At 34.4% G+C, this 115,343-nt stretch carries 74 protein-coding genes, 1 tRNA gene and 1 pseudogene (1 of these 76 running past the window's edge); 20 read left to right on the top strand and 56 right to left on the bottom strand.

Going from position 1 to position 115,343, the window contains the following annotated elements:
* A protein-coding gene (locus tag DKT72_RS15335; protein ID WP_111309622.1) for a TraG family conjugative transposon ATPase crosses the window boundary here: on the bottom strand, nucleotides 1–1,890 show its 5' portion. The gene continues 513 nt to the left of window position 1, outside the view; the window shows 1,890 of its 2,403 coding nt (coding positions 1–1,890); the start codon lies at nucleotides 1,888–1,890; its stop codon lies off the left edge, out of view.
* Nucleotides 1,891–1,982: 92 nt separating this feature from the next.
* On the opposite strand from DKT72_RS15335, the gene DKT72_RS18685 reads away from it, so the two are divergent.
* Nucleotides 1,983–2,144: a hypothetical protein gene (locus DKT72_RS18685; protein ID WP_162623331.1), complete on the top strand. Its 162-nt coding sequence runs from the start codon at nucleotides 1,983–1,985 to the stop codon at nucleotides 2,142–2,144.
* 18 nt (nucleotides 2,145–2,162) lie between these two features.
* On the opposite strand, the gene DKT72_RS15325 is transcribed toward DKT72_RS18685, so the two are convergent.
* Nucleotides 2,163–2,450, bottom strand: a complete 288-nt coding sequence (locus DKT72_RS15325) for a hypothetical protein (protein WP_111309620.1) — start codon at nucleotides 2,448–2,450, stop codon at nucleotides 2,163–2,165.
* Nucleotides 2,451–2,627: 177 nt separating this feature from the next.
* On the opposite strand from DKT72_RS15325, the gene DKT72_RS15320 reads away from it, so the two are divergent.
* Entirely contained in the window at nucleotides 2,628–3,278 is a 651-nt protein-coding gene (locus DKT72_RS15320; protein ID WP_111309619.1) for an N-acetylmuramoyl-L-alanine amidase family protein, read from the top strand.
* A gap of 133 nt (nucleotides 3,279–3,411) precedes the next feature.
* Here the strand turns inward: DKT72_RS15320 and DKT72_RS15315 are convergent, their stop codons facing one another.
* The 4 genes from DKT72_RS15315 to DKT72_RS15300 form a co-directional block, all read right to left on the bottom strand.
* A complete protein-coding gene (locus DKT72_RS15315) occupies nucleotides 3,412–4,074 on the bottom strand; it encodes an ATPase (RefSeq protein ID WP_111309618.1) in 663 nt (220 codons plus the stop codon).
* Nucleotides 4,071–4,601, bottom strand: coding sequence for a hypothetical protein (locus DKT72_RS15310; RefSeq protein WP_111309617.1), 531 nt, complete (start codon nucleotides 4,599–4,601; stop codon nucleotides 4,071–4,073). Before DKT72_RS15310 ends, DKT72_RS15315 begins: the two co-directional genes overlap by 4 nt.
* A 9-nt stretch (nucleotides 4,602–4,610) precedes the next feature.
* Nucleotides 4,611–4,889: a helix-turn-helix domain-containing protein gene (locus tag DKT72_RS15305; RefSeq protein WP_111309616.1), complete on the bottom strand. Its 279-nt coding sequence runs from the start codon at nucleotides 4,887–4,889 to the stop codon at nucleotides 4,611–4,613.
* Between the two features lie 279 nt (nucleotides 4,890–5,168).
* Entirely contained in the window at nucleotides 5,169–6,008 is an 840-nt protein-coding gene (locus DKT72_RS15300) for an RteC domain-containing protein (RefSeq protein WP_111309615.1), read from the bottom strand.
* A 326-nt stretch (nucleotides 6,009–6,334) separates the two neighbouring features.
* Here DKT72_RS15300 and DKT72_RS15295 point away from each other — a divergent pair, with 326 nt between their 5' ends.
* From DKT72_RS15295 to DKT72_RS15280, 4 genes are all read left to right on the top strand, one after another.
* Nucleotides 6,335–6,712 carry a DUF7793 family protein gene (locus DKT72_RS15295; RefSeq protein WP_111309614.1) on the top strand — a complete coding sequence of 126 codons (378 nt, stop codon included), beginning with the start codon at nucleotides 6,335–6,337 and terminating at the stop codon, nucleotides 6,710–6,712.
* Between the two features lie 82 nt (nucleotides 6,713–6,794).
* The gene (locus DKT72_RS15290; RefSeq protein ID WP_111309613.1) at nucleotides 6,795–7,745 is read left to right on the top strand and encodes a helix-turn-helix domain-containing protein; all 951 of its coding nucleotides are present in this window, start codon (nucleotides 6,795–6,797) and stop codon (nucleotides 7,743–7,745) included.
* Nucleotides 7,746–7,847: 102 nt separating this feature from the next.
* Nucleotides 7,848–9,422 carry a MauE/DoxX family redox-associated membrane protein gene (locus tag DKT72_RS15285; RefSeq protein WP_111309612.1) on the top strand — a complete coding sequence of 525 codons (1,575 nt, stop codon included), beginning with the start codon at nucleotides 7,848–7,850 and terminating at the stop codon, nucleotides 9,420–9,422.
* A 56-nt stretch (nucleotides 9,423–9,478) separates the two neighbouring features.
* Nucleotides 9,479–9,712: a DUF6520 family protein gene (locus DKT72_RS15280; protein ID WP_111309611.1), complete on the top strand. Its 234-nt coding sequence runs from the start codon at nucleotides 9,479–9,481 to the stop codon at nucleotides 9,710–9,712.
* A gap of 47 nt (nucleotides 9,713–9,759) precedes the next feature.
* Here the strand turns inward: DKT72_RS15280 and DKT72_RS15275 are convergent, their stop codons facing one another.
* From DKT72_RS15275 to DKT72_RS15265, 3 genes are read right to left on the bottom strand one after another with little or no spacing between them, the layout of a single operon-like run.
* Complete coding sequence (locus tag DKT72_RS15275; protein WP_162623330.1) at nucleotides 9,760–11,154, bottom strand: redoxin domain-containing protein; 1,395 nt, start codon at nucleotides 11,152–11,154, stop codon at nucleotides 9,760–9,762.
* Between the two features lie 53 nt (nucleotides 11,155–11,207).
* Nucleotides 11,208–12,599, bottom strand: a complete 1,392-nt coding sequence (locus DKT72_RS15270) for a RagB/SusD family nutrient uptake outer membrane protein (protein ID WP_111309609.1) — start codon at nucleotides 12,597–12,599, stop codon at nucleotides 11,208–11,210.
* A gap of 12 nt (nucleotides 12,600–12,611) precedes the next feature.
* Nucleotides 12,612–15,647 (bottom strand): SusC/RagA family TonB-linked outer membrane protein, encoded by a 3,036-nt coding sequence (locus tag DKT72_RS15265; protein ID WP_111309608.1) that lies wholly within the window; start codon nucleotides 15,645–15,647, stop codon nucleotides 12,612–12,614.
* A gap of 283 nt (nucleotides 15,648–15,930) precedes the next feature.
* On the opposite strand from DKT72_RS15265, the gene DKT72_RS15260 reads away from it, so the two are divergent.
* The 3 genes from DKT72_RS15260 to DKT72_RS15250 all read left to right on the top strand — a co-directional run bounded on the left by DKT72_RS15260 (nucleotide 15,931) and on the right by DKT72_RS15250 (nucleotide 19,685).
* Nucleotides 15,931–16,266, top strand: a complete 336-nt coding sequence (locus tag DKT72_RS15260) for a hypothetical protein (protein ID WP_162623329.1) — start codon at nucleotides 15,931–15,933, stop codon at nucleotides 16,264–16,266.
* Nucleotides 16,267–16,470: 204 nt separating this feature from the next.
* Nucleotides 16,471–16,752 carry an XRE family transcriptional regulator gene (locus DKT72_RS15255; protein ID WP_111309606.1) on the top strand — a complete coding sequence of 94 codons (282 nt, stop codon included), beginning with the start codon at nucleotides 16,471–16,473 and terminating at the stop codon, nucleotides 16,750–16,752.
* Between the two features lie 419 nt (nucleotides 16,753–17,171).
* Entirely contained in the window at nucleotides 17,172–19,685 is a 2,514-nt protein-coding gene (locus DKT72_RS15250) for a hypothetical protein (protein WP_220628135.1), read from the top strand.
* 205 nt (nucleotides 19,686–19,890) lie between these two features.
* On the opposite strand, the gene DKT72_RS15245 is transcribed toward DKT72_RS15250, so the two are convergent.
* The 12 genes from DKT72_RS15245 to dinB all read right to left on the bottom strand — a co-directional run bounded on the left by DKT72_RS15245 (nucleotide 19,891) and on the right by dinB (nucleotide 38,455).
* Nucleotides 19,891–21,006, bottom strand: coding sequence for a hypothetical protein (locus DKT72_RS15245; RefSeq protein WP_111309605.1), 1,116 nt, complete (start codon nucleotides 21,004–21,006; stop codon nucleotides 19,891–19,893).
* Between the two features lie 2 nt (nucleotides 21,007–21,008).
* The gene (locus DKT72_RS15240) at nucleotides 21,009–21,644 is read right to left on the bottom strand and encodes a hypothetical protein (RefSeq protein WP_111309604.1); all 636 of its coding nucleotides are present in this window, start codon (nucleotides 21,642–21,644) and stop codon (nucleotides 21,009–21,011) included.
* Nucleotides 21,641–22,762, bottom strand: a complete 1,122-nt coding sequence (locus DKT72_RS15235) for a hypothetical protein (protein WP_111309603.1) — start codon at nucleotides 22,760–22,762, stop codon at nucleotides 21,641–21,643. The genes DKT72_RS15240 and DKT72_RS15235 overlap by 4 nt, the downstream gene beginning before the upstream one ends.
* A 12-nt stretch (nucleotides 22,763–22,774) precedes the next feature.
* Nucleotides 22,775–23,914, bottom strand: a complete 1,140-nt coding sequence (locus tag DKT72_RS15230; RefSeq protein ID WP_111309602.1) for a phosphoadenosine phosphosulfate reductase family protein — start codon at nucleotides 23,912–23,914, stop codon at nucleotides 22,775–22,777.
* On the bottom strand, nucleotides 23,907–27,137 hold the full coding sequence (locus tag DKT72_RS15225) for a hypothetical protein (RefSeq protein WP_111309601.1): 3,231 nt from the start codon (nucleotides 27,135–27,137) through the stop codon (nucleotides 23,907–23,909). Before DKT72_RS15225 ends, DKT72_RS15230 begins: the two co-directional genes overlap by 8 nt.
* Nucleotides 27,130–27,978 carry a DUF4007 family protein gene (locus DKT72_RS15220; protein ID WP_111309600.1) on the bottom strand — a complete coding sequence of 283 codons (849 nt, stop codon included), beginning with the start codon at nucleotides 27,976–27,978 and terminating at the stop codon, nucleotides 27,130–27,132. The genes DKT72_RS15225 and DKT72_RS15220 overlap by 8 nt, the downstream gene beginning before the upstream one ends.
* 262 nt (nucleotides 27,979–28,240) lie before the next feature.
* On the bottom strand, nucleotides 28,241–28,531 hold the full coding sequence (locus tag DKT72_RS15215; RefSeq protein ID WP_111309599.1) for a hypothetical protein: 291 nt from the start codon (nucleotides 28,529–28,531) through the stop codon (nucleotides 28,241–28,243).
* A 212-nt stretch (nucleotides 28,532–28,743) separates the two neighbouring features.
* On the bottom strand, nucleotides 28,744–30,558 hold the full coding sequence (locus DKT72_RS15210) for an amidohydrolase family protein (protein ID WP_162623328.1): 1,815 nt from the start codon (nucleotides 30,556–30,558) through the stop codon (nucleotides 28,744–28,746).
* Nucleotides 30,559–30,574: 16 nt separating this feature from the next.
* Entirely contained in the window at nucleotides 30,575–31,861 is a 1,287-nt protein-coding gene (locus DKT72_RS15205; protein ID WP_111309597.1) for an MBL fold metallo-hydrolase, read from the bottom strand.
* 38 nt (nucleotides 31,862–31,899) lie between these two features.
* On the bottom strand, nucleotides 31,900–33,675 hold the full coding sequence (locus DKT72_RS15200) for a phospholipase D-like domain-containing protein (protein ID WP_111309596.1): 1,776 nt from the start codon (nucleotides 33,673–33,675) through the stop codon (nucleotides 31,900–31,902).
* A 608-nt stretch (nucleotides 33,676–34,283) separates the two neighbouring features.
* Nucleotides 34,284–37,241, bottom strand: a complete 2,958-nt coding sequence (locus tag DKT72_RS15195; RefSeq protein ID WP_111309595.1) for a DNA polymerase III subunit alpha — start codon at nucleotides 37,239–37,241, stop codon at nucleotides 34,284–34,286.
* Entirely contained in the window at nucleotides 37,241–38,455 is a 1,215-nt protein-coding gene (dinB, locus tag DKT72_RS15190; RefSeq protein WP_111309594.1) for a DNA polymerase IV, read from the bottom strand. Before dinB ends, DKT72_RS15195 begins: the two co-directional genes overlap by 1 nt.
* 52 nt (nucleotides 38,456–38,507) lie before the next feature.
* On the opposite strand from dinB, the gene DKT72_RS15185 reads away from it, so the two are divergent.
* Together DKT72_RS15185 and DKT72_RS15180 are read left to right on the top strand one after the other, a co-directional pair.
* Complete coding sequence (locus tag DKT72_RS15185) at nucleotides 38,508–39,278, top strand: XRE family transcriptional regulator (RefSeq protein ID WP_111309593.1); 771 nt, start codon at nucleotides 38,508–38,510, stop codon at nucleotides 39,276–39,278.
* A complete protein-coding gene (locus tag DKT72_RS15180; RefSeq protein ID WP_111309592.1) occupies nucleotides 39,278–40,654 on the top strand; it encodes an exonuclease domain-containing protein in 1,377 nt (458 codons plus the stop codon). The genes DKT72_RS15185 and DKT72_RS15180 overlap by 1 nt, the downstream gene beginning before the upstream one ends.
* Here DKT72_RS15180 and DKT72_RS15175 read toward each other — a convergent pair.
* The 6 genes from DKT72_RS15175 to DKT72_RS15150 all read right to left on the bottom strand — a co-directional run bounded on the left by DKT72_RS15175 (nucleotide 40,623) and on the right by DKT72_RS15150 (nucleotide 45,146).
* Nucleotides 40,623–42,065 carry a type IV secretory system conjugative DNA transfer family protein gene (locus tag DKT72_RS15175; RefSeq protein ID WP_235841736.1) on the bottom strand — a complete coding sequence of 481 codons (1,443 nt, stop codon included), beginning with the start codon at nucleotides 42,063–42,065 and terminating at the stop codon, nucleotides 40,623–40,625. The two genes, DKT72_RS15180 and DKT72_RS15175, sit on opposite strands and share 32 nt — an antisense overlap.
* Before the next feature lie 2 nt (nucleotides 42,066–42,067).
* On the bottom strand, nucleotides 42,068–43,102 hold the full coding sequence (gene mobB / locus DKT72_RS15170) for a MobB family relaxase (protein WP_111309590.1): 1,035 nt from the start codon (nucleotides 43,100–43,102) through the stop codon (nucleotides 42,068–42,070).
* The gene (locus DKT72_RS15165) at nucleotides 43,065–43,649 is read right to left on the bottom strand and encodes a BfmA/BtgA family mobilization protein (protein ID WP_317048446.1); all 585 of its coding nucleotides are present in this window, start codon (nucleotides 43,647–43,649) and stop codon (nucleotides 43,065–43,067) included. The genes mobB and DKT72_RS15165 overlap by 38 nt, the downstream gene beginning before the upstream one ends.
* Nucleotides 43,650–44,027: 378 nt before the next feature.
* Nucleotides 44,028–44,225, bottom strand: coding sequence for a hypothetical protein (locus tag DKT72_RS15160; protein ID WP_111309588.1), 198 nt, complete (start codon nucleotides 44,223–44,225; stop codon nucleotides 44,028–44,030).
* A 15-nt stretch (nucleotides 44,226–44,240) separates the two neighbouring features.
* Entirely contained in the window at nucleotides 44,241–44,693 is a 453-nt protein-coding gene (locus DKT72_RS15155; RefSeq protein WP_111309634.1) for a JAB domain-containing protein, read from the bottom strand.
* A gap of 114 nt (nucleotides 44,694–44,807) precedes the next feature.
* Nucleotides 44,808–45,146: a single-stranded DNA-binding protein gene (locus DKT72_RS15150; protein ID WP_111309587.1), complete on the bottom strand. Its 339-nt coding sequence runs from the start codon at nucleotides 45,144–45,146 to the stop codon at nucleotides 44,808–44,810.
* 709 nt (nucleotides 45,147–45,855) lie between these two features.
* Here DKT72_RS15150 and DKT72_RS15145 point away from each other — a divergent pair.
* Genes DKT72_RS15145 through DKT72_RS15135 form a run of 3 tightly spaced genes read left to right on the top strand, consistent with a single transcriptional unit; the run spans nucleotide 45,856 to nucleotide 47,334 of the window.
* Entirely contained in the window at nucleotides 45,856–46,074 is a 219-nt protein-coding gene (locus DKT72_RS15145) for a type II toxin-antitoxin system Y4mF family antitoxin (protein WP_111309586.1), read from the top strand.
* Nucleotides 46,071–46,406, top strand: a complete 336-nt coding sequence (locus DKT72_RS15140; RefSeq protein ID WP_111309585.1) for a HipA N-terminal domain-containing protein — start codon at nucleotides 46,071–46,073, stop codon at nucleotides 46,404–46,406. Before DKT72_RS15145 ends, DKT72_RS15140 begins: the two co-directional genes overlap by 4 nt.
* Complete coding sequence (locus DKT72_RS15135; protein ID WP_111309584.1) at nucleotides 46,396–47,334, top strand: HipA domain-containing protein; 939 nt, start codon at nucleotides 46,396–46,398, stop codon at nucleotides 47,332–47,334. The genes DKT72_RS15140 and DKT72_RS15135 overlap by 11 nt, the downstream gene beginning before the upstream one ends.
* 1,410 nt (nucleotides 47,335–48,744) lie before the next feature.
* Here the strand turns inward: DKT72_RS15135 and DKT72_RS15130 are convergent.
* On the bottom strand, nucleotides 48,745–49,308 hold the full coding sequence (locus tag DKT72_RS15130; protein ID WP_111309583.1) for an RNA polymerase sigma-70 factor: 564 nt from the start codon (nucleotides 49,306–49,308) through the stop codon (nucleotides 48,745–48,747).
* 119 nt (nucleotides 49,309–49,427) lie between these two features.
* On the opposite strand from DKT72_RS15130, the gene DKT72_RS15125 reads away from it, so the two are divergent.
* From DKT72_RS15125 to DKT72_RS15110, 4 genes are all read left to right on the top strand, one after another.
* Nucleotides 49,428–50,579, top strand: a complete 1,152-nt coding sequence (locus DKT72_RS15125) for a FecR family protein (protein ID WP_111309582.1) — start codon at nucleotides 49,428–49,430, stop codon at nucleotides 50,577–50,579.
* A gap of 171 nt (nucleotides 50,580–50,750) precedes the next feature.
* Nucleotides 50,751–54,275, top strand: a complete 3,525-nt coding sequence (locus DKT72_RS15120) for a SusC/RagA family TonB-linked outer membrane protein (RefSeq protein WP_111309581.1) — start codon at nucleotides 50,751–50,753, stop codon at nucleotides 54,273–54,275.
* Between the two features lie 24 nt (nucleotides 54,276–54,299).
* Nucleotides 54,300–55,658 (top strand): RagB/SusD family nutrient uptake outer membrane protein, encoded by a 1,359-nt coding sequence (locus DKT72_RS15115; RefSeq protein WP_111309580.1) that lies wholly within the window; start codon nucleotides 54,300–54,302, stop codon nucleotides 55,656–55,658.
* Nucleotides 55,659–55,865: 207 nt separating this feature from the next.
* Nucleotides 55,866–57,158, top strand: coding sequence for a TlpA family protein disulfide reductase (locus DKT72_RS15110; protein WP_111309579.1), 1,293 nt, complete (start codon nucleotides 55,866–55,868; stop codon nucleotides 57,156–57,158).
* Nucleotides 57,159–58,000: 842 nt separating this feature from the next.
* Here DKT72_RS15110 and DKT72_RS15105 read toward each other — a convergent pair.
* From DKT72_RS15105 to trxB, 3 genes are all read right to left on the bottom strand, one after another.
* Entirely contained in the window at nucleotides 58,001–59,251 is a 1,251-nt protein-coding gene (locus DKT72_RS15105; RefSeq protein ID WP_111309578.1) for a site-specific integrase, read from the bottom strand.
* A gap of 251 nt (nucleotides 59,252–59,502) precedes the next feature.
* Nucleotides 59,503–59,576, bottom strand: a tRNA-Pro gene (locus DKT72_RS15100).
* Nucleotides 59,577–59,695: 119 nt separating this feature from the next.
* Entirely contained in the window at nucleotides 59,696–60,676 is a 981-nt protein-coding gene (gene trxB, locus DKT72_RS15095; RefSeq protein WP_111309577.1) for a thioredoxin-disulfide reductase, read from the bottom strand.
* Between the two features lie 236 nt (nucleotides 60,677–60,912).
* Between trxB and DKT72_RS15090 the strand changes: the two genes are divergently transcribed.
* Together DKT72_RS15090 and DKT72_RS15085 are read left to right on the top strand one after the other, a co-directional pair.
* A complete protein-coding gene (locus DKT72_RS15090; protein WP_111309576.1) occupies nucleotides 60,913–61,182 on the top strand; it encodes an ArsR/SmtB family transcription factor in 270 nt (89 codons plus the stop codon).
* 51 nt (nucleotides 61,183–61,233) lie between these two features.
* Nucleotides 61,234–62,253 carry an LLM class flavin-dependent oxidoreductase gene (locus tag DKT72_RS15085; protein WP_111309575.1) on the top strand — a complete coding sequence of 340 codons (1,020 nt, stop codon included), beginning with the start codon at nucleotides 61,234–61,236 and terminating at the stop codon, nucleotides 62,251–62,253.
* Nucleotides 62,254–62,595: 342 nt separating this feature from the next.
* Here DKT72_RS15085 and DKT72_RS15080 read toward each other — a convergent pair whose 3' ends face one another.
* The 25 genes and pseudogenes from DKT72_RS15080 to DKT72_RS14960 form a co-directional block, all read right to left on the bottom strand.
* The gene (locus DKT72_RS15080) at nucleotides 62,596–64,782 is read right to left on the bottom strand and encodes an endo-1,4-beta-xylanase (RefSeq protein ID WP_111309574.1); all 2,187 of its coding nucleotides are present in this window, start codon (nucleotides 64,780–64,782) and stop codon (nucleotides 62,596–62,598) included.
* Between the two features lie 28 nt (nucleotides 64,783–64,810).
* Complete coding sequence (locus DKT72_RS15075; RefSeq protein ID WP_111309573.1) at nucleotides 64,811–65,824, bottom strand: DUF5627 domain-containing protein; 1,014 nt, start codon at nucleotides 65,822–65,824, stop codon at nucleotides 64,811–64,813.
* 35 nt (nucleotides 65,825–65,859) lie between these two features.
* Complete coding sequence (locus DKT72_RS15070) at nucleotides 65,860–67,680, bottom strand: RagB/SusD family nutrient uptake outer membrane protein (RefSeq protein ID WP_111309572.1); 1,821 nt, start codon at nucleotides 67,678–67,680, stop codon at nucleotides 65,860–65,862.
* Nucleotides 67,681–67,706: 26 nt separating this feature from the next.
* Nucleotides 67,707–70,571, bottom strand: a complete 2,865-nt coding sequence (locus tag DKT72_RS15065; protein WP_162623326.1) for a SusC/RagA family TonB-linked outer membrane protein — start codon at nucleotides 70,569–70,571, stop codon at nucleotides 67,707–67,709.
* Between the two features lie 39 nt (nucleotides 70,572–70,610).
* Nucleotides 70,611–72,527, bottom strand: coding sequence for a RagB/SusD family nutrient uptake outer membrane protein (locus DKT72_RS15060; RefSeq protein WP_111309633.1), 1,917 nt, complete (start codon nucleotides 72,525–72,527; stop codon nucleotides 70,611–70,613).
* 19 nt (nucleotides 72,528–72,546) lie between these two features.
* Nucleotides 72,547–75,723, bottom strand: a complete 3,177-nt coding sequence (locus tag DKT72_RS15055) for a SusC/RagA family TonB-linked outer membrane protein (protein WP_111309570.1) — start codon at nucleotides 75,721–75,723, stop codon at nucleotides 72,547–72,549.
* Nucleotides 75,724–76,633: 910 nt separating this feature from the next.
* The gene (locus DKT72_RS15050; protein WP_111309569.1) at nucleotides 76,634–80,797 is read right to left on the bottom strand and encodes a hybrid sensor histidine kinase/response regulator transcription factor; all 4,164 of its coding nucleotides are present in this window, start codon (nucleotides 80,795–80,797) and stop codon (nucleotides 76,634–76,636) included.
* An 815-nt stretch (nucleotides 80,798–81,612) separates the two neighbouring features.
* Complete coding sequence (locus DKT72_RS15045; RefSeq protein WP_235841735.1) at nucleotides 81,613–81,918, bottom strand: protein-disulfide reductase DsbD domain-containing protein; 306 nt, start codon at nucleotides 81,916–81,918, stop codon at nucleotides 81,613–81,615.
* Between the two features lie 113 nt (nucleotides 81,919–82,031).
* Entirely contained in the window at nucleotides 82,032–84,863 is a 2,832-nt protein-coding gene (locus DKT72_RS15040; protein ID WP_235841734.1) for a M16 family metallopeptidase, read from the bottom strand.
* Between the two features lie 273 nt (nucleotides 84,864–85,136).
* The gene (locus tag DKT72_RS15035) at nucleotides 85,137–87,740 is read right to left on the bottom strand and encodes an alpha/beta hydrolase family protein (RefSeq protein WP_111309568.1); all 2,604 of its coding nucleotides are present in this window, start codon (nucleotides 87,738–87,740) and stop codon (nucleotides 85,137–85,139) included.
* A 19-nt stretch (nucleotides 87,741–87,759) separates the two neighbouring features.
* Nucleotides 87,760–89,754, bottom strand: coding sequence for a TlpA family protein disulfide reductase (locus DKT72_RS15030; protein ID WP_111309567.1), 1,995 nt, complete (start codon nucleotides 89,752–89,754; stop codon nucleotides 87,760–87,762).
* A 16-nt stretch (nucleotides 89,755–89,770) separates the two neighbouring features.
* Nucleotides 89,771–91,135 (bottom strand): RagB/SusD family nutrient uptake outer membrane protein, encoded by a 1,365-nt coding sequence (locus tag DKT72_RS15025; RefSeq protein WP_111309566.1) that lies wholly within the window; start codon nucleotides 91,133–91,135, stop codon nucleotides 89,771–89,773.
* Between the two features lie 25 nt (nucleotides 91,136–91,160).
* On the bottom strand, nucleotides 91,161–94,721 hold the full coding sequence (locus DKT72_RS15020) for a SusC/RagA family TonB-linked outer membrane protein (protein ID WP_111309565.1): 3,561 nt from the start codon (nucleotides 94,719–94,721) through the stop codon (nucleotides 91,161–91,163).
* A 97-nt stretch (nucleotides 94,722–94,818) separates the two neighbouring features.
* Entirely contained in the window at nucleotides 94,819–96,039 is a 1,221-nt protein-coding gene (locus tag DKT72_RS15015; protein ID WP_111309564.1) for a FecR family protein, read from the bottom strand.
* An 86-nt stretch (nucleotides 96,040–96,125) separates the two neighbouring features.
* Nucleotides 96,126–96,695 carry an RNA polymerase sigma factor gene (locus tag DKT72_RS15010; RefSeq protein WP_111309563.1) on the bottom strand — a complete coding sequence of 190 codons (570 nt, stop codon included), beginning with the start codon at nucleotides 96,693–96,695 and terminating at the stop codon, nucleotides 96,126–96,128.
* A 202-nt stretch (nucleotides 96,696–96,897) separates the two neighbouring features.
* Nucleotides 96,898–97,492: pseudogene (locus DKT72_RS18885) on the bottom strand (transposase); the annotation flags it as partial.
* A gap of 567 nt (nucleotides 97,493–98,059) precedes the next feature.
* Nucleotides 98,060–100,873, bottom strand: a complete 2,814-nt coding sequence (locus DKT72_RS15000) for a M16 family metallopeptidase (protein ID WP_111309631.1) — start codon at nucleotides 100,871–100,873, stop codon at nucleotides 98,060–98,062.
* A gap of 34 nt (nucleotides 100,874–100,907) precedes the next feature.
* A complete protein-coding gene (locus tag DKT72_RS14995; RefSeq protein WP_111309561.1) occupies nucleotides 100,908–102,245 on the bottom strand; it encodes a MutS-related protein in 1,338 nt (445 codons plus the stop codon).
* A gap of 3 nt (nucleotides 102,246–102,248) precedes the next feature.
* Nucleotides 102,249–103,574 carry a MutS-related protein gene (locus DKT72_RS14990; RefSeq protein ID WP_111309560.1) on the bottom strand — a complete coding sequence of 442 codons (1,326 nt, stop codon included), beginning with the start codon at nucleotides 103,572–103,574 and terminating at the stop codon, nucleotides 102,249–102,251.
* A gap of 64 nt (nucleotides 103,575–103,638) precedes the next feature.
* Nucleotides 103,639–105,966, bottom strand: coding sequence for a Gldg family protein (locus tag DKT72_RS14985; RefSeq protein WP_111309559.1), 2,328 nt, complete (start codon nucleotides 105,964–105,966; stop codon nucleotides 103,639–103,641).
* 3 nt (nucleotides 105,967–105,969) lie between these two features.
* Complete coding sequence (locus DKT72_RS14980) at nucleotides 105,970–106,896, bottom strand: ABC transporter ATP-binding protein (protein WP_111309558.1); 927 nt, start codon at nucleotides 106,894–106,896, stop codon at nucleotides 105,970–105,972.
* 185 nt (nucleotides 106,897–107,081) lie between these two features.
* Nucleotides 107,082–108,575 (bottom strand): RagB/SusD family nutrient uptake outer membrane protein, encoded by a 1,494-nt coding sequence (locus tag DKT72_RS14975; protein WP_111309557.1) that lies wholly within the window; start codon nucleotides 108,573–108,575, stop codon nucleotides 107,082–107,084.
* 10 nt (nucleotides 108,576–108,585) lie between these two features.
* The gene (locus tag DKT72_RS14970) at nucleotides 108,586–112,143 is read right to left on the bottom strand and encodes a SusC/RagA family TonB-linked outer membrane protein (RefSeq protein ID WP_162623324.1); all 3,558 of its coding nucleotides are present in this window, start codon (nucleotides 112,141–112,143) and stop codon (nucleotides 108,586–108,588) included.
* A 224-nt stretch (nucleotides 112,144–112,367) separates the two neighbouring features.
* Nucleotides 112,368–113,534 (bottom strand): FecR family protein, encoded by a 1,167-nt coding sequence (locus tag DKT72_RS14965; protein ID WP_111309555.1) that lies wholly within the window; start codon nucleotides 113,532–113,534, stop codon nucleotides 112,368–112,370.
* Between the two features lie 181 nt (nucleotides 113,535–113,715).
* Nucleotides 113,716–114,315 carry an RNA polymerase sigma factor gene (locus DKT72_RS14960; protein WP_111309554.1) on the bottom strand — a complete coding sequence of 200 codons (600 nt, stop codon included), beginning with the start codon at nucleotides 114,313–114,315 and terminating at the stop codon, nucleotides 113,716–113,718.
* Nucleotides 114,316–115,343: the final 1,028 nt, after the last annotated feature.

Below are 115,343 nucleotides of genomic sequence, written 5' to 3'. Positions count from 1 at the left end.
CGATTTGATAAGTTTTAGCATGACCGACAAGATTTCTTTATTGTCCTTAACTTCATCGAGTTCAAAAACAATCAATCGTTTATCTTCAATCTTATAGGTCTGGTCTTGGCTGATATTGAACAAAAAACTGTACAGCCCATCACCAACATATTCAGAGAGGATGTGCAGAAAATCATAAACACTGAAATGTTCCTCTTGAATATGCAGTTCCTGAATAAGGGTATCCTTTTTGCCATCCACAAATTGATATAAGGATGCCAAGGAATGGTCTCCCGGCCGGGAATCATAATAACTTCGAATGACTTTTTTAACAGCCACTTCTTGAGCCTTACTGGTTTTACTGCCTAAAGCCAAAAGTTCCAAAATGAACCGTCCTAAATCCTCCAACCGCTCTGGTGTCAAATCGGCATTTTCAGCAATATAAAAAGGGTTAATACCTAGATTTTTACCCTGTTCATACCTAAGAATAATATGCTCTTCGGGATACAATTTGGCAAACTTGGAATAAGAACCTCCCAAATCGATAATGACCAATCTGACCCCGTTCTCAAAATATTGGCGCAAAATATTGTTGGCCAAAAAGGACTTACCTTCCCCAGTTGGTGCAAAAATGGCAAAGTTTCTGGCCTTGATACGTTTCTTCTGTTCATCCCAGACATCTTTAAGAATGGGAATATTATGTTGCCTATCATTGAAGATGATACCCTTAACATCCGATTTATAATTGGTGTTATTAATATATAAGCACAAGGCATGTTTTAAATCCGTCACATACAAATCGGCATTGGAGAAGTTGGAAACATAACAACAATAGGAATTCAAAAAATAGTGTTTCCGTTCCTCCCCTTTTGGATAATAAGGAACAATATCCAGTTCCTTGAACTCCGCTTTTATCTTGGACGCTATATGGCTTAACTCGTGGATTTCACAGGACCAAAAGACAATGTTCATATGACCTCTTATGATTCTGGAAGCATCATCCGCATTGATCCGATCCACAATGGCTTCAATCTTCTTTAAGATTACTTTGTTCTGTGTCCCGAAATTGGAGCTCTTATTAAGCTCCTCCATTTTCTTTTCCAACAGTTTTCGCCATTTCTGTTTGTCATCCAAGTAAATGATTTGGTTGATGATATGGTTTTCATTGAGGTTCAATCCCAAACCATCCATAAACCCTTGATGGAACACAAAATCATCTGAAGTAAACTTATCATTGGTTTTGCTGCTTTGTACCACATCCCCAAAACATAGCTCACTATTGACTGCCAAGACATCAAAATGGTTGTCCCCTATTTCAACCTCCGTTTTTTTAAGCTGAATATCCGTATCAAAGCCTTCATTGAATCCATTAAAATAGGCATGGGTCATACGGACTATGTCGCTTTGACGCATGGGCTCTAAAAATACCTTTCGACTGTTATTGATAAAGGACACGGCATCATTTACCAATGTCATAAACTCCTGTACATTATGATCCATTTGTTTATGGATCCCTTTTTCTATGTTTCGAAAAGGGTTGGTAAATTTGGATGCATTCAGTGATTTATTTAAAGGCAACATAAAAAACAGATATGACCTATGTTCTAAATATTCTCGTCCTTTAAAATAATTGTAGGTAGCCTTTTCCAAAAAACTTTTATTGGGAATGTCATTAGCATCATACGATGTCTTTCGGTAAATATCCTGTTTGTGTATAATAGTACCTGTAGGCAAGGATTTAAACCCTTGGAACCAAGCCCCATGAATATCCTCAAAATCAGATTCAGAAAGAGAATATACCTCTGGAAAATCCACTTGATAGCATAGGACTACATTACCATTATTTGCAAATACCATATGATCTTGAATATCCAGTATGGGATGATATGCCGCTAGGTTAATGGTCTTCATAATATAATTGGCTTTGTTTTTTATTACTGATGGTTTGCGGAAACACTTTTTTAAAATGCCATAGGGATGGGTTCTTTGTCAAATGAGTTAATATGATATACACTATACCATTGAAAAGAAAAACCAATATGATTACTGAAAAGCTAAAAGAAAATATGATACATAATAGGGATCCTATAACCACAGTCATCATCAAGGCGAACAATGATATAGGTAGACCCATTATCATCGCTCGCTTCCTTATGTTTTTATAGACACTGAACCGTTTCATATTACACCACGATTCCGATTAAGTAGGTAAAGATGCCGACAACGGCTCCCGCTATAAGTACAAAGACCAACACACGAGTGATGCCCTTTTTTAAATCAGCATTCTCTCCAAAGAAGTGACCTGCATTGAACAAGAAACCGATCAAAAAGATGACACCAAGGATAATGGGGAAAATTGCACGGATGGTATCCGAAACATCGTTTACGGAATCTTCGATGCCTCCAATTTGGGCAAACATGGATGTGGAAATAAGGCCTAAGATCAAGGTTAAATAAATTGATTTTTTCATACGAAATAAAATTTAAGTTTTTAATGATTTTGATTTATGAAAATTACGATATATTTACTATTAAACAACTGATTATCAATATTTTAACTAAATAATATTATTTGATTAAGATTGTTTTTAATTGCAACTAAAGGGCATTGAATTTTATGGTTTTGGATGCGAAAAATGTTCACAATTATGAAAATTGACTTCAAAATAAACCTCAAAAACGTCGTATTTCTTCTAGCCATACTTAAAACATGTATCATTTTTGGACAACAGTTGGAAGTACAAAAAAGAATACTCATTGACGTTGGACATGGTGGAACAGATCCTGGTGCCATTGGTGTAAATGGCATCCAAGAAAAAGATGTGGTTCTTAATATTGCCAAGGAAATCATCAAGTTCAACAACTTGCTTTTAGATAACAAATTGGATATTTACCTAACTAGATACGGTGATAACTTTATCGCTCTTTCTGATAGAAGTCGATTGGCCAAAGCCTTAAAAGCAGATGTATTTGTGTCCTTACATTGTAATGCTTCCAAAACAACTTCAAAAGGAATGGACGTATATGTGCATGATTCTAAAAATTTGAATACTAAAGAATCCATTATATTGGGGTTATCAATTTTAAATGAAAACTCAAGTAAGTTAGGGTTTGAGACCCGAGGTGTGAAGTTTGCTAATTTTCAGGTGTTACGGGACATGATTGATTTTTGCCCAGCAATACTTGTTGAATTGGGCTTTTTAACCAATTTTGATGAAGCTGATTATTTTTTAAACCCTTCAAATACTAAAGCTATTGCTTTGGCCATTCTAGTTGCAATATATAATCATATAGGATGACCTATACAAAAACCATGAATTTGGGATTGGGATGTATTTAAAAAAGACTATTATTGCTCTATTCTTTGATTTTGTTCATGCTCCTCAGATTCATTATCCCAATTATCGTTTTAAAGCAACTCTAAATCCTTGGTTAACTTCTTTTATCCACACTACCATTATCAAAGGCTACCAAATTAAACAATTCCCGCATCCGGGAACGAACCCTCTTACCATAACGATCTTCCAATTCACGAGCATTAAGATTGGTAGTCGCATGGGTGATTATTTTATGTTGTAAAAACAAATCATAACGAGACAGTAAAACTTCACCCATCACATTGCAATCCTGTCCATAATGTCTACCAATGGGTTCCACTCCCAAATCATCAAAACAAAAATACTGTCCGTTGCCATAGTCTTCAATGGTTTTGTAACCAATGTGGTTAAACCCAAATACAATATTTCTTGATGGGATGATTTTATAGGGTTTTTGATGCGGTACCATATGTCTCAGCAATTTCATTAAACTGGTTTTACCACAGCCAACTGGACCCGTTAATAAAATACCCTTGTTCAAATCCATATTGAGTTTTTTACAATTGGCTTCATCCTTAATGAAATAATTACAAAGTTTGAATAGAATATCCCTATCTTCATCAAAGAGTTTAAAAGTATGTCCGAACAACAACTTCCCTTTGGCATCCAGATAGATCAGAATCTTACTAAAATCATAAAGAATTTGATTTCCTTGAATATTCCCCAGTTCGTATGTCACTGAACCTTCCAAAATAATATGGGGACTGGTTGTATTCATAAAGGTTCATTATAATTTTTATCGGCACTTGTCTTTAGGTTGTCCTGATATGGAACAGTTGGATCTTGTTTCATATCCGTTTGAGAATTTTCAGAAATTAAATTTTTTGGTTTATTAAAGTTTTTATTGTTTTCTAAAGTTTGTATATGTTTGTTTATACGTACCAGTGCTTGTCCACTGCTTGTCTCGATATTGGTACGGCTTTGGTACAGAGCTTGTCCAGTACTTGTCCCAAAATCGAACATCTTAATTTTACTACCTCGAAATGGGTTATGTGATGGAGTGTATAAGATATAGTTCCAATGGCTTAATTCCTTGATGCAACGATGATAGGTGCTTTTCGATCCAATCTTGGAAAAGGACATGATTTCTTCCCTATTGATATAAAATTCAGATTTAAAATAATTGGTGTTCCAATATTGAAACAAAGCAATATACAGGCTGATATGCGTTGGATTCAATCTGGTATCTATCGAAAATTGCAAAAACACAGCATTGAGATGTTTAATGTAATTGATATCTTCCAAAATGATGATTTAATAGGTATTATGAACCCTATTCTTTTCCAATAGGTCCATGATTTCCTTGTAATCATAATAGAGTACACCCCCTACTTTGGTGTATGGCAAAGTGCCATTGATACGCAGGTTTTGTAAGGTTCCAGGCGAAATGCCCAAGAGGTTCCTGACCTCTGGTGATTTCAACCATTTTTTTGGATACTCACCTGATTGGTTTTTCAATAATTGTTTAATGTCATTTAGTAATTCCAATTTGAATTCATGAAGATCCTCCGTTGTAATAATAGTTGTTCCCATTTGTAACTGTTTTTTTTAGAAATAACAAAGTCGCCAATGATCGAAATAATCTTTAGACGACTTTGTCTTGATTTGACTTTCGTCTTACAAATCTCAGGAACCATTTTTTATGATTATCAATAGTACATCCCAAGTTGGGACATTTTTTATCGGCCTTTTATTTTAAGAACTTTTGCCTTGGTATGGTACAACGAAACATCCATAAATATAAAAGCAAGTGTTTATATTACTGCGAATATCATTTTAAAACATGACTCGCAACATGGGGTGATGTTGGGATTAGTTATCGGATTCTTCAAACCGTTTCGTTAGAACGTCAATAAGCTTATCCAAAAATTTTGTCTTGCTGCATTTCCTTGCTCTAATCTCTATGAATGTATGATAATAATTTCCAAGATCTATATTGAACATCTTTTCAAACAACGAAGCCATTTCCTTGATATCGGCTGTACCACTATTGATGGCTCCACTGCTATGTAAGGCATAAATCAATTCAATTAATTCTGTTTTGCTTCCCGTCCAGAAAAGCTTTGATAATTGTTTCATGGGGTTTAATTTTGGTTTATCTGCATGGGTTTCCAAGACCGCTATTTCCTGCTGTAAATACACAATTAGCATGTCATAGGCCATGATAGTCGCCACGGTACTGTCTTGGCAGGTTGAGAATTCTTCATCGGTAAAAAAGTGAAAGGATTCCGTTGGGGAACGCAAATCTGATTTTCCCCTAACAAAATATTGTTCATCGAGGGTTGATGCTGCCCTACGGTAATAATGGTAGAATTCCAGATTGTCATTAAAATAGACCTGTAACTTATTGATTTGATTGTTCAAGTATTTAACCTGAAATTTGGAACTGCTCCTGGGTCGTTTACTTTCAATATGATAAAGTTTTACATAATAAATCAGCTTGCTGAAAATCTGGGGTTTCACATGTTTAAAAAAATCAATTTCATCCTGTGTGGATGGAAACCCTTTGAGTACAACGATTTCCCGTAGACTTTTGATACATTTTTCCGTATAGGTGATACCATGTTCCGCTTTGTATAGGATATCCTCACAACTGGCTTCCAAAGCTTCCAATTTAGCTTCAAATTCCGATATCAACTTTTGGTATGCCATAGTCTAAAAACAAAAATTATCATGATTGTACCCTACATAATTTTACAAAGAGCAAGATTACATTTTAGGACAATTGACCGCTTTCATGTCGTCCAAAAAAACGTATTGCCCACTACATCAACACCATGCCTATTTGTGATACGTAAAAATCAGTAAAATTTGAAAGAAAATAAGAAGAATCCCTTTCCAATAATCCTTTTAAGTCAATTATTCATCCCTATTACACAATTAATACTCCAAAACAGACAATTTATAACACATTATATATCAAGTATATATATAATTAAATTTTTAAGTTTACATTGAAAAACCAGTTTTATCCGATCATGTTACCATATTTTGAAAATGACTATTCGGAATATCATCTCCGCGATGGCATATTAATTATAACCTACAAAAAAGGCGTTTATATGGATTTAAAGGCAGCTGTACAAATTGTCAAGGATCGGCTTGCCATGCAAGAAGGACAGTCCCTTCCCATATTATGTGATATCCAAGGCATTAATGAGATTGATAAATCGGCTAGGAATTATTTGGCTATGGAAGGCTCTACCCTCATAAAATCTGTAGCTTTTCTGGTAAAATCACCCGTATCAAAAATGATGTTCAAGTTTTTTCTTCGAACCAATAAGCCACCCATTCCCATCCAGTGTTTTGATAACTTGGATGATGCCATTATTTTTTTAAACAAATTTAAAAACTAGGACAACATTAGATCATAAACATAACAAATTAGAAAAACACTGTATAAAACGAGATAGATATAATAATTATAAATCCTTAATTATGGCCAAGAATAAAAAAGAACGTATGCTTCAAATCAACCAAATGCTTTTGGAAATGGCAGCAGGCAATTTCTTCTATAAACTTAAACGATCCAAAGAAGATGACGGTATTGAAGCCATAACCGTCATGTTGAATATGCTATCTGAGGAAATATTGGAATCCATGATGCACCAAGGTTTTGTGAATTTAAACAACAGTACGAAACATATCGTGCAGATGAGCTTTGTATTGGATAATCAAGGAAACATTCAAATGGTTAACCAAAAATCCTGCTACCTTCTATCGATACTTCATAGTGATATGATTGGCGAGCCATTTGGGAATTTTCTATCGGAAGACTGTTTGGAGGCATGGAATTCCGTTTGGATTATGTTACAACAAAAAAAACTACATGACACATCATTAAAACTCATATTTAAAACCAAGGGCAATCTCACCATACCTAACACCTGCTACATTACGACATTTAGGGAAAAATCAGATTTGGACCGACGTACTTTAATAACGACCATCCTTCACACAAGTTCCCAAATTGAACTGGAACAGGAGCTTCGACATAGTTTATTTCAACCCAAAAAAGAAACATATATGCCTCCGGAAATCCGCCAAAAGCAAAAACTCAGATTGAGCTTTGATGATATTAGGAAACTTAGGGAAGCTCGAGAGATCATAATTAACAATCTGGACAGGAACTTACCTTCCCTGAAGAAATTTGCCCTTCAGTTGGGAACCAACGAATTCAAGTTAAAATATGGTTTTAAGGAACTTTATGGCACTTCTGTCCACCAATTTTTGATGCAGGAACGATTACGAAATTGCAGCATGCTCATCCAACATAGTGATATGGCATTAAAGTCCATTGCCTATAAGAACGGCTTCAAGAGCATATCCCACTTTTCTAGGGCATTCAAGAAACGCTTTGGTTATGTACCGAGCAGTTTAAGAAAATAGGTTTTCAAAAAGGATATCCTTTTATCTAATACCTTATAGTCAAAATCTAATCCCTTAAAAATAAATTTTACTATCGAACTTTACCATATTAAACCAAACGATATGGTACGCAATAAAAGTTGGCATCAGATAGTTACAAAAAGTATTGTCTTTTTGTACGTTGTCTTATTTGTATATGCTGCAACTAGCAAACTATTGGATTTTGAAAACTTTAGATTGCAATTAAGTCAATCACTAATACTTACCGATTTAAAAGACATCATAGCTTTCATGATACCATTGCTGGAAATTTTGATAGCCATTGGGCTTGCAATAAACCAATCCAGAATGCTTGCTTTGTATATGGGCGTGGGCCTTATGTCTGCTTTTACCATGTATATTGTAACCATACTTAATTTTAGTGATTTTGTACCATGTTCTTGTGGTGGCATCTTGGAACAATTGGGTTGGAAGGAACATTTGGTTTTCAATTTCATCTTTGTAGCACTTGGTAGTTTTGCTATCATAATAAATGCCCCCAATGTAAAAAAACCCAATTATACTGGCACTGCCATGGACAAGAAAGGTTTTAAGCGCACATTGTTCCAAATTGGTACACTAATCATATTGGTCTGCGGATTAGTGCTCGGATTGTTTTTTTATACAGATTACAAAAACCATTTACCTGGAAGCTTTATCAGGACATTGCCACCTCACCCCATTTCTGAAATAAAAAACAGGATAACCTTGGAAGAAAATCAATTTCAATTTGCTGGAATTACAAAAAACCATATTTATTTAAATAGGAAAAACAATCCTTTTGAAATCTTACAGTTTGATTATACCCTTTCCAAGTCACAAACCATTCATTTGAATATTCCCAAACCATACAAATTTAACCCAAGTCGGGTTGGGATAACCATCAATGATTTAGGAGTATTTATTACAGATGGCACCACCCCTATCCTCTTTAAAGGCAATACCAATAACTGGGTCCTCGAAGCTTTAGATTTAAAAAATAACTATTTCAATTCCGCTACCCCTATGGACGTTAACCTCTTGGCGATAACAAAACTAATTCCAAAAGAAGGCCGCTTAATGGGTATTTTAAATATGAATAAAATGGAGACCTATCTAAACCCATTAGCGCTTCAAAAACAGGCTGATATCTTTTTCTCTACCGATGGCTTTATGCATTATAATCCTGACATGCAAAAACTCATATACACCTATTATTATAGAAATGAATATCTCCTGATAAACAAAAGCCTTAAGGTTACGGCAAGGTTTAAAACCATAGATACCACATCTACGGCAAAACTTAAGCTAAGTTCCAATAAAAAAAACGATCAAATGTCGTTGGCAATGCCACCGCCCTTAGTAAATAGAAGGAGTTTTTCACAGGGCCATTGGCTTTTTAACCAGTCAATAACCAGAGCGAAAAATGAGTTGCAAATAGTTTTTCAAACTAGAAGTGTCATAGACGTTTACAATTTAAAAAACGGAAACTATGCCTACAGCTTTTACATCCCGCATATTGAAGGACACCCTTTAAAGGATTTCATAATCAAGCACAATCAAATTTACATTCTATATACCAATCAATTGATAAGGCGGGAATTAATCCAAAAATATCTGCCTTCACAACTGCCGGAAATAGAACATCAAAATATTTTACATGTAGAAACAGGAATGTAAGGTTGAACACCTGTAGAAAAAAGTAGACCAAGTATTCATTATTAAATTTTATAATCATGAAAAAAAATCAAAGTTTTTTAATGATTGTTGCTTTTGTACTAGCTATTGGCGGTGCATTCGCATTCAATCAAAATGCACTTACGGATTCATTCAGGTCTGATGGATGTAATCCAGAAACAAAACCCGCAATCTGTACAAGTACGGAAGTAAATGATCCCGTTTGTACCATCGAGGGGTTGACCTATTATCAAAACGACACTTGTAGTTTAGAATGGCGTATACCACAATAATGGTTATTTAAAGGAAGCTAGGGAAATATCCCTAGCTTTCCATTAAATTATTTCGTAGCAGGATCTCTAACTACAATAACTTTCATTTTTCTTTTCCCTTCGACCAATTCCAATCCATTATCCCGTAATGTACTTTTTAAATCCTCAAAATCCGTTAGCACACCTTCCAAGGTTATATCTATATTACCTTTAATTCCTGTTTCATCAATAAATGGTGGCCCCAATTGATATAGGCCCCACATAATACTTATAAGCTTTGCCATCGGTTGATTGGTTAAAGTCATTTTTGTGCCGTCAGTGGAAACACCTTTTTGTTCCCCTTTGGTTTTTAGACTTTTTAAGGCTTCCTTAGTTGCCACGATTTTCCAATAAGGCATGTCCCTGGTCTCCACTGTTACTTCATGGCCAAAGTAATTTTTTAAATCCCGTTGTACTATGTTTTGGCGGTACAAGGTGTTGGAAGCTTTACTTTTGGGAACAATAAGTTCATAACAATAGATTCCTTTTCCAGTTTTAGAATCTGGTTTAAAAAACGTCGAGTCTTTAACCTCCAGTAGCGGTCTGCTCCACCATTTTCCATAATTATTTGGCCTTTCTATAATATCAGGATTTGGACGAATGGTATCTCCGTAAGCGGCATTATAAAGGTTCTGAAGTGTTATGTTAACAGCACTAAACCCTGCCAAATTCCCATCTAAAGGAGGGAAATAGCTTGGGTAAACACTGCCGTAAACCTTTTTGTTAACACCTGTTAGAATGGATCTATAAAGAAAATCCCCATCATTGCCCCCATTACCATCAACGAGAAGTGGTTTTCTAAAATCGTAAGCCTCTTTTTTCGTTTGTTCTTCCTCACTATTGGCCTTATGAAAAAAATAAGGAGTCTCACCCTCTAAAAACGCTTTTAGATTCTTAGCATTTAGATCGTCACTTGTTGTAATGGCTCTTACTACACCTTTGGGATCAATCCAAATGATATGAGGAACTGAGGACACCCCAAAATCATCAAATAAACGAGCTTCATATGCCAATGGCAAATCCAACTGAAATCTTTTCCGTACTTGCTCATACATTTTATCTGTTCCTTGATAATATTTTCCATCATTTCTACCCACCAACATAATCACGACTTCCTCTTTAAATGCCTTACTAAGTTTATCGACTTTATCAAAACTTTTTATACAGTTTGTACAGTAACGATTCCAAAAATCAAGCACAAGCCATTTCCCTCGAAAATCCTTCAGTGAAGCCTTTTGTTTATTAAAGTATTTAATATCATGTAGCATAAAATCCGGCATCGGTTTGCCTATTTCTGGCAATGTCCTATTCCCCTTTACCTCCACAAGGTTACTATCATTTTCTTTATCAAGCGATTGGGATGGCTTGTGATTTGTGTTGCAGGCTACAACCAAGAGCAACAAAAGATATCGTAAACAATTCATGATATGGTATATGTTTAAATTATAATTAATTGGTGTTGAACGTAAGAACATCTTTAATAACCTGGGTTTTGGTTCATATTGGGATTGTTTTGTATTTCAGATTGGGGAATCGGGAAAAGTGTATCCGAGCTCTGCCAGCCTTCTTTTAATAAAGACAAGGCCTCATCCGCCATATTAGTACGTTTTAGGTCAAACCAGCGGTGTCCCCATTCTGCAAACAATTCCCGTTGGCGTTCCTTAAAAACAGCCGCCAATACCATTTCAGTGGATGCTCCTGATTCATTTTCCAGTCCAGCTCGGTTACGTATCCGATTGATATCTTCAAGTGCCCCATCCACATGATCTAAATGTGCCCTACTCTCCGCCCTAATCAGGTATTGTTCTGCCAATCGAAGTACCATATAATATTCGGTACGCGTACTATTGGATTTAACCTTGTACTTAAAGGGATAATAATACGCACCCAATCCAGAATTTATACTATTAATCCATGAACTTCTTCTTACATCCCCATCTTCAAAAACTCCAAGACTCTCACTTCTAAGTGCAACATTATTAGGGACACCATTAAGAATAAATGAAAATCCTTCTACGGTATTAAGATTGTTAATCACAGGATAGAGCTGCCAAATAGCTTCCCTAGAATCCGTTAAAAAAACACGATCCACATCAGGTTCCAATTGGTATTCGGAAGCCTCAATAACACGGGTAGCCATGGCTTCTGCATTTACCCAATCCTTATTATACAGAAATACCCTAGCCAGTAAAGCTTCTGCTACATATTTATTGGGACGTACATGTCCATTGGAGGGGTATGATTCGTTAAGAAGGGAAATAGCCATTTTAAGATCATCAATAATATGATTATAAATGTCAGGGATTGGCAATCTTGGGGCGATAGCGTTCTCAAGATAATTTTTGGTTGTTATATAAGGGATATCCCCAAAATAATTAACAAGGTAAAAATGGCAGAAAGCACGAATGAAATAAGCTTCCCCCATCAATTGATTCTTATTTATTTGGGCAATGTCCTGAGCGTCCCTTACACCTTCAATTATACTGTTTGATTGGTATATATAAGCATATGGTTCGCGCCAAAGATTCAATACATCGTTATTATTTGGATTCAAAGCATTTTCAAAAAATTCAATTTGTGAAGTACTGGTATTATAATTCTCAAATTCATCCGCATACAAACCTGCCAATAAAGTCGTTTTGGAATTAGCAAAGCCTCCATAACTTTCAGTCATCTGACTATAAATGCCAATGAGGGCAGCTTCCGCCGTTTGTGCATCATTGAACACCGCTGAACCTACCAATTCCGTTTTGGGAACCTCAATATCAACAAAATCCTCACAGGATATTAAAAGTGTGAGAACCAGAAAAACAAGGAAGTATGCCCAAAAAGTCGCCTTTCTTCTATATATTATATTTAAAATTTTCATAATGCCGTTATTTTAAAAAGTTATTCGTGCCCCCAAAGTCATCATTCGTAATGGTGGTAATCGCAAGGATCCATTGGTTTCAGGATCCAATCCTTTATATTTGGTAAGGGTCAATAAGTTTTGACCTTGCATATAAACCTCTGGGCTGAACGCCCCTAGGATACCTTTTGGTAGCTTATAGTTGATGGATACCGTTTTGAGGCGAATGAAAGAAGCATCCGTAAACCGATTATCGCCATAGTATAAACTATTGTTAAAGGCCATATAGGCATTGGAAGATGTGCTTTGCGTAAACCTTTGAACAGACGTTATATCCCCTGGGTTTTGCCACCTATTTAGCACTTGGGAAAGCTGATTGGACATTCTCCCGGGAGCAGCCCCCGATTGATAAAGCGGATCGTAACCTTTTTGCTTGACAAATTGAAAAAACACATCCAATGTTAGCCCTTTATATGAAAGCGTATTTCCCAGACCGCCATAAAATTTAGGATCCAATTCCACCAGAGATTGCAAATCATTTGGATAACTTATGGCACCATTTCCGTCTATGTCTTCAAACTCATAGGTACCGGTTTCGCTATGAACGCCTAAGGCATGGTACGTACGTATCAAGCTTAATGATTTTCCTTCCTCGTATACTTGGGCATAAGAGGAGTTTTCCAAATCCGGGTATTCTAGCAAGGTATTTTTGGGAATCGTTAGATTTGCCGTAGTTTTCCAATGGAAACCATCCGAATTTATATTAACGGTACGCAACTCAACTTCTACACCAGTATTTTCTACTTTGGCAGCAAGGTTATTTTGAATTGACGTAAACCCGGTGGTTGCCGGTAATGGGTATCCAACGAGTTGGTTTGATGAGCGGTTACTGTACCATGTGGCAGAGAGCCAAAACTTGTCCTTAAAAAACCCAAGTTCCAAATTAGCCTCCAGTTTTTTATTGGTCTCCCAACCGTATAACGGATTAAAAAGTCTGGTTGGTTCTAATCCTGAATTATTCTGATAGGGATATGTTGTTGAGGCATACGAGTCCAAATATCGATAATCCCCAATTTGGTCATTGCCCGTGAGTCCATAACTTCCACGTAGTTTGCCAAAACTCAAGAATGGAACCTGTTTTAAAACAAAGGATTCATTTGAGAAAATCCATGCCAAACCAACTGCCCCAAAATTGGCAAAACGATTGCCTGGACCAAATCGTGACGACCCATCTCTACGACCCGTAATATTTACGACATACTTGGAATCGTAGGAAAGGTTCACCCTACCAAATAAGGCGTGGTATTTATATTCAGAGAACAATGAAGAAGGCCTTGTAGTTCCCGCAGACCCCACGTCTTCCAATAACAAGTCGCTTGAAAAATTGGTCGCATAAATCGATTGCCCATTTACGGTTTGCTCTTGAAAGGTACTTCCAATAAGTATATTAAGGGAACTTTTTCCCATATCCAGTTGATAATCCACTTGGGGCTCTACCAGCCATGAATGTATATTGCTATGGTTAAAATAGGCTTCCGGTTTTAAATACGATAATGAAGCGGGGTTAATGGCACTTGTTGGTGTTGTTTGTGTCTCCTCTTTTAGGGTTGTGGTATATCCCATACCCAACCGTGCGGTAAGACCTTGAATAAGTTCATAGGTAAAATAGGCATTACTTACCAAATTATTGATTTTAACAGTATAATCCTTTTCTAAAGCACCAAAAGGATTATTGAAAGAACCACCGACAGGCCCCCAGTTTAAACTTCCATCATCATTATAAACCTCAGGTGCTACTGGCGGAAGAAAGATGAATGATGTTAAATCCTGACTGAAAAGATTATTAACTTCAGAAACATAGTTTCCCGTAAAGGAAACACTAAATCGGCTGTCTTTAGAACGATGTGCCAATTGCAAATGCCCAGACGCCTTTAAATATTTAAAATCTCCTGGAAATACCGTCGTTTCATTTCGGAGCCCACCTCCCAGGCGGAAGGAGGTTTGGTCACTGCCTCCTGAAACGGCTGCCTGCATATTGGTAAGGACTGACGTTCCCCCAATAAGTTTTTTTTGCCAATCCGTTTCGCTGTTTGTATCCCAAAGCAATAAATCACGAGCGTTCCCTGTTGTAGGCGTAACACCATCATTTGCAAAGGCTTCCTCGCGCATCATTATATATTGCTCACTATTAAGCAAATCCAGTTTATTGGCTACGGTTCCAATTCCCGAATGGATATCTATATTTAAACTGGTTTTCCCAACACGGCCTTTTTTGGTCGTTATAAGTACCACGCCGTTAGCACCTCTAGAACCATAAATGGCTGTAGCATCGGCATCTTTAAGCACCTCAATGCTTTCCACATCATTTAGGTCAATTCCATTGAGTGGGTTACCACCACTCACGATTTGATTTCCGATACTCGAAAAAACATCTGTGCCAAATGGCATGCCATTCACAATGTAGAGCGGGGCATTTCCACTAGAAATGCTATTTCTACCTCGCACCTGAATATTAAAACTCCCTCCCGGCACGCCAGTATTTTGGGTAATAAAGACTCCAGGCATATGCCCTTGCATGGCTGCCAATGGGTTATTCACTGGCTGTATTTCAATTTCTTTTGCGCTAATTCGGGAAATATTCCCTGTACGTTCCCTATCACTTACGGTATAGTATCCCGCATTGATCTCAACCGTATTTAAGGCGGTGATATCGGTTTCCAATTGGATATTCAATTCAGTACGGCTTTGGATAGATACCTCTTGGGTTTTAAACCCCATAAAGGAAAACAACAGGACATCATTGGTGTCAACCAAAAGTTGATAATACCCATTAAAATCTGATACGGTGCCTTTTTGAGTCCCTTTTACGCTGATGGCCACACCTGCCAAAGGCAAACCTTGGGCATCGGTGATGACCCCATGGATTTCAGACTGCTGTACTGAAGGAACCACCATGCTTTTTATATTTAAATGAACCGAGGGTAAGACATGGGCATGATAAGGGAAACAAATGCTGTAAAAAACAAGGAATAGGCCATTCCCATAAATAGTCTTATAATTATTTTTCATAAATTTGAATTAGAGTTAAACACGATGTTGTTTGATCGAAGGCCTCCTACTAGACCGTGCAAAGTTTGTTGGAGGTTTTTTTGTGTTTGTGGTTTTATTCCATAGGCATGTTAGGTTATTAATGTCACATTAAGGAAAGCCAACCGCCATTACTTGTTGCAGCCAAATGCTGGCGGTGTCTTTCCAACTAGTTCAAAGGGTTACTTTATAACATGACAAACGCATGGCGTTTAGGCATAGAAAACCTTTGGAGTTCGGATTTAAAAAAAGAGTATCGTGTATTATGGGAGAAAAAAGAGTAGTGTTATCCGAAAATGGTGTAAGACGTCCATCCCATAATAAGTATCAATTATATCGGGTTTTTAGGCTTTTTACTAAACAGGATATCAAACAGGGTATGCCCCAACATCTTAAGATGTTGAAAAGAAGCCTTTTGTTTTACCATACAAAACCTGTGTTGCATACCGTTTTTAGCTTAAACGTAACCTTTTGCCATTCAAAACTAACCAAAAACAACGCTAAGAATATGCTGAATAAAACCCTAAATGTATGGAACAAAAAAGGCGTGGAACTCAGCTTAAACGTTATCGGGGCACTGGCGGTGCCTTACCACGAATAAGTGAGCCCACGCCGAAGACGTGAGCATCTTACTTATCACCTCGTGGTTATTTTAAACGCCAGTTTTCGATAACGAGATTCAAAGCGAATGCTTCAATATTTTATTTGAAGAATCGCAAATTTAATACTAATACAAACATAAAAAAAATTATTTAGTCTGCCAAACGGCTTACCATTTTTTATGTGATTATTACCAAATTGCAGTATGTCCGGACTTTCAGATAATAATATTATTTTAGCTAATAAAATTGCTGACAGAATTAAAGCTTTACGTATCCAATATACTGGAAAGGAACAAATCAATTTTGTTAAAAAATATAATATTGAAAAACAAGATATAAGTCGTTGGGAAAATCACGTCAAAAGGGACAAGAAAACTGGAAAAATAAAAGGAAGAGGCATTACTATATACACTATTCAAAATTTTTGTAATTTGATAGGAATAACGTTGGATACATTTTTTAACGATGAATCTTTCAGAAAATAATAGTAATTTGGTGATACCAATGTTTTTTAGCAAATGTCATCTTTGAATTTGAAGTTAAGTACGGTACAAATATTCTTCTTTAATGTATTTAAGTATCATTTATATAATCGATTTTTCAAAAAAAAGCATGTTTATTAAGCAACACTCCGTCTTCAAATTTTTTTAGACTTTTAATTTTATTTTCTCGCTGTTCTAATTGACCTCTACAAAAAACTTAAAAGCTGCATATAGTGCAAACCTCGGCATTCTGTTTAATCTAAATTCTATTAAACTAAACTATCTCTTATAACTTTTTTCCAAAACCCATTTAGTTAAACCAACTTTAACTAATCTCTTTTAAATCAATAACATCCACAGTTATTTACCTAGATTAAACTATAACTTTTTCTTACATTTGTTTCATGCTATAACTACTAATCATGAAAGACACTAAAACCAATTCATTATTTAATCAAGTTTTTGAAACAAAAGACAAAAAGGAATTATTTGATCAGATTTTTAAAGCAAAAGATGAAATTGAACTACAGTATGTCATTGAAGCAAATCCAATAATTTTTGACCATTCCAATTGGAAACCTTTAGGTAATAATAAAAGCAATTATGGCGTAGTAAAAAATCAACAATCGAGTCCAATTGCTGCTCTAATAGAGAAAACAACAAACTCAATTGATGCCCTCCTAACAAAGAAGTGTCTGGAATTAGGAATAGACCCCAAATCAGAAAAAGCACCTAAATCCATGGATGAAGCCATTGAACTTTTTTATCCAAATAATAATTGGGATTTAAGAGACTTTAGGAAAATCCAATCTGAAGAAATTCAAATCATAGCCGATGGAAAAGGCCCTAGAAAGGGAAATAAACAGTATCCAACTTCAGTAATTATTTACGACAATGGTGAAGGCCAACATCCAGAGGATTTTGAGGCTACCTTTTTATCGCTTTTAAGTGGAAACAAAAATAATGTTCATTTTGTACAAGGAAAGTACAATATGGGCGGTAGCGGCGCCATTGTATTTTGTGGAAAAAAAAGATACCAACTTATTGCCTCAAAAAGATATGATAATATTGGTGATTTTGGATTTACACTTATTCGTGAACATCCAAAAACCGAAAATGATCAGTCTAAGGAGACTTGGTATGAGTACTTATTGATAGATGGAAAAATTCCATCATTCAAAATTGATAGTCTTGATTTGGGTTTGGAAAATAGAGTTTTTAAAACAGGTACAATTATTAAAATGTATTCTTACCAGTTTCCTAAAGGATATTCTGGTTTCGCACAAGATTTAAACCAAAGTATCAATGAGTTTCTTTTTAGTCCAGCACTTCCTATGTTAACTAAAGATACTTCGGAAAGATATCCAAATAACAAGGTACTTTCAAATGATTTATTTGGACTTAAAAGAAGACTTGAAAAAGAAGAAGAAGATTATATTTCTGATCCGTTTTCAGAAACATACGAGGATGAGCTATTTGGAAAAATGAAAGTTTCCTGTTATGTTTTTAAACTTAAAGTCAAGGATTTCGATTTAAAAAAAACCAAAGATGAGATTGGAAGGAGGTATTTTAAAAATGGCATGAATGTTATGTTTTCAATGAATGGACAAGTACACGGTTATTATACTGCTGAGTTTATTACCCGTGCTTTAAAACTAAATCTTTTAAAAAACCATCTTCTCATACACGTGGATTGTACTGACATGAAATATGAGTTTAGAAAAGAACTCTTTATGGCTTCAAGGGATAGATTAAAGGATGGAGAAGAAACCCAACAATTAAGACATTATTTAGCTAGTAAATTAAGTGCTTCAGATGGCAGGTTAAGTGAAATTCAAAAATTAAGAAGACAAGCTGTTAATGTAGACACATCAACAAATACAAATCAGCTACTTAAAAACTTTACTAAAAATTTACCGCTTAATTCAGATCTCCTGAAGTTACTCGGTGATACTTTTAAATTGGACTTAAAAAAGGAAACAAAACACAAAAAAGAGAAAAAAAAGTCTGATTTAAAAAAAAATGAAACCCCATTTTTACCTCAAAGATTTCCTTCCCAGTTTAAAGTAAATTCAAAAGCTACAGCCGAGTCAGAGGTAGCAAAAATTCCTGTGAATGGAGAGAGAACTATTCGTTTTAGCACGGACTGTGCAAATGACTATTTTGATCGTACCGAAGAACCTGGAGAACTCAAGATAGCTATTCTAAAAATTAAGGGAAATGAAACTAATGGAGGTAATCGAGCTGGAGAGCCAAAAGAAGTGGGAGACCTATTCAATGTGAATAAAAGTAGTCCTAACAAAGGAACTATTCGGGTTAGTCTTAATCCAAAAGGAGAATTAAAAGTTGGAGATGCTGTCCAACTAAAAGTATCTTTAACCTCACCAAATGGTGATTTTGATGAAATTTTTTGGGTAAAAATATCAGAACCCGAAAAGAAAAAAGAAAAAACCCCAAAGGATGAAGATGATAATGAACCTTTAGGGTTGCCTAAGATGGTTTTTGCCTATGAAAGTAAAGAAGAAAAAGGTGAAGATGCAGTTTCTTGGGAAGATGTTGAGGAAGCTACTGGTTTAGATATAGATTTTAAAACCGTTATGGTTCCAGAGGCGGAAGGAGATAGTCTAAACAGTATTTTTATAAATATGGATAGTACCGTATTAAAGAATTTCAAATCTAAATATAGTAATCCCAATCAAGAGCAAATTGAGATAGCTAATAGAAAGTACTACACAGCTGTATATTTTCATACGCTCTTTTTATATACTATTACCAAAAATAGAGGTTATCAAATTAACCAAAAGAATGAAAACACCAATCTATATGAGGAAGTAGATTTAGGGCAATATTTAAAAGATTTATTTGACCATTATTACTCAACTTTTATTTTGAATTTTGGTGGTATGGAAGAGATGATGCAAGGGTTGGCTGATTAATCGTCTAAATTTTTATAAATAATAAAAATGAAAGCTATTTGAGCAGTAAAAACATAATGAAGAGCTTAAAATTTCATCATGCCAGTTAATGCATTTAAGGTGTAATGGAAAACTTCATTATATCAAAAAAGGAAATGCATTTTATTATAAACACGGTTGATTTTTAATAAAAAACTTTCTAAATTTAAGTTTAACTATTTTTCACTTAATTATCTTCCGATAATTTAGTGAAATATTCTCCAATTAAATCAGAAGTTATTTCCTTCTCTTCATTTTGTGCAAAAGATAATATTCCCCCTAAATATCTATTAATCTCTCGAGGAGTAACTGCATCTTCAGGAATAATTTCAAAAATAAAGTCAACTAAATCTTCTGAGAAGGGATAATACTCATTTTGGGAATCACTGACATGTTGTTGTCTCAAAGCCTCTTTAATATATAAAAATGCATCCTGTTTACTTAAATCATTAAACCGAATTTTTGTAGTAATTCTAGACCAAAGAGCGTTTCCTAAAAGTAATTCAATAGTAGACTCCTCTGATTCAGCAAGAGTGAAATTCATAAATATTGTTGTATATTGATTTAAGGAATCAAATAAATCTCTTAAAACCTGAGAAAACAATCTATACTCTTTTTGAGAGTAATAAATCATATCTTCCATTTCGTCCAACCATAAAACAAAACGTCCATTATATCTGGTTTGATCTCCAATAAAACAGTAAATAATTCCAGAAAGAAACTTTATACTATCTGTACCCCAATCAATATTTTTAGCAAGGTTTACTTGCATCAATTCTGTTTTCGTAAGTCCTGAATAGACATAACGATTCATTATGCTCTGAACCTCTTCATCCCCACTTCCTATCAAAATAATAGCTTCTACTAACTCTTCACTTCTTATTCTACTATGTAGGAAATCAAAAAAATCATCTTCACCAAAAATTTCTAAAAGATTTTGGATTTGCTTTCTAATTTTTCTAAAAGATATAAATGTTAAAATACTTTTGTAAAACTCTACAGAGGCATTATTCCCCAATTTTGGAGAACGGATATAAACTTGCAAAGTCTCAATTCCTTCTTGGTCATATTCCTTTTCCATAAAATGATGAGCTGCAAAAGTTTTTCCACCTCCATAAGGACCCCAATTCAATATGATTTGTCTTGGCTTTAAATTGTACAAATTAGAGTAGACAGAGTTTATTTTTTCATATAGCTTTGGCATCCCTGACCAAGGTATAACAGAAGAATCATTAATACCCGGCATTGCGGTTAAATATTGAAAAGGATTTTCCTTAAGATTATATTCTTGTAAATTTCTCATCGTTATCTTTTTAAAACCTTATTAATCATTTTCGCCTTATTTACATATTCCTTAAATATAGTAATTCTACGCTGTGTTTTAACGTGTGAAGTACTTGGAGTGCTTGATTTTCCTAATTCAGCATTAATGTCTCTAATCGCTGCCTCAGCAATATCAATTCCAAAATGATTATTTCTCATTAATAAAAAAAGTATGACATCAAAAGAATTCCAAATTTGGATTATAGGGAAACTAAAAATAGAATCATTCAATATTCCATTAATTGCTTTAGAGTCATCTGTTAAATATATTAAGCCAACTCTTTGATTAGCTAAATAATCATCTAAACATGCTATCAAATTGTATTTCTCTCCTCGATCACTATCTCCTGTATTTGAAACTTTTACAAATAATCTTTGTTCGTAATCGACATAAGTTTTAATCTTCTTATTAGATAATTTGTAAACCTTAGACGCTCGCTCATGACTGTCTGGCATAAATGAATTATGATGTCTTGCTATTTCACGGTTTACTTCATTACTGAATTTCAAATTTACTTCATTACTCAATAAGTTTAGTAGTGTTTTACCATTAATATAACAATCATCTTGAGAGAGATTGATATAACTACAAGCATCAATATAGCAAGTATGTTTCATTCTTCTTTAAAATTTATTGATATATAACCCTCGTTTATTCTTGCTGCATTAAACAATTTATATGTTCTATTTTCAAAAGTAAATGAATTTTCTAATCTATTCATTAAGTCAGTTAACTCAACTTTTAAATTTTCTTCACTTAATAAATAAATTGCAGAATAAATCAAAAAAGGGTTTAATGCTATTCGTAATGCTTTTCCTCCACTAAATAGTTTATAGGATTTTAATAAAACCTCACCTAAATATTTCTCCTGTATTTCTAAAGTACAATCACTCCATTCTGTTACTTTATCATTTTGATATAAAGAAAGTGTACTTTGAAAAAACAAATTATTTAACCATTTCTGGTTAATATCATGAATAATAGTTTCATTTACAATTGGGATACATGTTAAAAACATTGACCCTCTTTGTGAAATTTTATAATACGTGCTGCTCTTTTCTTTATAAGTATCTAAAACACCCAAATCCACCAACCATTCATATCTAGGTGCTAAAATATGTTCTGAATAAACTTCTGCCCTTTGCCAATCATATTTTACAACCCTGAGCTTTTCAGAAATTTTTAATTTAGCTTGGCTTGTTGAAAAATTTCTTTTTTCATTTAACCTTATTTCTATATCATTTACGAATTTTTTTTGTGAATCACTTTGATTAATTTTATTATCTGCTGAAGCTATAATATCAGCTGCCAATAAAAAATAATCTGCATCTTTACTTAATAAAAGGTATAAATAAAATAACCTTTCAGGATAAATTAAGGTGTAATCAAATTCAGCCTTAAAATCAATAAATTGAAACAATACATTACCAATACGAGTCAAGCTCATAGTATGACCTAGCGAGGTTGCCAGCCCCATTTCTTCTATAATCTTTACATATTTATCAAAAGCTGAAGTAGGTCGATTTCCTTCAGCTAACTTGCCTTTTTTATTAGCATAATCTTCGTTTATCTTTTCTAAATCTATGTTCCACCTTATTAATTCCTTTTTTAAAATTTCTTTAGGAACCTTCCTCGTACCTATTTTTTTTACGAACTGAGAAATTACATCAAGCCTTCTGACTGTAGTATGTGAACTATTAATTTCTCTTAAATCATCTATTATAATAGATTCCATTTTAAATAGTAGTTATATAAAACAAGCTGTGCAAGCATCACTTTCAGTATCATCTAATATATCCAACAAGAATTTAGAATCTTTGGATTTATGCTTGTTTGTACGCTTTAAATGGTCTAATTTAATTTCTCTTACTCTTGCTGGTTGCATAAGTTCTGTTAGAGATTCATTTTGAATCCAGGTAAACAATTCTTCGGCATTTTCATACTTCATCGCCTCTTTAAATTTTTCTGGATGCTGCTCGAGTAACCAAACCCATTCTATTTTTTGTTGAAAAAAACAAAAATAACAACCTGATCTACTTCTAGCATATTCACCCACTTGTCCATCAACTTCATATTTCACTTTCTTATAATATGCTGGAACACCTACACCACTCTCTTCAAGAATTTTAAAAATGTCTGCTCTTACCAAGTTATCTTCATTCTCTAATAGAGGATAATCATCTTCGATAGATAAAGGGTAATCAGTTGTTTTTAAATACTGGAAAACACTTCTGTTATATTCTGCAACACCAAAGTCCAATAAGTCATCTAGCTTCTCTTTAATGATTCTTTCTTTCTCTAATCTATAATTCCTATTAAATGAAATTGGTTTAGAGAAGATAGCTTCAACTTTATCTAGTTTACTACCTTTTAGGTATTGACTATAATAGCTCAATAATTGTTCTTGATTTTCGGGTGTAAATATTTTTTCCAATACATCTTGACTCCACATATTTCTTCTAAATGGAAATATAGATTGAATATTTTTCTCTCTAGATATGTAGCCTTCTCTTTGTTCGTCACCTCTTATTCCAACATAAGACACCGTTGGATTACCACCAACAAATTTTTCAAAAGGTTTAAGTTTCATTAACGCCGTGCACCATCTTGCTTGCGGCGAAGGAAGGTAGCCTCTAAAAGATTTAAAATGAAAATCAAAGGGATCTTCATTTGTACTCGTAATTTTTTCGTCTTCCAGCCTATTCACTTGAATACCTAGATAACTTTCTAAATTGTCAATCAATTGGTATGTTTCATCCAACTCCTTGCCCGTGTCTGTGAAATAATACTTAAAGTTAAAACTAGGATATTTACCTTTTAGATAAATTGCTAATGCAGCACTATCTTTTCCGCCAGATATCCCTAAAACATGTTCTAATTTACTCATTTAATTCCTTTTTCAATAACTCTGTTAAAATAGCTATTCTTAATTGTTTATCGTCTCCTAAATTGCTTTGTATTTCAGCCATTGATTTTTCAACTTCTTCTTTTTGCTGTTTAGAGATACGCACCAAATGATTTTTCAAACCTTGGTTTTGAGATGTAAAGTCTATTTTATAGATTTCTTCTTCACTTTCATCAAAGTTAACATTTTTTATGTCACATATGTTATCCAACTCCTTAACAATGAATCTCAACTTTTCTTTTAAAGTATCTTCGTCTTTATCAGATATTCTATCTAACGGTTTTGACAATAAAGAAAAACAAATTGAATTCAGCCAACTGTCTCTGTCATCTAGTTCTGAATTCACCCTTAACATAAACGTTTTTTGAGACGGTAAAATCTGATGCTCCTTTAATGAACTGAAACGTTTTTGTAATTGTGTTTTATACTTAGGAAAGTTACTCCTTAATCCCAAAATTTCGACTGTCAAAAAGTTTTCAAAGCGATTTAATAACTCTTGGTAAGAATCTTTTACTTCAATAATAGTTTTTTGAAACTTGATGATATACTCATCAAATAACTGCTCATTTTCAACAAGCTCTTTTACGTTATATCCTAACGCTCCTGGAAACTGTTCGAAAAATACTTTTTCAGGGTCTTCGGCATGAGAAATCGCACTCCTTAATTTTAATGCTTCTTGTGAAAGTCTTTGTGTTTTTGTTGAATACTCTGGGAGTCCTCTATATAAAATCAAGAATGGTCTAACACTTTCAATAAAAGACTCATTCGTCATAGAGTTCTTTTTATCCAGATTCAAATAAACTCTATATTTATTAAATAAGTCTAGACGTAAATTATCTAACTCAAAAGATTTGACTGAATACTCATCAGGGTTTCTAGTCAATAAATAAAGAACTGTTTCATTAATATATGGCATATAACCTCCATCGACATTGTAAAGTGCAAAATCACCTCTTCTCACAAATAAAAAGGTTGGTACTAAAAAATCAATGACACCTTGTTTTAACTTGTAAGGTTTCTGTTTCAAAGTGGCTATTAAATCCGTGATTTGCTTTTGCTCCTTTTTCGCTTCTTTCAAAAACAACTCGCATTCTTGCCATACTCTAATAAAATTCTTATCCCTGCTATTAGGCGAAGTCAATATATAACTTCCTTCCCCATCTCTATGGATTCCAGTGTTTCTAATTAAACTCCAATAGATTGTTTTATCAGGTGGAAACTTATCTTCTGGATAACCAAAATCTTCTTCACTCCAATTATTCACTAATCTATCAAAATATGATTTTCTAGCTGAACTTATTGCTCCAGATACCTTATGTTTATTTACCAACTCCATATTAATTATTGGAGTATATGGATAAATGGATCTACATATTTCGGAAAGGATTTTATTTAAGCTTTGTTTGCTGTTTATCTCTCTTCTTTGTCCGTTAAAAAACCATTCAATATTTCTTGAATACAAAGAGTCTAAGACATAATGATTTAACAAGGATTTTTGACTATTGATTATGTTTTTCAATTCTGTCTTGGCAAACGTATCATCCACATCGACTTCGCTTAAAACTTTTTCTGTTTTCACAATATCCAACAGTGTCTTTTTAATCGTAGTGGAGTTTTTATATAAGCCATATAAAATTGGCATATCTTTTCCCGAAGTTTGTTCAATTATATCTTTATCAGAAAGCTTTTCATTAAAAATCAGATTAATAAATCCATCTATTTCATCAACAGGGGTTTCAAAAGACAGATTTTCACTGATATTAAATTTAAATAGTCTAGGAGTTCCTGTGATATACAACGTTTCCTTAGCAGTTAAAACAGGAAAATCAAATGCTTCATTTAATCTATAAACTATGTCAAGACTTTCATCAAGACTTTCACTAGCCTTAAGTATAGCTCCTTCAATGTCCAAATCTGTACCACCAAAAAGTTTATAAGAATTATTAAAGTTATTAAACCTTATTATTTTAAACTTATCTAAACTTTTTAGTGATTTTTCGATGTCATTTGAGTTGTATTTATAAGATAAATAATCCAACAACAGCTTGTCATTAATACTAGCCCCTTTGCTTGAAAACAAATTAAATAACCCTATTATTTTTAAAAGGTCTAAAGCTATGTTTTGATTCTCTTCTACGTTTGCTTCCGCCCTTTCAATCGAGCTTTTAACTAAAGCCCACTGTGAATAATCAGGATTATGCTTGCTGACCAATATTGAATATAAGTTAACCAGTAAATAATCATACAGTTTTGGGATGTCAAACAACTCTTCTCCCTTTAAACTATCCAAACCTAAATGATCAGAAGTGTTTAAGAATGTAAATAATGACCTTTCATTTTGACCGTACCTTTGCAAAGAATAGGTTAAAATAATTGCAGAAAAGACATCTAAAGGAAATAAATTATTTCCAATATTGGTTACATACTCTTTTGAAATTAAAAAACAGTTATTACTTTCATTTAGTTTATTGAGATTCTCATTATAACTTATATACTTCTTCGAAGACTCGTATTTCGAACTAAAATATTGTGATGCTAAAAAAAGTAATTGTTCAATCGGTTCATTAAATGTGATTTCGCACAGTCTTCCTTTTACTTTTTTCCATTCATTTTTTTGAGATTCAGTTAAATCACTCGAATAAGAATCGATTGCTTGATGAACCGAGGTCAACAATATTATATTTCTATTAGAATCATTTACAAATTCAGCAAGTTGTTGAATAAAGTACATTTCCTTTTCAGGATTATGCTTTGAAGCATATTCTAAAAATTTACCAAACTCATCGATACAAATAACCAACAAGCCATTTTGTTTATTTACCTTATCATACTTCTGAAAAATACTATCTAAAATTTCCTGATTACCTTTTAGTTTATTTTCTATTGAAAAGTAAGTTTTAAAAAAAGATATAAGTGAATTATACTCCCCAACAATATTTATAAACTCACATTTTCGTTTAAGGTTTGACTTTAAATCAAAATAATTATCTGTATTCGAATTAGAAATATTTCTATTAAATGCCCATAAAAATGAGGACTTTCCTGTCCCATACGAGCCTATGAGATTAAAACAATGAACACCTTTATGAAACTCATTTAATATAAAATTAGCTATGCGTTTAGAATTTTCAGTAGGTATATAATCAATAGACTTATCTTGATCTCTAATAATATTTATTGACGATAACTGTTTTATATTATCCATAATATGCTCTTAAAATATCAAATGAATTTGGTTTTTCATTTTTAAACTGCAACTCTTTAATCCCTGAATCATTTGAATATACAATACCTTTATATTTTTCAGATATAAGTATGAGTTTTTTTTCAAGTTGTTCTTTTGAAAAGGCAAAAATATTACCTACGCTATTAAAGTCGCTGTAAAGATTTTTAAAGCTAATAGATTTTCCATACTCCTTATTATCCAAAATAATAAATAATATTAATTCTATTGGAATATCTTCCTGTTTATTATTCTGAATAACATATTTTGTTGAATTGTTCTTCTTTATCTCATGAACCAATTCAAGGTCAGATAAAATTCCAGAAAAACTATCTTCAATATCTTTTTCATTTTTTGAATAATATGTTCTCAAAAAAACTGAAAAATCTTTAGACAATGTGTTTTGATTTAAACTAGAATCAATACCTTCGATATAAGCAACAAAATTTTCTTTACTAAATTCTGGCTTTAGCTTTCGAAATTCATTGAATATGACCGAATAAATAGAAGAATAATCACTAACTATTAATAAGTAGTGTAATAGCCAAAGTGAAGCTTCATCTTCAAGGTATTTGTCCCTTCCATTATTTTCGTTAAAAATAAAATTTGCTATTTCGGTGGCATTTTCATTTTCAAAATCAACAATACCAAAGGCTTTTAACCAAAATCTTATTGAGCTAACCATATTTTTTCCAACACCCAAATCAATACATGCTTGGTCTGTAAACTTACCCTCTCTTTCTACAAAATCATATCCTTTTTTCAACCACAATTCCTTACAATGAAAAGTCTCATGCCCTGAAAAGACAAGTCTATTACTCATATCTTTTTAATCATTATCATTTTTTGTAAAAATACAATTTTTAAGGACATTATTTTTCGTTGTTAAAACTATTATTAAGATCAATTTTATTTTAAAAAAACATATTTATATCATCCTCAATTTACATATAAATTGTATCTATTAAACCATACTTACTATATTAAACTTTGGCAAATTTTTATGTTTTTGTCAAAGTTTAATTTATTGAATCACAAAATTTCAGGGATTTGAAGTGTTCTCATTTGGATGCATTCCATTTAAATTAAGATTTCAGCCATTTATCATTGAATTTTTCCCTAAAATCATCTATCAATTCTTCAAATCTCACAAATCCTTCCTTTTTCATTAACCTGGCAAACTTTGTGCTTTTTTCCGTTCCAATAATTGCTGACCAGTAATAGCTTAACATTCCCACTGCATTTCGTTCATTCAATCGCATAATGGTCGATCTCACTCCTTGCTTTAATGAATTTGAAGCCTTTTCAGATTCAAGTATTGGACTAAATACGTTACCCATTAAATAATCCATTATTTGCTTTTCTTTTGAATTCATATTTTTATTTAAATATTTTATCGATTAAACCTGCCAATTGATTTTAAAACAACGTCACCTAATCAGATATCATTTAATAATAAATTAAGCCTATTCTATTTTTTGTGCATTAAATAAATATATTTTTTATGTAAAGAAATATATCAAAAGCTTATAGATTATTGTTTTAATAAAAAAAGCACATTATGAAACTAGCATTTGAAAGACTCCTTTCAATCTAGGTTAAGGTAACCCCTAGGGTTTTCTCTAGCAATTTGATCAAATTCTGATTCGGTCAAACCAGCCCGAATATCAGCTAATATCGCTTTATCACTTTTATGGTTTCGTACCACATAAAAATCAGAACCATAGAGTACTTTTTCTTTAAGTTTTTCATTGCTGAGAGTTTGTTTCAGTAAAGGCAAGATTACTCCATCGTGCAAAATATAGCTGATATCTGCATAAACATTTTCATATTGGATCATCATACTACATATAATGGTATACCAATCCACAAATTTCCATATATATGCTAGTTTCCCCGGACTGGTCTCACCTTTGGCATTTCTAAAAAAATCAATCCCTACATGGGGCCGTAAAATCAACTGTGAGGTAAAATTGTCCCGATCGCTTTCCAAAAACCGATTCCACTGGTCATCACCCCCAAAATGGGCCAGGCACACTTTCAGTTTTTCCAAGCCCTTCCCTTTTTCCACGGTACGATTTTGATCTTCGCAAGGAAAAATCCTTCTCAGGGATTCTTTATTTACGGATTGTTCTATCACTTTATATAAATAGTCATTATTAAGGAGGCACAAAAAATTTAAGGGATTGGTAAAATTATTACTGAAATCCATATTCTTGACCTGATTGAGATGTAAAGGTTTATCCTCCCCTACAATGTCTGGCGAATCAATATCAAGCCCCTGTAGTTCCTTTAAGTCATCAACTGTATGCCGGCCTCTATCTATTCTACCTTCTGAAAATATGGGATGTGTGTCCCATGACAAGGATTTCTTCCCTCTATAGAAAATGGTGCCTTTGATACAATGGGACATGATGGGCAAATTGTTCTGTATACAATATTTGTATAATGGCAATAAAATGTCATCAAAGGGAAAATAACCCAAAGCAGGGTACATTTTTATACCTTTAAAACCGTGCACTTCCAAATACAACTGCATAAGACAGTCTTTAACAAGTGACACTTGACCTTCATCATCAACTTCATAATCAAAATATTTTTTGTCTTTCATCCTACGGGGATCGGCAAATACAAACGGATGGAACGTCTCTTTATCTGCCTCTCGTTGTTTAATCTCTAGAAGTCCTGCCATTTGGCTTTCTATTGTAAAACCCTTCCTAAGCTTTCCCGCATTCATGAATTCCATATCCATGGGCAATCCGACAAAATGTGTATCTGAGGGATATTGTTTTTTAAGCTTGTCATATATACCTTTTTGGGTCTTGTATTTTGAAAACAGCCCTATTTGTGCATAACGTTGGAACAAGCGAGTGATTTGCTTCCCTGGAAGCACTTTAAACTGCCTTAAAACAGCAAAAAACAGATTACGTATGGATTTAAAAAAGATTAGAATAAGAATAAGAAAAATAATTCTTTCCAAAACAGACGGAACCACAATAACCAACCTAGACTCTTTAATGAAATTAAGAATATTAATAATAAATGCTTTAAGTGGATTGGCACTGTCATCTAATGGATAATCAACACGAAAAATGGCTATTCCAATATAAAAACAAATGGCAACCACAAGATATGCCTCAATTAAAAATTTTAAAATACTTAAAATAAAAGTTCGTTTAAAGAACATTTCTACCTTATACCAAAAACGTTCCCATTGCTTATAACCGTTTTTATATTTATAGCGTTCTATTTTTCGGTAATACCATCGCAAAGTATTTACTACAAAACCCAATGACACTAAATAGTAAAATGGCCAAGGTAAAAATGTTTTGGCAAGATATGGTGGCACGTAATCCCCAGTGAAGACATGCATATGGCAGTTAATGATTGGTTTTTTGGACATGGTATTTAGTTTTGAATTAATAATCAACGTGATAACTACAGGTTACGCTCAAAAACTGTGAATTGAGAATCAACGAAGCATTCAGATCTTCCAACACTTTTGGGCTCGGATGCCCATAGGTATTACCATAACCGAAATTGCAAACATTCATTCCTATTTCATTATAATATTCCCCTAATTTTAGATTGTTATACGCTTTTAAATCCCAATTTTTCAGAGCACCATGGTGTGGTACTTGAAACATATTGGTAAACTTTAGCTTTTCCAAAAAAGCCTCAGGGAATTTTACGGGGTTATACTTACGGTTTAAGGAGGTATCACCCATTAACAACGTGCCTAAAAACTGACTGTGGTGAAAATGGCTTCCCAGACCATGATATCCCATCTGAGGATTCCATGGCATCAGATCATCATCTATCGAAAAATTATATGATAAAAATTTGAAATTTTTGGGGCCATGCACAACAATTAAACCATAAGCATTAATATCCCCCAAATGTTTATTATAGCAGGTTTTTGCTTCTGCTCGATGGTTAGATATTATCATTTTAATATCATCAAAACTCAAATCCCTATTAGAATGATTTCCCAAAAGAGCATGCAAACATAATTTTAAGGCATGAAAATCTTGGGATCTGATATCTTTTAAGTAAATGGTAAATTCCCATTGTGTACTTATAAAAAATTGCAAGTTGTTTTTACAAACCCTTATCAATCTTCTTGATGGAATATCAGGATTATTATTGTCATCTATAATAGTACCGCTTGGATACAAGCCATCAGGTTCATCATCATTACTGTTCCTATATTCCACGTTATCGTTGGGCTCGTTATCCGGCATCACCACAAATACCTCTGTACCCTCTGCAAACCTTGACAAATAATCATAAGGATTTTCCACGAATCGGGCATAATCCTCAAAAGACATATCCTCAACAGTGATACTATTCATAAACTCTATAATGGATAATAAGGATAACTGTCGAATGTGTTCTGGAACATATGGGATAACAATACGTTTTACTTGAAACTCCTTTAATAATCGTTTAACGCCCGAAACATGGTCGTAATCCAAATGGGATATGAATAAAACATCAATTACATTGTCATCATTTTTAATATAAACATTTCTTCTTTTGAAATTTGATATTTCATTATTTAAAACATCACTGCTCCCTTTTGTACCACAATCATAGACAACGGTCCAAGCCTTATGATCCTTATAGTTAAATATGCGTCCACCATAAAATGCGCCTTGACCTGCCTTGTGAAACGTAAAATAAGCCTCTAAATAATTCGCCATTCTACTCTTTTTTTAATTTTAGTTAATTTGCTTTTGAACTACTTAATCAATATTTCCCTTTCCATACAGCGTAAATCATTGGGGTTATAATATTTGGCATACCACTTTTCACTTTCGGTGCCATCGTATAAATTCATTTCGGCCGGATTGGCATCACTCCTAATATCTTTATTGAGCCAATGGTAATGATCGATCAATCGGATGGCTTCAATCGCAAAGGCAGTGACGATATCCCTGTCCCTAAATTCGATTAAATTATCACCATTTTTTTGTTCTGGATTAAATGCCAAATTGCTACTGCCACAATACACCACAGGATTCTCGCCTTTAAAATCGACTACTACGAATTTATGGTGTATGAGATGTCCCAAACCAGGAACACCAATGATTTCGTTAAATGGTTTTGGAAGTTTCCTATTAATATTTAATGCCGATATTTTAACCCCTGTTTTTCTGTTAGGTTTATATAAGGTCACATCATTTCTTCCATCGGTGATCCCAAAAGTAAATATGTCTTCTGATTTTATTTGGGTTTTTAAAGCATCCAAAATGGAACTTTTACTGTTGTCCTTCATGACGGCAAATAACACATCGCTTTTCGCATTTAAAATATTAGAACTGATGTTCTCAAATAAATCTGTAGCAAAATCTTCAGGGTGTGGCGCAAAGGTTATGGTGGTATTTGGCAACCCATGACCGTTAAGCTTAAAATTAGTTGAAGCTAACTCGGATTTTTTAAATGCCTTCATCTGCTGTTTGCCAAAACTGGCATCAAACACATCGGCATATAACTGGGATACGGTTTCGTCATTAAATACCACAACGTGGTTGGCATTAATATATAGTCCATTGGTAGCAAAGTTAGTAGATCCTGTGAGCGTCTTAACACCTTTTGCGTTGGCATTGTTTTTCCTTTGTATAAATACTTTGGAGTGTGCTTGACTCGAAAAATGCCCTCTAAAAATTTGACCTTGATGAAGCGCTAAAGTCCTAAATAATTGATCAAACTTTGTTTCATAACAATCTGGAGTATTATGATTTGGATAATCATCAAGGAGTATTCGAACCCTCCCCTGTTTAGCTAATATCAAAATTTTGTCGATAATGGTTGGCTCATTAAAATCATAGGCAAATACATCCAGTTTTAATTCCTCATTGTCTAAGACTTCATCCAAAAAATCCGTAATTCGGTCTCTTGCTTGCCATCCGAGATATTGATGAATCTCTTCGTATGTAAACTTTGTGTCTTTACCCTTAATTATTCTAGAACCTGCAACTTTAGAAATATCAAATGTTAAATCGGTCTTGTTTGGCCTTAAATTTAATTGATTTCCAAAATGATAAGCAAAAGCCTGTGAAGAAATAAATGATCTGGTGAAACCAACATCGATTTTTCCCGTTGTGAAATAATTGACATTTATTGTCACCTCCACAGTCAATTCGGGATCGGGTTCCAATAACTTTTTATCAATTACGTACCGTGGTGTGACCTGATAGGTATAATTGCCAAAATATGGATTTTCAATATAGTGAATGGTTGAAGGAACATGGATCCACCGGTACTTTTGTATGGGTGAAAATTCCGTACTAAAAACGTTATCCTTAGTTTTTAATGGTCTATGCAGTGTTATAGAATCTTCAAACTTCATTTTATTATAAATATAAAACGTTCTGTTATTATCTGTAAGGATCTTAATAGTGAAACCAACAAAGTTTCTTTTCATGCTTTCATCCAAATCAAAAGCTAAAAGAGTCATAGCATCACCTTTGTACGCTTTGACAGATACGCCATTTTTTGTCATAAATTTTTCCATATTGCCTTATATATATTTTAATGTTTAGCTATAATTATTGATTAGAATGGTTATAATGATATTTGTATATAGATGGAAAGAATATTTTTGGAAAAATTATATAATATAAAAAAGTAGTAAAAAAGAAGGGTAGCTGAAACTTTTGAAAGCCCAATAGAAGCATGTTCTTGACTATTATGGATTCATAACATACAATTTTTGTCAGGGTACTGCCCATCCTCGTCCCAAACCCTTTGATTTTCAGGAGAGCTTCATATAAATCATAAAAAAAGGTAATGAGAATATGCTTTTGAATCAGGAAGTCCAATGCGTAGTCGCAGGATGATAGTTGGTTAGGTTGGATAAATATCATAACAAATCAAAAAATGGGTTAAAAACCTATTAACTGTTTGCCATTAAATAGCTCTAGGGAAGAGCGTAAAAGAGAGAGATAATAAATATAATAAAAAAAATCGTTCGTCAAAATATTTTTTTGATTATCAATTAGTTATCTTTTTCGAAAACTGATGTGGTACTTTGGTTTATGAAAAATAAGTTCATTAGCGGTATCGTTCAATGTGACTTTAAAACCCTCCTCTAACTTATTAACCCTGTGAGTGATACGGGTTCTATTGACTTCTAGGGTCTTGTTTTAAGGACATCTTTTTCGACCATATGATATCCAAGCTACAAAAATCAAATTCTTCGGTAATCTTTCCATAGCAGGCATACACCCCCATACCATGGATGGGATAGGTATCGACCACTTTCGTGAAATGCACGGTATCAAAATAGTTGCCTTCGCTATCCACAAAAGTGCAGAACCGTATCAACTTTCCGTTGGATGTCTTATGGAACCGGGTATTTACCAAGGCACCATAAAGCAATACGTTCTGATTGATGTGTTTGTTCATGTCACACGCCCTAATGTTATCCTGAAAGACCTCATCTACCAGATCAAAATAACCGCACAAGGGAAATCCCAGCAGTTCAATTTGGTCATAGGCATTTTCAATCCAAGTTGTGATGAGCGTAGGCAACTGAAACTTCTTATGGTTGGGTTTGAAGAGTTTGGCCTGCATGGTATCTTTTTTGTTGGCACCCAATTTAAAAATGGATTCCCATAAGAGTTCGGTCTTGGGTCGTTGGGTGAACCTAAAGGCATCAATTCGTATAAGAATTGTTATTTGCTCAATACTGATGGTAATCCGATCGATAAAGTCATCCAAAGAGGTAAATGCACCATTGAAATTCCGATCGGTGAGGAACCGTTTGATGGTCAATGATTCGAGGCTTTTCAAATAACCAAAGCCCAAATAAATATCCTTCCCCTTTAATATATTTTCGTGCTGACTATGATTGATGCACGGCGGATGGACGATGCCACCACACATTTTGGTTTCATGGATATAATGTTCGGTACTGTAAAACCCGCCCCCATTGTTTAAAACCGCCACCATGAACTCCAAAGGAAAGTAGCATTTCAGGTAGAGGCTTTGGTAACTCTCCACGGCATACGATGCCGAATGCCCCTTTGCAAAGGCATAGCCCGCAAAACTTTTAATTTGGTTCCAGACTTCAAACGTCAGGTCATCCGCATAGCCTTTATCTTTGCAATTCTTGATGAATTTCTCCTCCACGGCCATAAACTCTTCCCTCGATCGGAACTTACCGCTCATCCCACGACGTAACACATCCGCTTCCCCCAAGGTCAAACCAGCAAATTGATTCGCCACTTTTAGCACATCTTCTTGGTACACCATAATCCCATAGGTCTCGGGCATAATGGCCAAAAGCATGGGATTGGCTTCATGGCGCTTTTCGGGATTGCGGTGCCTGACGATGAATGTCTTTTTCATACCAGAATCGGACACCCCCGGACGGATGATGGAACTAGCTGCCACCAATCCCAAATAATCCTGTGTCTCTAGCTTTTGCATTAGGCCACGCATCGCAGGAGATTCCACATAATAGGCACCAATGGCTTTGCCCCTTTTTAATAAATCATTTATTTTGGGGTCTTTTTTGAAGGCCTCCACTTGGGTAATATCTATTGGCGGCAACTCAGGTCTATTGTATTGAATGATTTCGATGGCTTCCTTGATTTTGGCTAAGCCACGTTGCCCTAAGATATCGAACTTAAAAATCCCGACATCTTCGGCAATAATCATATCGAACTGAACGGTCGGGAAGCCTTTGGGTGGTAAATCGGTAGCAGAGTAGTGATGAATGGGCTTATCCAGAATCAATACGCCACAGGAATGGACGCTCAAATGGTTCGGAAAGCCCCTGATGAGCTGTCCATACTTTAAAACCAATTTGGACATGGCGTCCAAACTCGCTTCCGTATACTTGCCATCACTCAACTTGTCAATCTCTTCCTTTGGCAAGCCAAATACCTTCCCCAATTCCCGTACGACCCCTCGATATTTAAAGGTGTTATAGGTAGCCAATAAGGCGACATTTTCAAAGCGATTGAAGATGTATTGGGTAATATCCTCCCGGTCCTTCCATGAAAAATCAATATCAAAATCGGGAGGAGATGCTCGAAAGGGATTGATAAAACGTTCAAAGTATAAGTCCAACTCAATGGGGTCCACATCCGTTATACCAATAATATACGCCACGATACTGTTCGCTCCGCTCCCCCGCCCCACATGGATATAGCCCATCCGTTTGGAATAGGAAACAATATCATAATTTATCAAAAAGTAGGACACAAAATCCATGGCCTTAATGATGGTCAATTCGGTGTGCAATCGGGCTTTGACCTTGGCGTTGGGATTGGCATAACGTTTATGTAAGTGATCCTCACAGAGTTTTACCAACAGTTCATAGTCAGCTTCCGGGGACTCCAAATACACCCGTTGGTTTTGTGATACCCGATCCGTTCCAAAACTAAAATCAATAGCACACTCCTGCAAAATGTTTTCCGTATTGGTGAGGATATAGGGATACTGCTGGTAAGCCATTTTTAGATGGTCATGAGACAGCATGATATCTGTGGTCTTACATTCCTCAGAAGCCTGTAGCTTACTTAGCAGCGTATTATTATCTATGGCTCTTAATAAGCGGTGAGCATTAAAATCTCTTTTATTGCGAATGGTGACTTGTTGTTGAATCACCAGTTTATCAGTATAAGAAGTATAGATGGAGAATGGTAATTTTTTGAGTTCCTCAATGGATACCCCAATGAACTCATAATCCTTAAATTGTTTCTTTTCGTTCCGTAACACCTTTTCAAAAGGATACACCACAAACACCTCCTTAAAGTTTGGAGCGTCATTGGGAATGGTTTTCTTTAAATGTGCATGTTCCGATAGGTACGCATTCAGTTCCTGAAACCCCTGGTTATTTTTTGCAATGCCCACAAATTGCTGAGAAGCACCATTTCTAAAGTCAATGCCGATAATGGGCTTTATATTGAATTCTTTGGCTTTCCGAATGAAATTCAAACAAGCAGATGTATTGTTGATATCGGTCAGGGTCAGTGTCGATATATTGTTTTTGGCGGCAAGCTCAAGGAGGGCCACCTCTGAAAACGTTCCAAAGCGCAGGGAATAATAGGTATGGCAATTGAGGTACATTACTGCTGTCTATGAGCCAATAAAATTGGCGGTTCCCCATTGAATGGGTTATGGAAACGCCCGATGGTTTTTGCGCCCATGGAAGCTGCCTTTTGAATACTTAATTCACCATAACGACTACGGATTTTATCCATCGCATTGTAAAGGCTTAGCATGTCCTCTGTGTCATCAAATAAATTAATCTGGTAGTTTCCAGTTACTAAGTCACTGAATTTCACGCCCACCAAACGGATCAACAATCGGCGTTGGTAAAGATTATCAAACATCTCCAATATTTTAGGAATCAACACGTGGTCGGCACTTGTATAAGGAATTTTCAATTGCTTGGAATAGGTATTGAAATCCGAATATCTAATTTTCACACTAATGCAAGATGCCAATTTATCGCCCCTGCGTAATTGGTAAGCCAAGTTCTCTGCCATCGCAAAAATGGTGGAACGTAGTTTAACTATGTCCGTCGTATCCTTGCTGAATGTGCGTTCCGTTGAAATGGATTTCCGTTCATGGAACGGAATCAGTGGTGGGTCATCCAAACCATTGGCGCGTTTCCAAATAGTCCTACCATTAACACCCAAAACGCTGGTCATCATTTCCACAGGCATTTGTTGTACCACGCCCATTTTATCAATGCCTAAATTTCTAAGGATTTGATAGGTCTTATCACCTACTGAAGGAATTTTTTTAATGGACAATGGGGCTAAAAACGATTTTTCAAAACCAGGATCGATACGTAATTGGTTATTAGGTTTCGCTTCGCCCGTCGCTACTTTAGAAACAATTTTATTGGATGATAAACCAAAGGAAATGGGCAGGCCTGTTTCCCTGATGATTTTTGCCCGCATTTCAGAGGCATATTTATAGCTCCCAAAAAATTTATCCAGCCCACTTAAATCGGCATAAAATTCATCGACACTGGCTTTTTCAAAAATGGGGACATTTTCCTTAATGATCTCTGTAACTTGTTGCGAATACTTGGTATAAATGGATGCATTGCCCCGGATGACAACGGCCTCTGGACATAATCGTTTTGCCAATTTCATGGGCATCCCAGAATGAACACCAAAACGCCGTGTTTCATAGCTACAGGCAGCAACAACACCTCGATCACCAGTGCCACCAACCAATAACGGACGCTTTTGTAATCGACTGTCTATCAATCGTTCACAAGACACAAAAAAGGTATCCAAGTCCAGATGTAATATATTTTTGTTCATGCTACAAAATTAGCTACATTATTTAGTAATTATTGCTTATATTTGTAGCATTATGAAAATGATTTCAAAAAACCTCAAACATTTAAGGGGACTTAAAAAGCTATCCCAAGAAGCTTTGGCAGATGAACTCCAGGTCCCACGCTCCAGAATTGGCTCCTACGAAGAAGAACGTTCAGCACCCACCATAGAGATGTTGATTAAAATCTCTGATTATTTTAAATTGCCCATTGATATTTTGTTGAGAAATGACCTAACAAAAGCAACGGACTCCTCTTTTATAGATATTGGAAACCAACGCATCTTGTTCCCGATCACTGTGGACAATGATAATAACAACTTGATTGAGGTCGTTCCAATAAAAGCCTCAGCAGGGTATTTAGCAGGCTACGATGACCCTGAGTATATCGAACAATTACAAAAAATAAAGCTACCCTTTTTGCCCACGGGAAAACACAGGGCCTTTCCCATCAAGGGCGATTCCATGCTGCCCATGAAAAGTGGCTCTTATGTGGTGGGTCGCTATGTGGAAGACCGAAGCGAAATAAAAAGTGGCAGAACCTATGTCTTGGTGACCCTAAATGATGGCATGGTGTATAAGCGGGTGATAAATAATATTGAACTCAATAATTCATTGTTACTAATATCAGATAACAAAGCATACCATGACTACAGCATCCCCATAGACGAAGTCCTTGAATTATGGGAGTTCACGTGCAGCATCAATACCCAGGAATATAGTGAACAGGACCTGAAAATAAGCAGTATCATAAGTATGTTCAATGATTTGGGAGTTGAATTGAAAGCTTTGGAAAAAATGCGGTAATGTATACGATTGTTGATATTGAGACTACAGGGCAAGGCAATAAAATAACGGAGATATCCATTTTCAAATATGATGGCAGCAAAGTTATTGATGAGTTCACATCCTTGGTCAATCCTGAAAGTTATATACCCGATTACATCACGGCCTTGACAGGTATTGATAATCTCATGGTTGCCAATGCACCTACTTTTTCAGAAATCGCACAGCGAATTCTGGACATCACGGATGGAAGCATCTTTGTGGCCCACAGTGTCAATTTCGATTACAATGTGATTCGTAATGAGTTCAAAGCGATAGGTATGGATTTCACAAGAAAAAAACTGTGCACGGTTCGGCTCTCCAGAAAATTAATCCCGGGACATAAGTCCTATAGCTTAGGCAAGATTTGCCATGCCCTTGACATTGATATCAACGGCAGGCATAGGGCAAGAGGCGATGCTGAAGCCACGGTCATTCTTTTTGAAAGGTTATTGAGTACCAAGGATTCTGAAACCGTGTTCAATGATTTTCTTAAAAAATCCTCTAAGGAAGCCACCTTACCGCCACATTTACCGAGTGCCGTTTTTAACGCCATCCCAAACGAAGCAGGTATTTACTATTTTAAGAATAAAAAAGGAAAGGTTATTTATGTGGGCAAAGCAAAGGATTTAAAGAAACGTGTTTTAGGTCATTTTTACAATAAAACGGAACGGGAGCTTAACCTCTGTCGGGAAACGGCACACATTGATTTTGAACTATCCGGCAGTGAGCTCATCGCACTTCTGATGGAAGATGCTGCCATAAAACATTACTTTCCAGAGTATAATCGAGCTTCCAAAAGAACACCCAAGGCCTATGCTATATTCAATTTTGAAGACAGACATGGCATCATCCATTTAGCCTATAACACGTTAAAAGCAACACCCCATCCATTACAGACCTTTTACAACATAACGGATTGCAGGCAATTTCTGGAACGTCTTTGCATCCAATTTGAATTATGTCCTAAGTATTGCCATCTGCAGGAAGGCGTTGGCCAATGTTCCCATTATTCCATTACATCCTGCAAAGGTATTTGTGTTGAAAATGAATCTGTCGATGACTACAACATCCGTGTTCAAAATGCCATAAAGCACACCATTGAAAACTCCAGGGATGTTATCATCAAGGAAAAAGGAAGGTATCCAGAAGAAGACGCTTTTGTCCTAATAAAAAACAACGTCTATTTAGGGTATGGTTTCATTGATAGTTCTGAACAAATTACAAGCCATGAAGATATAGAGACCAATTTGATCCCACAAAAGAATAATGTGGATGTGCAGAAGATTTTACGCAGCTATTTGTTTAACGGTCCCCAGCAACCAACTATTGTTCATTCTTGCCCGAGAGCGTTCTAATATCCCGATAGATACCTTCATGCTGCCATCTCAACTCATCATCAGAATATATCACATGGCTCTCGGGCCTGGTTTTTTCTATTTTTTGCAATTTAAACTGCACCTTTCGATCCTTACCATCCGCAAAAGCCACAAACTCTCCCTGTTTCAATCTAAAGAATATCCCGGCACGTCTTTTCGAGACTTCCTTCTCCCCTTTGGTGATACGACTTTCCAAAGTGAGTCCACTGCTCCTACTAATGCTTTTGGTGGGTATTTTAATGATTTCAAAAAACTGTTCATAGTATTTGGCGGTATCAGGGTCATTGACCTTTCCAAAAAACTGATAAGATAGGTTACTTAAAATGGCCTTACTGGCCTTGTCCCCATAAAGCATGTCATTCTGGATTTTATCCTGCATGACATACATCGTGGCAATATCATAGCTTCTAAGCGTTGCCGGAATGCGGTGCATGTTGGTCAATTTTATGGTTGGGGCCTCTTCCATCAGCACAAAGGCAGACTGTTGGTTTCTAACACTCATTTGTTTGATGACGGTATGCATGATGGCAGCAATGATCGGTGCATATGCCGATTCGTATTTTGGATTATTGACAATGGAGATGATCGAAGGATTATCACTGCTATTGATATTTAAAGGCACACCATCCTCAGATAGTACCATGAACAGCTTTTGGGAGCTTATTTTTTTTAAGGCATTGGACAGGGTACTTTTTACCCCTGCGGTCTGTTTTTCGGATTCGATGCCATTGATAAAGGCACTAGCCATGCTTTTTGCAATCAGATTCGAGCTTAGGAATGCCACCAGCTTTTTGGTCGACATACTTTGGAAAGCGGCTATAACATGGGGCAAAGTACAAAACTTGGGATAATCGGTCTTTAATTTCCAGATCAGGCCAGCCAATAGCCCTTCCACGGCATCGTTAAAAAAACGGGCTGTGGCATTGGACTGTTCCCCTTGTTCCAAAAGGTTTTCCACAAGCACCCTTGATAGCTCATTGACGCTCTCCTCATTGGGCAGGTAGTGCGGGGCGATCGGATTGACCTTGTGGTGGATGGTATCAAATGCTATGGTATAGAATGTCACTTCTGGGCTGTCCCTGAATAAGGGGTAGGCGATTTCGGTCAGTTCAAAATCCTTATAGTCATGGATAATGCCACAAAAACCATACTTGCTGACATGTTGCAACAAATTATAGACCACACTTTCCGTCTTTCCACTACCGGCCGAACCAATGATTGAGACCCCACGCCTAAGGTTGTCCAATTTGAAATGCCCATATTTGAGCTTAAAATGGACTTGGTACTTTTTGGGGATGTTGATTTGGTCCTGTAATAAAAACGCATACAAAAGCAACCCCAAGAAGAGCATTCCCATGAATCCATATACTATGTTAAAACCGAAATCCATAATCATATACCAATGGAACCCGATTCCAAGGCCTTACCCAGAACTCGCTTTACGTGTTTGATGGCCTTCATTACCAATTGCACCTTATTGGTCGGGAGGTTCATGAGCGGGGTGTTCAGCCCTGCCTGCCCCAGCAATTTAAAGGCGATGGCTTTCTCGTTGCTTGGCAAGCCCAAAATATTGGCATAATACATTTGAGGCTGCTTGACCAGTGTTTTTCTGGCTTGGTAGGTTTCCACATAGTTTCGTTTGTACTGAAATAAGGAATCAAAAGTGGACTCAGATGCTCCAAAGAACCGATCCCTATCAAACCCACGCTTGACCATTTTACCATTCATTTCCACCTCAGACGCCTTGTACTTACTCCCTGGGGACAAGCTGTAGCGGTTGGACTGGTCTTTTCTACTCACGATGATATGGATGTGGGATTGGGATCCCTCCTTGGCCATGCCCTGGGTAATCATTTGTCCGTTGAGTTGATGGGGAGCCTCCCGTTCCAATTGTTGGATCTGTTGCATTTTTGAAGCGATGTCACCTGAAAGCTTTCCACTATGGATTTGCTGAATCTCGTTCTTTAAAGCGACGATTTTCCCATAATACGGGGCATTGTCCCGAATCACCTTATCGGTGCCCTTATAGGTCCGTTCATGTTCTATTTTGGCATAGTATTTTATATCGTCTACGGTGATGGGCCTACCATCAATCTCACGATGGAAGGATGCCGCGTACACCTTCATGACCTCCCGTGTGTATTGTCTTAAATCTTCAGAATGGTTTGTCAGGTGCTTCAGTTCCTGTTGGCTTGGATTAAGGGTTATGGAATAGAATTTGGGTTCTGTTTTTTTGAGCTTGGCGGTATTGTTATCAATATCACGAATGACTTCCTTAGAGGAGATTTGGTCGCCATGTTGGTTGAAAAAGGGCTCCATGTCCTCCATGGATTTACCTTCATTTTCCTTTTCCAGATACGCAACAAAATCAGCCACGCCCTGTCCATAATTATCGCCTAGTTTCTGTGGTGTTATGGTGATGTACATGTTCCAATTTTTGTTTTATGGTTTCAAGGGCTTCATTGGTGATGTTCAAACGGTAATGCCCGATACCGAAATTGTTCCGGACGTATTTTACCTTTTTGAGCAATCCCTTGGTCTCTTGTTTTAAATCGTTATAGGCCTCTTGGGTTTTGTAATAGGCATTTTTATAATGGTTTAGTTCTTCATTTTCGGGAAGTAACTTGGGCTCCCCAAAATCAAATGTCTCATTTTCATCAGGTTCTATTTGGGACATCTGTTCAAATAAGGTTTGCAGAATGGCCGTGGTTGGTTTGTGGTGCATCTTCTCAATGTTCTTGATAATGGCAATGACGGCATTGGAGCGTTTTATGATCTGTCCCTTTAAGGAAGCTAAGGTCTCGCCAAGACGGTCTTCCGGTGACACCCCATTATCCTCAAAAAATTCGACCATAAGCCTCAAGGCCATGGACTGCGATTTGGAGATGCTCTTGCAGTAATTCCTGAATTTCTTGGCTACGGACGTTTTGATGCTCAGGCTCTCAAACCGTTCCCTTTCATATCCCTGGTCCATTTTTCCGTGAAAAATTTGCTGATTTTATTGGGCTGCGACGATTTTTCCGTGAAAACCACCTTACCCCCTATTATTCCAATCTCCTCAATCCCTTTATTTATAAGGGATTGTGCAAAAATCGATTCCCGTAACATCGCCCTGCGTGTTACCCTCTTGCTACTCGATTTCGTCCCGTCAGGGACCAAAATTTTCAGACGCCCAACCAAGGTCGGATGTCCTATTTTTAATTTATGGATTGGTCATTTTAGGAAAGTCAAATCAAAAAACACAATGACCAAAAGATGTTGGTATGCAACGTTATAAAGATAATATTTTCAGTTAATTACGCATAAAAAAAGCCCATCATAATAAATGGGCTTGTTTGGTTCGGTTTGATGTTCATATTTTGAAAACATACTTATAATTGTATAGATTTCGTATCGCTTCTTCTTCCAACAGGGTATCGTAATTAACGTTGTGTTCCCTGGCATAGTTCCTTAATTGCTCCCCAAAACGCTTTTCCACATCTTTTTTTGATTTGGAAATCAAGTATAATTGGGTTTCGTTATCGAGGTTGTTGTAATTTAAATAGACCATAATTGAGGTGTTAAATCATAATATACCGTTATCCGAAAAGCTGTAATACCCACCATCTGGGGCAATGATGATATGGTCCAACACTTTCACATCAAAAAAAGCAGCTGCATTCTTGATTTTTTCGGTGAGCTGCTTGTCCGCTTCACTGGGCATCAACTTTCCACTCGGATGGCTATGCGATAAAATCACCCCCACCGAAAGGGATTTCAAAATGACGGCAAATAAAATGCGGACGTCCACCAAGGTTCCGGTAATGCCACCAGTGGATAATTGATAAATCCCCTTGATTTTATTGGAGTTGTTCAATAATAGCACCTTAAAGGATTCCTGTATGCATATGGTGTCCTTATCCCATGTCTCAAAAAGTAGTCTTCCTGCATCAGCTGAATTTTTAATGACCGGGGAATCTGATAGGGCAATTTTCTCTTTGTAACTGATTTTTACTTCGTTAACTTTGTCTTTACTCATTTCTGAATATTTGCTTTGGAATTCGTGAATCTTCGATTTCATTGTTTTGTCTTTAGAGATTAATAATGAAAAGAGGGCACAACTTTTCCAGAGAGATGCCCTCTTTATTTTTGTTTACTCGTTGCCTCCCAAAAGGAGTATTTCGCTCACTACCACTTCGGTCACATAGCACTTTGTACCATTCTTGTCCTCATAACTTCTTGAGGTCAGTTTGCCCACAATGGCAACTTCTTTTCCTTTTGTCACATATTTTTCAATAATGTTTGCCGTTCTGCCCCAAGCCACGATAGTGTGCCAATCCGTTTGGGTCTGTTTTTCGCCTTTGGCATTCTTGTAATGCTCATTGGTAGCCAATGGAAATTTTGCTACTTTTTTTCCGTTTTCCAAGGTTGTAATTGTTGGGTCTTGTCCGACGTTTCCAATTAACTGTACATTGTTTTTTAATGTTCCCATAATTAAATTGATTTAGTATCTACAAAAAGCAGATGGGATTAATATTCAGTGATTTACTTATTGTATCCAGAAGCGTTTTTCTTTTTTGATTTTTTTTAGTGCCACTTCCTTTTTGGATATTTTGATATGATTTCATAATCTGATATTTTGATTTACTTCCCGTAGAGCCGTCAGCTGTTATCTTTTTTTGATGCCTGTTGTGATTCAATATTCAGGCTTGGTAAGACGTATAAAAAAGAGCGAGGCACGAGCCTGGCTTTATGCCGTCGTCCAAGAATGAATGTTGTTGTTTTGCTGCCAAAAAAAGATGGGACAGTGATGGCTCGGAAGTGGATTAAAAAACCTTGTGAAATTTAAAATAGTGGGAAGTGGGACTTATTGGACTAATCTTATATCTCTTGCTATTCAAGGTTTTCTATTTTAGATTGAAATTTAAAACTGCGGGTTGGCTAAAAATATGGGTTGTGGTATTTTAGGTCTTTATAAATAAAATGGTCTAAAATACCACCACTCATATTAGGCGGAGCTGTAAGCTTTTATTTTTGAGTGCATGTAGTGAGCGAAATGCAGGAAAAGATATGTGCTGGAAGCATGGGGTTTCATAATAAAATTATACGTATATACATATAAAATAAAGTTTAACTATAAAAATATACGTATTTACATATAATTCACTATATTTGATTAAAATTATATCTAAAAACATATAATGAAAGAGCTATCTGAATTTGTAAAAGCACGTAGAAAAGACGTTAATCTTACCCAAGAAGAGTTTGCAGAGCGTGCTGGTGTTGCCTTGACTGTGATTAGGAAAATAGAACAAGGCAAAACCAATTTGAACATGGATAAGGTAAACCTTGTACTAAGTATGTTTGGTCATGAGCTTGCCCCCATAGATTCTAAAGCTCTTAAAAACCATCAAGAATGAGAAAAGCATCTATATTTTACAATGACCTAATTGCAGGTATTCTCACCGAAACCGATGATGGCGACTACCTATTTGAATACAGCAAAGACTACGTTAAAAACCATAGCAATCAATTCATAACCTTTACAATGCCTGTTCGAGAAGAAGCCTATAAAGATAATCGGTTATTTCCATTCTTTGAAGGTTTAATTCCTGAAGGCTGGCTATTGAACATAGCGACTAAAAACTGGAAATTAAACCCTAATGATCGTATGGGATTATTACTAGCTTGTTGCCAAAACTGTATAGGAGCTGTTAGTGTCCAACCAATAAGAGAAGATAATGAAGCCTAATTGTTTATACTGTTACAAACCTCTAGACCATGAAATTGACTTTCATAAAGCATGTAGCCTATCATTTTTTGGAACAGAAACCCCTCCAAAACTAGAGTATTCATTAAACCAAATGTCTGAACTCGCAAAGGACGTTATTGAACGCAGTGTCGCTGTTCCAGGCGTACAGCCAAAACTATCCCTGTCGATAGTAGATGATTTGACACAAAACACAAACTTTCGATTAACAGTTGTTGGTGCTTTAGGTGGAAATTTCATTTTTAAACCACCATCAAAGGACTATCCCGGCATGCCACAAAATGAGCATGTAACCATGCGTATTGCAGAAGCATATGGTATACAAACTGTAAAGTCTAGTTTAATTCGTTTACAGTCTGGAGAGTTGTCCTATATCACAAAACGCATTGACAGGACAGATGATAACCAAAAGATTCATATGTTAGATATGTTCCAAATTACCGAAGCCTTCGACAAATACAAAAGTTCTATGGAAAAAATAGGCAAAGCTTTGGGCACATATTCAAGCAATACGATATTGGACAAAATTTTCTTTTTTGAATTAGCCCTCTTTAGTTTCATAACAGGAAATAATGACATGCATCTTAAAAACTTCTCGATGATTCAATCTAATTCTGGTTGGTTGCTATCTCCTGCTTATGACTTACTCAATGTAACCATCATAAATCCTGGAGATAAAGAAGAAATGGCATTAACTATTGAAGGTAAAAAAAGTAGACTAAATCGTTCTAATTTTGAAGCTCTTGGCAAAAGCCTAAATTTAACAGATAAGCAAATCGCAGGTGTTTTTAAACGTTTTAACAAAAATAAATCAATAGCTATTAAATGGATTGAAAACTCGTTTTTATCTGATAATATGAAGGCTCAATACATAGAATTGCTTAATGAGCGAAATACAAGAATCATTTGAAAAAATAGAATTGCAATAAATATTATAAAAACATTATAATATCTCATTTCTTCTCATAGTGGTAGGTTATCAATTTCATCTCCTAACCTGCAAAAAACGGTTAAATTTAACCACTGAAAACGGAATTTTTTGAGCCACTTAAAAACTCACTTCAGCCGAAGATATAAAAGGGTTTGCAATAATTATTGCTATGTTCACTTTTATCCGCTGGAGGTGGCACACCTTGACCGCCCTATCCAATAATATCGTTGTACACCATTAGCTTGGAATCCATTTTTAGTACAGCCGTGGTTACATTTTTTACAGAGCATAAATTGTAAACCGTTAGATCAAGCCGCTAAAATATACTCGATATATTTAATAGAACTAAGGTTTATCCTTGATATTGATAAGGCAAGTAGTTTTTAACCGCTAATCTGAGCCATCAGGTTTAAGGACATACCGATTTTAGTGGCGTTAAGGTCCATAAATAAAATCGGGCATATCTAAATACACCCGATTTAAAATTTTATTATTCAACACTTATTTAATTATTAAATAGTTATGTTTTAAAATTACAAAAACCACTAATTTGAGACACTACCCTTTTATGATTGTTCTAAAATGCATACTGTCATATTTACATATGATAATCGGAAAATATCCGATTAACTAACCCAAATTTAACAATAATATGTCAAAAAACAATCACATAATCGGAAATTTTCCGATTATGTGATTAAATAATTACATTTTTATAGGTTTTTGTATTTAAGTTCGATTGTTCATTCAATTTTATTTAAAGTAACTTTCGTTGTAAAATACAACATACAACAAGCAGGGTTTTCTACTGTACACTGATGGTAGGTGTCAGATTTCAATATTTTGGATGTCCAGATTATTTATAGGCTCGTCTATAATACCTGATGATTGATGTGAAATTGTCAATCCATAAACCATCACCCGTATTATTTCTCCACCACTTAAAAATTCACTTGATTTAGCCCAATTCTCTTAATGATAGAAATCGATTAAGCCTTGTTTTTATTTAATGCTCTGCATTGGGAAGGCAGTAAATTCTTGGGCTTGTAGTAAATATTCATTTGGTATCAAGCTTAGAAGAGGATAATCCTACTTGTAATGATATCTTGATTTTTGAAGTGTTCGTAAAAGTGAACATAGCTTTTGGTTTCAATTTCTGGATGGCCGCTATGGCCCTACCAAGAGGTAAATACGGCTAGATCCCATGGTTTGTGAATTCTTAAGAAGGATCTTACCATCAAAGGAGTTGTTTTTGTTCAGGTTTTTGTAGACTTTTCATAGTGGTTGGCTTCCCTGATGGACAAAGTCTGAAGTTTTTATTATTATGGAAAATATTCGATTGAAATAAGTTTATAGTCGAAAAAAATAACCCTTACATCTTCAGGAAATCTAAATAGTTTTAAGATTAAACACCTTAAGGCAATCTTTGATGAAGACATAAGCCCTACCAACATGGCCTTCAACTGTTTTAATGGACAGGTTCAATACTTTGGCCGTTTCGCTGTATTTAAGCCCTGCCATTTTTGTTTTTAAAAACACCTCTTTACAGCGGTTTGGAAGTTTATCAATACAATATTTGAGTTTGGTCATAAGCTCCTCTCTATACCCTGGTTCAGCGTCTAAAGTTGATATAAATTGCGCCATAGGCTGTTGGTAATAGGAAGCATACATTTTCTGTGTTTTAGCATCTTGGCGAAAAACGTCCATCAGCTTATTGTAGACAATCCGATAAATATAACTCTTAAATGAGTGTTCTTCGCTGATTCCTTTCCTATGGATCCATAGATCGACAAAGGTGTCCTGAACAATATCCTCGGCCAATGATCTATCTGGCGTGTATCTTAAAGCATAGAGGCATAAAGCCTCATAAAATTGATTGTATATAATTTCAAATGCCCTTAGATCCCCCTTTATAAATGATGCGACCACTAATTTGAATTCAGTGTCTTTCAAAGGCTATAAATTTAATATGTAAATTTATGTAAACATAAAGCAATTTGTCCAAAATAAAAAAAATATAGAAAAATAGAGGGTTTTTAATCCTTTTTGAGAATTATTATAAAACAGTCGCAATGCAGCAAAAGCAAATAGACCATCTAATCCTAAAATTCATCCACCAATCCCTATCGCATCAAGATATGGATATGTTGGATTTGTGGTTAAGGGATAAGCAGAACCAAGCGTATTTTAAAGCCTTTTTGGAAACCCATCATTTAATTAACATGGATACTCCATTTATTGGTGACTTTGACCAAATCAAGGCACGATTAAACAGCAACCCTAAGAGAACTCCCTTATCATGGCTGCGTTATGCTGCTGCAGCAATACTAATAATTGGCATGATAGTAGGCGGTTATTTGTATAAGGATAGGTGGTTGGATACCCAAGTCAAGGACCTGCCCGTTGTTATCAATAACCAAATTATACCTGGAGGAAACAAAGCAATATTGACCCTTGAAACGGGTGAGTTTATTGCCCTTGAATCGGGCATGGTTTATGAAAACCAAAGGGCTACAAGTAATGGAGAGGAAATAGTTTATCAAACAGGGGAAGTCACAAAAGGAGAAATAGCCTATAATACGTTGACAATTCCCCGTGGGGGACAGTTTGCAATGGTCCTTTCTGATGGCACGAGAGTTTGGCTTAATTCAGAAAGCCAATTAAAATATCCTGTTAATTTTGTGGAAGGTCAAAGTCGAGAGGTGGAGTTGATCTACGGAGAGGCTTATTTTGATGTATCCCCTAGTATGGAACATAATGGCTCAGACTTTAAAGTGGTTAGCAATAACCAAACTATCCAAGTATTGGGTACGGAATTCAATGTCAAGGCCTACAAAGACGAACCTTTGATTTATACTACGTTGGCTGAGGGGAAAATTGGGTTGAAGTATGGTAATCATACCCAAAACCTAAAACCAGGGGAACAGTCCGTTTTGGACAAGAGTACTCAGAATATAGAAATTAGGAATGTCAACATTAAAGTTGCAACAGCCTGGAGAGAGGGCATCTTTAACTTTATTGATGGTAAGTCCTTGAAAGAGATCATGAAAACATTATCGCGATGGTATGATTTTGAGGTCGTTTTTGAAAAAAAATCACTAGAAGAGGTAAGGTTTAAGGGGATTTTGGGTAAAAGCCAAAGCATAGAGGAAATCCTGTCGGCTATTAAATCCACCTCTATTAATAATTATGAAATATATGAGAAAACCATATACCTGAAATGACCCGGTAAATTTTTCAAACGATGATATAATAAAACTAAAACCTAGAGCCTATGATCAAATAAAGAAATAAAAAAGGAGGAAAAGAGCTGTCACCTTGGTAAGTATAAGCCTTATCCCTCCTGTAAGAAATCAATTAATTAACATCGTAACTAATCAATAACACACAAATTTATGGAAAATAAATTAACTAACCCTGGTTTCCCTCTGGGGAAGCACATACTTAAATTTATGATAAGAACGCTTCTTTTCTTTTACTGTTTGTCCGTTTTCAGTTTGGCACCCGGAGACGTCATTTCACAGAATTCAAGAATCAAAATTGATGAAGATAAAACAATCACTATTGATGAAATATTTTATCTTATCATGAATCAGACAGACTATAAATTCATTTACGAGGAAAATATTTTTGAAGACCTACCAAAGGTTCATCTCAAAAAGGGAGTTATCAGTACAAGTAAGCTATTGAATATTAGTTTAGCAAAAGCTAATTTAAACGTTGTCCTTACAAAAGACAATACGATTCTAATAAAAGAGGCCAATAGCCAACAGCAAATAACGGTTTCCGGAAAGGTGACTGACCAAAGTGGGGTGCCGGTAGTTGGAGCAACCGTTCTAATTAAGGGCACCACCAAGGGAACGGCTACTGATTTTGATGGTGCTTTTTCCATTGCCGTTCCAAATCCTGAAAATGCATTGGTTTTTTCAGCCTTGGGTTTAAAGACCCTGGAAGTAACGGTTGGAAGTCAAAAGACCATAAACGTAATCATGACTGAAGAAATCTCGGAATTGGGAGAGGTCACCTTAGTAAGTACTGGATTTCAAGAGCTGCCAAAGGAAAGAGCTACTGGTTCATTTGTACAAATTGACAATAAATTGTTCAACAGAACGGTTAGTACAGATATCATTACAAGATTGGAAAATATAGTACCAGGTTTGTTGTTCGATAAGAGACAGGTGAGTGATAGCAGAGGAGAAGATATTAGGTCACTACGTATAAGGGGAATCAATAGTATCGAATCGGATAACAGTCCATTAATAGTAGTAGATAATTTTCCATTTGAGGGTGATATAAATACCATAAACCCCAATGATGTTGAGAGTATTACGGTTTTGCGTGATGCTGCATCAGCGTCTATTTGGGGTGCTAGAGCAGCCAATGGTGTCATAGTTATTACCATGAAGAAGGGGCAATGGAACCAACCCCTAAGTGTTTCATTCAATAATAACGTCACCATAGGAGCAACACCTGACTTACATTATTCTCCTGATTTTATTACATCCAAGAATTATATCGAACTGGAACAAACCCTATTTGATAGAGGATTTTATAATAGTGACCTTAATAGTAGTAGGTATCCTGCAATATCTCCAGTGGTAGAACTTTTAGCACAGGAAAGAGATGGTTTAATTTCAACTTCAGAATTAAACCAAGAACTGACTCGTTTGGCTCAATATGATGTTAGGAACGAAGCCGAGAAGTATTTTTACCGAAATAGCCTGAAACAGCAAACCTCATTAAGCCTAAGGGGAGGGAGTCAGAAAGCCGAGTATTACCTATCGGGTGGTTTGGATAGGAATCTAGCCAATAGGGACGGTGATGAACTCAATCGTATAACCTTGGTTTCTAACCAAACCTTTCGCCCTGTCGAGGGACTTGAGCTGAGACTGGGTATAAACATAACCAACCAAAAGCAGAAATCTAATGGTTCTAGTTGGGGTAGTATCGGTACTGAATTGCCATATAATCGATTTGCAGATGATTCCGGCCAATGGCTTCCAGTTACCAATGAGTTGCGCTCTACCTATTTGGATGAGGCAGAAGCCAATGGATTGTTGGATTGGCAGTACCGTCCATTACAGGAAAAGGCATTAAGGGACATAGTTACCCGAACGACAGATTATAGAATTGACATGGGTGTTGGTTATAATTTTTTAAATTATTTCAATATCGACTTAAAATACCAATACCAGCGTTCTGACAGTAAATTAAGAAACAGACAGGACAAGGATAGTTATTTAACAAGGCACCAGGTAAATAGGTTTACCCAAGCCGATGGAACGCGAGTGTTTCCTTATGGGGACGTTTTAGCTCAACGTTATAACCAGCAAATTGCCCATTCAGGTAGGGTACAGCTAAATTACAATCAACGGTTTAATTCTGAACACCGTGTGGATGCCTTAATAGGTATGGAGGTTAGGGAAGTACATGCTACACAAAGCGGATTTAAACTTTTTGGGTATGATGATAATGTGCTTACTTTTAATAATGAATTGGATTTTACGACACGATTTCCTTTGAGGCCTGCTGGTTCATCTTACTTGCCATCGGCTTCAGAAAGCACAGCTGATCTAACTGACCGCTATCTTTCTTATTTTGGAAATGCTTCCTATTCTTTTAAGAATAGATACGTTATTTCTGGAAGTGCAAGGTACGATGCCTCAAATTTATTTGGTGTAAAAGCTAACCAAAAAGGGGTACCCTTATGGTCCTTGGGAGGAAGTTGGGATGTCTCAAAAGAACTTTTTTACAACTCAGAAATCCTACCATACTTGCGTATCAGGACAACGTATGGATATAATGGTAATGTAAATAAATCAGCAACGGCATTTCCAACTGGAAGATATACGGTGGATAGTAACAGGACTAACTTACCTGTTATTGTCCTAAGAAGTCCTGGAAACCCCCAACTTAAATGGGAAAAAGTTGGAATGTTGAACTTGGGATTGGATTTTGGATTTAAAAACCAACGTATTACGGGGTCTGTGGAATATTTCAACAAACTGGGAAGTGATATTATTGGGGAAGTTCCTTTAGATCCAACGGCAGGTCAAGATCTTGGAAATTTAGCTAACAATGTAAATTATGCTAAAACCAAGACCTATGGGATGGACTTTGAAATCAATACCATCAATATAGATCAAGCCTTTCAGTGGACTTCGACTATTTTGTTTAGTTGGACCAAGAACAAAATTTTAGAATTTAACAGTGAATCCATTACGACTAATAATATACTGGCTGGCACTACCAATAATTTTTCCAATCTTCCACAGCAAGGCCGACCTATTGACGGAGTGTATAGCCTCCCTTGGCAAGGCCTTGATCCTAATACTGGGGATCCGATATTAGTGGTTGATGGTCAGCCTTCTAATGACTATCGGGATTATGTTAGAGGCCTAACCTATGAAGACCTTATTTATCACGGCGTTAATGTTGCGCCAGTTTATGGAGCCATCAGGAATAACTTTAGCTGGAAAAACTTTACCCTAAGTGCCAATATTAGTTGGAAAGCCAATTATTACTTTAGAAAGAGCAGTTTAGGTTATGACGGACTTTTTAATGATTTGCAAGTTCATAGCGATTACGCAAACCGTTGGCAACAACCAGGTGATGAATTGATTACACAAGTGCCATCCATGCCTGAATCATCTGACTTTTACAGGGATTTTATGTATCAAGGTTCTGAACTCCATGTGGAAAAGGGTGATCATATAAGACTGGAAGATATTAATTTAAGCTATACACTTAGCAAGAATGCCCAACCGAGATTGCCATTTAGGGAACTTCGCGTATTTGCCAATGCCCGTAACCTAGGGATATTATGGCAAGCGAGCAAAACCGGTTTGGATCCTGATTACCCCAATACAACCTATTTGATCCCAAAGATATATTCTATTGGTGTTAATGTAACATTTTAATGAGAAAAATAAATTATAAAGCATATGAAAAATAATATATATAAATACATTTTCGTCTTGATCACTGTTGTTTTATATGGATGTGATAGTGATTGGTTAGAAGTAAAGCAGAATAAACAACTGGTTGTTCCTGAAACAATAACAGATGTTCAGGCCTTGTTGGATAATTCTTCTAGAATGAATTTTTCAAAAAGCCCCATGTTAGGTGTTATTGGCACGGACAATTTTTATATTCAGGACGAGGATTGGGCCGGCATTAGACCAGAAGAGCAAAATGCAATCATTTGGGCTGAAACTATTTATACGGAACCTACCAGTTATAGCTATAACTCACCTTATTTAGGGGTTTTATATGCGAATGTTGCATTGGAAAGTATCAATAATATTTCACCTACAACTGAAGAGTTGGAAGCGTGGAATAATGCCAAAGGTAGCGCTCTATTCTACAGAGCATGGCTGTTTTTTCAACTGTCGCAAGTGTATTGTAAACAATACGATGTGACAACAGCGGGAACAGATTTGGGAATCGCATTGAGGCTTGAGCCCGATGTAACTATTAAGTCAACACGTTCCACGGTTCAGGAAACGTATGACCGAATTATAAAGGACACTAAGGAAGCCTTGGATTTATTACCCAATATTCCGTTAGTACAGACACGGCCATGTAAAGTTGCCGCTAATGGGTTTCTGGCCAAAGTTTACTTGCAAATGGGAAATTATGAAGAATCCCTAAAATATGCCAAGGCTTCTTTAGATTTAAGTACAACTTTGTTGGATTATAATGATTTAGATCCCAGTGTAACCTATCCTTTTGACCGCTTTAATGAAGAAACTATTTTTATAAGTACGCTTTATCCCTTTTCAGATACATTCAATCGGCATTACATAGATTCAACACTCTATGGATCCTATGATGATAATGATTTGAGAAAGAGCATTTACTACTTTGATGACAACGGCAGGACGGCTTTTAGAGGTACTTATGATGGATCAACTCGCCAATTTAATGGTTTGGCAACGGATGAAATATACCTTATGGCTGCAGAATGTGAAGCACGATTGGAGCATAAGGACCTAGCCATGGATTATTTAAATGATTTGTTGGTTACCCGATGGGCCACCGGGACTTTTGAGCCATTCATAGCAAACAGTAGTGATGAAGCTTTACAGATAGTTCTAAGGGAACGAAGAAAATCCTTGATTTTTAGAGGTTCCCGGTGGATGGATTTAAGGCGATTGAACCAAGAGCCTGAATTTGCCATGACGCTCGAAAGAACCATAAATGGGCAGACGTATACATTACCTCCCAATGATGAACGCTATGTTTTGCCATTACCAGATGATGTAATAGAGCTTTCCGGTATGGAACAGAATCCAAGATAAATTATTGATTTAAATGGGTAAGGTGTGTTTCTGGTGTTTAAAAAAAAGAAATCCACCTTACTCAACATTATCTTTCCTTAAAAAAAGACCTTTCAAAAACTAAGTCCAGGATCTGAGTATTTACATAGATAACCTAAGTGAGGATGGGTTTATTGCAAGGTCTTTATAACTAGGAAAGGTATAATAAATAAAATTAAAATATAGAAAATGAGAAAATTCAAATCATCCTTAATTAAACCTATTGCATTAACGATAATGGTTTTGCAATTTGCAAGGGCCAATGCTCAAGAAATTAAAACGCTTTCCGTTGGAGATCATGTCTCAATGACAAACTTAAAAGCGCATATCAAATCAAGTTTAGGCCAATCGTTCAAAACAGATATGAGTGACAAGTTAATTATCTTAGAGTTTGTTTCTGTTTATTGCGGTGCGTGTAAAACATCAGTACCACATTTAGAAAAACTACAAAAACAATTTTCAGATGATCTGTTAATTGTTTTGGTGACAAGTGAGGCCGATGTATTGGTAAAGGAAAAGGCAGAGAGCTTCATGTGGAATTTGCCAATTATTACAGAGGATACACTATTAAGGAAACAATTTCCATATAGAGCCGTTCCACATCAAGTATGGGTTAAAAATGATACGGTTTTGGCCATTACAGGGTGGAAATCTGCCACAGAAGAGAATATACAAAAGGTTCTTGAAGGAAAGGCTCTTAAAACCTATTTAAAGGATGATGATGATTTTGATATTTCACAACCTATGGTTTTGGAAAGTATACAACCTTATTATCAGTCCATAATTACACCTCGCCTTGGTGCAGGTTCTATAGAAAAAAGGACCAGAGATCAAATCTTGATTCAAAACGCAAGCATTATGACACTTTACGCAACTGCGTGTAAAATGCCAAATTTTCCTATTGATGTGTACATCAAATTAGAAGTTAATGATTCGTTACAAAACATAATTCGTGGTCCAAAGTATCATATTACCGGGGATTACCAACAAGATAGTACCTATATAGCCTGGCGTGAGAAAAATACGTTTTGTTATAATCTTAATTTTCCAGGCAATAACATGTCGAGTAAATCAATGTTATTGGACTTGATGCATCAGGATTTAAATCGTTTTTTTAAGGGTTATTTTGGGATTGAGGGCAACGTGGCTAAAAGAAAGGTCAAATGCTTGGCCCTTGTAGAAACTGATAACCTAGGACGTTATAAAACGGAGAAAAGTAGTCGCTATGTTTCCAGTAAAGATGATAATTTCAAATTTGAAAATCAACCTATTGATTTTTTTGTAAGACTGATATCACTTAAGCACAATAATTATTCCATGCCTATTGTAAATAATACTGGATATTCTGGAAATATAGATATTGAGATAAAAGGAGGCACAGAAGATATGAATAATGTTAATAATGAGCTGGGCAAGTACGGGCTTAAGTTTGAGGAGAAAGAGGTTGAAATAGATATGGTGGTTATTTCAGAAGTTAATTAAGTACTTCCCTGTTTAGCTTTTTAGACATTACAATAGCGGGATTTTAGATTAAATATAGATACTAAGAATCCCTGTTACATGTAATTTAAAACAAGTATTTGAGGTCGATTTTTTGATCAATCACAGAGAAATGAATTTATTCTATTTTTTTATTCAATTACGGTGTTATGCTTTTAGTTCTGTCCCTCAGTTACTGGCAATTGTTTAAAAAATTATATAAGAGGTGCAAGGTGAATTGACTATTTAGTATTTATTAAGTATACTCACTTGTTGTTTTTGCATGACATATGGTATCGTTTTCAATCTTTTGGAAACTATTGAATGTTTCTGGAGCATTCTTGCAGTGTTGATGGTGAATTTGTGTTTTTCGGAAGGATAAACTTTTAAGCTTTCGTCGCCTAATACCTTAGGTTTTCATGGTAATTGAAAAAAAATGATTTCAAATGAAACCAAATACTATTCAGATTACAAAAGTGTTAAAAATCAAAAATGTTTTAGCTATGTTTTAGCAATCGCAATAAAATTGTAAAAAAAGGGTTTCAAGAAATTGAAACCCTTGTTATTACTGGTAGCGAGAGGGGGGCACGATCCCCCGACCTCCGGGTTATATTCCTTAAAGTTTAGATTATCAATTTTACCTATTCTAAGATAATTAACTTGGAGACGATAAATGGGAATTTCATATCGTTTAAGAGTAAATGATGACAAACAATCACATTTAAAATGTTGGCGACAAAAATGGAATTATTCTGTACCCACTGAAAATAAAAAAGGGTTTCAATCTCTTGAAACCCTTGTCTTTGCTCGTAGCGGGAACTGGACTCGAACCAGTGACCTTCGGGTTATGAGCTTAAACCATTACTTTTTCTTTGAATGTGAAGCTTGACTTTTAAAGCTTTCATATCATCACTTACTTTTCTCTCTATGACCTTAGCATAGATTTGGGTCGTGGATATCTTAGAGTGACCCAACAGCTTTGAAACTGTTTCTATGGGGATACCATTACTTAATGTGACCGTCGTAGCAAAGGTATGTCTGGCTATATGAAAGGTTAGATTTTTTTTGATACCACATACATCGGCAATTTCCTTTAAATAGGAATTCAGTTTCTGGTTTGATATTTTAGGGAATATGCTTCCTTGAGCTTTCGATTTATGGCTGCTTTTATACATTTCAATAATTTGTATAGCTTTGGGCAATAAGGGAATTCTAATGACCTTGGTTGTTTTTTCCCTTCTATAATGAATCCACAATTCGCCGTCAATCCCTATATTAATATTATCTTCTGTTAAGTTAATCACATCTATATAGCTTAAACTAGTATAGCAACTGAACACAAACAGATCCTTTACCAGTTGCAGCCGCTCTATTGTAAATTGTTTCTCCTCTATTGCATTTAACTCGTCTGAACTCAAAAACCCTCTTTCTGTTTTTATAATATGGGCCTTAAAGTTTATAAATGGGTCTTTTTCCACCCACCCCAATTTAAGAGCGAGATTTATAAGCTTTCTGAATCGTTCTATATGCTTCATCACCGTATTGTTACCCATTTTCTTTTGGTGATCCTTTGGAACATATCCCCTTAGATATTTTTCAAACTTGAGTATAAAATTATAATCGAGTTCTCGTAAATACATATCGGTGGTTTTATAACTCTTCAACAGAAACTTTGATATATACTTTTCGGTAGTGTAGTAATTTTTTTGAGTGCCCCACTTTAACTTGTCCTCCATGTCCTCCTGATGGTAGCCGATAATATCCATAATGGAATGATTCTGTTCATCGTCTCCTAAGTATCTTGCCTTGATGGCATTAGAGGTTATTAGCTTACGCTCTGCCTTCAAGTCTTGGTAACACTTAAAAAGGTCGCTGTTAACCTGTTCTAGATAGTTGTTAAGTTTCCTTGAATTTTGGTTTGTTCCACGCGCCCTACCCTTATGGACATCCCAATCCGATACGGGAACTTTCCATTTTAAACTCAGCGTTGCTCGCTTGCCGTTTACAGTGATTCTTGCATAAATGGAGGCTTGGTTGTCTTTTGCTCTGGCCACATCTGCCCAGAACAGGATACTGAAAGTTGTTGTCGTTTTCATGATTTCGTCTTTTTGTTAATACTTTTTTTATTACCAGACGAAAGTCAAATCACTTTAAAGATACATTTAATATCACAACAAATTGCTCAATTTTAACAATTCGGTCAACACTTTTTAAAAAATAAATTTGTTATCCGATTTGTTGACTTTTTTAACAGTAATTTTTGCTTTCATATGAAACCGTTAAAAATTCAAAAACCTGTAAATCATACGATTAACAGGTTTTTGATATAGATTGATATACTATTTTGTCGGGATGACAGGATTTGAACCTGCGACCACACGGCCCCCAGCCGTGTACGCTACCGGACTGCGCCACATCCCGTTTTTAAATTGAGCTCAAAGAAAGCACATTTTATTAAAATTTGAAATAAAATAAAAAATAAATTATAATAAAATCAATAGCCGAAGCTCACTCCGGCTATTCTAATAAATAAGTATACTTTAATTGTAAGTAGATGTAGACACTTCAAAAGTGGTGTCTTTTGCAGCCAAATAGCGCTCTGCATCCAACGCTGCCATACAACCAGTACCCGCAGCTGTAATAGCTTGTCTATAAACATGATCTGCAGCATCACCAGAAACAAAGACCCCTTCTATATTGGTTTTAGAGGTTCCTGGAACATTTATTATATAACCTGTTTCATCTAAATTTAAAAATCCTTTAAAAATATCTGTATTCGGTTTATGCCCAATAGCCACAAAAAATCCTGTTGCAGAAATTTCATGTTTTTCGTTGGTTTTGTTATTAAAAACTCTAACTCCAGTCACTAATTGTCCATCACCTAAAACCTCATCTGTCTCTGTATTAAATAAAATTTCAATGTTAGGAGTGTTTTTAACTCTATCTGCCATAATTTTTGAAGCTCTAAACTCTTCTTTACGCACTAACATGGTTACTTTTTTACAAAGCTTAGATAAATAGTGTGCTTCTTCGCAAGCAGAATCTCCAGCTCCTACAATCACAACTTCATGATTTCTATAAAAAAACCCATCACAAACAGCACATGCGGAAACACCACCACCCAGTTTTAAATATTTTTGTTCAGATTCCAATCCTAAATACTTTGCAGATGCACCTGTAGAAATAATAACAGTGTCACAATGAATTTCTTTTTCATCGTTTACCCAAACTTTATGGATATCACCAGAAAAATCAACCTTTGTTATCCAACCATGTCTCACATCGGTTTCAAATCGCTCTGCTTGTTTTTGTAATTCCATCATCATTTCTGGCCCACTAATTCCAGTAGGATATCCAGGGAAATTTTCAACTTCATTAGTGGTTGTTAATTGTCCTCCTGGTTGTGTCCCTTGGTATAAAACTGGAGCCATATTGGCTCTAGCTGCGTAAATAGCTGCTGTATAACCTGCTGGTCCAGACCCAATAATTAAGCACTTTACTTTTTCAATATGTTCTGCCATAATCAATAATTCTTTTAATACTGTAAAAGTAGTTTTTTTGTTTTAAACCTTACGAGTAATTTATTAACACTTGGTTATAGTGCAATATTTAAAATCTATCAATCATTACCAACTAGATATCTATAAAGTTATTTATATCAATAATTCTTTTACTAAACTAATAGATGAGAAATTGTCCATTTGTTTAAACCAAAAAATATCGATACATTTGCAAGTATCAATATATTATTCAATCTGTGGAATTAAAACAAGTAGAGAAAATATCTAAAGCCTTAAGTGATATAAATCGCTTAAAGATTTTACAATACATGCAAAAAAACCAAGGTAAGGTAGAATGTACTCAGGCTTGTAATTTACTACATTTAGCTCAACCATCTATAAGTCATCACATTAAAAAGCTCGTGGAAGCAGACCTTATCCGCCAACATAAAGTGGGGCGTAATTATAATTACTCTCTTAACCATGAGGTGTGGGATAATTATAAACGTAGCTTAGAAAAATTATAGTTTTTTTATTATAATATATTGAAACTTTTGAATATATAAACACATAAACTCATGCAAAATAAAATCATAGCGTACTCAATATTAGATCTTGCCATCGTATCTAAAGGGCGTTCCCTGCAAGAGACATTTAATCATTCACTGGCATTGGCTCAAACTGCCGAAAGCACTGGTTATACCCGCTATTGGTTAGCAGAACACCATAACTCTGATGCCATTGGTAGCAGTGCAACATCTATTTTAATTGGTAAGATTGCAGAAGGCACAAGACATATACGTGTAGGGTCTGGTGGCATTATGCTACCTAACCACTCTCCATTAATCATTGCTGAGCAATTTGGCACCTTGGGTATTTTATATCCTCATCGTATTGATTTGGGATTAGGAAGGGCTCCAGGTACAGATAGAGAAACGGCACAAGCGATTCGTTCCGATTTTTACCAAGCAGCCATGTCTTTTCCTGACAATGTGCAACAGATACAGAATTATTTTTCAACAGATAACCTAAACGAACGAGTGCGTGCCACGGTGGCAGAAGGCGTAGATGTTCCTCTATATATTTTAGGTTCTAGTACCGATAGCGCACATTTAGCAGCTAAAAAAGGATTACCATATGCCTTTGCCAGTCACTTTGCGACACCTCAATTAATGGACGCTCTGGATATTTACAGACGTGAATTCCAACCATCCAAAGCACTTCATATGCCCTATACACTAGCAGGTGTTAACATTATTGTTGCAGATACCAATGAAGAGGCAGAACGTCTATCAACCTCTCTATATAAAATGATTATAGGTCTATTAACTGGAAAAAGAGATTATATGCAACCTCCCAGCGAAATGACTGGTGAACTTCGTGACATGCAACAACATCCTTCGGTCCAACAAATGCTTAAATATACATTTATTGGAAATAAAGAAACCGTTAAACAGCAAGTAAAAGCGTTTCTCATAGAGACTCAAGTAGACGAATTGATTGCTGTGACCAACATCTATGATGGAGAGGATCGTATAAAATCCTATCGTTTATTTGCTGAGATTATGGATGAATTGAATGAAGCTAGAAATCTATAAATCTTGTAAGTTTATATAATAGGATTTTTTAAATCTACCTGAAAATTTCACAAATAAAAAATCCAACACTATAAGTTGGATTTTTTTTATAGAAGCGATAGGCAGGCCTACTACAATATATGTGTGTAAAGCATATTGGTTTGGTTAAAATAAGCAATGGGGCTATCTCAATGTGTAATAATGCATATCAAAATTTAGAAATAGTGCTTTATAAAAACAAAGACTGTATTCTTTCGATACAGTCCCCGTTCTTAACTAAATTAAATTTAACTAACTTTATTAAATTTATATCGTAATTGTTAAAACAACTATTTTATTGTCCAAACAATTATCAACACAAACCTAATTCTTTAATAATTTTAAACCTTCAGCAAAGCCAACATAAGCAGGTTTACGAATGTAGTAGACATTCCAAAGTCCAAGTTCCTCTTCTGGCAACCAGGATGAATTTGAATTATTATCAATAACACCTCTTATTGTAATTCCATAACGTTGGGAAGCTGGCACATTATCTAAATAAATTTGAACAATATCTTTATACATGTCAGCTTGTTTTTGAAATGTTTCGTCTGTTGGAGTACTTGTTAAAACCTGTACATAAATATCTGAAATTGCTATTTGTTTGCCAGTAGCTACTAATAATTGTAACATGTCTGCTATATTATCTTTATCAGAATCTATCGTTAAGTGTATTTTCGCTCCAATACCATCAACTTGTGCTCCTTGAGTTTCTAAATATTCAACATATTGTATTAACCCTCTACATTTATCAAGATCGGTTTCTAACCCAAAATCACTTATAAAAAGCAAATCATCTGCATTTCCATTTTCTCTTGCTTTTTTAAATGCCACGACACCGTAATCTTTTCCTAAATAATCTTGCCAATAAAATTCTCCTGATTGTGCAGACATTCCTAATCCTGATTTTACTTCATAAGGATTTTGGTCATCCATTGGTTCATCAACAACGTTCCATGCCTTTACATAGTCTTTTGAGTATGTAACAACTTCTGAGACCCATCTATTTAATTCGTCTCCTACAATGGTTGTTTTTTCAGAGCTGGTTCTTTCAAGATTGAAACCTGTTTCTACACAATTTTCTGCTTGCCCACCTATTATAGTATTATTACTATCAGTTATTTGTGGAGCAACTCCATTAAGAGCTACATAAAATTTATCAATTTTACAACCATCTTCACGCATTGCTACGTTGATTATATGAGATCCTTTACTTAAAGGATATGAATTTACTTTAAACCATTTAAATGGCGTAGTAGCTATACCTCTATTATTCATATCAGTCCAACCACCATTATCTACTGTTACAAAAAATGAATCACTACTTGCACTACCATCACGTGCAGCTGCTCTAACATATACACTATAATCACCAGCTTCAGAAACTACAAATTTAAGATTGATATTTTGCGCAGGTATTCCACCTTGATTTCCAGTAGGTTTTGTCCCATCAGGAACCATTAGATAGGCACCTTCTGAAGCAGGTGTAGCATCAACATTTGTATCGCTTGTATATGCTACCCAATCTGCACCATACTCACCACATTCCGCTTCTAACCAAACTGCATTAGAACCAACAGCTGCATCAGTATCATACACATAAAGGGATCCTAAATTAATATAATAGGTTGTGTTAGGCTGATAACCAAAGTCAAAATGAAGCTTAATTGTATTTGAAGTAAAATCGCTTACTTTAAATCTAATTTGTTTCCATTTAACATCTGTAGAAAAATTTGCTGAAGCTGTACCACTTTCATCCCAATCAATTTCTGGAGTGTTGTTAGATAATCCTTCAAATGATATGCGCCCTGTTCCTTCACTATCTGAACGCACATACATGATAATTTCATATTCATGTCCTTGAACAACAGGTATATCCGAAGTAATCAGATTTAGATCTTGTGGATTTGATGCATTTGCTCCAGACACCATTTTTATGGTTTTAAGTCCATTAAAATCTATTATAGAAACATCTGCGCCCATATTATATTCCCAATTAGTGAAACTTAAATCATTAAGTCCTGACTTATTCAATGAATTGGAATTCACAGGATTTTCTATAACTATTGGTTCAAGTAACCCATTTAAATAATCGGCATTTTGTTGTTTATTTGATATAAGATTTTTACCGAATACCGACATCCCGTTAGATTGGGTTATTTCAAATAGAGATTCAAGTCCTGAAAAATCAAAACTGCCATCTTCTTTTACCATATCTCCATGCTGCACTCCTTCATTAAAGGTTACCTCATTAAAATTATTATTAATTAATCGATATACTAATGCTTTGGCATTATAATCAGATAAAACCAAATCTGCTCCAAGTTTAAAATTAGGATATGCAATAGTGTCCAAATATGATTTTAAACCATCATATTCGTTAATTAGCTCTTGTGAAGCTATACTTTCAGGTTTGTCAACCGTAAATTCGGGTCTTTCATAATCAGTACAAGATGTTACGATTGCACCTAACATGAAAGTTACCTGTAATATTTTTTTAAAATTTTTCATATGATTTATTATTATTTAAATGAAAAAACTATTTCACTATAACATTAAATAATTCCATCCCAACGCCTCTGTCTCTAGCCACTAAGGTATCTTTTGTAGTATATTGTTTCGTTCCTAGATCTACACTGTAATCTAAGTATAGTACATCGCGATCTTTATTTCCCCAACTTTTTTTCTCCCCTTTTTTAACAAAAGTACCTGTTCCAGTAGCGGTAATAGTATTTGAATCTGTGGTTATAGTACATTTACCATCATTGTTAAATTCAAGAACTAATGAAACTTCAATATTGACACCATTTTCATCTTGAAAAGTTAATGGAAATTCTGTTTTAGTCAATGATTGAGTATTTAATTTAACCACTTCATCGTCTTCCACATGTTGTTTATGGCGTATTTCTGCTTCGGTAATTCCGTTTTCAGTAACCATATCCGTTCCTCTTCTAAGATAATGTCCATCCCAGGTGTTAATATATTTTATAGCGTATAGGCTATAATTTTTTGGCACTATTTCCCAATCAGTCGCAATATTTGGGTTAGGCATATTAACATTTGTTTTTCCTACTAAGATAGAATCCGCATTGGTTACATTCTTCATTAACAATGGAATAACATAATTCCTTTTTAAAGCCATTGCATCATTAAAAAAAGCATCTTCTAATTTTACCTCAACGCCTCCTGATACTGATCCTTTAGGAATAATCATTTGGTTAGAAGCTAAGGTGTAATAATTGGAAGGCATTACCTCAACCTTAGCATCGTTGTCTAGATAATAAAGATTATCACAAAGGGACTCATCAACAACAAAATCTATAAGAACATCATTATCATTGCTATACCCCCCTCCCCAAGTAGCTAAAATTTTACATTTATGCTCATTATCTAAGGTTGTATCAAAGATATCCTCGCCCATTGTTAAGGTTCTTACAGGATATTGATAAGAAAAATAGACGGTACTGTATTCAAAATCCGGGAAGTCCCATTCTTGGTTTTCACAAGAATAAAGACCTAATAGAATCACCAAGAGTATTAATATTTTTTTCATGTTTATATACTTAATGTTATATACTTAATAATTAATTACTGCCAACCATCATTTTGGGACAAATTGCTCCATTTTAATGTTTCATTATAAGGAATAGGACCATAATACATGTAATCTTTGAAATCACGTGTTTCGGTACTCAATAAATAAGGTCCCGTAAAATCAAACACGGCATTACCTCCTGATGTTCCCTTAATCCCACGTATAGGTTCGTTTAGTTTTGTTAATGGCACTTTCCAGCGGCGTAGATCCCAAAAACGATGACCTTCAAAACAAAGCTCTAAACGACGTTCGTTATGTATTAGTTCTCGCATAGCATCTTGATTGCTCATTATGGATTGTAAATAAGGATCGTTTGAACCGCCTACACCTGCTCTTGCTCTTATGGCTTTAATCACATCATAAGCAGAATAGGTTGCTCCTGGTGCCATGCCTTGAGGTCCATAGGCTTCATTTGCTGCTTCAGCATAATCAAGGTACATTTCAGTATAACGCATTCTTGCTCTATAAAAAATTTGTGAGGCAGGACTAGCAGGGTTTAAATTTGTTTGTTTTCGTGTTATTTTTCTCATATAATAACCTGTGCGTGTTGAATTATCTGTAGCATTAACAGCATCATCAGTAGTTGTCATGGAAATTTGAGTATCATACACCCCCACCTTACTACCGTCATACACAACGTAAGCATCTAAACGAGGATCACGATCTTTATAAGGATTTTGGGTGTCGTAACCCGAATTTTGTGAATCGGATATAGGATAACCATTCTTCATAGGGAAAGCATCCACCAAATTCTGACTAGGGTTTATTCGACCTAAACCAAACAATGATGGAGGAAAAAGCTCCCTTTCAATATTACTATTTATTCCAGAATGTGTGAGTGTTCTATGTCTCCAAACAATTTCTGCTGGAGAAGATGCATCTTGTATAGCCTGAATGTCGCTTAAATTTGCATACCAAGTCCATCCATTACTTGATAAACCTCCTAGTCCATTGTTTTCATTTAATAAATCGGCAGCGGCTTTAGCTGCGGTTTCCCAACTGTCGTTAGATCCATTAAGAAAAGCTGGACTAGCAGCCAATAATGCAACTTCTCCTCGTATAAACTTGGCTATTCTAGCTGTCATACGCCCACGAAAACGTGATCCAAGCACACGGTTATATGCGCCTATGCTGTTTATACCTTGGGATGTATATTTTGAAGGAATTACACCAGCATTTATATCTAAGTCTCCAAAATCTAACGGCAATAATTTCTCTGCTTCATCAAGATCGTTAAAAACGGCTTCAACACAATCGTTAAAACTTGCACGAGGCATGTTAAACTCTGTTATTTCTTCAGATGTTTGTGTTAAAATAGGCACGCCTAATAATTGTCCGTTACTATACCCCGCATGTGCCTGTAATAAATAATACATAAAATATGCCCTTAAACCATATGCTTCACCTTTCATACGCATATTGAATAGCTGGGAAGCTTCTGGGTCTTGGGCCCAAGGAATATATTCTGCTTCTTTAATTATTTTATTTAAATATAAAATGGAGTTATAGGAACGATCCCACACACTCATAGGGTTGTTATTTGCTGCCCATGCCCCTGAAGCCATTGATAAATAAACATTGCTATAATTGTTACTTACTGCATTATCAGTAGCTACATCAGTAAATTCAAAATTATAATCATGGGAGTCTGGTAACTGTAAATATCCTTGTAAAAGCAGTCCTTCTGCAAGTGCAGGTTCTGCATAGATCGATTCTTCATCCTTTATGTTTTCTATGGCCGGTTCCCATACGTCATCACAGCCAGTAAAAAGAGTAAAAAGTATGAAAATGATAAATATGTTTCTAGTATTCATTGTATTTTCTTTTAGTCATTTTTTACTTAAAAATTTGCTTTAAAACCTAAATTAAAGAAGCGGGATTTAGGCTCCGAACCTATATAAGTATTTAAAATATCCTTTTCCTTTGCGAATGTTAATAAATTAGCTCCATTTATAAATATATCTAAGTCTTTTACAAAAACTTTTTCTAGAAGCTTAGTTGGCACTTTAAAGGTTAACTGTACTTGAGATAAATCAATTCTATCTGTCTTATATACCCAATAATCAGAATCTGTAAAATTATTGTCACCCCCTGTTGTTGTTAGCGCCGGGTAACTTCCTAATTTAGTAACTTCCCACTCATCATTGACATCTTTTCCTATAATGGTACGGTTACGCACAATCTCAGAATATTTATCCGATCCATTCACTCTAAAATAATCATTAGTCTTCATGTCATAACCACCAAAGCTTCCGCTAAATAAAGCAAACAAGGAGAAGTTTTTCCATTTTGCAGTAATATTGACACCTCCTATAAATGGTGATCCATAGCGTCCCAAATAAACGATATCATTAGTATCAATTTTACCGTCATCATTTTGATCTTTGTACTTAATATCTCCAGCCCTAACGCCACCTAATGCCGCTTGACTTGGTGCATTATCAACCTCATTTTGATTCATAAAAAAGCCATCACTAACAAGTCCCCAAATACCATCAACAGGTTTTCCAACTCTAGTTAGGTAATCATAATCAATATTTTCACTTCGCTTTGTGGCCTTACTTTTTGAGTAAGTTCCCACAACACCAAGCTTTAAATCTACTTCACCAAGCTTTTGATTTAACGTGATTCCAAAATCAAGCCCTGTAAACAAATCAATATCATTATTCGTGTATGGAATAAAATTTGAAGCTCCATATTCATAAAAACCAGGATATGCGTTTGAGTCTTGAATTAAACCACCACTCATTTCTGTACGGTAATAAGCACCGTTAAGTTCCAGTTTATTGTTGAACAAACTGGCTTCCAACCCTAAGTTAAGTTCTTTTCTCTGAACAAATCCCAATGCTAAATTTGAGCCACGTGTTATATTCGTTACTTGAACTCTATACCCCTCGTTCCATAATACATCGTATCCCTGGTATCCACCAGGTCTTACATAAATACCTCTATAACGATAATAATCACTTATATCTAAATCGGTATTTAAAAGTCCTGCTGATGCTGTTAGTTTTAAATTGTCAATAAAATTAACATTTCCCATAAAACTTTCTTCACTTAAACGCCATCCTAACGACAACGTTGGCGAAAATTCAGTTCTACGCCCAGGCGCAAACTTCGCGGAGTGAACAACAGCCTCTGTAAAATCTACATAATACTTTTGCATGTAATTATATTGAAATTGCATTCCAAGATTTGCATTACTGTCTCTATGATATTGCTTAGATACGGTTCGTTGATAAACCGTAGCAAGCAATTTGGCCGCTATATTATGATCTTCATTCCATGTTTTTTTATAATCGAAAATACCCGAAAAAAATGCTTTTTGGTATTCATAAGAATCTCTTAAGTTACGACCTTTTTTTACTTTATCTTCATTCCACTTTTTTATACGTGATATTTGATCGTATCCTTGATAATTATTCCATGTTGGTACGTAAATAGCATAATCATTTATATCTTCATCTAAAAAATAACGGCTGTAATAATCAACTGCATATTGGGTTCTAAAAGACAATCCCTCTGCTAAAAAAGCCAAATCAAAATTAAGTGTCGCATCAAATTGATATTGACGGGCTGTGTACTTCTGCAAGCCTTGGGTATATAAGGCTGCAAACGGGGTAGTTAACTGTTGTTGCGTCCCTCCTAAAAGGTATTTTCCATCAATTAAAAACGGACTGTTATTTACAAGTTCCTGTGATTCTTGATCAGAATTTTCAAGATAACTTATAGGAATTAATGGCGTATACCAGTTAGGACGCATCGTTGCTGCATTACTCCAATAATCTCCTTTACCAAAAGCTGTATTATAAAAGGCCATACTGGTATTGATTTTACCAGTTATAAAATCATTAATTTTTATATCTACATTACCACGAACATGGAAACGAGAAACACTTTCATTATCTCCTTGACCAACCTTTAGTAAGGTATTTGATTTATAGAATCCCATATTGGCATAAAACTGTGCAAATTCTCCGCCGCCCCTGAACTCTGTTGCTACATTTGTTCTACTGGTAAACTTCTTAAGATAATCAGAAGAATAATAATCCACATCTGGATAGCGGTAAGGATTTGAACCTGAAGCAGTGTTGTAAATATCTTCTGGGATATACGATGGGGTAATCCCATCGTTTACTTGGGCTTCGTTATAAAGGGACATATACTCAGCTGATCCTAAATATTTTGGATACGTTATTGGCACAAAAATACCTCTATCGACCCATGCTCTAAAACTTTCTGAATCATTAACGCCTCTTTTTGTAGTAACCAATATAATTCCTTTGGCAGCCATACTTCCGTATAAAGCTACAGCACCCACTCCTTTTAATACCGTAATTTGCTCTATCTCAGATGGCATAATATTTCCAAGATCACGAGGAATACCATCTACTAGCACCAACATACCTGATCCCCAAATATTATTACCACCACTATACCCAGGAACTAATGCTCTAAGATCGACTCCAGAAGCATTCATATTATTTACCTGCATCAGATCATCCACATTTAAATAGGATACACCTGTAATTAAATCCTCTTTTTTTGTCTCCCCAAAAGCCACATGAACCATTTCTGAATTTACCTTGGGTTGAACAGTATCTAATGGCTGAATAACCTGATCTGTTTGAGTATTCTGCGCATTTACTTTCCAGAAAGAAAGCATTACAAAACACAGAATAAAATTTATTTTGATATATTTCATTGTTATCATTATTTTATATACGACAATTCTTATCTATTTTTACCAACCTGGATTCTGAGGGAAATCAGGGTACAAGTTTGCATCATCTTTTGTAAAAGGGAACCAATAATGTCTTTCACTATAGTCTCTCTCTACAATAACCTCTTCCTTTAAATTAAGAACCTTATTAACAGTTGGATCTACTTTATCAAAATTAACTGGCTCAGCTCTATCAAATTCAATTTTTGTTTTAATATTGTAAGGAAACTTATCTACTAAGCGCCAACGACGTAAGTCATTAAAACGATGTCCTTCCCAAGCAAGTTCTACAGCGCGTTCACGCATTAATTCTTGCATGAAAGGACTATCTATACCTGATCCCCCTATAGTATACTTGTTTGCAAAAGGAGGAACATTTGCTCTTGTTCTAATTGTATTTACGGCAGCAACCGCACTTAAAGTATATGTTTCGCTAGTACTTTGTGGTGATCCAAATCCATTCGCTACAGCTTCAGAATACATTAAATAAACATCTCCTAAACGCATCCAAGAAATGTGGATGTGGTGGTTATTAAACTTGTTATCATATCTATTAAAACCAACAGGATTGAACTTTGTTAATAAATAACCTGTAGTACTCCCCGACTCTGGGTTTCTGTATGTTTTGGCAGCATCTGCAGGATTGTAAGTATAAAGATTTGCATAGGTCCACTGTGCCGCATTCGATGGCGGACTTAAAATCATACGTTGTGTATCAACGGCATACGTAATATAAAAACGTGGGTCTCTGCCTTTCCATGGATATTGCGGATCGTAACCAGATTCCGTACTAGCTATTTCCGATCCATGTCCTTGGTTATATTGATCGTTAATTGGCAATCCGTTAGCCATTCCAAAATAGTTGGCATAATTGGCCGTAGGGTAAAGTGACCATGAACGACCATATAAAATATTAGCGGCTAAATATTGTTTATCCAAAGACCAAGCCGTACCGGCACGTCCATCATAAGCTGGACCTCTAAAAATGGCTTCCGTTAAACCTGGCATTTTCCCACCTTGACCATTGGTCCGCCAAAGTTCTGAGTAATGATCCCAATCAACCAATTTGTATTGAGTGTCTCCATTTTCAACCATCTTTAACAGGGTACCTAAAGTATTAGCTGCCTTTTTACAGTACTCAGCATTATATGTGCCATACCCACCACCTGAAACATTCATCCATGGGCTTCCTGCATATAGATAATTTTTACCTAAAAAGCCTAAAGCCATTATTTTGTTGATACGTAATTCATTAAAACCAATTGTATTTTTACCTGCCGTCGTATTATCCCAATTAATAGGTAATAAATCTGCGGCTTTTTGAAAATCTGTAGCAACACGATCTGCACATTCTAAATAACTAAGACGCGGGAGTGTTAGTTTTTCACTAGCCGGCAATACCGTATCTATATAAGGAATACCTCCCCATAATACCATTATTTGATAATGGAACCAAGCTCTAAAAAAATATAATTGTCCTGCAATTAAATCTTTCTCTTCTTGAGTTCCTGTCATTTTATCTAAATTTTCAAGGCCCATATTCGCCTTACGAATTCCATACCAGCAACCTTGCCAAAGATAATGTTTCCAACGATCTCCATCTGGATTAAAGTCATTTCCAGACAACCAATACCCCGTGCCAACCCAAAAATCACCACGATCAATTCGAGCTAATATCTCATTTCTTCCATTATTACTGTAATGTTCTTCTTCACCCCAATTCCATTGGTTATTATATTCCCTTTTGTCGAACACTGGAATACAGCTATAAAGTTCTTCAACGAAACCTTGAAAGTTATAAAAGTTCTGATAAGCAGCTTCAGAGTCTATGTCTGTTGCTGGTTCTTTATCCAGATAATCTTCACAGGAAAAAGTTCCCATTAACAACACCATCAAGAACCCATAAAAGAATATGTTTTTACGTTTAGTATTTTTCATTTCAATTACTTTTTTAGATTTAAAAATTGACATTAAGACCCAAATTATAACGTTTTACTGTTGGGTAAGCAGCACCTACATAAACACCTCCTGCCAGACTGGATTCTCTATCGTCTGGCATCCGAGTCCATGACCAAAGATTATTACCGTTTAAATAAACGCGCATGGAATTGAATCCTAATTTTTTAGCAAAACCAGCATTAAATGTGTATGCTATTTCAGCATTTTTTAAACGTATATAAGAACCATCATACATGTAACGATCTCCAAGATAATTTCCATTAATATTTGACACCAGTCTTGGTAATGGAGTATCTGGATTTGTGTTTTGTGAAGACCAATACGATCCAGCATCATAAGCTGTATTAAGGAACGGACGGTTAAAATTATTTAAACCAACCCATCTAGATACATTGTTTACACCATAAAATTGTGCAAATACCCTAAACCCTTTCCATTCAAACCCTACTGTTAAGTTATAAGTTTTTTGTGGGGTTCCAGAATAGCCATATGGTACTTGGTCGTTATCAATAACACCATCTCCATCATAATCTATAATATTATAACTTCCTGGTATTTTGGTGTCATTGGTTATAAAAGGCGTACTTCCATATAATTCATCCATGGTATTATAATATCCATTTGACAAATAAGACTTTGCTTGCCCATTAGCAAATCCTGCCCTTTTCATGTAATCTGGCAGTAATAGTGGATCATCAGCATCAAGAATAACATTTTTAGCTTTTGTAATTGTCAAATCCGTCCACATTCTCCAATTATCAGATAATGCTTTATTAAAGTGAAGCTCTATTTCATAACCTTCCCCTTTAACCTTACCAACATTAGCCGAAGTTGGTGTTACGCCAAAATAAGATGGTACAGCCCTATCTCCACCTTTAATAAGAATGTCTTCTCTAAAATCATGGAATACCTCAACCGTTCCTGACACCATATTCTTTAAAATGGCAAAGTCAATTCCAAGATTCTTTTTGGTTACTGTTTCCCAATGAATATCGGGGTTACCTAATTGTGTTTGTTTAAACCAAGTGTAAGGACTAGACTCTCCTGCCCCAGGAACTGTCCCCAATTCACTATTCCCACCATATGCCCATTGATCTTGATATAAGAATCTAACGCCTCCTGCGTTATCATCTCCAATTTTTCCATAAGAAGCTCTAATTTTAAGGTTATCAAGAAACTTAACATTTTGCATAAATTTCTCTTCGGTTAATGTCCAACCTATTGCTCCTGAGGAAAAGAATCCAAAACGAAATTTCTTGCCGAACTTTTCAGAACCATTATAGGCACCATTATACTCTAAAAAATAACGACGATCAAAGTTGTAAGTAGCTCTGAATATCCAATCTTCATTATATCCTGGTATACTACTTCCACCAGAACTTTCTCTACGCATGAAACGCCCCATCAGGGTAACATTATGCTTGTCGTAAAAGGTTGAGTCGTAATTTAATTGCACATTGTAATTAAGGGCACGATAAGTTACATTATTATTTATTTCTCCTCCACTTGTACCCCAGTTAACTACCGGCACCCAATCAAATTGGGTCGTACCATCAATCGATTGATCTGGATCACTGTATGCAATCCCCGTTTTTGGATCAATCCATTTAAGTTTAGCACTGGTACCTCCTGTAATACCTCTACCATTTTCATTGAATCGATTGTCCCAAGACATAGTAGCCTCTACGTTAAGACCTTTCAAAATGGCATCTAAATCTTGATGTAAAATAAAATCTGTTGAAAATCGGGTATCAATTCTTTGTTGAACTCCAGCAGTAGCAAATATTCTTGCTGAATTTTGGGTAACTACTCCTGATCTTTCTGGATAATAAAATCCCCAAGCTCCATCTGCATAATGCGGGTAAAAAACATCTCCTGGCATATTATATGCTCCTGAAACATAGTCTCCAACCTGATCCACATTAACACCATTTGGTGATGTACGCACTCCATAAGAACCAAAAAGGTTTACTTTAAAAGATGTCGATTTTGTTAAATCGAAGTCAAGATTAGTTCTTGTATTTATTCTATCGTAAGCAAACTTTGGCTGATACCCTTGGCCATCATTAAATTTTTTGAAAAGATCCCCCTCTGAAACATAATCCACAGAAGAAAAATATTTGACAGATTTACTACCGCCCCTAATATTAATGTTTGCCCCATAAGACATGGCCATATCTTTAAACAAATAATCTGTCCAATCTATATTTGGGTAACGCTCTCTCTGTTCTTGAGTTGTTTGGTTTCTATAATTTTCAATGAATTCCTGAGAATTTATATATGCCCACGCACCACCTTCTTCAGGAAATCTGCCCAATTCATATTCAACAATCCGGTTCTTTAGCATTAATGCATCATAAACATCGTATTTATTAGGCAGCTTAGATATTGTTTTTGCAGTCGTATTTAAATTAACACTAATGGTGGCTTTACCTAATTGCCCTCGTTTAGTAGTTATAAGGATTACACCGTTTGCCCCTCTAACTCCAAATATAGCAGTAGCAGAAGCATCTTTTAATATAGATAGGGTTTCAACTGAATTTATATCTACATCTGAAAGTGGACGTTCTACACCATCCACCAAAACAAGCGGACTACTATTATTCCAAGACGTTTGAGCTCTAATAAGTATATTAGGATTTTCTTCTCCTGGCATACCAGTACTTGAGGTTACTGTTAGCCCAGGAACATTCCCCGTAAGTGCTGCTCCTAAATTGGTTACCCCACCAGCTCGTTGAAGTGTCTCTCCTTTTACCTGAGATATGGCTCCTACAACACTCTCTTTCTTTTGTTTTCCATAGCCTACAACAACAACCTCATCTAAAGCCATTTGGCTATCGTTAAGAACGATGTTAATTGTATCACTATTACCTACTTCTTTTTCTACAGTTTGGTAACCTATGTAGCTAAATACAAGTACGGCATTAGTAGAAGGGACTCTTAGTGTGAATTTCCCATCAAAGTCTGTGACGGTACCAATTCCCTCGGTTCCTTTTAAAATAACGTTCGCCCCAAGAACAGGATCCCCTGTAGCGGACTCAGTTACTATTCCTGTAATAATTTTATAATCTTGAGCATGTGACTGAAATCCAAGCAGAAGAATAAAAGTAGCAAGTATCCAAATCTTATTTAGACACCTTAGCTTCACAAATAAAAGTTGTGTAATTTTGAACATTCTGTTAATTTTTGTTTAGGTTAATTGGGATTTAAATACATTTAGAATGACAGAATTAAATCCGTCAATTCTGTCGTCTTTTTTTAAATGAAGTTTTTCTTGTAGTTTTTCTGGCACTTAGTTTAATATTTAGTTTGGTTTATATTTTGAATAGAGCCCTTTTAAGGCACCCATTCTTTTTTTTATAAAAAAGCCATATTAAAGTATATTCCAAAATTAATGTTAACACACTCTTAAATAAAACTTAAATAAAGCTTAATTATTGGTTGTAACAAAAGTGTTGAATTCACACTTATTTGTCTTTAAGAAAATGGACATTCTCTTTAAGACATAGGATTATAGCGGTTATTTCGCGATTTTCAAGTATGATTTATTAAATATTAGCCATTTTTAAATGACTATTTTAAAAATCTGTCAGAAATATCAATATAGAATATAAATTAGGTAATATGTTATTCAAATAATTCATTTTTTAAATTGTGAATCAAAAAAACGCATTCAATTTTTATAATGGCCAAATAAATCTATTTTTAATATTTTCAAAAGAGACTTTGTATAAATTGGAATTACCGCATTTACTCGCACATAAATTTTAAGACTCTTTAAATCTTAGAATTATAAAAAAAAGTTTACATCAGCATCCATACAATTAAGTTATGAGCGAGAAAATATTAAAGAATTAACAGAGGAACACCGTTTCGGTTAAAACGCATTTATAAATATGAAGTAACTCTCTAAAATAATTACCACTCCAAGTACCAGGACAAAAGTTAAGGTTGTTCTAGGGAACCTTCTGCTACAGTTCCATTCACCTAATTACAATTAACAAAAAAATCACATTTCAGAGCTATACCAAAAATAGGGAACCAACAGTGAACTATAAAGTTTAAATAATAGTAATGTAAGATAATCAATTAACAATCTGATCCAAAAATTCTGATGGAGCTTTACCATATTCTTCCTTAAAGGATGTAGTAAAATAGGAGGCTGAGTTAAAACCAGTCATATAAGCAACTTCTTTTAGTGTATATTTTTGAGTTTCCATAAGTTTAAGGGATTCTTTTATACGTATTACTCTAATAAAATTTACCACAGATTTTCCTGTTAAGGCTTTTATTTTGCGATAAACTTGCTTATGACTTAAATTAAAAATCTCGGCTAGCTGGCTAACCCCAAGTTCAGGATCTTGTATGTTTTCAATAATATAACTTATTATTTTTTGAAGAAACTCTTTATCCATTTCATTTTTGGTTACCATACCAGGCATTAGATATACGTTTTGACTAAATTGGGCATATAATCTTTTTCTGGATTCAATAACCTGGTTGACCTGAGCCACTAAAAAGCGAATACTAAATGGTTTTGTAATATAAATATCGGCTCCATTTTCTATTCCTAATACCTGATGATCTAATGATGCCTTTGCGGTTAATAAAATAAATGGTATATGGCTGGTTTTCATATTAGTCTTCACTTCTCTACAAAGCTCTAAACCTGATTTTATTGGCATTGCAATATCACTTATAATAAGGTCAGGTCCTATTTCAGCTGCGATATCAAAACCTTGTTGTCCATTTTCAGCTTCAATAATTATAAACTGTCTACCTAATTCAACTGACAGGTATTCTCTCAGGTCATCATTGTCTTCTACAATTAGTATTGTAGAACAGGTACCATCTATCTTATCTGTTTTTTTTGTATCATGATCTTCTTCTTCATCATCACCAAAACTTTCATAGTCATAATATCCCTTAATTTCTTCTTGTATATTTAGGTGGATAGATGTTTCCATCAGTTCATCTTCCGAATAAATGTGTTTGTCTATTGGAATGAGAATTAAAAACTTCGTGACCTCCCCAGAGATACTTTCTACCTCAATATTACCATGGTGCAATTCAACCAAACCTTTTGTAAGTGAGAGACCGATTCCAGTGCCTGAGTTAATGATCTTTTCTGGGGATCTTACTTGATAAAATTTATCAAAAATAAAGGGAAGCTCATTTTGTGGAATACCTATGCCATTATCTATAATCTGTATTTCTATAAAACGCGTTTTTGTAATTTTATCAGTGTTATGATTCAATCTTGACTGAACAATAAGCCGAATATGCCCATCTTTAGATGTGAATTTAAAAGCATTAGAAAGAATATTTATCAATATTTTTTCCAATTTATCGTGATCAAACCAACCTATAAGTTTAGGTTCAGCAACATCTATTTCAAAGCTAATATTCTTTTTTGCAGCAAGGTCATAAAAACTAGATGCTATACCTTTTATAAAACCGACGAGTTCACCTTCTTGCACACCAAGCTCTAACTTCGCATTTTCCATTTTACTAAAATCCATCAACTCATTAACCAATCGAAACATTCTATTTGAATTCACTTTAATCACATTTAGCCCTTTTTTTACAGATTTAGGCAACCCTTCCATATCCATAATTTTTTCTAGCGGCATAGAAATAAGACTTAAAGGCGTTCTAAACTCATGAGAAATATTGGTAAAAAATGCTGTTTTTGATTCTAATAGCTCGTGTTCCTTTTCACGAGCTAATTTTTCCAAAACCAGCTGATTCCTTATTTTTATACGATCCAGCCTAATTTTTACAAGAAAAAAAACAACCAAGCTTATTAATAGTACATACAAAAGTTTAGCCCACCAAGTTAACCATATGATTTGTTGTATGGTGATATTCAATTTAAGCGGATCAATATCTAAAGGCTTTCCTCTACCTAATGCTTTTACCATAAACACGTAATTCCCAGGATCTATATTTGTATAAGTAGCACTCGTATTAGCACCTATACAATTCCATTCTGTATCGAACCCTTGCAACATATAACAATAATCATATTTAAATGAAGGATCAAAGTTGATTGCTGCAAAATCTAATGTAAACGAGCGTTGTTTATATGAAAGTTCTATATTTGAAGTATATTCAATGGGTTTTATTAAAGGAGAATTAAGTTCATTAGGAGTTACTAATTGGTTATTTATCTTTAAACCGGTAAAATAAAATTTAGGCAGGGGCAGTTGAATATCTATACTGTCAGCATAAAATGCATTCATGCCTTTATTACTACCAAAAAACAATTTCCCTTGATTCGTGGTAAAAGAAGCATTAGGCAAAAAACCATTAGACATCAACCCATCTGATTTGCTATACTTACTAAAACTTTTGGTCTGTAAGTTTATTTTTGTTAACCCCGCATTCCCACTAACCCAAAGGTTACCTGAGTTGTCTATAGTTAAACCTCTAACCACATTACTTGCTAAACCATCTTTTTCTTTAAATGCTTTAAAAGAATTACTTCCCTTTTCTTTCAAATTAAGTCCATTATCTGTAGTCCCTATCCACAGATTATCTTCTGCATCTAAAACTAGAGATTGTATAGAGCTACTTGCAAGACTTTTAGGGTCCAATTCATTTGCATAAAAACGGTTATACTTAAAAGAATAGTGACCAATTTCTGTAAGTTGATATAATCCATAAAATGTACCAACCCATAAAGAGCCATTCTTATCTTCTGCCAAAGAACTAACATATAAAATATTCGAAATGCTATTTGGTTGTTTCGTTTCATTTAGACTTATAAATGTATCTGTTTCACTATCTAAATAAAACAAACCACTACCACTTGTTCCAGCCCATAATCTATGTTTTTTATCTTCAAAAAGAACAGAGGGATTATTATCACCAAGCCCTTCTGAAATAAGATTGTATTTTTTAAGACTATTAGTATTTAAATTAAATTTAAATAAGCCTTCTCCAGTACCAATCCATAAATTTTTAGAAGTATCAAAAACCAATGAAGTTATCTTAGAAGAAGCAAGTTTAATATTAATTGCTTTACAATATTTTAACTCATTGGTCTTTAGGTCAATTTTAATCAACCCCACTTTATTACTAGCCAACCAAACATCTCCATTTTCTTGCTGTGCAAAAGACGTTATTTCCCTACCTATAATATCATTTGAATTAATATTGCCCCAATTATATCTACCAAACTTACTAGGACTATTATCAATAATAAAAGCACCATGATTGAATGTGCCTATCCAAACATGTTCTAAATCATCGATAAAAATTGAACTTATGCTAGCTGTTGGCAGTTTTTTTAGCACTTTACTTTCCGGTCCAAAATGAACTATTTTATTATTTTCCACGTTTAGATAAGTCAAACCTGAATTTTCTCCACCCATCCAAATATTACCTTTTCGATCACTACATATAGACCAAATACTGTTTGAACCTTCAATATCTGTCTTGCCAGAAATTTTTGTTTCTAATACATAATGATTTTTGATTTTGACACCTTTTATTAAAGCGCCATTTAATGTCGAAATCCAAATTTTTTTCTCTCTGTCTTTTGCTAAAGCTGTAACTTGATTGTCTATTACAACACCTTTTATAAACCCTGAATCAATTAAAGTTTTTTTATTTGCATCAAATACTTTGAGTCCCCCTTTTGTGCCACACAATATCTTGTCATCTATGCATAAAAGGGCTGTGACAAATTTTTCTTTTGAATCATAAAAATTATTTCCACTTATATTCTTTAATTCCAAGCTTTTATGATTATAAACAAAAACTCCTCCTCCATGTGTACCTATCCAAAGGTTACCATAATCATCAAACAATAAACTGGTCACATACCCATTATAAAGCCAACCTTTTATGTTTGGTATGGAATTTAAAAAAATAAAATTATCCTTTTCTCTATCAAATTTACATAAACCTCTAGCGGTTCCTACCCAAAGATTACTTTCTGCGTCTTCAACGATAACATTTATATTGTTGTGTCTTATACTCGTGCTATCTTTAGGATTGTTTTGATAACGATATATATTTGTGCCATCATAGCGTATCAATCCTTCATAGGTACCAAACCACATATAGCCTTTGCTATCTTTAAACGAACAGGTTATATGCGAGTTAGATAAAATATCAGGCTGAATAGGAATAAAACTAGTGTGTTGGGATTGCCCAAAAGCCTTTAGAGCATAAATGGACATAACACAAATGGAAACTGAAACAAAAAATTTTGCTTTAAATTTTAAACTGAATAACATATAGCTAAATTATAATAAGAAGACCATTAAAGTAATAAATTAAGAAGAACTAATTTAAAAAAACAAGCCTTTTTAAGTTAATTTATAATTTAAGCTCTTCGGTTTATATAGAAAATGAAAATTCCAAATTATTCTAGCATCAAGAAGAACTTTCCATTTTTCTCACTTGCCTGTTTTTCCAAAATAGATACTAAAGGTATTTGAATGTCTATTATCTTTCGTTTTTAAATTGAATATTAAAGACAAAAGTCAAATCAAGTCATTCAGTTACCTTTTTATGGATTTCTATAGCTGGCAATCGAATAGGTCTCTTTTTTTTTTTAACAAAGTAAATTAAATGTGACTCTTTAAAACACAAAAACTTGATTTCTTAAAAAGTCGGAATGGCAAGATTTCTTAAAAACACATAACCGCTTATTTTCAAAACTTTAAACACTTCTGATTTAGGATGGTTCACCGAATTATACACTAAAGTCAAAAAGAACTAATAAAAAACAAAATTTGTTTGCTTTTGGCTACATAAAGATGGTCTCTGTTGGTGATAATACGCCATCTATTGGTATAATACTTGCCAATAGATGACTTTTGATACCGTTTTCTAATGGTATTCTAAGATATTTGTTTTTTTAACAAACGGTCTTAAATTTTACGTCTGAGTAAGAGTAACAACTCCCTTGCTCCAACAGCTTTTAAAATTGGGCATTAGTTATAGAGCTTTTGTCAATCCAGAATGATTTTATTTAGTAACAAACACTTATTACAAAAAAATATTTCTCATTTGGATACTTATGTTTAGTGAATGTTGAATTCTAGATCTACTTCGTTAGGTGGTAAACATCTCTATCATCGCAGACCATAAATTCAACAGTAGCACCAACTTTAAAAGGGACTTTGGCTTTTAACTTGATGCGTTGTTTAAATGACGTTTTATTTTCGAAAAACTTAATTTGCATCCCAAAAACCGGATCATCGACCAAATGTCCTTTTGCTTCTAAAGTATTGCCTTTTTTAAGGTAGTTTCCATTGCCTTCAAAGGTAAAACTGGTTGCTATTGGCCCGCCTTCTAGAACAGACTGTGAGTACAAATGCCATTTAGGTTCTATACTGGCAATGGCAATCAATTCGTATTCTGTATCGGATATTTTTCAACGGAAGTGGTCCATTTTACTGGTTCTAGAATCTGTGCTTGTGCTATTCCTACGACCAAAAGAGCCAATACTAAATTTATATTATTTTATTGTTTTGGTTTGAATACAACTTCATAGGATTTTCCTCCGTCAAGAACTTTTTTTGCTATTTGCTGAATATCCCTTTTAGACATTTTGTTTACGATATCTTCAAAGTTTTTGGGATCATCAATGTTTTCATTAAATCTGAAATACGACGTAAGCCATTGCATATCGTACCCGTTTTTATCTTTTGCCTGTTCGTGCTCTTTGATAAAATTAGTTCTTGTTTTATTTAAATCATCATCATTAATAGTGCCATCTGCTATTTTTTGCAACTCCCCATTAACAATCTTAACTAAATTATCAACCAAATCGGGATTGCAATCAAAACTAAATGTCACATAGATTTGCGATTTTGGCTCTCTCGTAAAATAAGCTCCTGCACTTGGGCTGTAAGCGCCTCCCTCTGCTTCTCTAACGGTTTCTGTAACCCGTAATTGTAAAACATCCCCCAAAACATCCGTATAAATACGGTTCTTTATAGAATAAGGTATTTCTTTTTTATAGGAAATATTTACTGATGCTTTAGGATCTTCCATGGTTAAATAGATATCTTTATCAATATTGTTGGCCACCCATTCCGCTCCATTGTCCTTAAAGGTTTCTTTTTTATGCTTTGTTGGAATACTTGCTATGTATCTTTCCAATAGTGGTCTTAATTGATTGTCTTTAACATCACCTGTAATGAAAAACTCAAAGTCCGAAGCATCAGCAAAACGTTCTTTATAAATGGTCTTCATTTTTTCAAACGAAATGGCATCGGCATAATCTTGGTTAAAAAGTCGCTTTTTAGGATTATTTTTTCCATACAAAGCAACTGTTAAACTGTCTCTCATCTTTTCTCCTATATCTTTACTTCTTCTAACAATGTAATTATCGATATTGTTTTCCAAAACCTGAAAAGCTTCTTTATCAAAACGTGGTTTTACAAAATAAACATGAACCATTTGCAGCATGGTTTCTACACCCTTGGTATTTGAGCCCCCAGACAGCGACTCATTAATACCTCCTATGCCTATACTGACATCAGCTGTCTTGCCTGCCAGTATTTTTTGTAAATCGGTCGCATTGAAATCCCCCAATCCAGACATTTGCATTAAGTTACCCACCAAACTAGCAGAAGGCAAATCGGCATCACTTAAAAGTGACATACCTCCATAACTGATGGCACTTAACAACACCTTATCTTTTTCTTTATCAACAAATTTGTAATGGACTTTAATTCCGTTACTTAAAATATAAGTCGTTGCTCCTGTTATTTTATCTATTGTGGTCTTTTTGATGGTTCCTGCTTTGATGTTTAAATCGGATACCAATGTTTTGCCATCTAAAGCTTCAGTGTAAGGCGTTATGGATACATCATTTTCTACTTGTGCCATGATTTCTTTTGCTTGGTCTTCTGTTAAATTGTCTTGGCCCTCTACACCTGTGACATTTAAATATCTGTTATCTTTAGAATATAAACGCTTAATGGTATTATGAAAATCTTCTTCGGTAAGGGTATTAAAAATCTCTTTTGAAATTTCATATTCCTTTTCTATATCTGTCATGGTAGCATTTGATAAAAAATCAGCCTGAATACTTTGTTCTATTTGACCATGGCTAACATCTTGTTTCTTTGCGATTTGGTTTTCGTAAGAACTTTTAAGTTCGGCTATACTTCTGTCTATCTCTGATCGTGTAAAGCCATATTTAACAGCTCTTTCCACTTCGGTCAATACTTCTTTAAAAGCTTCTGCTTGTTTATTTGATTTTGGATAAACACTTATATTAAAGGCATTAGAGGTTCTAGTAAACTCGCCATAATCAACCTGGCTCCCTAAAAAGCTGGCATCTGGTTTTCGAGACTGTTCTGATAGTCTTGCAGACAACATGCTGGTCGCCATCATCTCCAATAAAGACCTTTTTAAATCGGTAATTGTTTCTGTCTCTAACGATTTTTTATGACGAATTCCTAAACTAATAGATGCTGTTGACACTTCTGGATCTGTACCGAAAACATATGACATGCCTTTATTGCCTGGTATATCTACTATAATACGCTCTTTTGGATTTTCTACTGCTGGAATTTTAGAAAACTTTTCTATGATTTTTTGTTCTATATCATCTACATTAACATCCCCTATAACGGCAACAGCCTGTAAGTCCGTCCTATACCAATCGTGATAAAAATCACGTAGTGCTTTATAATCAAATCCTTCGACTACAGACATGAGGCCTATTGGCATTCTGTCCGCATATTTTGAATGATTAAACAGAACTGGCATAGCCTTTTCAAACAAACGCATTCCCCCATTTTGACCTGTGCGCCATTCCTCTTTTATAACACCTCTTTCTGAATCAATTTCCTCATCGGTCAACAACAAATAATTGGACCAATCTTTTAATATCGTTAAACAGGTATCTACTAAACCGTCCTTTGTTGGTATATTGTTCAGGTTATAAACGGTTTCATCAAAAGACGTATATGCATTGACATCCTTACCGAATACGGCACCGTGTTTTTGCAAGGTATTTAAAACACCTTTTCCAGGAAAACTTTCTGTTCCATTAAAGGCCATGTGCTCTAAAAAATGTGCCAAACCACGTTGGTCTTCATTTTCCAAAATAGAGCCCACATTTTGGATAATGTAATAACTTGCCGCCCCTTTTACCACATCAGTACTTTTTATATAATAGGTCATGCCATTGGGCAATACACCCTTTTTTATGGTCTTGTCTATTGGCAGAGGATTATTGGAATTAATTATCTGTGAAAACCCCTTAAAACTGCTCAAAAAAATGAGAGCTACCTTAAGCATTAAAATCTGCTTTCTGTTGTAATTATAGTTGTTCATTTATTATTATAAAATATTCGTTTAAAAATGCATAAAATTCCATTCATGATGATTTTAGTAAAAGAGAGCTGTATTAAAAAAACAGCTCTCCAAACTCCTTTAACAGTTAAAAGTTTAGGTTGATTAACTAATTCAAATAAACTTTAATATAAAGAAATGTAAAAGAAGGCTTATTATATTTAACAAGTTGATATATTTATTTAGGACGTTAAAATCAAAACATACCCTTATAAAATTTTAGTTATATCTTCTTTAAAACATAAAAAAATCAAACTACATCCATTCTGGACGGATCGAATTCTTTAAATAAAAATCAAAGAAAGCTTGCATTTTATTAGTCCAATCTTTTTGGTGTTGATACTCTGATAAAGTGTGCCCTTCATTTTTATAATTTATCAACCAACTTTCTTTTCCTAACCTTCGTAACGCTAAAAACAATGACATTCCCTCTTGAAAAGGGACAGCCAAATCATGATCGTTATGAAAAATTAATGTTGGGGTATGATTGTTTTCAACATGAAAAATGGGTGAATTTTCAATATACTTCTCTTTTTCTTCAAAAAAAGAATCTTTCATTCTATATTGATCTACCTCATATTTAAACAAATTAGACAATCCGTTTGTTCTATAACTAAAATAGTTTGATGTGAAATTGCTAACACCCGAGCCTACTATGGCGCAATTAAAGACATCTGTTTTTGTTAATAAAAACGAGGTTTCATACCCCCCAAAACTATGTCCTTGTATGCCAATGTGATCTTTGGCAGCTATCTTTTTTTCTATTAAGTACTGAACACCACTTACGGTAGCATTGTATGCACTCATGCCTGGTTGGTTGTATACATAATGTATATCAGGTTGAAAAACTACATAACCTTTACTTACATAAGTGGGTATATCAATATTTGAGGAGCTATATTCTGGAATATGATATTTATATAGGTCCTCAGTATGTTTTTCATAAAAATGAACGATAACCGGATAGCTTTTATTAGCATCATAATTCTCTGGCAAATAAAGTATTCCTTCGTTGTTATTATTCTTAAAATTTTTCCAACTTACAAGCTTTGCATTGCCCCAAGCATAGTCGGTTTGCTGCACATTTAAATTTGTGATTTGCTTTTTATTTTTAAAATCCTTATTAGCCCACCAAAGATTTGGAAAACAAGTATAGCTCTCATTGGTAAACAAATAACTTTTACCATTACCCGCTATTTCCTGAATATTGATACTGCTATCTTTTTGTTCTATAAGTTTAGTTAAGAGGTGTTTTTTTAAACGATAAACCCCCTTTGCTTTGGTAACTTTATTAAAGCTTTTTAAAAGAATTTCTGTATCTAAAGTAAGATCTTCTGCTGTAGAGGTATTGTTTAAACGAAGTCTGATTTTATTTTTTCTTCCAAATTCATTGGTAATACTATAGGGCTTTTTATTTCCTGTTAAATCTATAGCCCATAAATCGTACTCATCATAAACCACTAGTGTTTTTCCTTCATTTAACCATCCAGCAATACCATAGGACTTAGAGTATTCTCCAAAATCATTTTCAACATCCCATAACGGATATTTAATTTGCTCACCAATGACTCTAAATTCCGGTTTTTTATCAGCTGGGTTTAATGACATCCAAACCCTATCCTTTTCATTATATAAAATGGCGTATGTACCACTGCTGTTCCAGTAAGGGTTTTCTATTATATTTTCCATCACCTTACTTTTTTTATTAGTTTCTAGGTTAAGTAAATATAAATCGTGGGGTTCATTAAATTTCCAATCAACCTCTACTTCATACCCTTCTGTTGTTGTTTTAAACACTTGGGTATAATGGTCTAAATTAGGAGCAATAATTTGGGAATATTCACCAGAATCAATTTTAAAGCACTCATTTTTTTTCAAATTATAAACGTAATATGGATCTTTAGAGGATTCTTTTTCTCCACGTAATTTCTCTAATCGTCGCTCCAAAGCCCCTTGATTCCATGACCAAATATCTATATCGGATTTTTCTATTTTTGAATTTTCATATTTATTAAAATTAGCCTGTAACTGTAATGGAATTATTTTTGTATCTGCTTCCAAGGGATATGCAATTCTTGAAAATGTATATAAAGAATCTTCCCATTTTACAGTATCATAGTCTAAAACTTGTTTTACAACACCTGTTTCAATATTAAAATAAAACAACAAATTATTTGAAGTTGATGATGGAGATTTCATGGTGAAAGAACCACCTTCCTTTTTACTGTTTAGCGTAAAATCTCCAAAATTTGAACTCTCACATTTATATAATGTTTTAAATACACCTCCAATTCTGCCTGACTTTAAATAAGTTTCATTATTTATTTCTTGAGCAAAAACGAGTAGCTTTCTATCATCAATAATGCTGAAATCTTTTATACTACGGATAACAATACTATCATTTTTTTCGATATCATAATACACTATTTTTTTAAGTGATTTACCATTTACATAAGGTCCATATTGTATATAAAATAATAAATCGGTACCTTTTATAGATTGGGTATAGTCTTTAACATTCCAAAACCTCTTTTTATTTGTAGCCAAAGAATATAAAAAGGTGCTATCATTTTTAGTGTATTTCACCCAATCTTTAGTTCCTATAAAATTCAATTCCTCCGTATTTTTTAAAATCAACTGACGATCATTTTTTATATTTTTCAGTATTATTTCATTTTCATTTTCCTGATCGATGTCTTGGTATACAGCACTATAAAACATCCATTCACCATTAAAAGACAAGCTCTTTTTATCAATTCTTTTCCATGTTTTATAGGCCGTTGTATCTACTTCTTTTTTTTGAGCCTGAACATGTAGTGAACAAAGAAATAAAAGGTAAATTAATATAGTATATTTCATAAAATTCTAAACGAGTTCATTAGTTATTTTCAGCTTTTAAAATTTCTATCACAGCATTTAACTCATCTGATAATTCAGAAGGATTACCGCTATAGCCCTCGGATGTGTATCTAATTCTTCCATTTTTAACCACTACTTTTCTAGGAATACCAGAAGAATTAAAAATAGATGCAAAGTTTTTAAACGTCGCATTATTAGTGTGATTTTCCGTAGGCTTGAGATCGTACAAAAGATTAAAATGATACGCTTTCTCTTTCATATAAGCCTCTGCTTCTTCAATATAACCTTCTCTTGTTTCCATTGTGGAAATAAAATAAAAACGGACATTAGGATCGTTTTTAAATTTATCAACAGTCATTTTCATACCTGGAAAAGATTTTTTACACGGCCCACACCACGTTGCCCAAAAATCCACAACTAAAATTTCGTTCTGGTTTGCTGAAATCTCTACAGGGTTTCTCTTACTGTCTTCTAAGGTAAACTTTGGACAGGCTATATTTATTAAACGAGATTTTAAGCTTTCTGAAATATCAAAAACATTCTTTGTTTTTAACCCTTCCAAATAAAGATCAAAACCATCCTCTTTATGCCCCGATTTGATATACTGTTCTTTTAATCTTTCTATCATCAATGGAGTAAGCGCATTTTTTGAAGCAGATTTTTTTAAAATGGGTAATGTGGGCTCATTTAACTTCTCGGCAATAAACATATTGAGTTCATTTGTCGCGGAGTTGCTATACTGAGCATCACTAGAAAAAACATCAAAAAACGTTAAGGCATCACTATACTCTCCTTCTGCATATAATAATTTTATATGCGTATTTAATTTAAGATCTAACTGATATACAGCATTTTGTTTTGCTTGATTAGGAGACCAATACAGACCACTCATATATGATAAGTCTTCAGTTTTATTCATCATTTGATTTATCATCAACTTAGAAAGCTTTAAAAGTATTCTTGAATCAACCGTTTTAAAATGAAATGCTTTTGAGATATTATTATGATAGCTATCGTTAAGACTATAAAAAGTCATATTGGGTATAATAGCCTCTATTTCATTATATGCTTTAGCTTCAAAATAAATTGAAAATAAATCTTGATAAATTTTATTATAAATATAATTTTGATCTTCAGGAACGCTTTCATTACAAGGAAAGTTTGCTAAAAATTTTTGAATTGATACTACTTTTTCACTAACATTTGTAATGGTGTTAAGTTTTTGATATTCTAAAAATCTTTTCTCAATACCCTTTGGGAATTTATTAATAATTATCTCTTGTAAACTATCTGAAACATGTTGGTTTTTCAATGTAAATGCAAATAGATTTTTAACGTCAATGTATTGCGATTCACTCAAATTTGGATAGTCTTTTAAAAAGCGTGTTAAAAGACTATTCCCTAAAGGTACATAATCATCTGGCTTTCTTATTTCGGCTAACTTTATGTAAGTAGCAATAAAAAATGGAAATTTATCTGCATGGTCTTTTATTTCCTTTTTTATCCAAAACTCTGAAGCTTCATCAGAAATTGTGAAGTCTTTAAAGTAATTACCAAATTCTTGGTTGAATTTAGCATTTCTAAAAGTTCCCCAAGCAAGATCACTTCCTGGACTTTTTCCTCCCTCTTTATTTAGAGGTGCATATATAAAACCTGCATCGACATTAGTGTCTGTTACAATACCTTGATCTGTATTTGATAAAAACTTAAATGCTAGAAAAGCACAATTCTTTGGGATGGTGAACTCACCATCCCAAACTGTATTGTTTTTATTAAGTTTTACATCTGCTATCTCCCATTTATAATCCTTGAAAAGGTACACAACACCTTCTATTTTAGCTAATCCTTCTAATGGCCCTCCTTCTGGATTATATGTAAAATGTATTGTTGTTTCTGTAATCACAGGATTTTCTATTCCTTGCAATCTTGATTGATTTTCTGTGGTTTGTGCTTGAAAATGATTAGCATAAAAACACAGCATCATGGTAATGATGAACTTAAAATTATTGTACATTTAGATAGCTTTATTTTTAGTCTCCTAATTCTGGATTAAGATCGATGTAATTTTGAAAAATCGGAAAAACGTAACCTTCACTTCCCGGTTCTAATGTGTAAGTTGTCCCTTTAAAATCGCGGGTTATTGTTTTTTTATATCGGTCTTCTAGGTTTAATCTTTTTTGGTCGAACCATCTAAGCCCTCTGCCTACAAACTCTTTACGTCGCTCTTCAAGTACTAAATCAAGAGCTTCTTGTTTTGTATTCGCACTTAACATGAAGTCTGAACCTGCATCAAATCTTTTAGCTCTAACGGTATTCAAATCTTGTAACGCTATGTTTAAATCGCCATCCGCTAATCTAGCATGACATTCTGCGGCAATCAAGTACATTTCTGGAACAGAAACCCCTACGTTAATTCCGTTTGAATAACTATATACATTTACCCCATAACCTCTACCTGTAAAGGTTGGGTAAAAATTTGTACCACTAGCTGTATATACATCATACCGTGCATCATGTTCTTCAAAACTATTTAATAAGTCTTCTGAAATAGGAGCTCCGTTATAGCCATACAATATTTTTTTACTAAAAATAATTTCTGGATTATCTAATAAAACAGGATATCCATAAGGATTTGAGCGAATGGCTCCTAAGTCAATAAGACTACTTTGTAAATCTAATGCATTTTCTGCACTTTCTAAGGCTAAACCATATTCACTCATATACAAATAGGTTCTTGCCAAAATCGCATAAACTGCTGCTTTAGAAGGCAACGTATTAAACTCCGGTAAATCTTGAATGTTATAAGAAAGCGCATTTGATAAATCTGCAATAATTTGATTGTAAACTTCATTTACGGTAGCGCGTTCTAAAGAGCTATACAAGCTTGGTGTTAACAATAAAGGAACCGCCTTTTCATTTGCTGATAAGGTACCATTGTATTGTGGTCCATATATGTTTACTAATTGCAAATATGAAAAAGCTCTATGCACATAAGCTTCTGCTATAATTTCTTCTTTTTCAGCTGTTGTCCCTTTTTGGCTACTCATCACACCATCAATCATAACATTTGCATGATATATAGTTTTATACAAGTTTATCCAATCTGAATCACCTTGGCTTTCATTAAAAATTGTAGGTTGCCAAGTATAACAGTTGCTCCAAATATCTGAAATTTTAGTCTGGTAATCTTCATTAAACTCTGTGTCATCATCGGCAATAATATACATACCCCCTACATTTTCCAAAGTACCGTAATCATTGGCAAGTCCTCTATAATCTGAGGTATACTTTAACACTCTACTATTACCTTCTGGCTCAATTTCCACATAATCTCTACAAGAATTTAAACAGCATAACATTCCTGTAATAAACGTAATATATTTTATTATTTTCATTTGATTTCTTTTTAATGTTTACAGATTAAAACCCTAAATTAAATTGCAATGTATAATTGCGTTCCGGTGGCAGTGTATTGTAATTATTAGTTGATAAATATTGAGGATCTATACCTTCTTTATTTTTACGCCATAACAGACCCAGATTTCTTGCCAAAAATGAAATATTCATAGACTTAAAGAATGTTTGTTTAAGCCATTTACTAGGAAAATCATAACCAAGTGATACTTGTTGCAATCTAATATTATCGGCTGGCAAAACATTAATATCGGCATTTTGGAATCTACTTAAACTGTTGTAATTAATATTTGCCAACCCAGGAACATTGGTAGTTGCTTCATCCCCAGAAGCTCTCCACCTATTTGCTACAATGGCTTCTTTACTTAAACTATTTCCATAATAAACACCTTGATAAGAAGGATAGTTTTGTAAGACTATATTTTTAAAGACATGACCAGCATAATAAGAAACTCTTATCCCCAAATTAAAGTTTTTATATGAAAAATCATTGAAAAAGCCTCCAAAATAAGGAGCTTGAGTTGTTCCCATGTATTTTAAGTCTTCTGGTTTTATATCATTTATTGATGTATTGGAATCAATAATTTCGCCAGTACTTGAATAAATTTGAGACTGCCCATTAGCATCTAAACCCGCCCATTTATACGCATATACACCAGAAAGTGTTTTTCCTGTTACTTGTCTTCCTGATAAATAATCATTTGTTGTTTTGGCTTCAAACCTAGAATCTGTAACCTTGTTGGTGTTATAAGAGAAATTAAAGGTACTTTTCCATTGAAAATCTCCCTTAAAAATAAGACCTGTTAAACCTAGTTCTAAACCTCTTCCCTTTAAGTTAGCTGTATTAAAATATAAATAAGACCAACCATAAGTTGCATTATATGGTAAGTTAACTAAAATATCTTCTGATTTTTTATAATACAAGTTAAAATCACCATTTAATCTATTATTAAACAAACCAAAATCCAAACCAAAATTCCATGACTTTGTAGTTTCCCATTTAATTTTTGAATTCTCAGGCAGCAAAATACTAGTTATAGGTAATTGTGTATTATAATCAGCACCACCCACACTAATAATTGGTTTAAGACTTCCAAAACCGTCTGTTGGTGTACTTCCTCCTATACCATAACTTACCCTTGCACTTAATAAATTTAACCACGATACATTATTTAAAAAATGTTCTTTAGCTATATCCCATCTAAATCCTGTAGACCAAAATGGCATTGCACGGTTCTTACGAGAAGCTCCTAAAAGATTGTAATCGTCTAACCTAATACTTCCTGATACAAAATATTTGTTATTATATGAATAACTACCTAAACCATAATAAGACACATACCTACTCCTGGCTTTTGAAATACTATTATTTGAACTCCCTATAAAAGTTTGCCACCCATAAATGGTAGTATAATACTCTGTTGGATTTATACTTTGTCCAATATTAGTATCTGTGTCATATCCATAAAATACTCGTGAGCTACCTTCACTGTGTTCTTCTCTAATCTCTGCACCTGCTAAAAAGTTTATATCATGTATATTGTGAAAGTTTTTATTTATATTAAGCTGTACACGCATACTTTGGTTACTATTCTGTGAATAACTTGTATAAAGATATGCTCCTACAGGAACTCCATATACAAGTTTCTGATTTGAATTAATACTGGTTGCTTCATTAATCATGTTTCTGGCATAATAACTATCTAGCTCATTTAAGGCACTAAGATTATTTTTAATGGAATTATACATGCCAGATGCTTCTACATTTAACCAATCGGTTATAGTTGCTGTTAATGTTGCATTTAACCGAACATTAGCTCCTTTTGTGTTTGTAGTAGAGTAATTAAGTTGATCTAAATAATTGTATGTCCATGGTAAATACCCTGACGATTCTAAGTCTTGTATAACTTCTGGTCTAAACATTAAATATTTATCAATACCCTGTCCATTTGCATCTGCAATCAAATCGTATGGTCGTAATGAAGACGAAGACACATTAGACAATGCTTCGTTTGCTGTACCATTTTCGTTATAATTAGATTTCACATAATTAACACCTGTTTCTAGTTTTAAAAAAGATTTTAATTTTGTGCTATTATTAACGGTAACAAAATATGAATTGGAATTATTAGCTTTCATAACAGCATCATCTTTATTATATCCTGCTGATATATAATAGGTATTCAAGTCATTGCCTCCCGAGATAGAAAAATCATATTGTTGGGAGATCGAGTTACGCAATAAATATTTATTTATTTGATTTAAATTACTTCTATTTGAAATATCCCCTAACATGGCATCTTGCTGAGCGAGAGAAATTTCACCACGTTGCGCTTTAAACATGATTTCTTGAACTTCGCTTGGATTTTTAGATTGCCAATTGGAACTGTTATCTACTAAAAACCCATTGTTTACTAATTCTTTTTCAAAATCCACATATTCAGCCGTAGACATTTGCCTAAGCTTATCTAAGCTTATTTTATTCCCAATTGTCGTTGTTGACGAAAAACTAATACTAGGCTCTGCAGATTTTTTACCACTTTTAGTTGTTATAACTATAACACCATTAGCTCCTCTCGAACCCCATATGGCAGCTGCAGCTATATCTTTAAGTACTGTAATACTCTCAATATCGTCTGGATTTAAATAACTTAAAACTGATGCGCCTTGAAAAGCTCTTCCTTTACTAAATCTAAAATCATTATCAGACATTGGAAACCCATCAACAACCACTAGAGGTCGTGTTCCAGAATAATTATTGGTACCGCGTATAGCGATAGTGCCCGTTTTTACATCAACATTTACACCTGGAATTTCACCTTCTAAACGTGCATTAAGATCTATAGTCGGTGTCTCTCTTATACTTTTAGGGCTTATTACATCAAATGCACCCGTCGCACGCTCTTTAGGAATTGCCGTATAACCATTAGAAGCTACAATCTCAACTTCACTAAGTTCGGTTAAAGCCTCGGTCATGTTAACCTTAATATTTTTTCTTCCATTAACGGGTATATTGAGCGTTTTATATCCTAAAAAAGAAAATGTAATCGTGTCACTTGCAAATACACTTATCCTAAAATCCCCTTTTTCCCTTGTGATATCCCAACGTTGTTTGGATTTGTCAAGCACAGTTACACCTTCCAATGGATTGCCTAACGCGTCTGTTACAATACCACTTAACTCGTATTCTTGTTGTTGATTTAATTTTGAAACTGGAACGATAACCATTAATTTATTATCTACAAATTTAACTTGGTACTTATTTCCAGCTATTTGAGAAACAACCTGTAACAAGTCAAGATTTTCAACATTGATATCAACTAATTTTTCAGCATCAAAAACATCATAGTTATAAAAAAAATCCACTCCAGTCTTGTTTGTCAAAGTGCTTAAAACTTCATGTATTGACGTATTCTTCATATTCAATGTTACCTTTTGCGAAAAGCCAAATGCGGTTACATTGATAAATATTATAAAAAGTATTAAAGATTTTCTCATTACCTCAAGAAGTTGATTCTTCCAATTAGTTTCTTTTCCATAGGGAAGTACACATAATTTATTTTTCATACATTTGAATGTTTGGTTTTTTAATTAATTTTTGTTGTAGTTAGACGACTAAGCGCTTTTTGTACCGGGAAATGTTGGCGCATTTTTCGGTATTTTTTTAGAATATGTTCACCTCATAAGTATCTTCTTTTTTAGTTATTTCATAATTTATATTTGCTGTTTCACTAATAATATCTAACAAATAGCTTAAAGGCTTATTTTTTAAGGCAACACCTTTAAATACTTTGGTTTTTAAAGAGTCATCTTTAAAAGATACTTTAAAATTATACCAGCGTGACATTTTTTGTAAAATGTCTCCAAGGGTTTCATTGTCAAAATAAAAAGTACCTTCTTTCCATGCACTATACACCTTAGCATCTACCTTTATAACAGATAATACCTTGTTTTTTCCGAAAAAAGCTTGTTCACCTGGGTTTAAATAAACAAGTGAGGCATTTCTTTCTTGATTTGATTTTGTTTCTTCAACCTTTACTTTTCCTTCAAGCAGTGTGGTTGCAAAGTAAGCATCATCATTATATGCACTTATATTAAAGTGGGTTCCTAAAACGGTAACATCACCATAATCAGTTTTTACTATAAATGGATGCTGTGCATTTTTAGATACTTCAAAATAAGCTTCGCCCGTAAGTGTAACAACCCTATTAGTTCCTGTAAATTTCTCTGGATATTTAATTGATGATGCAGAATTCAACCAAACATTGGTACCGTCTGGTAATTTCACTTGATATATTCCTCCTATGGGAACGAATAATGTATTAAAAACAGGGATTTTATTGGTGTTATCTATATCCTCAGATGAGGTATCATAAACTAGAACATTGTTATTATTTGTTATTGAAACATCATCACCTTTAACGATCAGCTCATTAGTTCTTGATTCAAGATCCACAACTGTCCCATCCGATAAAACAAGGGTTGCTTTTTGATATCCTGGCTTAATATCATTTACTATAATATTACTAATACTGTTTTCATTTTTAATAGTATTAAAATACACTCCTAAACCAACTGAAAGAAAAACAACTAAAATTGCAGCATACTTTAAAATCCTGAAATATTTTAACCGAATTACTTTTGTTTTCTTCTTGGCTTCTATTTCTTCAGTAATCCTTTTGTAAACTTCATTCTTATTTGAATTCTTATATATGGCTTTGGTTTTTTTAATTTCTTCTTTCTGAAGTATTTTTAAATAAAATTGGTTATTGGTTTCATTGTCCAACCACTTTTGAAGTTCTTTTTCTTCTTCTTTGGTAATTGACTTAATAACCGATTTATATATTAATTTAGATATATTAAATGGTGTAAGATTTTCATTCATAACTTTATCAGTTAACAACTCCTTAACGAGGTGTTTACATATAATACTGATAAAAGGATAAAATGGGTGTAAAAATTATTTGATTATTATCTTTTTGTTAGAAATAAATCAACAAAAAAGATAAAGTGCTGAGAATTTTTTAAATCCTCTTTCAACAATTCTATCGCTCTAGATCGTTGGGATTTAACGGTATTAACACTTATTTGAAGTCTTTCAGCAACCTCTTTATATTTAAGGCCCTCTATACAACACATCTCAAACACTTGCTTGCATTTATTTGGTAACGAATTAAGGGCTTGTATTAATAATTTATGTGTCTCTTCTTTTATAATTTGCTGCTCATAACTAAAAGAAGTATCATGCAAATCGATATCTAAAGGAATCATTTTATTTTTTTTCTTTAAATAATCAAACGAAGCATTACGTACCGATGTATACAAATAAGACTTAATGCTTTTATCTGGATCTAAATTATCTCGTTTCTCCCAAATAGTTAACATGACATTTTCAGTAATCTCTTCTGCAACATATGTATCCTTAACATAATTAAAAGAAAAAGCATAAAGACTCTCATAAAAAGCATCGAATAACTCTTTATATGCATTAGAATCTCCATTCTTAATATTAATTATTAACTTTTGAGAGCTTAAGGACATTGTTTTACCAACAAATTAAGCAGTAAATATATGAATTAAGTTATTATTTTATTTTCTTCCTGTAAACAAGATGAGTATGTTTGGTTAAAAGGTGCTCAAATGGAAGTAACGAAATCTGAAAGCCAAATAATTGCTTGCTTAATTTTTAAGATACATTGTGCATTTTATAACTTTGATTAATAATTATGTCTAATATTGCTTTTTCAAATAGGTTAAGTTGATATTCACTTGATAAATAGCCTCTAGCCCCAATTATGGTACAATCCTTAAGCTGCTGTTGGATGTCCTTTAAATAATTAATATCATGAACGGAAGCTAGACTAATGTCCAAGCCTTTAAAAATACCCCTAACAGAACATACGCCATCTAATTTATAGCCATAATATCTGGATGATTGTCAAGCGCAGTAGCCTTGGTCGGAAATGACCCTAGAATTTTCCTTACATATTTTTGAACGTGAGCTTCTGGAGAGCTTGCAAACTATCCACAATAAAACAATCTTCAAATTCATTAAACCTATCCGATAATCTTTCTCTTATCCGTTCTATAAACGGCAAGAATTTTCGTCTTCTTCGATTGTAAATGCTACGTTTTATCCTTGACAACAGTATATAAGGAAGTGTCCTGAAAAGTTGGTACTCTCTGTCAATCCTCATATATTCTGATGTTAAGCTTATGGATATTAGCTCTTTGTCGGTCAATTTGGGCAATCGGATTGGATGCCAAAAATTAGATTTTGGTTCGACTTCATTTAATACTTCCAAAATTTTCTCGTAATTTGCCTCAAAGTCGCTCATTTATATTGTTTTGTGGTTACTACAATGTACTTCTATTTTGCAGTATGCACAACTTTTTCTAAATGCACTAAGGGCGATAATGCATTTTATTTGGAGATAAAAACGATACAGTTACCCATACTTTTAGGTTCAAAAGTAGGTTTGCCGATTAATCTGCACCATTATGTTTCCATCTGAACATTTATCAAAGGTTTTAGTCCTAAACAAGCATCCCTAGAAACCTACCTCCATTTTATTTTTTCTACTAACACTTAAAGTTGAATACTTTATGGTTTTTAAAAGTACCACCCATTAATTTAAATCATTACCAAATATTGAAATTTTCTCTTTGATTTATAAAAAAAGCACGACACCCAATTCACTACCAAGGATGTCGTGCACTAAACTCAAAATAATGCTCAATACTTGAATGACTAATTCAAAAAAAATAACATGAAGAAAGTTTTAGCAGTATGTTATTTTATAGCACATTTTGATTATATCGAACAACTATATAGGGAATATCCAGACTTAATTAAATCAAAAGAAAATACTAACTTTCCATTTCCCTTCTTTAATACTACATTTTTATTGTTTTAAAGGTTTAAATACAATTTCATAGTTCATGGCTCCATTTAAAATATCGGCTGCCAGGCCTTGAATGTTTTGTATGGTTATGTTGTTTACAATATTTTCGAAATTTTCTGGTTTATCCATATTATAATCGTTTCTGAAAAAATTAGTGAGTAGTTGCATCTCATAACTATTTCTATTTTTGAACTGCTCGCGTTCTTTAAGAAAATTAATTCGCACTTTATTTAAGTCTTCTTCCTTTATATTTCCATCAACTATCTTTTGTAGTTCGTTATTGACTGTCTCTGTTAATTTATCTGCTAAATCCGGGTTACAGTCAAAACTAAAATTAATATAAGCCATTGGTTTTGGTTTACGCGATAAGCTTGCTGATGCTCTTGGGCTATAGGCTCCTCCAGCTTCTTCCCTAACAGTTTCTGTGACTCGCAATTGTAAAATATCTCCCAATGCACTAGTATAAATACTGTTTTCTATTGAATATGGTATTTCTTTTTTATAGGAAATATTTACAGAAGCTTTGGGGTCTTCCATTTCAATATAAATATCCTTATCTATATTTTTTGAAACCCATTCAGGTTCATTATCTTTAAATTTTTCTTGAGTATTATTTGTAGGTATGCTTGCTAAATATTTTCCTAAAAGCGGTTTTAATTGTTCTGCTTCTACATCTCCCACAATAAAAAACTCAAAATCTGATGCATCTGAAAAACGTTCCTTGTAAATCCTTTCGATGTTTTCAAACGAAATTTTATCTGCAAAATCTTGATTGAACAGCAACCTTTTAGGGTTATTCTTGCCATATAGCGTAATTGTTAGGCTATCCTTCATTTTTTCGTTTATATTTTGACTTCTCCGTGCTATATAGTTACTGATATTACTATTTAAGACCTGAAAAGCTTGCTTATCAAAACGGGGTTTTACAAAATACAAATGCACCATTTGTAACATAGTTTCTACATCTTTTCTATTTGAAGTACCCGAAAGGCTCTCTGAAATATCGCCTAACTCAATCCCAACATTAGCGGTTTTTCCCGCTAATATTTTCCTTAAATCTGTTGCAGAAAAATCACCCAGCCCAGACATAGATATTAAATTCTCCAATAAATCGGCAGAAGGCAAATCTTCATCACTTAGAAGTGATTTCCCACCGTAACTTGCTGCATATAAAGACACCCTATCTTTATCTTTATCAACAAATTTATAGTGTACTTTTACGCCATTGCTTAATACAAATGAGGTAGAGCCTAACGCTGCATCCGTTATTCCCTCTGAAATTATTCCATCTTTAATAGTTATCCCAGACACCAAAGTTTTTCCTTTTAAATCTTCTGAATATGGTTTTAAACTCGTATCGCTTTCTACTTCGGAAATGATTTGGTGTGCCTGCCCTTCTGTTAAGTTATCTTGCTTTTCTACACCTGTTACGTTTAAATATCTATTCTTTTTTGCGTACAGCTCTTTAATGGTTTGATGCAGTTCACCCGATGTAATCCCAGAAAGTAACCGTTTAACTATGTCATATTCTTTTTCTACATCGGTAATAGATTTATTTTCTAAATAATTACTTTGAATGGACCGTTCTATGCTACTGTGGCTTATATCATCTTTTTTAGCGATTTGATTTTCATAAGCACTTTTTATCTGTGCTAACATTCTATCGATTTCGGGTTGGGTATATCCAAATTTTACGGCTCTAACAACTTCGGTCAAAACGTCTTTATATGCTTCCTTTTGTTTATTTTCCTTAGGGTAAACAGACATGCCAAAAACATTTGAAGTTCTAGACATAGAACCATAAGTTACCCCTGCTCCTAAAAAAGTGGCTTCTGGCTTTTGTGACACTTCTGAGATTCTTGCCGACAACATATTTATAGTCATGGATTCCAGCAATTGTTGTTTTAAATCTGCTATTGTATTTGACTCTACAGATTTTTTATGACGGATACCAAAACTAATAGACGCAGATGAAACCTCAGGATCCATTCCCAAATTAAAAAGCATTCCATCATTCTCTGGAATATCCACAACAAAACGTTCCCTTGGGTTTTCAACAGCTGGAATTTCCGAGAATTTTTCTATTATTTTCTTTTCAACTTCGTCTACATTGACATCCCCTATTACAGCTATGGCCTGTAAATCGGTTCTATACCAATCATGATAAAAATCGCGAAGGGCCTTGTATTCAAAATTTTCTACTATGGACATCAACCCAATTGGCAAGCGATCGGCATACTTTGAATGGTTGTAGGCGATTGGCAATGATTTTTTATTTAAACGCATTTGACCATTTTGACGGGTACGCCACTCTTCTTTAATCACACCACGCTCCGCATCAATCTCTTCATCGGTTAACAATAAATAATTAGACCAATCCTTTAAAACCGTTAGGCAAGTGTCCACCAATCCATCCTTGGTTGGAATATTACTTAAGTTGTAAACGGTTTCATCAAAACTGGTATAAGCATTAATGTCCTTTCCAAATACTGCCCCGTGTTTTTGGAGTGTGTTCAAAATACCTTTACCAGGGAAATTTTTAGTTCCGTTAAATGCCATGTGTTCTAAAAAATGTGCCAATCCTTGCTGGTCATCATTCTCTAAAATAGACCCTACATTTTGTATGATGTAATAACTAGCTGCATCCTTAACGACATCAGTGCTTTTTATGTAATAGGTCATACCATTGGGCAACACTCCTTTTGTTATAGAGTTATCTTCTGGCAACTGATTGTTATAGTTCAGTGATTGTGACTGTCCTTTTTGACCGAGTCCCAAGACTAATAGCATTGTAAAGTTTAAAATATGCTTCATGATAGTTCTTGTTTTTTTGTTAAAATTCAATTCTTTAGTTAATATTCCCATGGATAATATCCAGTATGTTTTCATTTTGGATAATCATCATACCTTGGCGATCATCTGTTATCCCCTCTTGTAACGTATAGGTATAGGTTGGTACATTTCCTTTTACTATAGTGGGCAGATATTTAAAGAATAATTTATTGTTCGTTTTTCTAAGAGCTTCTCCAGCTTCCATAATATGCGTTGAAATAATAAACGTTCCGTTTCTTTTGGAAAACGCATCTACAATAGCCATGGTTCCATCGGAAGCATCTTTTACATTGGTTCCTTTAAATAGTTCATCAAAAATGACTACTAGCTGTTTGTTGGTGGCGACTTCTTCGGCCACACGTTTTACACGTAATACCTCAGCATAAAAGTGACTATATCCTTTTTCTAAATTATCTGGAACATTGATAGAAGTATAAATCCCCTCGTGAATTGAAAATGTCATGTCACTTGCAGCTACCGGAAACCCCATATGTGCTAAATAAACAGCCACACCAAAAGATTTCATAAGCGTAGATTTACCAGCCATATTTGCACCTGTTAAAAAGAAAACATTTTGCTTTTTACTGATGTGCACATCGTTTTTAACTGCTCCCGATAAACACGGATGATACATACCTTTTATATCAATAAATTCCTCTTTTTTATCTAGAGCTTTTGCGTAACTAAAGTCTTTTTTTATTGATACATCTGAAACAGCTATATATACATCTAATTCATATAGTTCTTTTAATAAGCCTTCTATGTCATTATGAAACAACCCTCGAAAGATGTAATCGAACTTTAATATATTTTGAAACGTTAAAGGAAAAGAAGGGAGCATAGATTGTTCCAATATCAGATCAAAATGTTTATTGCTCAAAAAGTCAGCAATCTTTTTTGCTTTATTGTAGTATGGAGAATTATTAGATGCTTTTTTAATGGTATTTATCCAGGGTTTTAGCTTAGAGAAAAATAGGATTGTTTCTTCTAAACCTTCCCGTAATAACTCATATTCTTTATCATGAGTTATAAAATGCAATAGTTTCCTTTTGGTGCTATTAAAACCTGCAACTATTTTATTTTTAGATTCAGGACTACGTAGATAGTTCTCTATAATTTCAAATTGTTCTTTATCAAAAGGCAAACACACATTTAGTGTTTCAAAAAATGAAAATATTTTGCTGCGTTCATTAATGGCTTCCGCATCGGTTAAAGGTTGTTGAAACATGCTTTCCAATAATCGGCCACCTCCAATAGTTATAGTTTGGTTAAATAGGCTGAAGATAGAATTACTTTTATAACGCCCTAGGATGTTTAAATCATCCAATGTTTGTTTATCGGTTACAAACTCCATTTTTTAATTTTTTAAAATGTCCAAAATCTTTTCATTCTGAATAATGATCATTCCATGACGATCTTCTGTTATACCTTCTTTAATAGTATAGGTGTACTGAGGAGTCTTATCTTTCATTATGGTAGGCAGGTATAAAAACTTGATATTGTCTCTTAATTTTTTCAAATCTTCTCCCGCTTCAACAATATGGGTAGAGATTATAAAGGTGCATTTTCGTTTAGTAGCAAATGCTGATACAACGGCCACGGTAGCTTCATAAGCATCTTTCACATTGGTCCCTCTAAAGAGTTCATCAAAAACAACAATTAAACGGTCATTGGTATTTACAGCTTCAGCTACTTTTTTTACTCTGGAAACTTCCGCATAAAAATGACTAAAACCCATGTTTAAATCATCTGCAAGATTAATGGTGGTGAACATGCCATTTTGGATATTAAAACGCATGCTGTCAGCTGGTACAGGAAAGCCCATGTGTGCCAAATAAACAGCAATACTAAAGGTTTTCATAAAGGTGGATTTACCGGCCATATTGGCTCCTGTCAAGAAAATCATATTGTTGTTTTCATCAATAGTAATATCATTGGACACAGCATTAGGCACCAATGGATGGAATACACCTTGCATCTCAATAACATTCCTGTCGTTTTTGTTTATTTCTGCAAAGGCAAAATTTAATTTTTCAGACACTTTGGCCACAGTGATGAAAACATCTATTTCATAAGCATAATGAAGTAATTTTAAAATGTTTTCTTTAATGGTAAAACGGAATAATTGGTCGTACGCAACTGTTTTATCATATGAAAGTTTACCAACGCTATTTATATGCTTTATAAAAGTTAATTCTGACGAATCTAGAATTTCTTTAACCTTGTTTACATCTTTCAGAACATTATTTTTTAAAGCTTTGTTTTCTATTACTAAAACAAAATGGCTTAAATCGACCAAAAAGTGTAACGTATCTAAAACGCCTTTATTGATTTGTTGATATGCTGTATCTGATCCAATAATGCTTTCAAACCTACGCTTTACATTATCTTGATGATGGGTGAGTCGTGTGCGTTCATCGGTATTGCTTAAATAAAATTCAATCGTATCAAAAATGGCATTGTTAAATGGGAACTCAATCTTTTCTTCTTTAAAAAACTGAATTATATTTACCCTATGCATGATTTCCTCTTCTTTTGAAGAAGGATACTTAAACATATCCTTTAGGATTTCTGCACCACCTCTTGTATTAGTTTTATTAAATAAACCATAAATATCATTGCCTTTATTGTTGCCAATAATTTTTAAATCACTTATGGTTTGGTTGTCTACTTTAAATGCCATGTATGCTGTTTTGAATACTTTAATAAAAAAAATACAGGTATGTGTTTACAGTTTTTTAATTATATTATCTACCTTTTCTACGTAGCCAGATTAGTAAAAAACCAATAGCTAGAATTATTGGAATAATTATTTTAAACACTATGTTAATAAATGAAATGTCATCTATTTGAGTGGAAATTTCAGTATCCGGAGGTGTTGCGCGACGTGCATCTATAGGGATTTCATTATTCGAAAGCCAATGAAAAATACCGGTTGCCATGTTAAAGTTTCTGGCAGCTATTTCGTTCCTTCTTCTTGAGAGTTCGTCATTGCTTAAAAAATCCGCATCTCCTAAAACCATAATTCGTTGCTCCTTATTTTCCACTTTTCTATTGAGGGCCAACCCTGTTGTTAGCGGACCTTTAATATCGCCTTTTTCTACATTGTATTGTGGAATGCTGTCAACAAAATTAGTAGTTTCTAGTTCGTTCCATGAGCCTATTGAATCAGTTACAGGGTTGACTATAAGATCTGAATGCAAAATAGGAGTGTATGTAAAGTTGCTGTTCTCCTTATAAGAAATACCTACTGCTCCTGGCATAGAGACTACTTGTTCACCTTTTTTCATGTCCTCAAAATGATATGAGAGATTGTTACTTTCTTTGGTTAATTCGCTTGTTATCAAATCCAAGTCATATCCTTTGTTTTTCTCAACAATTTGTCCTTTCATAAATTCAATTCCAATTTGTTTTACTAAAGGGTTCATTATATCCTGCCTATTTAAATCACAAACTATAAGCAAATTACCTCCTCTATCTACATACTCATTTAGGTTTTTGAGTTCTTCATCAGAAAAAACTGTTTTAGAATCGGCAATGGTAAGAATGTCTATATTCTTATCTATTGGTTTGGATAGCGAACATTCTGTAAAATCAAAGCCATTGTTTAACAATGAATAGCGAAATGGCTTTTCCATAGTTAATTTATGATAACCACGGGCTCCAAGATCGTTTATACTGCGCTCTTCATGACCGGTAACAAAACCTACTTGAGGTAATTTCACGACTAATTTTTTAAATGCCGCAGACATTCTGGATTCAAATGGATGTACACCAACATCATCATACAGTCTTAAATGAACTGATGTACCGTCTTCTAACTTAATTTTTCTTACAAATCTATTTAATTCCGATTTTAAATCTATCTCATCACTATAATAGGAGGCTGGTTTAAAAATATTTTTATCAACACCATAACTTATCGTTATTTTATTTACAGCTTCCTCAAGAGTAAGGCCTTTATAAGTACTGTTAAAGTCTTTTAAGGCACGGCCTTCAGGAATAGCATAATAATATTTATATTCAAATTCCATATTAGGATGGAATCTTAAGTAAGGAGCGAAATGTTCTAAATCATAATTTTTCGTGCTAGGGGCACCATAGCCAAAATAATTTCCAAACAAATTTACATAGGTGGTGACGTTCACCTTCCCTTTTATTTCAGACATGATTTTTTGGCTATTTAAGGTGAGTGTATTTACCTGAGTTCGAGTTGCGTCGTAATACCCCATTAAAGAAGGTCTCATACTTAAGTAACCTAAAAGAGCAACTAAAATAAAGGCCACTGAATATCTTAAAAACCCAGTTAATTTAGATTTGTTTTCTCTAATTCCTTTAAATCTAAATATGGTGAATACTAAAAATAACCCAGTTACTAAAATAAAATACAAAATGTCTTCACTACAAATTAACCCTTTTATAATATTTTCGGCTCTACCATTAATGGAAAGCCAAAAAGTGATGTCTCTAACAAAATCAATATCCTGCCACATTCTACCAGAATAACTCAAAACAAAGAAGACAGCAAAAGTGCCTATAGCGGCTACAACTTGATATGAGGTAAGTGATGACATAAACAACCCTATTGCAGAGTAAGTACATAACACTAAATAGAAACCCAATAAAGAAGTATATATCAATCCAAAATCAAAGTCTTTTATAACAAAAGCTCCATATACTACTTGCAAAAACATGATGAGAGTTAATGCCAGGGAAAATATCATCATGGAAAGAAATTTACCTAACACAATTTGTGTATTTGATACAGGTGATGCGTATAATAGTTTTATTGAACCAGAATTAAACTCATGACTCAACAATCCCATGGTAACCAAAGGAAGATATAAATATATGTTTGACAAGGACGTGTTAAAAAATCCACGTTTAGCACTAAATAAACTATTGGTTAAATCTCCAACTTCTCCTCCTAATGCAATTGTTCGAACCAATTCCTCTATCCCGTTTGCAAAATATAAACCAGCCTGAACTCCAAATATAATGAGCACTAACCATGCTATAGGTGAGTAAAACATTTTTTGAAGCTCCATTCTGGCAATTTGAAATATTGTTTTCATTTTTTAGCTTTTATATTTAGACAATTCGGAAAAAACATCATTTAGAGAAACCTTTTCAACTCTGATTTCATCTAAATTCCAATTCCTTTTCACACTCTCTTGAACAATACGTTGGGTAGCACCGTTTAAATCAGAAATCATTAATCGGTAATTTGCTCCACCAAGTTCTTCTACCTTTTCAACACCTGTTATTTCCATCAATTCATCAATCGAAGGTCTTTCCAATAAGCGAACAAATACACTGTTTGGGGCTAAATAGTTGTCAAAGTCCTCCATTTTTCCTGAAAACACCATTTTTCCTTGCTCAATCATTAGAATATCATCACAAATAGCTTGAACCTCGCTAAGCATATGCGTTGATAGTAAAACCGTATGTTCTTCTGCAATCTCTTTAATCAGCTTTCGGATTTCTAAAATCTGATTAGGGTCTAATCCATTGGTAGGCTCATCTAAAATAACAAACGAGGGTTTGTGAATGATGGCTTGAGCTAAGTTTACACGTTGCTTGTAGCCCCCTGACAGATTTCGGATTAAACGATTTTTAAAATGTGAAATAGCACATTTTTCTAAAACTTCATCTACAGATTGTTTTAATTGATTAGAAGGAATCTTGCGTAAATGAGCACAATTTGTAATATACTCTCCAACAGTAGTATCTAAATAAAGAGGCGGCGTTTGTGGCATAAAACCCAATTGTTTTTTTGCTTCAATTGGATTTTTAGACATACTTATACCTTTAATAAACACGTCCCCTTCGGTTTGGTTTAATACCCCGCTCATGATATTTAAAGTTGTAGATTTCCCAGCTCCGTTAGAGCCTAACAAACCATACACACCCTTGGAGTCTATAGTAATATTTATATCTTTAATTGCCCACTGTACACTATACCTATGGGATAAGTTTTCAATTTTTACTAAGGCGTTTTCCATAAAATCTTTTGTAGATTATAATTAATAGTAGATTACTTTATTCAAGTAATATGAAATGTAAATGAAACTTCTATTATAAATGAAAATCCATAATTCAAAGTATGACCCCTCCTCTATATGAAGAGGAGCCATAAAAAGTTTTTGTACTCTAATTAGAGTTTATTGAATTATGACATGTTAACCTATTATGGATTATTTTCCATGTTCGGGTTTTGGTCTATATATGACTGAGGAATTCTTAACGTAAGTCGTTCTGGCTTCAAAGTAAACGTTTCTAACACAACCGTTTCCCCATCCACATAATCATACAAATTATGTGTATCCTTAACGGTATCAGCCAATTCTGTATTTGAATCTACAGATAACCTGCGCATATCGAACCAACGGTAGCCCTCTGTGGCAAACTCCCTAATTCGTTCCTCCAATATGAATTTGATGAGATCTACTTGATCTGAGACAATTGATGCTGGAACTTCAGCATCTGCAACAGGCATTCTTTTCTCTCTTAAAAATTCCACATCTGTAACGGCACCGCTTAAATCATTTAAACGAGCCTTACATTCAGCACGCAACAAGTACAATTCGGATAATTCCAATCCATAACGCGTGTACTGTATTCCATATTTTCTTAAAAACCCATTAGGGTTAACATCCAAACTATAGTCTCCGTAAGTATCTGAATAGACATTAAGGCGCAAATCACTACTTTCATAAAGAGATGCTGCATCAGGGTTTAAAACAATACCTTCATTACCAGCTCCATTTCCACTATATGCACCCGAATAATATACCCTTGCCAAAACAGATTCCTGGAAATCATTGGGGTCATTACCTGGACCATTAGGGCCATCATATGGGCTTATTGGCAAAAACGATCCGCCTGCGGCATACTCTACATTATAATCATAAAGTGATGGTGGGTTTGTGCTTGTATTTAAATCATCAAAAGCTTCATTTAATAAAGGTAAAGCCTCATCAAATCTAGCCATGAACATATAAATTTTTGCTAAAAACCCTTTAGCTGCTGGTTTTGTAAAACGTGTATTAAATGAACGTTCCTTTGGAAGATATTCAATTGATGACGTTAAATCTTCAATAATAAAGTCATATACTTCTTGAACAGATGCTCTGGTAAAGTTATTTTCATTAATATCTGAAGTTGTTACAATAGGAAAGCCTAAATCACTGGATGCTGTTGCTTCCGAATATGGCTTTGCATACAAATTAATAAATTGAAAATATTCAAAGGCCCTATTCGATTTAGCCTCGGCCAGTAATGCCTTTTTTTCTGCTTCGGTACCTTCCTCAGACCCCATAACTTGATTAATAATGTTATTTAAGGCATATAATCTTAAAAGGCCATTTCTTAAATCCCATGCTGTATCATCTTCTCTTGGGTAAATTTCATCTTCCCAATGGAACAATAATTGCGCTTGTATGTCGGAGCTGTAAACATCATGGGCATCAGCAGCTATTTCATCTCCCATCCATCTAGGTGCCTGCCAACCTCCTGTGCTATGAAAATAATAAGTAGGATTATTCAATAATAAATCATAATCTTCAGTAGTTTTAGCTATTTGAGAACCTTTGGGAACAATATCTAAAAAGTCATCGTTACAAGAGACCAATATTAAACATGTTAGTAATAAAAAAACTATTTTGTTGCTATACTTTTTCATGCTTGTGCTTTTAAAATGTAATATTCAAACTAAAATTAAACGGGTGGTTACTTGGCGGAAGTGTTCTTGAACCATATCTGTATTCATGAAATTCCGGATCAATTCCCTGATCATTTTCAGCCCAAAGCAAAAAATTACTTATTTGGGCACTAATACTCAATCCTTGAATATTTAATTGACTTGTAACCTCCTGTGGCAGACTGTAAGTCAGTGTAATATCACGTAGTTTTACATAAGAAGCACTTAAAACGTTGGTGTTTGCCAAGGTATAGTACTGTGTATTACGGTTAACGTAATCGTCATAAGAATCGGCGTAATAACGCGGTATATCTGTAAATTCCTCGTCCCCTTGCTCTTTCCATCTATTTAAAAAAGAAGGTGATATGTTTCCCCCAAAAGAGGTGTCTCCGGTTAATCGGCCTGTAAAGAACGTGTTCACATCATTTCTCATTACATGTCCAAAGTTGTAAATGATGTTCGCTGTTAGTGAAAAATCCTTGTAAGAGAAACTATTTGTTAATCCCCCAGTAACTTTAGGAACCGTACTTCCCATGTACAAGATATCATCAATAGTCAACTCATCTCCAAAAGGATCTGTGGTTTTAGTACCATCAGAAAGTTCGATTTGAGGATTTCCATTGTCATCCAACCCTCCATAACGATATGCAAATAATGGACTTAATGAATATCCTTCTAGATAAGGAGCAAATATTCTACCAGAAGGCGTACTGTAATATGAACTTGTTCCCGAATAGGAATCCAATTTATTTTTATTATGACTGAAAACAAAATTGGTAATCCAATTGAAATTGTCTGTTTTAATATTATGCGTTCTAAGTGACAGCTCAACGCCTCTGTTTGAAGCATTGCCTATGTTTGCTAAAATACCTGAAACAATCCCAGTAAACGGATTGGGTCTTTCTGTACCTAATAAATCTGTTGTTTTTTTCCAATATAAATCCAGACTTCCAGTAATTCTATTTTTCAATATTGAAAAATCAAGTCCTGTATTTATAGTCTTGGTAATTTCCCATCCTAACTTCCTGTTTGCAGCTCCAGCAAGATTAAAATAATTTCCTGTTACAGGAATAGAAGATGATGGAGCTGATAAAACATCTTGGGAAGTAGCTGTCCCTCCAAATGGAGAATTACCAGAAACACCAAATGTTCCTCTTAATGCCATTTCATCAATCCACTCAACATTTTGTATGAAATTCTCTCGACCAAGAATCCATTTACCACCAACACTATAAGTAGGTTTGTTTTGCGTTGATTTATCGCTACCAAAAAGATTACTATGATCTCTACGCCAACTTAAGTTAATTCCATATTTATGGTTGAACAAATAATCTGCTAATGCAAAATAGGACGTAAAACGTGATTTTTCTTCATCAAAGGTAAAGGGTAGTGTTTGATAGGCCCCAAAACCTGTAATTGATGGATATATATACTCGTTTGCAGCTGTGTAATAATCTATTAGTGCATAGGTTTGCAAATGCTCATCATAACCTTCTAAAACACTTGTTTTATTAGCTGCTAGAGCCTCATTAGCCTCTTGACCTACTTGGATATTTAGAAAGTCTTTATCATTTCGAAGACCCGTAGAATAAATTAATTGATTTCTAACTGTCCAATTATGTTGTTCTATATTAGATGAAATGTATGTTCCTCCCATAGGTACTTGTGTTGTACCTTGTGTGTTTGGGAAAAAATAGGTGGTTTCTGGCACATAGGGTGGTGCCATTGCCATACTTAATATAAATTTTCTTTTGCTAAGAGTTTTGTAATCTTCGTAACTGGTAGATGTTCCTGGAGTTGTAATATAACCATAAGTCCCATGAAAACGCAACCCTTTCATTATTTTAACATCTAAATTACCCGTAAGATTAATGCTCCAATTGTCATTTTTACCATGTTTATAATCAATTTCTTTTAGAGGGTAGTAATCTAAGTTAATGCCACCCAATTGTTCGTATTCCAAACGAACATCTTCTGACCAGCCAAACATATATGGCATATTTATAGCATTGCCATTCGCATCTTGAAATAACTGATAAGGCAATGCTCTATTACTAATGGAAAGTGAATTCTTTCTACTTGAAACACTATTTGAAATAGCCGTATTTAAAGTTATATTGATATTGTCGTTAAGTTGAAAATCTTGATTTAAAGCTAAATTATAAGTGTTATTTTTAGTTCCTGGTTGGTTGTCCACTAAACTTCTATAGGCTAAAGATCCATAAAAAGAATAGTTTTTGCTTCCTCCTGATACTGACATGGCATGCCCTAAACTATAGGCATTTCTGTATAAAAGGTCTTTAATTTGACCTATATTATTAATAGATGCCAACCTATCTAAACGTGCATTGGCCTCAGACTCTGAAATAATACCACGATACTGGTCATAAAGTATTTGTTCATGGGGCGCTACAAATTCTGTTTCCAATGAACCCCAACTGTTAATATCAGGAGCAAAAAGTTCTTTGGCTGTTTGGATATATTGCTTGCTATTTAATACAGGGTCATAATCAAAATCAGGTTTTCCTTGAAAGTTAAAAAAGGTTTTATAGTTAACCTGTATTTTATCATTTTTCTTACCTCGTTTTGTGTTTACTACAATGACACCATTAGAGGCTCTTGCACCCCAAACTGCAGTGGCAGCGGCATCTTTTAACACTGTTATATCCTCAATATCTTCAGAATTCACAATATCAAAATAAGGAACCTGTACCCCATCTACAACGTAAAGGGGATTGAAATCTAAAAGCGGACTATTTCTTCCTCTAATAATACTGTTTCGCTTAGTAACACCATTACCTATAGGGTTTGTTACTTCTGAATCAAAACCAGTAATTAGGGTTAGACCTGGAACCGTTCCTTCTAATCTGCTTACCAAATCTGTATAGGCTCCATCTCGGGAGTTTAATATTTTCATATCTGGCTTAGCGTATGACCCTGTAGCGCGTTCTTTTTTAAGGGTTTGATAACCTGTACTAATAACGGTTATCTCTTCCAATTCGCTGGTTTCCTCTTCTAAGACCACTTTAATATCATATTGATCCCTAATAACAACCACTTGGGTTTTATAGGCCAGGTGAGAAAACTGCAAAACATTTTCCCGGTTTGGAATTAAAATCCTGAAACCGCCGTCAAAATCGGTAGTTGTACCTTGCGTTGTTCCTTTTATAAGTACAGTAACTCCTGGAATAGGTATGCCTTTTTCATCGACAACTTTACCACTAACAGAAATTTGTTGGCTTTCGCTTTTTTTCTTTATGGTAATACGATCATTTACTCCCAATATGACATTAAACTCATTTTTTGGCAAAGTTTTCAGCAACAGCTCACCTACACTTATTTTACCTTGTTTAACTTCTACTTTTGGCACATCTTTAAATAGATTTGTTGGATAAATGAAACTGTATTTGGTTTGGTCAACAATAATGTTGAAGACCTCATCTACCGAAAGTATTTTGTCATGGTCTATAGTTACTTTTTCCTGTGCTAAACTATTTTCTACATTGAAACTAAAAACAGTTGTACACAATAAGAAAATGAATGTTCTCATAAACATTAAGAGTAGCCGTTTTCGAGAGAGAGAACGGGCAATAGTTAATTTAATTTTCATAAATTTGCTTGTGTTAGTTAGACATTGTTTTAATTAATACTTTCAAAAGGGACGAAGTTGATCCATCGCCAAATGTTTGACTTCGCTCTCTTTTTTGTTTTATCGATATGTTTATGTTCTAATACTTTTCTCTTTTTTTAAAAAGTATTAAAATTATTTTTCATTCACTCAAGTGTTATAGTTTTATTATGAATGTTGTAATTTTTGATAACTCCAAAACTCTTGATATCATTAAGAACATCAACAATTTTTTGATTTTTATTAAGTGAACCATTAAACTTAATATTTTCCAATTTCTTGTTTTCAAATACCACATCCATGTCATACCAACGGGACAATGTTTGCATGATGTCCTTTAAACTCTTGTTCTTAAATATGTAAACCCCCTCTTTCCATGCTATTTCTGGCCTCAAGTCAACCGAAGTTACTTTTATCGTATTGTTTACTGCATTATAAACAGATTGCTCACCTGGTGACAAAACATTGTTGCCCAAGTTTGTGTTTATAGCTACTTTGCCTTCAACTAAAGTTGTATAGATATTCGATTCATCTTTATAAGCCTTGATATTGAACTCGGTTCCTAATACTTGTACTTCTTGTTGGTTGTGTAGCACTTTAAAATCCGAACCTTTATGTTCCGTGCTGTGGGATACCTCAAAATAGGCCTCACCATAGACGAGTTCTACCTGCCGGCTTTCTCCATCCACAAAACTTACGGGATATTTTAGTTGGGTTTCGGAATTCAACCATACCCGAGTACCATCGGAAAGTTTGATATAAAACTGTCCCCCACGTGGTACGGAAAGATAATTAAAAACTAGTGCGTGGGAATTGCTATTATCACTGTTATATTCAATTTCTTCACCATTACTGGTGACATTTTGTATTTTTAAAGGAGTACCTTTCTCTAATGCTATAGTTTCCCCTGTTTCTAATGTTAGGGTTGCCTTGTTGATACCTGGTTTGATTTGATTATTGACGATAATTGGGGTGTTTTCTTGAGGGCTCCTGTATATGTTGTCTTTGAAAAAATACCCTAAGGATATTCCGAGGATGGCGGCAGCGGTGGCATAACGCCAAATGCGTCTTCTTTGCTTTACCTTCTTTTTGTGTTTTGATATTTTTAAGATGTTATGATAAATGTCTAGGGTACGCTCATCATCAATATCTGGAATGGATTTATAACGATCCATAACACTTTTATATTCAGGAAAGGCTTCAGGAACTTTTGTGTCTCTAATATAGTTTGTAATAATCTCTATTTCATCTTTGTTGCAATTGTTTTCAACAAACTTCTGCAATAGCTTCTGTATTTCTGATTTTGATTTCATTTAAAGTATAGATTAATCATAATCTATTTAAAATACTTCAAATTTTGTTTTTGGTATTACTCTGTTTCTGTATTTTTTCAAAAAAAGTTTATCACCTTACATCCTTATGATATTAAGTAAGGGTTTTAGACCACTAAAGTGTAGTCATAAAAAATGTATTTAGAAGTTGATTACGAACTAATTAACCAGCACGCTCTAGAGCTAATATGAGAAGAGACAATGATATATCACCGTGCTCGATTATAAATGTCCTAATTGTTTCTAAAGCTTTGTTCATTTGACTTTTGATGGTATTTTCGGAAATACCCAATTCTTCGCTTATAATTTTATGGCTTTTACCTTCTTCACGTGACATTTCAAAAATTTGCCGTCTTCTAGGAGGTAATAAGTCCAATGCTTTACTATATATTTGATCTAATTCTTTTTCACGTAATTTTCTTTCAATAGAACTATACGCATTCTGACTTTGATAAAATATTTGTTCTTTCATTTTTTCATCGCGCAGTGCCCTTTTTAAAAAGGTTAGAGACATATTTTTTGTAATTACCATAACATACGCATGAAAGGATTGGGACAAATTGACACCTTCTCGTTTTTCCCAAATTTTAAGAAATACATCCTGTACTATTTCTTCGGCATACACTTCTACTTTTAGAATGCTTAAGCTATAAGCATACACATCAGTTTTGTACTTCTTTAAGATAGCAAGAAATGCTTTTTCATCACCGTCAATAAGTTGTTGGAGCAATAACTTTTCGTTATGTTCTACGTTTGGCATCATGACATTTTTAATAGAAGATGTTTCCTGTTTTTTGAAATAGCATATATAATTCACAACAATATTAAGTAAATTTTATGAATACTTAATGTTAGTGTTATTATTTATACCTAAACTATCTAACTAAAAATACTGATTCTTTTGGTGAAAAGGAAACATTTGTTGTGCTTTTGGCGGATATAATTTAATTATGCTAAAGTTGTAAATAGATGTCTATGGTCTTATCGTTTTTTAATAGAAACTTCGGTAGGTACTTCTGCGTGGTATAGTCGTTCTTTTGTGTGCCCCACTTCAATTTGTTCTGCATAACCTCATTGTGGTAGTTGATGATATCATTGACTGAATGGTTTCTGCACATCTTCTCCTAGATATCTAGCCTTCACAGCTTGGGAAGTGATGAGCTTATGCTCCAATTCAGATCTTGGTAATATTAAAAATACCACTGTTTACTTCCTCTAAATAGCGCTGTTGAGGGTGCTTGTCATTTGGTTAGTACCCCTGGAACTTCCCTTATAGGCATCCCATTGGAATTGGGTACTTTTCGTTTTAAACTAATGGTTGCTCTTTTACCCATTGACCGTGATTCGTGCGTAAATAGAGGCTTGGTTTTCTTTAACTCTGTAAAAATCTGCCCAGAACAGGATGCTGAAAATTGCTGTTGTTTTCATGATTTCGTCTTTTTGTTAATACTTTTTTTCCACCAGACGAAAGTCAAATCACTTTAAAGATACATTTAATATCACAACAAATTGCTCGATTTTAACAATTCGGTCAACACTTTTTAAAAAATTAATTTGTTATCCGATTTGTTGACCTTTTTAACAGTATTTATTGATTTCATATGAAACCCTTTAAAAACACAAAAACTTGACAATCATAAGATTACCAAGTTTTTTATGCTATTTGATATACTATTTTGTCGGGGTGGCAGGATTTTTTAAAAACCCATAACCCGTTTATTTTAAGTATTTTAAACACTTTTAATTTAGTATGATTCACCGAATTGCACACTAAAGTCAAAAAGAACGATT

The organism is Confluentibacter sediminis, assembly GCF_003258355.1.
Taxonomy (GTDB): Bacteria; Bacteroidota; Bacteroidia; order Flavobacteriales; family Flavobacteriaceae; genus Confluentibacter; species Confluentibacter sediminis.
This window is presented reverse-complemented; position numbering and strand designations above follow the sequence as displayed.

What these genes read in the sequence shown, in the direction of transcription:
- DKT72_RS18685 (WP_162623331.1), top strand. Translation starts at nt 1,983, where the DNA reads ATGATATACACTATACCATTGAAAAGAAAAACCAATATGATTACTGAA.
- DKT72_RS15325 (WP_111309620.1), bottom strand. Translation starts at nt 2,450, where the DNA reads ATGAAAAAATCAATTTATTTAACCTTGATCTTAGGCCTTATTTCCACA.
- DKT72_RS15320 (WP_111309619.1), top strand. Translation starts at nt 2,628, where the DNA reads ATGAAAATTGACTTCAAAATAAACCTCAAAAACGTCGTATTTCTTCTA.
- DKT72_RS15315 (WP_111309618.1), bottom strand. Translation starts at nt 4,074, where the DNA reads ATGAATACAACCAGTCCCCATATTATTTTGGAAGGTTCAGTGACATAC.
- DKT72_RS15305 (WP_111309616.1), bottom strand. Translation starts at nt 4,889, where the DNA reads ATGGGAACAACTATTATTACAACGGAGGATCTTCATGAATTCAAATTG.
- DKT72_RS15300 (WP_111309615.1), bottom strand. Translation starts at nt 6,008, where the DNA reads ATGGCATACCAAAAGTTGATATCGGAATTTGAAGCTAAATTGGAAGCT.
- DKT72_RS15295 (WP_111309614.1), top strand. Translation starts at nt 6,335, where the DNA reads ATGTTACCATATTTTGAAAATGACTATTCGGAATATCATCTCCGCGAT.
- DKT72_RS15290 (WP_111309613.1), top strand. Translation starts at nt 6,795, where the DNA reads ATGGCCAAGAATAAAAAAGAACGTATGCTTCAAATCAACCAAATGCTT.
- DKT72_RS15285 (WP_111309612.1), top strand. Translation starts at nt 7,848, where the DNA reads ATGGTACGCAATAAAAGTTGGCATCAGATAGTTACAAAAAGTATTGTC.
- DKT72_RS15280 (WP_111309611.1), top strand. Translation starts at nt 9,479, where the DNA reads ATGAAAAAAAATCAAAGTTTTTTAATGATTGTTGCTTTTGTACTAGCT.
- DKT72_RS15275 (WP_162623330.1), bottom strand. Translation starts at nt 11,154, where the DNA reads ATGAATTGTTTACGATATCTTTTGTTGCTCTTGGTTGTAGCCTGCAAC.
- DKT72_RS15270 (WP_111309609.1), bottom strand. Translation starts at nt 12,599, where the DNA reads ATGAAAATTTTAAATATAATATATAGAAGAAAGGCGACTTTTTGGGCA.
- DKT72_RS15265 (WP_111309608.1), bottom strand. Translation starts at nt 15,647, where the DNA reads ATGAAAAATAATTATAAGACTATTTATGGGAATGGCCTATTCCTTGTT.
- DKT72_RS15260 (WP_162623329.1), top strand. Translation starts at nt 15,931, where the DNA reads ATGGGAGAAAAAAGAGTAGTGTTATCCGAAAATGGTGTAAGACGTCCA.
- DKT72_RS15255 (WP_111309606.1), top strand. Translation starts at nt 16,471, where the DNA reads ATGTCCGGACTTTCAGATAATAATATTATTTTAGCTAATAAAATTGCT.
- DKT72_RS15250 (WP_220628135.1), top strand. Translation starts at nt 17,172, where the DNA reads ATGAAAGACACTAAAACCAATTCATTATTTAATCAAGTTTTTGAAACA.
- DKT72_RS15245 (WP_111309605.1), bottom strand. Translation starts at nt 21,006, where the DNA reads ATGAGAAATTTACAAGAATATAATCTTAAGGAAAATCCTTTTCAATAT.
- DKT72_RS15240 (WP_111309604.1), bottom strand. Translation starts at nt 21,644, where the DNA reads ATGAAACATACTTGCTATATTGATGCTTGTAGTTATATCAATCTCTCT.
- DKT72_RS15235 (WP_111309603.1), bottom strand. Translation starts at nt 22,762, where the DNA reads ATGGAATCTATTATAATAGATGATTTAAGAGAAATTAATAGTTCACAT.
- DKT72_RS15230 (WP_111309602.1), bottom strand. Translation starts at nt 23,914, where the DNA reads ATGAGTAAATTAGAACATGTTTTAGGGATATCTGGCGGAAAAGATAGT.
- DKT72_RS15225 (WP_111309601.1), bottom strand. Translation starts at nt 27,137, where the DNA reads ATGGATAATATAAAACAGTTATCGTCAATAAATATTATTAGAGATCAA.
- DKT72_RS15220 (WP_111309600.1), bottom strand. Translation starts at nt 27,978, where the DNA reads ATGAGTAATAGACTTGTCTTTTCAGGGCATGAGACTTTTCATTGTAAG.
- DKT72_RS15215 (WP_111309599.1), bottom strand. Translation starts at nt 28,531, where the DNA reads ATGAATTCAAAAGAAAAGCAAATAATGGATTATTTAATGGGTAACGTA.
- DKT72_RS15210 (WP_162623328.1), bottom strand. Translation starts at nt 30,558, where the DNA reads ATGTCCAAAAAACCAATCATTAACTGCCATATGCATGTCTTCACTGGG.
- DKT72_RS15205 (WP_111309597.1), bottom strand. Translation starts at nt 31,861, where the DNA reads ATGGCGAATTATTTAGAGGCTTATTTTACGTTTCACAAGGCAGGTCAA.
- DKT72_RS15200 (WP_111309596.1), bottom strand. Translation starts at nt 33,675, where the DNA reads ATGGAAAAATTTATGACAAAAAATGGCGTATCTGTCAAAGCGTACAAA.
- DKT72_RS15195 (WP_111309595.1), bottom strand. Translation starts at nt 37,241, where the DNA reads ATGTACCTCAATTGCCATACCTATTATTCCCTGCGCTTTGGAACGTTT.
- dinB (WP_111309594.1), bottom strand. Translation starts at nt 38,455, where the DNA reads ATGAACAAAAATATATTACATCTGGACTTGGATACCTTTTTTGTGTCT.
- DKT72_RS15185 (WP_111309593.1), top strand. Translation starts at nt 38,508, where the DNA reads ATGAAAATGATTTCAAAAAACCTCAAACATTTAAGGGGACTTAAAAAG.
- DKT72_RS15180 (WP_111309592.1), top strand. Translation starts at nt 39,278, where the DNA reads ATGTATACGATTGTTGATATTGAGACTACAGGGCAAGGCAATAAAATA.
- DKT72_RS15175 (WP_235841736.1), bottom strand. Translation starts at nt 42,065, where the DNA reads ATGGATTTCGGTTTTAACATAGTATATGGATTCATGGGAATGCTCTTC.
- mobB (WP_111309590.1), bottom strand. Translation starts at nt 43,102, where the DNA reads ATGTACATCACCATAACACCACAGAAACTAGGCGATAATTATGGACAG.
- DKT72_RS15165 (WP_317048446.1), bottom strand. Translation starts at nt 43,649, where the DNA reads ATGGACCAGGGATATGAAAGGGAACGGTTTGAGAGCCTGAGCATCAAA.
- DKT72_RS15160 (WP_111309588.1), bottom strand. Translation starts at nt 44,225, where the DNA reads ATGGTCTATTTAAATTACAACAACCTCGATAACGAAACCCAATTATAC.
- DKT72_RS15155 (WP_111309634.1), bottom strand. Translation starts at nt 44,693, where the DNA reads ATGAGTAAAGACAAAGTTAACGAAGTAAAAATCAGTTACAAAGAGAAA.
- DKT72_RS15150 (WP_111309587.1), bottom strand. Translation starts at nt 45,146, where the DNA reads ATGGGAACATTAAAAAACAATGTACAGTTAATTGGAAACGTCGGACAA.
- DKT72_RS15145 (WP_111309586.1), top strand. Translation starts at nt 45,856, where the DNA reads ATGAAAGAGCTATCTGAATTTGTAAAAGCACGTAGAAAAGACGTTAAT.
- DKT72_RS15140 (WP_111309585.1), top strand. Translation starts at nt 46,071, where the DNA reads ATGAGAAAAGCATCTATATTTTACAATGACCTAATTGCAGGTATTCTC.
- DKT72_RS15135 (WP_111309584.1), top strand. Translation starts at nt 46,396, where the DNA reads ATGAAGCCTAATTGTTTATACTGTTACAAACCTCTAGACCATGAAATT.
- DKT72_RS15125 (WP_111309582.1), top strand. Translation starts at nt 49,428, where the DNA reads ATGCAGCAAAAGCAAATAGACCATCTAATCCTAAAATTCATCCACCAA.
- DKT72_RS15120 (WP_111309581.1), top strand. Translation starts at nt 50,751, where the DNA reads ATGGAAAATAAATTAACTAACCCTGGTTTCCCTCTGGGGAAGCACATA.
- DKT72_RS15115 (WP_111309580.1), top strand. Translation starts at nt 54,300, where the DNA reads ATGAAAAATAATATATATAAATACATTTTCGTCTTGATCACTGTTGTT.
- DKT72_RS15110 (WP_111309579.1), top strand. Translation starts at nt 55,866, where the DNA reads ATGAGAAAATTCAAATCATCCTTAATTAAACCTATTGCATTAACGATA.
- DKT72_RS15105 (WP_111309578.1), bottom strand. Translation starts at nt 59,251, where the DNA reads ATGAAAACGACAACAACTTTCAGTATCCTGTTCTGGGCAGATGTGGCC.
- trxB (WP_111309577.1), bottom strand. Translation starts at nt 60,676, where the DNA reads ATGGCAGAACATATTGAAAAAGTAAAGTGCTTAATTATTGGGTCTGGA.
- DKT72_RS15085 (WP_111309575.1), top strand. Translation starts at nt 61,234, where the DNA reads ATGCAAAATAAAATCATAGCGTACTCAATATTAGATCTTGCCATCGTA.
- DKT72_RS15080 (WP_111309574.1), bottom strand. Translation starts at nt 64,782, where the DNA reads ATGAAAAATTTTAAAAAAATATTACAGGTAACTTTCATGTTAGGTGCA.
- DKT72_RS15075 (WP_111309573.1), bottom strand. Translation starts at nt 65,824, where the DNA reads ATGAAAAAAATATTAATACTCTTGGTGATTCTATTAGGTCTTTATTCT.
- DKT72_RS15070 (WP_111309572.1), bottom strand. Translation starts at nt 67,680, where the DNA reads ATGAATACTAGAAACATATTTATCATTTTCATACTTTTTACTCTTTTT.
- DKT72_RS15065 (WP_162623326.1), bottom strand. Translation starts at nt 70,571, where the DNA reads ATGAAATATATCAAAATAAATTTTATTCTGTGTTTTGTAATGCTTTCT.
- DKT72_RS15060 (WP_111309633.1), bottom strand. Translation starts at nt 72,527, where the DNA reads ATGAAAAATACTAAACGTAAAAACATATTCTTTTATGGGTTCTTGATG.
- DKT72_RS15055 (WP_111309570.1), bottom strand. Translation starts at nt 75,723, where the DNA reads ATGTTCAAAATTACACAACTTTTATTTGTGAAGCTAAGGTGTCTAAAT.
- DKT72_RS15050 (WP_111309569.1), bottom strand. Translation starts at nt 80,797, where the DNA reads ATGTTATTCAGTTTAAAATTTAAAGCAAAATTTTTTGTTTCAGTTTCC.
- DKT72_RS15040 (WP_235841734.1), bottom strand. Translation starts at nt 84,863, where the DNA reads ATGAACAACTATAATTACAACAGAAAGCAGATTTTAATGCTTAAGGTA.
- DKT72_RS15035 (WP_111309568.1), bottom strand. Translation starts at nt 87,740, where the DNA reads ATGAAATATACTATATTAATTTACCTTTTATTTCTTTGTTCACTACAT.
- DKT72_RS15030 (WP_111309567.1), bottom strand. Translation starts at nt 89,754, where the DNA reads ATGTACAATAATTTTAAGTTCATCATTACCATGATGCTGTGTTTTTAT.
- DKT72_RS15025 (WP_111309566.1), bottom strand. Translation starts at nt 91,135, where the DNA reads ATGAAAATAATAAAATATATTACGTTTATTACAGGAATGTTATGCTGT.
- DKT72_RS15020 (WP_111309565.1), bottom strand. Translation starts at nt 94,721, where the DNA reads ATGAAAAATAAATTATGTGTACTTCCCTATGGAAAAGAAACTAATTGG.
- DKT72_RS15015 (WP_111309564.1), bottom strand. Translation starts at nt 96,039, where the DNA reads ATGAATGAAAATCTTACACCATTTAATATATCTAAATTAATATATAAA.
- DKT72_RS15010 (WP_111309563.1), bottom strand. Translation starts at nt 96,695, where the DNA reads ATGTCCTTAAGCTCTCAAAAGTTAATAATTAATATTAAGAATGGAGAT.
- DKT72_RS15000 (WP_111309631.1), bottom strand. Translation starts at nt 100,873, where the DNA reads ATGAAGCATATTTTAAACTTTACAATGCTATTAGTCTTGGGACTCGGT.
- DKT72_RS14995 (WP_111309561.1), bottom strand. Translation starts at nt 102,245, where the DNA reads ATGGAGTTTGTAACCGATAAACAAACATTGGATGATTTAAACATCCTA.
- DKT72_RS14990 (WP_111309560.1), bottom strand. Translation starts at nt 103,574, where the DNA reads ATGGCATTTAAAGTAGACAACCAAACCATAAGTGATTTAAAAATTATT.
- DKT72_RS14985 (WP_111309559.1), bottom strand. Translation starts at nt 105,966, where the DNA reads ATGAAAACAATATTTCAAATTGCCAGAATGGAGCTTCAAAAAATGTTT.
- DKT72_RS14980 (WP_111309558.1), bottom strand. Translation starts at nt 106,896, where the DNA reads ATGGAAAACGCCTTAGTAAAAATTGAAAACTTATCCCATAGGTATAGT.
- DKT72_RS14975 (WP_111309557.1), bottom strand. Translation starts at nt 108,575, where the DNA reads ATGAAAAAGTATAGCAACAAAATAGTTTTTTTATTACTAACATGTTTA.
- DKT72_RS14970 (WP_162623324.1), bottom strand. Translation starts at nt 112,143, where the DNA reads ATGAGAACATTCATTTTCTTATTGTGTACAACTGTTTTTAGTTTCAAT.
- DKT72_RS14965 (WP_111309555.1), bottom strand. Translation starts at nt 113,534, where the DNA reads ATGAAATCAAAATCAGAAATACAGAAGCTATTGCAGAAGTTTGTTGAA.
- DKT72_RS14960 (WP_111309554.1), bottom strand. Translation starts at nt 114,315, where the DNA reads ATGATGCCAAACGTAGAACATAACGAAAAGTTATTGCTCCAACAACTT.